Here is a 115,343-nt window from a genome sequence, read left to right on the forward strand (position 1 = left end):
CAGAAGTTCATCTCTGCCGGTGCTTCGGTACCCGGAGTAAGCTGAAATTCAATTTCCACTCCGTCAATGGTATGCTTCTCACCAGTTTGTGTGATTTCAAGTGTAGGAGAAATATAACTTGTTTTGCCCTTGGACTGTCCCATACCAATACCAATGGCAAGGGATCCTGTTTCACCACCCTCAAGCATTGTTCCATACTGGTAACTTGCTCTTCGTCCCATAGCAGTACCTGCATAAATATTCTCGCTGACAGCATGCTTCTCAAAGCCTTCCGGTGCAATTACCTGCACATTGCCGGCTTGTACCTCTTCTTCCGAAACAATTCCCTTGACTCCACCGAAATGATCAACATGGGAATGGCTGTAAATCACTGCCTTTACAGGAAAAGTGCCCAGATTCTCTTCCACCAAGGCAAGAGCCGCTTGTGCACACTCTACACTCATCAATGGATCTACTACAATCCATCCTGTATCACCTTTTATGAATGTGACATTGGACATATCATAGCCACGCACCTGATAAATTCCATCGGTTACTTCAAAAAGACCATAAATATGATTCAGCTGTGTGTTTCTCCAAAGACTGGGATTCGCTGTATCCGGAGCGTCCTGATCCAGAAAAGCATATGCCGTCTGACTCCATACAAGCTTTCCGTTCTCATCATAAATATCCAAAGTATCCGGAGAAGCGATCTGCCCCTTTGTAGCATTCTCAAACTCCGCAGTATCCTCGAAATCCAGCAACGCATAAACTTCCTGATTTGCATCAATCGTATACTGGGTGGCTGGTTTACTTTCCGCTGTTAATTCTGATGCTGTAATTGCGGTCGAGCTACCACAAACAGTCATGGTAAATGCCAATGCAACAGTAATCAAAGTAATTACTTTTTTTCTTTTCATGATATTTTGCCCCCTTCCTTATAAAAAGCTCAAGTCTTCTTTACTGTAAATCTTGGAAAATATAAGTAGAAGTTACTTAATATATAAATAATATAATATAATATCGTTTTATTCCAGTCAATAAACATGGAACAAAACGACATCCAAACGGCTTAAAACGACATATTTTTTAGTTATTTTGTACGATTTTTCAGGTATGTATTCCACATTTTATGGATATTGTTACTACTGTCAACTGCCTTAATCGTATCCAGATCAAACAAGATACAGCCACAATGACCCTTAAAAGTAGGAAAACAAATTACTTTCAGGTTTCTGTCTACTTCCGGGCTATAATCCATAAGTTCCAGTACTTCTCCATAAAGTGCCGAACGTTCATAACTTCGCAGCCATTTCGGGTCCATATTGGCAAACAGACTTCCAAAAGATTTTCCAAGCAGCTGATCCAGTGAAAGCTTTTCTAATTTGGCAAGTTCCTGATTTGCGTAACGGAAAATCCAGTCTACCGCATGGCTTTCTTCATTAAATACCATTTCTATGTCCGTAAATGCAATGGGCAGATATTCAAAAGAACTATAATGACGGCAATATTCTTCTTTCGTAGCAGGAATACCTTTTTTTCCCAAAGCATTAATCATTTTTTTCTGCTTTTCCTGAATCTCAGTCACTATTTGTTTTTTCTTGCGAACAGTATATGGCAATTCTTCTCCATTGCTGAGATTTACCATATCTGTCACTTCGTGAATAGCTTTTACTGATACAATACAGCCTCTATGTACTTTTACAAAATCTTCCTTCAATAGTCCTTCCAGATTTTTCAACGCAATACGCGTCTGGTATACTTTTCCTCCGACAATATGAATCTCCGCAATTTTTCCGTTCATTATAATATAAAGAATCACATCCGAATTCAAAGTTATATTTTTTCTATCTGAAATTATATTAATAATTCCCATTTTTGTTATCCTCACATCCAGTTTTGGTATTTGGTTTTTCGAAATTCAAAATCAGGCAAGTCAATATAGCGGTTACTTAGTATTCACTGTACTAGTTTTACAACACTTATTATATCATTTTCCTCTGATAATAGTTGTAATAATTTTGCATTTTTCATATTTCAGGGAGACTTTGCGCTGTACATAATGCTCCCGAGGATGTCAAGTCATTGCCACAAAAAATATGCGGCTTTTTTGCCACCGAAATGGCTTAAAACCGCATATTTCTGTATAGAGGACGTTATATAATTGTCACAAAATCAGCAGGGAGGATGTAACGTCATTGCTACAAGTTCAGTAGTAGTGGACGTTACATTATTGCTACAAATCAAGTCAATGATTTCCACTCTACCTCCACTCTCCCGTCATCATATACATATATTCCCTGCACGTATTCTTCCAGCATCTCTCGTGTCAGCTTTTCATAGCCTAAATACTTCAACATCTGCTCCACTGGAACATTCTTTTTCATCAGGATTTCTTTCTCACCATTTATCAGTTCTTCCAGTTCCTGTACACGTTTCTGCAGTCGTTCTCTTTCTTCTTCCAACTGCTTCCTGGATTCCATGAACTGTTTCTGATTCATCTGTCCTTCGTGATATTTCTCATAGTTCTGACGGTTTTGAATTTTTATCTGCTCCTGACGTTTTTCACAATCTGCATTTTCCGTCTTATAGGCTTCTATGCTGTCCTCATGCTGTTTTCTCATAGATTGCTGCATCTGTTCCTGACTAATATTTTGACGTAAATATGCCTTTATTTCTGCCAGTACGATATACTCCAGCATTTTGTTATCAGCTTTCCCTGCAAAACATCCTGTATCTTCTTTTCCTTTACTGTAAGCACAGCTATAAAGGATATGACCATGAACCGGACTGCTTGAAGTCAGACTTCTGCGACAATTTCCACACTTCACATAGCCACCTAACAGTGTTGTTTCCCTGTCAAATTTACTTTTCTTTGTGTATCTGATCTGCAGGGACTGTGCTTTTTCAAAAACTTCTTTTGATACGATCGGCTCATGGTGATTTTCCATCACTTTCCACTGATTTCTCGGCACTGGTACTTCTTTCCCTGTTCCGGGATCTGGAATCTTTGTCTTTCCATAGACCATACAGCCTATATAAGTCTTATCATCCACAATCTTCCGTATCATATCACTCGTCCACTGCAATCCTCTTGATGCAGCTTTCTTGCTGTCTGATTTCTGCCGTCTGCTCATAGACTGCAAGGGAGTCAATACACCCTCTTCATTGAATAACTTACAAATCTCCATCTTGGAATATCGCTGATTGGTCAGTTCAAATACTCTGCGAATCACTTCCGCTTCGTCCTCTACAATCACCAGTTCTTTCTTATTTTCAGGATTGATTCGATACCCATACGGTGCAGAGCCACAGCAATACTCACCTTTTCCTCGTCTGGTACTGACTGCCGCTTTTACCTTTACGGACTGGTCTTTCACATAAAAATCTGCTATCAGTCCTTTAAACTGTACTTCAATATCCGAACTCTTTCCCTTATAATCTTTAGAATCATATCGGTCTGAGATAGAAATGAATCGTACTCCCAGGAATGGAAAAATCTGTTCCAGATAAGTTCCCATCTCAATATAGTTTCTGGCAAAACGTGAAAAATCTTTTACCACAATACACTGTACTTTGTTCTCTCTGGCAAATTCCAAAACCTGCTTAATTGCCGGACGATCCATACTGGAACCAGAATACCCGTCGTCGTAGAACTCCTGAAATGGCATAGAAGCCAGTTCCGGGATATTGGAAATATAATCTTTTACCAGTTTTCTCTGATTGATAATGCTGTTACTTTCTCCCTCTGAATCATCTTCCATGGAAAGACGATAATATCCAATAATCAGTTTCTGATCACTCATGTTCTACCGCCCCCTTAAACCCGAAGTTGATTTCCAGTCTGCCATCACCATATAGATACATACTTTCAATCAAGCTCTCCGCAAGTTCCGCATTGATTCTGGTTGTCCCATCCAGTTCCAGCAGACTTCGTAAAAATCTGGCTTCTTCTTTCTGCTGTTTTTCCAGCTTTTGTATGGTATGCTCCAGAGTTCTCTTTCTCTCTTCGCAGAATGCTTTCCAGTTATTACGGTCATCTTTCATTTCTATATAGGCTTCTTTGGAAAGTTCACCCTCTTTATATTGCATGAATGCCTGTGCCAGTTTTTCTGAACGTTTTTCCATATCTGCATCCAGTTTCCTGATCTCTGCTTGAATTTCTTTGATTTTGGCAAGAAAGACTGCACTGCTTATAGCAGACATATCCTTTTTCCGTAAGTCGGATAACTGAAACTGTCTGGTCAGCTCCGAACGGACAATTTTCTGCAGTTTTCCTTCGGAAATAGATTTATGACTACATTTCCTTTCATCCCGATACTGGGCAGCATTGCAAAAGTAAAGCACATCATTTCCGTATCTGCGTGTGCACATTTTTCGCTTACAATCTCCACAATAGAATACATTGTAAAATGCTCTTTCATCCTCTTCCCATCCTGCTGTAGTTTTTGCTGCTTTCTGTTGTGCTGCTTTTAACCTGACCTGTGCTTTGTCAAACAATTCTCGACTGATAATCGCTTCATGGGCATTTGGCGTAATAATCCACTGACTTTCATCCAGTATGTCACACCATTTTTCCCCTCTTTGAAATCTTGATTCGTATTTTCTCTGAACCAGATCACCATAATAATTATTTCGGTTCAACACCGCACGTATCGAAGAATTTCCCCACTGATGAAGCTTTTCTCCGTCCTTACAGTACACATGATGATATTGGTTATAGTCTGAAATACGATGTACTCCATCCTCAAACAGCCTGTCAATAATGCTCTGTATCCCATCTCCTGAAGCATACTCTTCAAAAATCCTGCGGACAATCTTTGCAGCTTCTGGTTCCACAATCAACTTATAAATTTCATTTATCTTTTCCACACAATATCCGTATGGAGCTGTAGATCCCACATACTCACCATTTTTCTGTGCAATACGTTTCGCTGCACGTTCTTTTGCGGAAATGTCTTTCGCATAAGCATCATTCACCAGATTCTTGATATTCATGGATAATTCCTGATTCTTGGCATCCGGTGCAAATGAATCATAGTTGTCACATACAGAAATAAACCGTACTTTCATAAAAGGAAGAATCTTTTCCAGATAGTTACCAGTTTCGATGTAATTTCTTCCAAATCGTGAGAAATCCTTTACCAGAATACAATTTATTTTACCTGCCCTGACATCATTCATCATCCGTTCAAATCCCGGTCTGTCAAAATTTGTTCCAGTTTTTCCCAGATCAGAATAAATGTCATATACAGCAATTTCATACTCTCTGTCTGGATTTTCATTGTGCTTCTGAATGAACTCTTTTATCAGCGTAACCTGTGTTTCAATAGATTCTGACTTTTTTTCATCACTGTCTACGGATAATCTGGCATAAATTGCAGCCATACATACCGGAATCCCAAGAACTTTCTTCTCTGTGTTTTTCTTATATCTTTTTGCTGTCCTTGCCATTTATCTCGCCTCTTTCCTGCACTCTGTCCGGTGTTCCGCATAAAACCGTCTTATGACTTTCATTTTCTCAATCATATCCTGATAACGGATGTGAATTTTAATTTGCTTATTTTCATAAATATAAATTTTATCTACGGTCAGTGCCAGCAATGTGCGATCCAGTTCTTTGATTTCCAGTGATTTCTTCCAGTCCTCCAACTGAACAGTTGCAGACACTCCACCCTCAAACATTTGCTTCACCAGCTTTTTCTGATTTTCAATCATCTGCTCCAGTTCTTCACATTTTCTTCCGTAACTTTCCCGAAAATCATCGAACTCCTCTTTACTGATCAGTCCCTCTTTCAAGTCATCACCCAAAGATGCTTTCAGGCTGTGATAACGGTTATATTCTTCCTGCAACTTACTAATCTGCGTATCATAACCAATTACCTGATCGTAACTGACTTGCATCTCACAAAGTTCTTCCATAATCATCTGATAGTCTACGAAAAGTGCCGTATATGCCTGAATCTCTTTCAATACAATCCTTTTCAGCACCTCTTCCGGAATACTATGTCTAGTGCAATCTCCACCTTTATTTTTTGTCTGGCAAATATAAAAGGCTTTTTTCTTCCCCTTATATTGATTTACCCTGCGTATCATCGGTGTATGGCAATCTCCACAAAATACAAAACCCGAAAAAAGGTTTGCACTGTCCGATGTTTTCGATGCTCTGCCATCATACTGAAGTAACTTTTGCACCACATCAAAATCATTCTGCCGGATAATCGCCGAATGCGTATTTTCTACTTTCACCCACTCTGATTCTGGCTTATCCAGACGTTGCTTTACTTTATAGCTGATTCGTTCCTGCTTGCCCTGTACCATGTTTCCAATGTAAACCTCGTTAGTCAGAATCCTTTTAATCTGCACTGCCGACCATTTTGGTGTATCTGAACTATGGAATCCGGAATTGTAATTTTCACCATTTGCCTTTTTATATTCTTTTGGCGACTGCACATGACGTACATTCAGTTTTTCTGCGATTGCTCCAAGACTGAACCCATCAATTTTCCATGAAAATATTTTTCTTACAATATCCGCTGCATAAGAATCAATCACCAGACAGTTCTTATTCTCCGGATCTTTGCAGTAACCATACGGTGCAAATGCTCCAATAAATTCACCTTTCTCACGTTTGATTTTCTGATGGCTTCGCACTTTACCGGAAATGTCTCGGCAATAGCTTTCATTTACAAAATTTTTGATTGGAACTACAAATGACTTCTCTGAAAAATCTGCTGTTTTACTGTCAAACTGGTCTGTAACTGAAATAAAACGCACATTTAAAGCCGGGTAGGTCTTTTCGATCCATCGCCCGGCTTCTATATATTCTCTTCCGAATCTGGATAAGTCTTTTACAATCACACAGTTTACTTTTCCAGCTTCTATATCAGTTGTCATTCGTTTAAACTCAGGTCGGTCAAAATTTCCTCCTGAGTATCCGTCATCCACATATATATCAAAGATCTGAATATCCGGCTGGCTTTTTACAAAGCTCCGAAGTAACTCTCTCTGATTTGCAATGCTGTTGCTCTCTGACTTCGCATCGCCCTCTTCCACGTCATCTTTCGATAAGCGAAGATACAATGCAGCATCGTATATATCTGGCATATTCATTTGCATTTGTTCCATTTTACATCGCTCCCAACTTACTTATTCCATTGAATTTGAAGTCAGAAACCATGTATCACGTTCATTTTCCCTGACCTCACATTAACATAACATCTGTAGCTTCGCAAGATATTTTTTCAAGACTTGCATCTAATACATCAACTCCGTTCTTTTTCTTAGATAATCACTAATAGCATCTGTAGCATCCATTTCTCCTGTCATCTCCACAATCACCACATACCCTTCATTCATGTGAGCATACGGCTGATCGCCAGATTTATCCAGAAAAGTTTCCACTTTTTCAGAAATAGCTTTATCCATATCAGGAATTAAATCTTCAATGTCCTTTAACTGCTCCAGATTAACACTGGAATCTATCACTGACTGATTCACCATGATGCTCACCTCTTTTCCAACATATTCTTTGTATAAGTCGTCCTATACCTACAATTTTCTCAATCACATCACCTTACCTTTCACATTTTGTTCTCAAATTTTATCTATTACTATGGCATTGCATATTCTGTTCGGCGTGTTGGCTTCCATTTGTATAACCCGTTGTCAACGTCACAGTCAACCTCTATCAGAGTATTTCTGAATACTGCCAGCTTCTTCGCAAGCCTACCAGTCGTTTCCGGAGTATCTTCGACGCTCGCCCATAAAATCATTTACAGGGTTATGGCATCTGTGAGATCAGATTATACAGCTCATGTAATTTTCAAGGTGCAAAAGAGTTTTTTTGAATATCCTTTCACTTATTACAGCCTGGAAACACCAAAATGTTGTTCACTTCAAAAAAATCCTCTCACTAATAAAGCCTGACAGAAGGATTTTACCAACCTCATTTTGCAATAATTTGCAAAAAGTATTTATCCTCATCTGTACATTCGCTTTCATGCGAACCTTTATCGTACTGTCATTTTAATTCGCATTCATGCGAATGTCAAGTGTTTTGTTCGCTTCAATGCGAATCTTTCTGTTTACATTCACTGTTTTTGGTAGTAAAATGGATTTATCAAAAAGAAAGTGGGAAATCTGATATGACAATCGGTGATAAAATAAAAAAAATCCGGACATTCCGGAATATGACACAGGCAGAACTTGGTGCTGCCCTCGGTTGGGGCGATAAAGGTGCAAATCGTCTTGCCCAATATGAAACGAATTACCGGGTTCCCCGCAAAGATCTGGTAACTGAAATGGCTAAGATTCTGGACGTAAACCCACTGACACTACATGAGCCAACCACGATGGACGCCTCTGAACTGATGGAAATTCTGTTCTGGATTGATGAATTTAATCCCGGCATGATTAATCTCTTTCAACTAGAGACATATCCAGGTGAAAAATCAAATTCCAGTGACGATGCCGCTATCCGCTACCATGATTCTGATAGCTGGCCTGCACATTCGCCTGTTGGTATGTGGTTTAATTATAGAGTTCTCAACGATTTTCTGAAAGAATGGACTCTTAGAAAAGAAGAACTGAAATCTGGTGCGATTACCAGAGATGAATATTTTGAATGGAAAATTAACTGGCCACAGACTTGTGATGATTGTGGAAAACGGAAATCCTCAAAACAGTGGCGGAAATCAAACGAATAGAATTTAGTGAAACTTAGCAAAACTTAAATTCACTGTATTTTTTCTCCTTGCTCAAAAAAGGCACTGCAAACCAATAATTCTATGGTTTTCAGTGCCTTTTGTTCTATACACTAAGTTTCCAATTTGCTGCTTCCGTCTGCAGATCAACCAGCTTACGATATAGACCATTTTTCTTCATAAGCGTATCATGGTTTCCTTTTTCTGCCACAACACCTTTATCCAGAACAACGATCTGATCCGCTGCTTCAATCGTTCTCATCCTATGAGCGATTACCAGAACTGTCTTCCCACTGACTAGTTCAGATATCGCTTCCTGTATCTGTGTTTCACTGTCCACATCTAAAGAAGCAGTTGCTTCATCCAGTAAAATAACAGGTGCATCTTTTAAAAGTGCACGGGCAATGGAAAGACGTTGGCACTCCCCGCCAGAAAGCGTAGAACCATTTTCTCCGATTACCGTCTGATAACCCTGCGGCAATTTTTCGATAAAATCATGACATTTTGCAGCCTTTGCTGCAGCAATAACATCCTCATCACTTGCACCTTTTCGTCCGACACGGATATTTTCCATAATTGTATTATTGAAAAGAACAACATCCTGAAAAACAATCGAAAAATCTTTCATCAATGCGACCGGATCAATTTTTGCGATATCTGCACCACCAAGTGTAATTTTCCCACCATCCACGTCATAGAATTTAGCTGCCAGTTTTGCTATGGTGCTCTTACCACCGCCGGATGGTCCTACTAATGCAGTCACCTGTCCCTGTTTTGCAGTAAAAGATACATCTTTTAAAACTGTTTTTCCTGTTTCATAAGAAAACTTCACATGGTCAAAAATCACATCATATCCTTTGGTGTGATACTCTGTCTGCCCATTTTCTAACGGATATTCCTGGATTTCTTTCAAGCGTTTTACCTGTAAATTCACACCAAAAAGTTCTGCCATATTCGCCATAGCTCCAGAAAGTGGATCATACAGACGGGAGGCTGCGATCAAATATAGAATATAAGTAAACAGATCAATTTTTTCCTTTAAAATCAGCGAACTTCCCACAACAATAACCGTTGCCAGTCCAAGCCGTAAGACCATCTGACCGGTTGTAAGAAGACTCGCACTGACCATTTCACTGGAAATCTGCGCTTTTTCTGCTGCATCCAATTTCGCATCCAGTTTCTCCAGATAAGTTTTCTCCTGATTACATGCCTTAATATCCTGTACCGTTTCCAGACATTCCTGTATTCCTTCTGACAGATCAATTCTTGTTGTCATATATTTCTTTGCAAGCAGTTCCTGCCACTTGCGTGAAAGAAGAACAATTGCAAATGCCACCGGTGCAACCCACAAAAGAGCAATTCCCATTTTCCAGTTCATAACAAGAAGTACCAGACACACAATACTTGTAGAAATAAGTGCTCCAAAAAATTGCGGAACTGTATGGGAAAACGCATGCTCAAAACTGGCACAGTCGCCCATAATTGTACTTGTCAGATCAGCAAGGTCACGTTCATGGAAAAATCCAAGCGGTAACGTCCTGAGCTTTTCTGCAAGTGTAATGCGTCTACGTTCACTTTCCTCATAGGTACCAATATAGGCTTTTGTATACTGCAGATAATGAAGGACAAAAATAATCACTAAAATGATAATTCCAACAACTGTATATCCTGCAAATCCTGCCACTTTTTCTTCCATTCCAAGAGCCATAGGAAGCATCGTATTTAATACTATTGCAAGTAGGGCAACCGGGAGCATCAGACTGATATTTGCCAGTACAGAATAAACAATTGCTTTAAAAAGATCCTTTGCACCCTGGACACTCAGAGCGTATTTTTTCTGTAATCTGTTAATCATGATTTTCCTCCTTTCTCACAGTCGTTCCAACCTTCCAGATAATCTGTGTCTGATATTCTTTCCACATGGATGCGTAGGCACCATTCTGTTTCAGCAATTCATCATGATTGCCTCGTTCTATTATTTTTCCATCACCAAAGACCAGAATCATATCTGCATCCTGAATCGTGGACAGACGATGTGCAATCATAAGTACTGTTTTTCCGCTGGTCAGTCCTTCAAAGGCAAGCTGGATCTGATGCTCATTTTCCGCATCTGCAAAAGCTGTCGCTTCATCAAGTATAATAATTGGTGCATCTTTCAGAATTGCACGTGCTAATGCAATCCGCTGATTTTCACCACCCGACAGATAGGTTCCTCCACTTCCAACTATAGTATCCAAACCATTTGGAAGTCTCTCTATGATATCCTGACATTGTGCTGCTTCTGCCGCTCTCATCACTTCTTCACGTGTGGCATCTGGCCTGGAAGCTCTGATATTTTTAAGTAAGGTATCATTGAAAAGACGGGTGTTCTGGAACACAAATGCAATCTGATCCATGAGGTCATTTTTAGCAATCTCACGAACATCCACACCACCCACTAAAACGTCTCCTTCCTGCACATCATAAAAACGTGGAATCAGACTGGCCGCTGTAGATTTGCCACTACCGGAAGCTCCGACTAATGCAATTTTCTTACCATCAGGGACTTCGAAGCTTACATGATACAATGCTTTTTTCTTAGCACCTGGATAAGTAAAAGAAACATCCTCGAATACAACAGAAGCATCCTTTGGCTGTTTTTGTGTATTTGATTCTTTAAGCGGTTTTTCCTGCAAAATTGCTTCTATTCTGCTTACTGCACTTTTTGCCGCCATTAACTGTTCGCTTGCAAACATGATTCGATTCATCATTGTTGTACAAACTGGCGTAAACAGACTGTAAAACAGGAAATCTAAAAACAGTTTCTGACGATCCGCCTGTCCACTTGCTGCCGAAAAAAGCATCAGTGCAGTCGGGATCAGCAAAATAAAAGTTCCATTTAAAGTAATGTTAAATCCCGTCAATGGGATACGACAGCAGATTGCATATCCACTGGCATATTTTTTGTATTCTTCAATCGCTGCATGAAAGTTTTTGAATGAGTAAATGGTTTGCTGGAATACCTTTACAACCGGGATTCCACGAACGAATTCTACCGCTTCTTTATTCATATTTTCCAGTGCGGTCATGTATCCCGACATAAAATCGGCATTATCTCCACCCATCATTTTCTTTAAGAAAAATACACTGATTGCCAGTGGAATCAAACAACAGATTCCAAGTCTCCAGTCAAAGACAAACAACAAACTGATGACTGCAACCGGCATAACAACTGCACCGGTCAGATCCGGCAACTGATGTGCCAGAAACCCTTCGGTCAGTCCAGCATTGTCATCAATAATTTTCCGAAGTCTGCCACTGGCATTCTGACTGAAATATCCAAGCGGTAACGTGACAATATGGTGCATTGCCTCTTTTTTCATATTGGTAGCTGTACGAAATGCTGCCAGATGCGAACAACATAATGCTACAAAATATAATAAAATACTAAGTAACGAAAATGCTACTGCAAGCCACGCATAATGCCCACTGGAAGCTGCCAGTGACAAATCTCCCTTTTTCATCGCATACAAGATATCCCGAATCACAAACCAGATACAGACAAATGGAATAATAGAAAGCACCGTGGATATTCCTGCCAGAATGCAGCTGGCAATAGTCAACCAATGACGTTTCCCTGCAAATCCCCACATCCGGGATAACTCGGCATTTTTCTTTTTGCTCATGACCTTATATCCTCCTCAAAAAGCCGGTGGCATCAGAATCTCTCCGATTTCCACCGACTCAAATTTATTTTCACTATTCAGACAGATTCTCTTTACAGAATAACTGTATACAGTTCTCAACATCGGCTTTCGTATAGTCAACAGAAATTCCTGCTGCCAGCCAATAAGCATATTCACCTGCATCATATTTTTCCAATGCATCCAGGTCACTTCCATATCTGAACTCAATGTGCCATGTAGTTTTCATCGTATCCGGAGCGATACAGAAATAGGTAAACTCGCCGGAATCAGCATCATCACTTTCGTAGATGTACAGACCACGCGTTTCTTCCATACCTACGTAATGATAAGAATGACTGAATACATCATTCCCCTCTTCATCCACACCAGATATTGTTGTTCCGTCAAACGTGAACTGATCTATATTCTGTAAAAATTCACAGTCGTATGCCATATTTCCATCCTTGTAGGTTTCCACTGCCTCTTCACCGGTGACTGTTCCAGTTACCATAGAAGACATTTTTTCAACAGCCGCCTGAGCATTATCCTCTCCTACAATTGCAGCACTGTCATCGAGCCACAGCTGATCGTATTCATCTGCCAGAATAACCGGCCACAGTTCCTGATAAGTACCTTTCAGATCGCATAAAAGCTGATCTGCTGCATCCTGATTCTCATCAGTTTCACTTTCCTTCTGTACGCTTGTAGTCTGTTCTTCTGTAGCACTGTTTTCTGTTTGCTTTGTTTCAGATGTGCTACTGCTTGTATTTCCACATCCCGTCAATAAAGAAATAGACAAAGTTGCTGCTAAAAACAAACCTGTTAATAATTTTCTCTGTTTCATTATAATCCTCCTAAATAAAAAATATGCATTAGTCAGTCTTATCTAACCAATACATATTTTATCTGGTACTAATATGAAACTCAATGACCTGGCAGACTAGTTTCTATCCAATCAGACATTCTTTTTATACTCCGTTGGTGTCATTCCATATTCACCTCGAAATGCCGAAGTAAATTTATTGGGATTTGTATATCCGATTTCTGTTGCGATTTCACCTACAGATAAATTCCCCTCCCGTAATAATTTTTCAGCAATTTGTAAACGATAAGTCCGGAGATACGCATAAACAGGTGCACCATACATTCCCTTAAAACAACGTTTCATTGCCGTAGGTGATATTTCAAAACGCTCTGCCAACTCCTCAATTGTATAATGTTCTTTGATATGTCCTACAATAAAATCATGAATCTGTCTGGTACAGTTCCTTTGCGATTTTGAGAAATAAACATAGTCGTTCTTAATCCTGTCAAAATCCATTTCTGTTAGTATCAATAAAAGCTCCAGAAGCTTTATTCTGATATAACTAGGCTTTATATGTTCCTGAACAGTATATAATTCCGAAAATATATGTTGGACAGTTTCATTTGCACGAACCATATAAAAATCCTGTTTTCCTGCAAACTCTGAAATTCGGGTAAGATTAATAGAAAGAAGTTTCAAGATTCTTCTCATCTCATCTGTAATTTCTTCCAACTCAATCGTTATCGTTATCCCATGATAATGGGAAGTAGGAAATGTTGATGTATGTGATTTTTTATGCAAGGTACAAATGGATAAATTTCCCGCTGCCATATAGCAATAACTACTCTCTCCAAACGCACACTCACACCGCCCCTCCCGACAATAATTAATTTCAATAAATCCAGGACGTGGACTCTGCATCTTATTACAATATTCCATATGCATATCATTATAGACCAGCTCCATTCCTGGAAATGTCTGATATACGGCGATATCTCCTGTACCACTTTCATTCTCAAGATGAAATCTTGAACATATAGCATCTTCTTTTTTTCTCCGGACAGAAGATCCATATAAATCAACACTTCTGAAATCCGATTCCACTTCCGAAGACGCAAAAAGTATATCTCCAGCAACCTTATATGGATTGTCCTCTGTTGTTACTGTTCTCATATTACACTGTCCACTTTCTTCCGCTGCTTTTCTTACTTTTGTCTCCTCTTTCATAAAACATCATAGCTTATCTCCTTCAGTAATTAGTTTCATCTAACTTTCTCATATAAAAAAATGTTACCTTATAAAGCTCTAGTCCCTACAATAGGTAACATTGTTTGAGTTTCTATACTCTTTCAGTGTAACACCGTTAGGACTGACTGACAAGAAAATATAGAAATTCATTATAGCAAATAAATTCGATTTATTGTTCAATAGCCAACATTCTTATTATTCAAATATATTCTAATCAGAACAGCCCCTACATTTATGACAAAAATCACAAACAGCAGATTAAATGGCAAATATTCCCGTATCAAGTTTCCTAATACCGCAATAAAGGAAAAGCTGGCTATCAAAACCATTTTATAAATATCATCCCATATCTTTCGATACCGTTCAATTCCGCCCCATACAAGAAATACACCCCCGACAATTCCCGCCATAATCACAGCACTTGAAAATATTCGTTCAAAAACTACCTCTCCCGTAGAATATCCCATATAATCCAGCTGTTCAAACCATATCGCATACTTTCTGCACCAATTAACTGGCAACATGATCAGTTGCATTAAATCCCTTTGAAATGCTCCATTCTGAATAAGTGAAAAGAATATGACACAAAGATATCCCCAAGTCCAGAAAAACTGTATTTCTTTCATATCCTCCATTTCCGATTTTGCTTTTCTCCTGGCTTTTTGTATCTCCATATCTGCCCGTTTCTTTTCCCTTTCAGCCTGATACTCTGCCTGTCTTGCCTGTTTTTCTGCTTCTTCCTGTTTTTGCTGTGCCTGTTCAACCGCTTTCACCGACGATTGGTTCACCTGTGTCTGTAATTTAGAGTTCCGGTCCCGAACGTCTTTTATTTCTTCTTCGAGATGCTCTTGCTCGCTCCTGCTCATCAATCCGTTTCTGTTCCTCAAGTCGTCGTTGCTCTGCTGTAAAGACTGATTGAGTTTCCGCATTTCGGACAGTTCTGCTGTCATCCGCTGAATTTCGGCGTTCGACATTTGCATTTCTTCTTGCATTTCGTGATTCTCGAAGAACAACTTCTGTTTTTCTATTTTCAACTTGTGCGTCCTTTCCTGAAATTCCTGAATAAACTCGTTCATCTTCTGATTTCTCACCTGCAACTCGTCCCTCTCTGCCGTCACTTTCTCCAGCGTTTCTGCCTGCTCCTTCGCAAGCTGCTTCCACTTGTCGGTAGTATCCAGCGAATACATCGTCTGATCCATTTGTTCGTTCTGCTTCGGCTTGTATCCTTTCGTAATTTCCATTAAATTCATTCTCTAACCCCTCCTTGCTGATGTCCAGATGAAAGGTTTTGGACAGATTGCTGTCACGCACTTTCTTTCCATCCTGATTCTGAAACGTGATGTGCTTCCTCTTTTCTGTCCAGTTCACACTCCATCCAAGCTGTTTCATTTTTTCTATAAACTTTTCTTTACTGATACAATTCTCCAGTGCTTTTAACACCGCCATTGCACAGTCAGCCACAAAGCTGTCCTTTACTTGTTGCCGGAACAGATTATATTTATCCTTGCTCCATGCAATGATTTCGCCCTTTTCAATCTGACTGCCATCAAAATGTTTTCCTTTTTCTGCAACCGTCAGCCCACGTTCCCGGCACATCTGGTTGGTAAACTGCTTCATCTGCTCCAGATCTTTTTTCGTAGTATGCAGTTTCTTTCCATCCTCATAACTGACAGAATTCGTCACCAGATGGCAATGAATATGGTCTTTATCCTTGTGAACTGCCACTAAGGTCTGGAATCCCTGGAACCATTTTTCTGCAAACTCTTTTCCAAATTCAAATGCCTGCTCTGGTGTAATCTGCTCATCCTTATGCCATGAAATAATATTGTGGGCGTACATCCTTCCAGAGTCTTTATTCCATAATTTCTTTTCTTCCAGAAATGTCTGATACACAAGATCATAATTGATTGCATCATGGCAATACGGGCCAGTCATATAGGTAAGCTGCTCACTGGTCTTGTCCTGACGCAATACATATTCGATACAATTTCTCATTGCTCCATGTGTATTTGTCCGCTTATTAATCGTCTTATTAATAGCCATATCTTTTCACTCTCCTTCCGGTACTTAAGAATATTTTTATTGAGGAAATACAGCGTACTGTCATTTGGAACTTCTCCATCTATATGCAGCTTTCTTGCAATCTGATTGATATTTGTAGTAGCTCCACGAAGCTGACTGAGAATATCTGCAAACATCTGGTTCAATCTTTTTAGTTCTTCCACTTCCTCTGTAGAAGCTATCTTCAAATCTGCGACTGCTTTTATTACAACTTCCTGCTGTGTTCTTCCGGATTCCTTTACTTTGCTTTGAAGTAGCTCATATTCTGCTTTATTCATCCGTATGGTTACTGTATGATTTCGTTTTCTCATAGGCTTTTGTCTCCTTCCTTGCTTCATTTTCATTCTTTATCAACAGACACAGCGTTTCGGCTAAAATTTACAGGGATTCCATAAGGGGCAACGCCCCTTTGGTGGGTGCAGGGTGAAACCCTAGTCAATCAGTAAGTGTTCCGTAGGAATGTCCGGTGGACATTTCGCAGGAATACTTACGCCATTAACGTGCCGGGGTTCCAAGGGGCAGAGCCCTCTGGCAAGTTTAGGAGCAGCCCAAAGGCTGGCTCCGGTGCAGAGTGGCTTGCCACTTTGCGAAACTTGCCTGTCATCTCCCCACCACTGAACCAGCACCAAGTAAGCAACATTCTCCTCTGCGTTATTAAGCCAAAATTGAGATGACAGTGGTTTTGTGTTGCAGGAACTGACTGTAAAAGAAAGAGAAAATCTCCACATTCCATAGATTTTTCCTTTCTGAAACAGGCTAGTCATGCACCACTCCGATGCGAAGTATCGGACAATCATGTGCCGTATCCGGCACTCTATATTTCTTCTTTGCCTTGCTTATACAACGTTTTCCATCTGCAAATGCCTCTCTGCCATATTTCGCTGTTATTTCTGCTTTTCTTTTTCTGAATCACTTTCCATTTCTGCTGAAAAGCATAAAAATAGCAGTCATGAACATTTCACTGATTTTTACCAATAGAAATGCCATCACTGCCATTACCTTTTTCTGCTATTCTGTTTCCGTAAAGCTTTCCTTACTGTCAGTCTATTTTTCTATTACTGCTATTTTATTTTGTCGCAAATTTCAAACAGGTCATGCAATAAATTCTCCAGTTTCATAAGTCTGCGATGCTGATACCAGATCAATCCGGGAAGTCCCACTGCAAGGAAGAACGAAGCACATAAAATCTTTATTGCCTGTCCTCTGCTGCTTATCCCTCCATATCCAAATCCACATACCAGATTCACGAATAAAACATAGAAATATCCACAAAATAAAACAAATTCAAAAATCCACACCAGCACCTTTTTCACTTTCTCTTTCACTCTGTACTTCTCCCTCCTGCATTTTTAAATTCAGTGTAGCGAATTTCTCGCTATATTTCAATAGTGAATATCTCGCTAAGTTATTATTATGCTAGAGGTGAAACGCATGTATCAGAGAATACGGGATCTGCGTGAAGATCGTGACCTTACGCAGAAGAATATGGGTGAAATTCTGAATTGCAGTCAGCGTATTTACAGTAATTATGAATGTGGTGATGTCGATATCCCTACTCACATTCTGATTAAACTGGCTGAATTTCATAACACCAGCGTTGACTATCTGCTAAACCTGACAGATGATAAACGTCCTTACCCAAGAAAAAAGAATAGCTCCACTTAAGGCAGTCCGATTTATTTTATGCAAACCGGACTGCTTTTCCTTTTTACAGACAGCTAAAAACTATCCGCAAAATCCAGTGCTGCATCCATATCAGCTTCTTTCTCCCAGTCCAGATTATCTTCTGCGATCTCTCCATCCTTTTTTTCCATTGTTAGTATTCTGTCCGACAGCTTACTTTCTCCTACCGATTCTTTTACAAACGGTACAAGCATTTCCATCAGATTCTTCGCTATAGCCATCGGGGCAGATTCTTTCACTCCATCCCGGACAGCTGTTTCCACTCTTTCCAGAAAAGCATCTTCCTTTTCTCTGGTTTCCAGATACGGATCTGCTTCATTCCTGTACTCTCTGGAAAAATAATCGTTTAAAGCAACTACAACTGCTCTGGTGTACGATTTATATTTTTCCCTGTCCATCGTCTGCAAATATTCCCATGCCTGCCTGTCCTGTTCATCACAAAGATTCAAACGGATATTTGTATTGATGATTTTCCGTTCTTTTCTCATACAAGCATCCCTCCGTTTCTCTGGATTTTCCTTACGGTCATTGCTTCATAGCCTTTCGCCGTGGCACAGATGTCCCGTACAATTGTCACCCGGCTCTTGTCATATTCTCCAAAATTCTGGATCATACAACCGCCACCGCCGACCACATACAGACGCATCAGTTCTGGATTATATTCCCGTTCTCTCAGCTTATGGAAAATTTCTTTCGTATAATCTCCGGCAGCTTTACGAATGACTGTCAGATATTTCTCACCAATATCTGCTGTCCCGGTACGGATCACCTGCTCAATCACCAGATCGTCCACCACTGTTCCCAGTTCTTTCAGCAGGGATTCCCTTACAGCAAGCACACACTGATGCGTTCCATATTTCTCTGTAAAGCATTTCTTCTCTAATGGACGGGAATTATTGATATACATTATATTCATAGTTCCATTTCCAATATCTGCCAGCATATTGATTCCTTTGAAATCCTGTAAGCGGTAGAAGGCTGCTGCAAATCCCTGTGGGTAAATATCAGCTCCTGCAAACTCTACATGGTAGTCTTTGTTACGGAATGTAAAATCCACACTTTCATTCTGGAGAAGATATTTCTGAAAGTCTTCTTTCTGTGTAGCTACCCAGGTAAGGGGAAGTCCGGCTGCGATATGTACCGTTGCCCTGTTCATACCTTTCCCATCAAGTTCTCTTGCGATAGCCGCCAGTGTCAGCACATAATAGTCCTCATCCTGCGTTTTCTCTGCACAGAACTCCTTGTGTTCCTCTCCGATCTGGTAATACATGCCATTGTAAACAAGAAGATTATTCTGAAAGATTGGCTCCTTGTCATATCTGACTACACCGGATGGAAAGCATCTGGTGGCAGTTTTCATGTTTCCATAACCATGATCAATCCCGATCACCATAACTGTTTCATTATTGTTGTTTTTCATCATTCTCATAATCATACCTCACACTTTCTTAATTTTTATTTTTTTACTTTTTCCCAAATTCGGGAAAAACCTATATTTGTATCAGCTAAAACGTTGATACCTAAAAAAGGGCAATCAGTGTAAAAAAAGCAAAATTTTATGTACTCTGGCAGCTATCTTTGTTATTTTTCCTGCTCCGGTAACATTTCTTTTTGCTTATTTTGCCCTAAATGCCCTTAATTCCCTGATTCATATTTAATTGTAACTGTTTATAATCTATATCTGTTTCTTCAAAAGGTATTCTTTCTTCTGGATCTACAGGACAAAAATCTTCTTCCTTAACTGCAATATCCTGATAATAGAACTCACCATTGTACTGCTTCAGAAGGAAACCTTTATCTGTCATATTCCTGAAAAAGTTGGATTTACCATGCCCCTGTCTGCCATTCTCTTTGCAGTATTCCTCATACATATGGAACACTTCACTTCGTTTCAGACGTTTCCCTTTGGCACGCACCAATGACTCATCAATAAAAGCACAGATACTATCTGACGTCCGTTGCACTTCTCTTACACATTCTTTGCTGTGTTCGCTCTCCGTGAACTTTCCCTGTTCGTACAGATTTTTCAATGCAATCATCGCCATATGAATTGCATAATCGGATTCTGCCTGTACCTTTTCCTTTAAGTGCAGATCTTTTTCAGCACTTTTTACTACTCGGTTCATATCAAGAATCAGTAGTCTACGATAAAAAGCATCTGATTTATCCTCAAGATTCTGCGGCATTTCATTGGTAGAAAAAAGTAGCTTCGCATAAGAGTGAAAATGGATTGCATCCTGCCCCTTTTTCTCATAGATCAGTGTATCTTCACCGACTGCTTTCTTTAATACATCTGTGTTCTCCATTGCTTTACATGGAATATCCGCACAGGCATTTAGTAGCTTTCCGTACATTCCAGTCGCATAGAATCGTTTGTTCAAATCCTGTAAAGAAATGCTGGACATATTGGTGATTCCAACCACATACTGGATCAGTGATACTGCCACAGACTTTCCGGTTCCACCATTTCCTTTCAGTGTAAGGAATTTCTGAAACTGCGTATCCTGTGTCATGCAGTATCCAAAATACTCCCAGAATGTCTGCTGTTCTTCTTTATTTGGAAGAGACGATGCAAGATACTTTTTGATATTTTCTCCACCTTGTAACACCTGCTCACAATCCTCTGGATAATAGGGAAATGGAATCTGATTGATTGTCAGATAATCCGGATTGTGTTCCAGCATTTCACCCGTAACCGGATCATAATATCCATTTTTGAAGTTGATCCACCTCACAGGTTGTTTATTTAGTTCATATGCCTCTCGGTGAACTTTTGGCTGTGCGATCAGCAGATTATAGATTCTTTTGATCACTCCACTCTGTACCTGGTCACGATAGATCAGCTTCTGGATACGGTATTTCATTCTTACCCCATCATGGTCTTCCAGGAAAACACCATGCTCATAATAATACGGTGTGATTCCCACCACAAAAAACTGAACATTCTCCACCAGGTAATCTACAATCTCCATATCCCGGACACCTTTCACATTTCCTTTTGCATCAAATAAGTGAAAACGGCTCAGTTCCGGTTCTTCTTTCGGATCTCGCTCAAACCGAAGAATATACTTTTCCAGTAATTTCTCAACTTCTTTCTGATTATCCAGTTTGCCAAGGTACTCCTTCTCTTTGAACAACTGCCAGCCCACTTTTCCATCAAGACCAGCGTCTTTGAAAAATGTCTGTAACTTATCATTCATCCACTTCACCGTACAGGCAGTCACATAATGATAGGCACTCTGACAGCTTCCAGTAAACTGAATAGATCTCATTTCCTCTATAAAAGAATCTGCACTGAAATAATATCCATCATCTTCCTGCACCAGACAAAGTGCCTGATAACCTGACATCACAATATTCAATGCGATATCCTGATTGTCCACCAGAAAAATATAGGTCTGTGCTGTCCCTTCCGGATTGGTTTCCATATAATGCTTCAAAAACTTCTTGTTCAAACTTATCACTTCCTTTCAGACAAAGAAAAAGACGCAAGCCATATTTTATGACTCACGCCTTACTTCACTCACAATATTCTATTTTTATCAGTTACCTGCCAGATTGGTTACTGGCAATTCTTATGCATAAATCAATTCTTTCAAGATAATCTCCTCTGCAATCGCTCTGTGCTGATTAGCTGCTCTTACCCATGCCATCTGATCTTTCTCCTTATCTGGCAGTGGTTCTTTTTCTTCCAACTGCTCCAAGATTACTTCTTCCCGTTCTCTTGCTGCCTTGTCCACTTCCAGAAGATGCTCGCCAATCGTATCCTGTAAAAGCATCACCTGATACGTTGAGTTTCGATGGTTCTTCAGATAATCTCTGCGAAGAAATCCATATTTGCCAAGTTGCTCCATCTGCTCACCGGATTTATAGGTGAGATTCGGAATCAGGTATCCATTTACATTTGTATAAGTCAGTTTCATATCCCTATGACCTCTCTTTCGTTTAAACTTTTATCTGTAACAGAACCAACTGTTCATGTTACGTCATTGCTACAAATCTTTCTTTCCATATCATTTTGAATCCAACCCGGGCAGATTTTCTTCAAAATCATGGTAAAAGTGCTTCGTTTCTGTGTTGGGAAAATGAACGGAAACACTTGATTTTACTGACTTTCTTCAATGTAACCTTATTATAACGTCCTCCCCCCACCCAACCATATCATCCGGATATCTTTCAATTCCCGGCAATGGTCTGGCGCCACGACGGAGATAGGCTTTTAGTTTTTCTCCATAGAGGTAGGGATCATTGCCGCGGATAATTCCCCATTCCATCAATAAAGCTGCAGCTCCGGTTACGAATGGGGTGGAAAAGGAAGTACCGGAAAAGCGTGCGTAGCCTCCGCCTGCTCTGGGGGCAAGAATGTCAACACCTGGAGCAGTCAGATCCGGTTTTGGGTAGGGAAGGTTACAGCTGCCACGGCCGGAGAAGTCCGCATAAGCATTTAATCGGGCATCATAGGCACCTACACTAATTACACGGCGGGCAGTGGCCGGAATGGTCAGGGTACCCTGGGCACGGGGCAAATAAAATGCAGTACCAGGATTTAATGTTTTTCCACCTGGCAGCCAAAGAAAATATTCCCCATTTTTAATATTTCCTGCCACAAGAATGATTTTCCAGACACCGCTGTCTATATAGCTGCTTTGTTGTATTCTCAGTGGATCTGTCTCAGCTTTCACAAGAAAATCCACATAGATTTCCTGAGTCACATGATAAGGCGCAGGTTTTCCATAATAGATGAGAAGCTCCGTATTTCCAAGGCTCCAACGCTGGGCACCTAATGCTTCCTTCAATGGTCCAACCCGTTCCCCGGAAGGATTTTCCAAATAAATTTCCATCTCATCTTCGTAATCTTTCCACAGCTGTATGTTCAGATTTGGCTCAAATGGACCTACTCCAAGCTCAATTTCCTGGATTTCCCCGGCAGAAAGTTTTCCACCGCAGTGCAGTGCATCGCTTCCGTTATTCCCCATTCCTACACAAATTGCAAGCTTTCCCATGCTCGATACGCTATCCAGATAAGTTTCCAGCAGGGAATCTCCTCTGTGTGTTCATTATAACTAGGGGAAAATTACTGTAAAAAAATTTGCAGTCTTTACACTGCCTGTTTTTCTACCGGATAAGGCGACTGATACTTAAATACAATATCAATGCTCTTATCTCCATTCACAACAATTTTTTCAATCAATTCTGTCACAATTTCTCTTGTCACTTCGGATAATGTTCCATACTTGATAAATTTCTCTATCCAGTTTTCATAAGATTCTTCTGCCTCTCCAAAGCTGTCTTTCTCTTGTTCTGCCAACTGAATCTTCGCCCTGATATCTTTATCCTGCTTTTCATATTCTGCCTTATAGGAGAGATATTCTTCTTTATCCAGAACACCATCTACATAATTTTCGTAAGTTTTCTTTTTATACTTTTGGACAGCCGCAAGTTCTTTTTGTAACCGTTCAATCTGCTGGTCTGCTTCTGCACATCGTCTCTGCACCTCCTTCTTCCTATCTGCTACTTTTAATATTTCATCCTTATCACTTTCTTTCAGTGCCAGTTCCGCTTGTCTTTGGATTTCATTTTTTACAATAGAATCCAATACTTCTTTTTTAATGAAATGAGAATAACAAACTGTGTTTCCTTTTTTGTGATAGGTACCGCACTCATAACCGTCCCGACAAGTAACCCTCTGGAAATTATATCCGCAATCTCCACAAACAATAATTCCTGCGTATGGATTTACCTTTCTCACTTCGCTATTAAATCCCGGTGTCCGTGTTCTTTTCTTCATAAGTTCCTGTACCTGCTCAAAAGTATCTTTGCTAATAATTGCTTCGTGCATTCCTTCCACAATATACTGCTGTTCCTCTGGAATATATTGATACTTTTCCACTTTATAGGATATCTTTTCTGATTTATGCTGTACCATAGCCCCTGTATAAACTCTGTTTCGCAAAATTACATTGATCGTAGGATATGCCCAGCCCTTTGCACCCGCTTTTTCTAATGCATTGGCATATTTCAATCCCTGCACCTTTCTCTTATACTCTGACGGTGTCAGAATTCCTTCCTGATTCAGTTTCTTTGCAATACCATCCCTGGAATATCCTTCCAAACTCATATAAAAGATTCTCCGTACCACTTTAGCTGCTTCTTCATCTACAAGAAAATGATGCTTATCTGCCGGATCTTTTACATATCCATATGGGGCAAACCCAGACATAAACTGTCCCCGTTTCTTCTGGGCGGTCAATGCACCTCTGATTTTCTTAGATATATCACGACTATACATATCATTAAACAACGTCTTAAACTGTGCCAATTCTTCATTACTGTGATGAACAGAATCCACGCCATCCAAAATTGCAATATAACGCACACCCAAAGATGGAAAAACACGCTCAATATAGTTACTGGTTTCAATATGTTCACGCCCAAGCCGGGAAATATCTTTCGTAATAACGCCTTGAATTTTCCCTTTGTAGATATCCTCCATCATCCGCTGAAATTCCGGTCTATTCGCAAAATAAAGCCCCGAATAACCGTCATCAATATAAATATCTGCGATTTCCAGATCCTCTGATTTAGTCACATACTCACGAATCAGTTTCATCTGATTTTCAATACTCTCACTAACTTTATTCTCTCCATCATCCTTCGACAGACGACAATATACACCCATCTGATACATCATATCACCCCATCTTTCTCAAGTATTCTATCTGGTGAACTCTCTACTGAAGCAAACTTAAAATATATATCTATTTTCTGCTCTGGATATACATAAATTTTATCAACTAACTCCACAAGCGCTTCTCTGGTAAGCTGCTTTACCGTTATTCTTCTGCGATTAAAGTGCTCCAACCATATCTTTGTTTCATTGACCGCCGCCCGCTGCCTTTGCTCTTCATGGTTCAGTTCTGATAATTCTTTTTGATATTTCTGATTCTCTGTTTCATACATCTGTTTTAATTCCAGATATTCCTCTTTGGAAAGTACTTCATCCATAAACTGTTCATATGCTCGTTTCCGGTATTCCAGATTTCTTTCTATTTTTGCCTGCAATTTTGCAATTTTACCATCCAGTTCCGGCTGTTTCTGTCTGATCTGAGTTTCCAGATTCTTCATATCCATCTTCATCTGTTTCAATTGCTGGTTGATTGCAAATACAACCAGTTCATCCAGCTTTTCAAATGTAATATGATTCAGCTCACAGTAATTCTGCCCCTGCTTCTGATGAAAACCACACATATATCCGTCATAGTCTTTATGAGATGCCAGATAACGTTTTCGCATGGCTGTTTTACATTTCCCACAAAAGAGCAGTCCCACATATTTATGTGGTTCATTGTTTTTATCAAAATAGGAAACTCTGCGCCCCTTTCTTATTTGCTGAACCCTATCAAACTCTTCTTTAGAAATGATTGCCTCATGTGCATCCGGCACCAGCTCCATTTCTTCCAGGGGAATTGCCTTTTTGTATTTCAGCTTATAAGACGGTCTTTCATGTTTCCGAATCACAACCGCCCCAGTGTAGACCGGATTCTTTAAAATTCCACTTACAGTAGACGATGTCCACAGACCTTTTCCCGAATCCCATACATAATTGGTTTTTAAAACTTCCTTTTTATATTTTGCGGGACAAGGGATTTCATCTTCATTCAAAGTCCTGCAAATAACCGTACAGCCAAATCCATTTTGATACATTCTGTAAATTCTTCGAACAACCTCGGCTGCATAAGGATCAATTTCCAGATGATTATGAATTGTTTTACTTTTCACATATCCAAAGGGGGGCTGTTTCGGAGTATATTCGCCCATACTTCTTTTGGTCTGAATCGTTGTCTTAATCTTTCTGGATGTATCTCTCAAATACATATCATTCAGCAAAGTTTTTATTTCTAACATTTCATCATAAGTTCCAACGGCTGAATCATAATTATCCAGAATCGAAACAATCCGAATCTGTTTCTCCGGGAAATATTTGCCTAGATAATAGTTGGTATCAATATGTTCTCTTCCAAGTCGAGATACGTCCTTAAAAATCACCATATTGATAACACCAAGCTCAATATCTGCCAGCATCCTCCGAAATTCAGTTCTTTCAAAATTACTTCCAGAAGCCCCATCGTCTACATAAACTTTTTTCTCTGCAATATCTTTATTCTCTGCAATATAATCTCTTGCCATCTGAATCTGAGAGTGAATACTATTGCTGTATTCACCCTCTTTATTTTGCTCTTCAATGGAAATTCGGCAATAAATTCCTGCCTGATACATTCTATCCCTCTTTTCATCGGTCTTGCGTAGTCATTGTCTTTAATTGTCTTTATTTTACAACAAGAACTTAAGAAAATCAACCTGCAATTTTTCGTTCAGTAAGATTCTGAATGCACTGGATCAATGTCTTTTCCCCATTAAAATGCACTCGAATCTGATATCCTGCATGTTCATAGCTTACATTCTCTTTTTGGATTTCTTTTTTTGTATCCAGAACTTCTACAGAATCAAATAACGTATTCATGCTATATGCCTCCTTCAGCATACAGTTCTCTCTACATCCTATGCCGGCAGGATTGTACAAAAGTTCTGTATGAATTGAATTCGGCTTTCGAAAGCCTGATTACATTCTAAAATTATTCTGCACCAATCACATTGAATTGAAATTGACCGCAGATTGAGTTTTTAAGATTCATTTTCTTCCTATACAGTATCAATTCCTATTGTCCGGAACATTTGTTCGTGTTATAATAAAAAGACTTTAAGAATATAAAACACGAAAACCAAAGGAGGGATTTCTGTTGGAACGATGTGATTTTTCTTCTATTAGCACATGCCTAAAAAATCAAATCAGTGAAAGCAATCAGATGAACCAACCTGATTTTTTATACGAATTATTTGAAGATTTTATGAATGATCCGATAAATGAAGATTTTTCTATGGATAATGGTCTAATTTGCCGCTGGATAACCGGACAAGCAAAAATCAGTCCCAAAATAACCTCATATTATGCAAAACCCAGCAATCAGAAAAAACTGGCAACAACCATTCAGCGGAACTTACTTCCCTTAATGGCAGACTGCAACATGGTTATACAGGACATTTACACGTTATTCATACAGGACGATACGATTTCGGATACAAAAAAGCAGGAACTTGTATCTCTATATAAACCTTCTGATTCAAGGCTGTTGTTTTTAGCAAAAGTACTTTCTTTTGGTATGGAACGGCAATTTATTAAACGTGATACAAGAAATCAAAAACTGATTGCAGGAGGTGTTCTATCTCCGATTGTTCTGGATTACATTATGGACAGCGAAGTCCCAAAACCATGCCGTCATTTTCTAGGAAGAGAAGAAGAACTGGATGAACTCCATACTTTGTTTGAAGAGAACCGACATATATTTCTTTATGGAATTGCCGGAATTGGAAAAAGCGAGCTTGCTAAAGCCTATGCAAAGCAATACAGAAAACAGTACACCAATATTCTCTATATGGAATACACCGGTAATCTATATCAAGATATTGTAGACATGGATTTTATTGATGATCCACCAGAAATCAGTGAGCAGGAACGTTTTCAAAGACATAACCGTTTCTTACGCTCTTTGAAATCTGATACACTGCTGATCATAGACAATTTTAATGTCACATCCACACAGGACAGTTGCCTGTCAGTCGTATTAAAATACCGTTGCCGGGTTTTATTTACAACCAGAAGCCAACTGTCTGAATACTGTAGTTTTCAATTAAAAGAACTGAAAGATATACCCACTCTTTTTCAACTGACATCTGTATTTTATTCAGAAGCAGAGGAAAACCGGGCAATCGTAGAAAAAATCATAGAAACTGTACACTACCATACTTTTGCTGTCGAACTGGCAGCCAAACTTCTGGAAAATGGAATTTTAACTCCAGAGCAATTATTGATAAAACTTCAAGAGGAAAAGGCTTCTCTTCATAATGAAGATAAGATTAAAGTAATGAAAGATGGTCAGAGCAAAAAAGCCACCTATTACAACCATATCCATACCCTGTTTTCGTTATACTCCTTATCACGGAAACAGCAGGATATTATGTGCAATATGTGTTTTATGCCTTCATCTGGTATTTCTGCCCGTATATTTTCCAAATGGCTGGAGCTGCCTACTTTAAATGACGTGAATGATCTGATCGAGACAGGTTTTGTACAGTCAAGTCTCCGGCATACTATTTCTCTGCATCCAATGATTCAGGAAATTGCAGTTTCCGAGACCGCACCTTCTGTTACAAGCTGCCACACGTTATTGGATTCTCTGCAAAAAATATGTTTGATGCATGGCATTGAAGTTAGCTATTATAAAAAATTATTTCAAACAGTAGAAAACATCATGCTTTTCATTGAAAAGGACGATATTCCCCAATACCTGTTATTTTTAGAAGATGTTTTTCCATATATGGAGAAGTACCACTATCAAAAGGGTATGAAAAAAATCATCCAGGAACTACAGCATTTTATAAAAGCAAATACTTACGGGACTGCATCTGACCGTGCCTTACTATTGGATTATCAGGCAACTCTGGAACCCAAAACAGAAAAAGCGATAAAATTAGAAAAAGAAGCACTTGCTCAAATAAAAGAAACCACAAAAGAAAATGCCCACCTGGTTTCCAACCTCCATTCCAATCTTGGAGGGCTTTACCGAATCAACGGACAACTTGATCTCGCTAAAAGGCACATGAAAATGGGTATCTCTCTTTTACAACAATACCAGCTTCTTTATACTAATGACAGTATTCCTCAGATTAATAATTATGCTGTCCTCTTAATTGAAATACAAGAACCTGACCTTGCCCTGTCTGCTCTTCAGAAATTAGCACAGATTATCAAAGAATATAATTCAAACCACTGTTTGGATTATGCCCAGGTACAGGAATCCCTTGGAAGTATCTGCCTGATCACTGCAAATATTTCGCAAGCGAAAACCCATTTTAAAAAAGCCTTGAAAATTTATGAGGATATATGGGCAGACGAACCCGAATTGATTGAAGAAAAATATCAAGCAATTCAAGAATTGTATCCACAAGCTGGAATTGCTCTGGCAAAAAGTATTCTTCTCACCAAGCACTAACGGTTCCTACAAACACTTGTAAAATATATTGCCTCAATAATGTAAACGCCTAGTTTTGAGATACACTCCAAGACTAGGCGCTTGTCCATTTCCATTTTTTCTTAGACATGGAGCGTTTACATAAGGATCACTTTTCTTTTTTTGACACTTTTCGCTCCTCCTATCTCAAATTTTTTATAGTCTAGGTATATTGCCTTCATCAATGCCTGAGAACTTGTAAATATGCTCCTCTGCTTGTTCAATCTGCGATACATTACAATCATCTCGTCATCAACCTACTGTTTGATACAATATGTCAAATGCATAGTGGCTCAGTTCTATTAGAAATTTATATCTCTAACTCCGCACCAATTCTAAAATTCCTTTTGAAAGGCGATATACTTTATCAACACTTTCCAGTTCTTTATACTTATGCGTAATAAAAACGATAGTCTTATTTTTTAATTCACTATGTAATAACTCACGTAAAGCTTCATTTGATTCAACATCAAATCCTTCTGTAGCCTCATCCATAAGTAAAATGTCTGCATTTTTCAGCAGAGCCCTAGCTACAGCTATCTTTTGTCTTTCTCCTCCAGAAAGTTTTGCACCATCTTGTCCAATTTTTTGTCCAAATCCATGATCCAATTTTTCAATAAAACCTAAAGCACCACTTTTTCTACATGCTTCAACAACTGCATCTCTTGACGCCTTTCCATCGATATTAACATTCTCCTCTATAGTCCCTTGGAATAGATATGGTCTTTGGCTTATAACCGCAATTCTATTTCTCATACAGCGCCATGGAATGATTTATCGTCTTTATACTCACTTGGATCGCATTTAGAAGCCAAAAAAGATTTATGAACAATCCTTTGATTCCTGTTATTTCTCATATGATAAGGTATACCGTTATCAATCAATGCGAGCTTAATCATTTGCACTATTCCTATTCTTACCTGTTATATATCCAAGCCAAATATCGCATATTTATTATTCTCATGATAAACCTTGTAATTCTATGGTCAATAAAAATTCAAGTGTCGCTGAACCCTAATATGCTTCTCCAATCACACTGCCATCATAAGCATTGATCACATAAGAAAGCTCCTGTAGAGAATTTCCACCAATACTTTCCCTGACAGTAAAAATCCATGCTGGAACCAACCATGCGTGTTTCGGCTCCTGATAGGCTGTGGTATAAGTATACTGCAATTTTGCGTTTACCACATCATACTCCAGTGCGGTAGTGTCGTTGGCAGACTGGCCTTTTCCGGAATACCAATAAAAAATCTGATCTGTCAGCTTTGCCTGTATTTTTTCAAAAGGCAGAAGCTTTGTATTTTCCGTCACCGTACAGACTTCTTCCGATATCCCATCCCATTTAAAATATTTAATTCCTTCCTCTGTTATCAGAATAGAGATTGTTTCTACCTGGAACGGAGGCACATAACTATCCACTGTTTCTTCCGCAACCACGCCATCAGGAACTGAAGTAATACCCTCTACACTTTTCGAAAAACAATACAGATATCCCGGTAATCCTCTATCCAGATCTCCCTGCCACAAAGCATCACTACCAAGTCCCAGACCATTGCGCTCTGAACATGCGCCATTCGGGAACCACACGGTACGATCAGAATCTACAAGGCCCATTCCATCGATACCTAAATCCTCTAAAACTTGTTCTGCCTGTTCCTTTCCATCTTCCTCTGTAAAGGTGATCTTGTCCATGCACTTTCGATACGCATCTGCCAGTTCATGAAATTTCTCTGTATAGCCGTTGGTATCCATGCCAAAGCTACTGTAATACTCACTCTGCATTTCCTCAGTTTCTATTGTTTCTTCTTCTATAAAATTAGAACCCTCCATCCAGAGAAAACTACTGTCATTGTCAATTTCCTGATTATACCGCTCTGCTTCTATATATGCCTTCCTGTCCTCGCCCACATCTGCAGTAAAATAATCCTCTGTATCTGTGTTTTCCAATTCAGTACTCATCCAACTCCGTGCCGCTTCCACACCGTGATCCTCTGTTTTTTTTTGAAATTTTATCTCCATCTTTTCCGGTGCAGACGCTTCATCCGGTGCAAGCTCCATCCCCTCTCGGGTTGCGTTTTGAATCCCTGCAATCGATGTAGAATATGCTGATTGCAAGTAACTTCCTTCCTTGCTGGAAATCCTGTCTAACACTTCCTGATACGCATCCTTTGTCACCATCTGTGGCATATATAGTTCCTCACCGTCCGTAAAATAATCAATCAATCCATTCAGTTCTTCCTGCGTTAACTCGTGATTTTGCATCTCTATGACTGGAAGATTGCCAATGCTTTGTTCGCCCAACTTAATATCTGCCTGGATAACCACACGGTCGTTGCTTTTCTTTTCTTCAAATTTCCAATGCGTTGGAACATTTGTCTCTCTCTTTTCTCCTTTTTTAAGAGGTTCACAGACAGCCGCCTCGCTAATCCCATCCACTTTGCTGACTACCGAACTCTCCTCTGGTGTTTCCTGACAGCTGGAAAGAATAATACACAACGCACCTACCATAATTGCTAGAACACTTTTTTTCATTTTTCCTCCATATATCTTATAGAATTGTCGCTTTTTCACGAAACTTCAATTATAAACTCTTTAACTTATAAATACCTTCCTGACACTATTAACGTTTTCGTATATTTTTTAGAAACAGACTACCTTATTTATTTTAATGTATAAGGCAGTCTGTTCTATGTACTAGTAACTATAACTTGTTAGTACATTACGCTATTGTCATTACTAATAACCACTCTTGAAGCATCCGCATTATGCTGAGATAACCAAGTCGCAGCACAATATGAACATGGGCAACCACATCCACAAACGCACCCAAAAGACTCAATCGTGTTCCTGTTTTTCTTCATATTTTTGTTGAGTTTCTTCATACGGTTCTCCTCCTTTCTGTTAAAATAATATCAATATTTCCGCTTCATATCTTGCAGTTCTCTTCGCAACAATCGACTTTGTGCATCCCATTTTCGCTTCTCTAATACAGATAAAATCATCTTTATATATGCTAGTCGATGTACTCTGAAATTTTTTTGTGTTATGCGCGACAATGTCTCATCTTTTAAACCAACTGGATTTACATAATTGAAATTCACTGTCCCTGCTTCAAACAGCTCTTCTTCCGAATAAAATCGATATATATTTTCAAGATCTGATGAAGAACTAATAACACAATTAAACAAAACTTTTGAATAGTACTCTTCATTGTAAGCTTTCAGTCTACTCAAATTTTCTAAAATAATGTCAAATGAACCTTTTCCTGTTTTAAATCTTCGATTTATATCGTGACTTTTCTTATCACCATCAAGGCTAATCATAAGATTAAACTCATATTTTACCAAAAATTCTATGACATCTTCTGTCATTAAAGTCCCATTAGTCGTCATAGTAAAAAGAATTTTTTTATCCCCTTTACGTTGTAAAATATAGGAAACACATTTCTTAATCAATTCAAATTCCAGAAGAGGCTCACCCCCATAAAATGATAATGCAAGTTGATCCGCTTTTTCGCTTCTTTTCAAATAAAAGTCTATTGCTTTTTTGGCTGTCTCGAAATCCATCCTATTTGACGTATGGGAACGATTATAGTAGTTTCCAGAATATGCACAATATTTGCATCTCAAATTACACTGCTGAGTTACCTGCAAAATCAGATTGCCCATATAATGTTCTGCCAACAAATGTAAGTTTTCTGTCTCAGGATGCTCAATTTCTTCTATCGCAGTCTCACGCAATAATCCGCTTTTCACAAACCGTCTTAACACTCCATCAGGAACCAATTTTGTCTTTTCCACAGTTTTTAATATCTGATATTCTTCATCATTCACCATAACTACAGAATCCAAAGAACGATCATAAAAATATTTCTGCATTGGTGTTTGAATGCATTTAATTAATACCTTTCCCATATTCTTTCCCCCGTATTTTTATTTTATCTGCGTCAGGACACCTGCATCCATCTCACAGATCGTATCGCAGAGCCATTCGATCTCCAGCATGTTATGTGCTGCGATAAGAATAGTCTTCCCTCGTTCCTTTAATCCCCGCAAAAGCTCGCAGACCTCTCCTGCCCCCTGCTTGTCCAGACCATTAAAAGGCTCGTCCAATATCAAAAGCTCCGGATCTTCCATGATTGCCTGTGCGATACCAAGACGTTCACGCATTCCAAGAGAATACTGTCCTACCTTCTTTTTAGACAGAGGATCAAGCCCTAGGGCACGCATCGTCGCCCTCACATCGTCATCGGAAATACGGTGTTTCAGAGACGCCAGTCTCTTTAAATTCGCAAAACCGCTGAGATCCAGAAAGAAGCCAGGGTTTTCAATGATAATGCCTACGGAATCTGGAAAGTCCAGCTCCTTCCCGATCTGTTTTCCCCCTACGAGCACTGTGCCGCTCTCAGGTTGTAAAAATCCACAGATGCATTTAAACATTACGGTTTTCCCTGAACCGTTAAACCCCATAATCCCATGAATCTTCCCTTTTTCAAAATCATGGGTAATGTTCTTTAATACTTTTTCTTTTTGAAAGGATTTTGTCAGTCCCTTCAACCTGATTGCATATTCCATTTTGCCCTCCATTTATTCGTTTGTCTGCGTAAAAGAGAAATTATAGCCCTTAATTCGGACGGCTGACAAGCCGATCAGCGCTATGATTAATATTGCAAATATGAACATGCTCATCCCGATCCCTGGCAGGTAATCATAACCAAAGCTGTGCATGGGAAAGGTAGCTTGGTTCAACGGAGACAGCCAGCCGCAGAACACGTTCGCCCTATATTCCTGACTTTCTGTAAAATGAAACAGTTTCCGGAAAACATCTGGGTTCAGCAGGAGCCCATACAGACTGACTGCAAAAGCACCGATCACCCCTGCCATATTTCCCGCAGCCAGATTTAAAAACAACATGAGAACTGCGATAAAAAGAGTATATAAAAGTACAAGTCCAAACACTATTGCTGCGCACATATAAGGAGTTGAGCTTTCCATTGTTTTTATGGAAACAGGAACGGTTATGCTCTCCCCACCGCCATAGCCCAACATTGCCGCTGTTTCGCTCCACACATTTCCCGTAAAGGAAAAGGGAGCTCCCATAATTCCAAGCATCACAGCCAAAAAAATATTATAGATCACAGTCGCCAGGATCACATAGATAATCTGACCCGCAAGCCATATCTTCCGTTTTGTGCGTACAAGCCAATACGGAGTTGCCTGACTGATAAATGGCATGTCCGCAAAGAGCAGGATTAAAAGCAGGGAGGACAGCATAACAGAGGATGCATCCCCATATGTCCAAATAAACGGCTCGAATACCTGAAGGATTGTCTCATATTTTATCGCATGGGAAATAATCTGATCCGACAGCATCAGACATAATATAGCTGCCAAAATAAAGGTCATCCAGATCCTCGGACTTTTTTTCCATCCATAGAAATTCTGGCCTGCAATCCAAAAAGCCTGTTTAATATCACGCATACCGCAACCTTCTTTCTATTGCGCACATAAAGATCAGTGCCGTTAAAAAAATTCCAACCGCTAATATAGCAATGCAGAAGATATCATTGTAGTAAATAGACGCCGCCCAATAGCGGGGACTCAGAAAGAATGCTTTTTGATAGTAACGCTCCTGAAATACGGTCAGGACATAATAAAGAATAAAAGGAACGGCATAGGACATATAGCGATTTTTTGTTATGACAGCCGACGTACCGCCAATTAGCGCCCAAAAAGCGCCATTTAAAAACAATCTCAGAAAGCTTACCGCCGTTCTGCCCACAAGCACTGCCATCTCATAATTTCCGTCAATCAGAGAAGGATACTGACCGAACCTCAGTATACAGATTACAAGAAGGAACACCATGGCTAAAAAAGCTGTCAAACCTCCGGAGACCAACAATCCTGCTGCTTTTCCTACGAGATACTGTTTTCTCCCTGAACGGATATAACTGAACAGAAAAAAACGACTGTGCAGCTCAGCCTCCGTATTCTCTCCACCCGCAAAAGCAACGGCAATGGGAACAAACAGAAGCATATTAACGCTGTTCATACAATAGGTGTATGCTACGAACCAGCCTGGTCCTTCTGCAGATCCGCCTGCATTTATGATCTTCTGCAACATCTCATGCTCAGACATCAGGGTAGCCGAAACGATTAGAAAAATCCCCAAAATAAAGCGAATGCTTCGAATATTGTTTTTTATGTCCGTTGCCAACACATTTCTCATACGCTTTTCTCCTCACTTCAAACAGCTATAGACTTGATTTTTTTATTTTTATAAAATCCTAGTTTTTTGCAATAATATCACTATTTGTATAAAACTACACTCCTTATCAAACAACAGTTAAGGACTTGCAAAAACTGTTGTTCCTACTGAAAGCATTGCAACAGCTGTAAAAATTGATAATATTTTAAATTTTCTATTATTCTAAGTTCTACAAATACATAAGCCGCCAGTTAAGTACGATTAGTTTTATTATAATTCAATAAATTCCATCCAACTTTCCACATTTTATTGTACAATTTTACCATTCATATAATAACATGTCAACATTTAATGAACGTTTATAACAAAAAAATGCAGGGCTATAAAAAACTAAAGAAATTGCTCTATTTTACAAAATTATATCCTATTTTTCAATTCCAACTCAATTTTCCCTCAATGTCTTTTTCCTCCAACTTTCGTATGCTTATCTCACAGCAAAGCAGTACCACACCGGTACAGCCTGCTGAATTAATCAATACGAAAATGGAGGTGTTTTTTATGCGAGAACTCAGAAACACAAAAATCATTGCTGTAGATCACGGCTACGGCAACATGAAAACAGCAAATACCGTCACACCAACCGGAATCAAAGCCTATGAAACAGAACCCATCTTCACCGGGAATATTCTGGAATATAACGGCATTTACTACCGGATTGGCGAAGGACACAAAGAATTTATCCCAGATAAAGCTATGGACGAAGAATATTATCTTCTAACTCTCATGGCGATTGCAAGGGAACTGAATGTCTTTTCCATCCGTGAAGCAGACGTTCATCTGGCTGCCGGGCTTCCTCTGACATGGATCAGAAACCAGAGAGAAGATTTCCGTTCCTATCTGCTCCAGAATCCAGAAGTCCATTACCGATTTAACAGCAAAGAGTATCATCTCCGTTTTGTGGGATGCAGCCTTTACCCGCAGGGATATCCGGCTATCGTAAACCGACTTGGAGATTTCAAGGGGACAAATCTTCTTGCAGATATCGGCAACGGAACCATGAACATTCTGTATATCAATAATAAGAAAGCACAGGAAAGCCGGTGCTGGACAGAAAAGTTTGGCGTAAACCAATGCATGATTGCCGCTAAAAACGCTGTTCTGGACAACTTCGGAGTAAAGATTGAAGAATCTACCGTAGAGCAGATTCTGCGGTTTGGAACCGCTGACATTTCAGCGTCTTATCTGGATTGTATTACTGCTGTTGCCAGACAGTATGTCACAGATATTTTTGCCACGCTCCGCAAATATGAATACAATCCTGGCCTGATGCGCCTGTATGTGGTCGGAGGCGGTGGATGCCTGATCCGTAACTTTGGAGCGTATGACAAATCACGAGTTACCATCCTTGATGATATCTGTGCCACTGCCAAAGGTTATGAATCTCTGGCTTATATGAGCCTGAAAAGGAGGGGATAAGCCATGCAGAACCATATCCGCAACACAAACCTGCGATTTAATCTGGACAAAGACCAGCAGCGGAGAGCCTGGGAATATTTACAGACGATGGACAGACAGAATTTTAAATCTTACAGCCAGGTAATCTCCCTTGCACTGGTCGATTATTTTGACCGCTACTACCGCACTCAGGCTGATCCCTATCTGGAAACAAGGGAACGGGAAGAACTTTTTGTGAAACAGATTGTAGAAGCAGTAGAACACAGCCTGAAACAGTCATTGCCGATTTTTCTGTCCGGGCTGACTGCAGGCATGTTGGAAAGGGAATCCCCCATCAGGATGCCCTTTCCAGCTCCTGAAAAAGAACAGCCGGATCGTGATATAGACTGGGATTTTCTTGGAGAATAAACCATTGTGATTGGAGGTGAACACATGACGGACTTTCTGACAGCAGACACAAGCCTGCCATCTTATATGATGTTTCCCCGTTTTCTTCTGGACATGGAAATAAACGAAACTGCCAAAATGCTTTATATGATCCTGCTCGACCGTGCAAGGCTTTCCCAGAAAAATGAGGGCTGGTCAGATACAAATGGTCATGTGTTCCTCTACTTTACGATTGAAGCACTGGCAGAAGTTCTCCACAAAAGCCAGATGACGGTGAAAACTGCTCTGGCAGTACTGGAAAAACAAGAGCTTATCTTCCGAAAACGGCAGGGACCCGGACACCCTAATCGGATCTATGTAAAAATCCCGAAAGAAACCCTCAGCAATACAGACAGAATTCTTTCCTCAAGACAGACAGAAAACTGTCCTATTGACAGACAGGATTCTTTCCCTGATACAGACAGAAAACTGTCCAGTAATAAGAAAGAGATAAAAAAGAACCATTTAACAATAAGAGGGAGTAAAGAGCCACGCTCACCCTATGGAACATTTCAAAATGTTTTTCTGTCAGAGACGGAGCTGGAAAATATCCGGCAGACAATCCCTGACTGGCAGGACTATATGGAACGCTTATCCGGTTATATGGCTTCTACCGGAAAGCAATACCAAAACCATGCAGCTACCATCATCCGTTGGGCAAGACAGGATCATCCTGTTTCCCGGCAACGAAATTATGAAAGTGAGGAATACGAAACATTATGACAACATTTACAGAAAAACCAACAGCTATCACACCAAACAGAGAGCTTCAGTCTGATGAATATTTTAACGAAACAAATCACCTGATCTACTGTTCCAAATGCAATACGCCAAGACAGTGCAGGCATGAATTACAGGGAAAGGTTCTTATTCCTTCCATCCGCTGTAAGTGCCAGCAGGAGATCTTTGAACAGGAGGAAGCCCAGAGAAAACTTCATGAAAAGCAAATGGAAATAGAGCATCTCAAAACCAGCGGCTTACAGGACAAATCACTTTATGACTACACCTTTGCCAAAGATAACGGCAGCAATCCGGAAATGAAACTTGCACACAATTATGTAAGTAACTGGGAAGAGATGAAAGCAAACGCTTCCGGACTTCTCATCTGGGGCGATGTCGGTACTGGAAAATCTTTCTTTGCAGGCTGCATTGCCAATGCCCTTCTGGAAAAAGGCGTCCCGGTACTGATGACCAACTTTTCCCGGATTCTGAATACCCTTACCGGAATGCATTTTGAAGACAGGAATCAGTTCATCCACAGCTTAAACCGCTACAGCCTTCTGATCATTGATGACCTCGGAATTGAACGGAACTCTGACTTTGCACTGGAACAGGTATTCAATGTGATTGACAGCCGTTACCGCAGTAAAAAGCCCCTGATCATAACAACCAATCTCACTTTATCAGAGCTGAATAACGCCGCTGATATCGCACACAAGCGAATTTATGACCGGATTCTGGAGAGATGTGTTCCCATCCGTATCAATAACCGGAATATCCGTCAGGACAATGCAACAGCTAATTTAAAAAAAACGAAAAAAATTCTGTTAGATAATCACACTTCAAACCAGAGTTGAAACAAAGCAGCATCGCACAATAACTATTTTTCACTGACAGTAGTACTACTTTCTTTTCTTATTTATCACCAGAGACATGCCACTGTCAGTTATCTAAAACTATAGTACTAAACCACAAGATTTTAAAACTAAATCGCCCGGATACGGGCATAAAAAGGAGGTGCCAGATATGGCAAATAAAAGAATTATGACACCAGAAGAAAAAGTGCTTTTACAGGCAAAACACAGACTGGAAGAAATCGAAGCAAGAAACCGTAAAAAGGAACGTAATGCCAGAACACGCAGATTGATTCAAGAAGGAGCGATTCTGGAAAGCATTGCTCCACATATTAAAGAAATGGATTTAGATACCCTAAAGCGGGAGCTGATGCTCCGGCTAAGAGGAATGTAAATACACAAGTTCTACTCCCGAAGGGCGCACTTACTCACCACCCGATAAATCGGGCGGTGGTATCCCCTACGGGGCTCGTGCGCTCTGCCGAGGGCTATCCGCTGTTGCAGGCAACATCGAAAGGAGGTGCCAGATATGGCAATTTATCATATGCAAGCCAAGGTCGTCAGCCGTGGTTCCGGGCGGTCTGCTGTCGCTGCATCTGCTTATATGAGCTGTAGCCGCATATACAATGATTACGATGGCATCCAGCATGACTACACCCGAAAACATGGACTGATCTATCAGGAAGTAATGCTTCCCCCTATGGCTCCGCCTAAATGGAAAAACCGGGAGCAACTCTGGAATGCTGTAGAAGCTGCTGAAAAAACAAAAGACAGCCGACTGGCAAGAGAATTTGTTGTCGCACTCCCTATTGAGTTGGATAAAGACAGCAATATTTCTCTTCTTCAGAATTTTATTCAAAAGAATTTTGTAGATATGGGAATGTGTGCCGATTTCGCCATTCACGATACAGATGGTCACAATCCCCATGCACACATTCTACTTACTGTCCGTCCATTAAACGAAAACGGAACATGGCAGTATAAAACCGAAAAAGAATATCTATGCATCAAAGATGGAGAGGAAAAGGGATTTACTGCTTCTGAATTTAAGGATGCTCAGAAAGAGGGCTGGGAAAAACAGTATCGTTATAAAGCTGGGAAAAAGAAAGTATATCTGACTCCCTCGGCAGCACAGGAGAAAGGTTATGAACGTATCGACAAACATCCAAAAAGCACCCGGTATGGCAGACAAAACCCGATTTCCGAACAATGGAACAGTGAGGAACAGCTCTGCCTCTGGAGAGCAAACTGGGCAGATGCCGTAAATAAAATGCTTGCCCTTAATCAGATAAATGCCGCCATTGATCACCGCAGTTTTGCAGCTCAGGGAATCACTGAACAGCCAACCATCCACGAAGGCTACATTGCCCAGAATATGGAAAAGAAAGGCATGATAGCAGACCGGTGTGAAATCAACCGTCGGGTTCGTGCGGATAACAGAATACTACGGGAATTAAAAACACAGATAAAAAAATTGGTTCAAGCTGTCGAAAAATCTATTCCGGTAATTGCAGAAACATTAGAAGCAATCCGCAATCATATGATTTTTACACAATATCATTTACTTCATAATGAAATGCAAAAAGAAGTGATCCATGACTGGATGCAGCATTTTCGTCCTATCCTAAATAAATATGATACCATTAAGAAAAAGCTCAAAGCGAAAGTTACTGAAAAGAAAGAACTAAATGTGCAAAAAAGTAAAACCAGTATTCTAAATCCTTTCCAGCATATAAAGTTAAACCAGCAGCTTACAACCGTAACAGAAGAAATCGAGGAACTGAAATCTGCCAAAGAACAGCTGCTGTTTCAGGCTGAATGCTCCACAGAGAAAGATATGGCGAGCCTTTCCAGAAAATACGACCAGATGGATAAGAATCTGGATATTCTCGATTCTCAGGATATGGCTCTCAAAGAGCAGCTTGAAAAAGATGCTGTCGCTTTCCAAGAGGAAAAACTCCGGCCTAAACCAGAGCAATATACAGAATTACTGGATGCCAGAATCCAGATACGACCTACTTTCCGAGAGAAACTGATTGAGCAGCTCAAAGGTACTTTTGGTGAATATTATGACTATCACTATCGTGATATCGCAACCCATGAAGTGGATGATCTCAATATGGAAGATCCCTATAGCTTCTCTCATCGTACCTGGGAACTTGAATATCAGAGGAAACAGGAATTGCAAAAAAAACATCCTGTTCAATCCAGGCAAAAATCGCACAACACAGAACTATAATGTTTAAACTACTAATATAAAAAATATCCCGTTTTCTCAAAACAGTTATATTGCTTCATCCCAATAATTCACAAACTGCTAACCACCGAGCAAAAGTGAGGCACAAAGTGCGTAAGCATAATTTGATTTCTTTCCGCTTACGCACTCTCTTTTTATCTTGAGCAAAAAATTCCTACTTTGTAAAGCCAACAAATGGGGTTTGGGGGGCTCCCAAAGTGCGTTTGGATATCCAAACGCTATGCTTGCAAAACCAGTTCCACTAATTTCCCTCGATACTCCCTTCTTCTAAAATCAATGATAATTATAACATTGCCAATTTTGTAAAGTAATAATCAACTTAAAATATAGACGACAAACAATAAAACCATGATACTGTTACAAAAAGCAGTAGCATGGTTTCTTTATATTTCATTATAGATTTTCTCTATCTATCATATTTTCTATTGTTTCTGAGAAACAACACTCTTTCAAATCAATACTTTTGTCCATCTTCACAAGATTTGTATATTTCTCATCTGTATAGTGTTTTGATATTACAGCAAATACTTTATATGTAGGCTGTGCTGTTACATCTCTGATGTCCTTTTTCAGCAATGTGTTCGGTACATTTAATTTCGTATTTTTATCTTTTACGAAGCCAATACAACCACATATATTCCCGGCAGCTTTTTCTGTATATAATTTCGGTCCTCGATCTGTAAATTCTCCTATCATTGTTACGTTTTTCTTAATAAGCATCATACGTTCCAATATATCCAATTTTTGCCCCGTAGAGCCATCTTTTGCAAAAACAAAATCATTTTCTGTTAATCGCTTATCCAGGCATTTCTGGTAAAAATGAATTGCAGAAGCTGTCTCTTTTTTATTCAATCGAACTCCTGTCAAATGTAAAAAATTGTATCTATGGAAAACAACTTCATATCCCTGTACAGATGACAAAATCTTATTACTTTCCTGTAATTGCTTATTCACCTCTTTCGGTAAGCCATATAGGAACAAAACCTTCTGATCCTCAAGATGTTCTTTATATAGTTGTGCCGCTTTTGTCATAATCTGAATTGCACGTCTTTTGTCCATAACTTAATCCTTATCCCATAAAATTTAGAGAAGGGAATGTTCACGCCGCAGCACTAAACATTCCCTTCTCATGGTTGATTTTTCCGTTGTCTGCCAACCTCCAGCACCTTCGTCTGGAAAATATCAGGTTTTTCCGTTGCCTGCCAACCTCCGACACCTTCGTTCGGAAAACGTATCAGATTTTAGGTGTCAACCCACCGCTGATGCACAGCTTTTCTAATTACATTTTACACGAACTATGTGGAAAATGCAATTACAATTTTATCTTATGATGCCCTGCTACATTTTATACACTATTTATCTTACATTTCATTCTTGATAAATTATCTCTTTATCCACAATCTCCCTCGCACATACTTGTATATTGTTCATTCTTCCTATCCATTCCAAGACATTTTCCACCTTTAGCTGTTCTGTAATGCCTTGTGCCTGTTTCATCTGTTCTACAAGTCTTTCAAAGCGTTCCTGTGCCTGTTCTTCTATATCAGCCAAATAACCATTCAGCCTGCCGCTTGTAAGCATATTCAGATATAGCAATCTGCGGTATTCCTTCAAATACCGCAAATGTCTTTGTCCCCATACACCGACAACCCTTTGTTCTTCTTCCTTCGGTAAGGTAAGAGCAGGGATAAGATAATCCCCATGTCTGATATAAGTACCGCCCATCTCTTCAAAAATTGTTTTCTTCATTGTCTGTTCTACCTTTCTTATCGTTCTCTATTCATAGATTTTCTTTACGACCGTTCCAATTTTACAGTAACAATAATTCTTCAATTTTCAGTTCACATTGCCCCTCCCGAAGAAGTATGATAGAATAATTCTATTAAATTGAATCGGAGGTGCCACATGGCTATCAGTTCCAACAATATTCAGGTCTATACTACTTTGTCCAAAGAACTGGTTGCTGAGATTGATAAGGATGCAAAAGCGAACTATCGTACACGTTCCCAGCAGATTAACATGATCCTGACCGAGTATTATAAGACTCAAACAACAACCAAACATGAATCCGAGTAAAACACTGAATTGCCTGAAAACACAGGAAATATCAGTGTTTTCTTATGTTTTCCCTTAATTATAAGGTTCATGTGAGCCATAGTTATTTCCAAAACTTAAATTGATTACCATTGGTCGTCCCATAGCCAGTGCCTGCCGCACCAGATAGTCTACTCCCTGCATAAGCTCTGTAGTTCTTGGAAAAGAATCCTGTCTTGGAATTCCCATTTTCACAACCAGAAGGTCACTTTCATATGCCACGCCCCGGTTCACTGCGCCACGGGAAAAATCGCTGCCTGCAGCTACTCCAAGCACAGCTGTTCCATGACCGCTTCCATCTTCAGACGGAACAAGGCGCCTCCCCTCTTGTACAGAAAGGGACAGCGCCTCATTGATTTCCTCATTCGTATATTCAGTTCCTGTTGCATATCCCTTCGGCGGATTACCGGGAATGCCCTGATCCCACAAACGCAATATCCTGGACTTTCCATCTGCTGTGAGAAATGCCAGATGACGGTAATCCACACCAGAATCCACAATTCCAACCAGCACGCCTCGTCCTGTCAGCTGTAAATTTCCCGGCTCATTGCGCTGTACCTGGGTAATACAGCTTGCCTCTTTTGAAAAAAAGTCTTCAAAATACAGACGGGTAGGCTTTTCTATAAATTCTATCTGTGGCCGCCTGGAATATTCGTCCAGCATACTTTCAGGAAGCGTCACAATAGCGTATCCTCCAAGGAGGGAGACCACGGAGATTTCGCTTCCGCCTAGCAACGCCTCAACAGAATCCTCATCTTTTCCCACCTCACTATACTTCACAATAATTTCCCACTTTCGTGTTTGTTTCTCATACCCTACATTCAGGTTCCGGGATTTCTCTCTTTCCTCTTCTGTAGCATCCAGCGCAAGGTTTAAAAGATTATCCAGCTTCTGATCTGGCATATTCCCTCCATTTTGCATCGTATGCATGCTCATAGTGTATACTCATCTTTAATTTACGCCAATCCGCTTTAAATAATGCCTCAGCCTTCTTATTACATTTTTAAATACCAGTTATTTTTCCTCTGCTTTCACCTTTCCAAGCAAAAAAACCATTATCAGCAGCACCACTGGGAAAATCAGTCCTACGCCCATACCTATGCGGATATTATCTCCGGCATTCTGGGTGACACGGCCGACGATTCCAGGCCCTATGCTGCCTCCAAGATCTCCTGCCATGGCAAGAAGGGCGAACATGGCGGTTCCGCCTGCCGGAAATTTCTTAGAGGATATACTAATAGTACCCGGCCACATTATTCCAACGGAAAATCCACAGACAATACAGCCAATCAATCCGGCTGCCGGATTGGAGGACAGAGATGCAAGAAGATAGCAGAATACGCATAAAATTCCGGAGCCTGCCATAAATTTCATCAGATCCATTTTATCTCCGTATTTTCCAAAAATCACACGGCTGATTCCCATCGTAATGGCAAACATACAGGGACCAGCCAAGTCTCCGATGGTCTTAGACAGTCCAAGTGCCGCCTCTGCATAGGCAGATGCCCACTGGGACATGGACAGCTCTGATGCCCCGGAACACACCATCAGACACACAGCGATCCAGAACACAGGCTTACGAAACAGTTCCCCGATTTTCATTCCTTTCCCTTCGTCCACCAGATGCTTGATAGGACAAGTAGCAAAATTGTAAACATTAATGGTTGGAACGATTGCCCACAAAACTGCCAGCCACTTCCAGCTGTCCATTCCAAAAACTGCGAAAAACAGGGTGGAAACTGCAATGGTTCCCACAGACCCCCAGCAATAGAAGGAATGAAGAAGACTCATAGTTGCCTCTTTATTTTCGAAAGGACACGCTTCCATAATGGGACTGCAAAGCACTTCAATCAGTCCGCTTCCAACAGCATAAACAATAACACTGATGATAATTCCCATAAAAGGATCTGGCAAAAGCTCCGGAAGAAATGCCAGCCCAACCAGTCCTAAAGCGGAACTGATTTCAGAAGTCACAATGCACACACGATATCCGATTTTGTCTACAAACCGGGCACAAAACAAATCTATCAGCAGCTGGGTAAAGAAAAAACAGGTGGAAATCAATGCAATATTTCCAAGGGAAATATGATAATCTGTGTGAAATTTCAGAAACAGCAGCGGTGCAAAATTGGCTGCTATAGCCTGGGTAATAAAACCCAGATAACAGGCTCGTTTGGTTTTTTGGTAATTTGGCATGATTGGTTCTCCTTTTTTCTTCTTTGAAGAAGATTTTTGTCTTATTGGATTATATTATATTTGATTGTATTTTTCATTGGATTATTTTCGATTTTTATTGTATAATATCGTAAAACAAAGGATAAACCAGATATGAAAGAAACCAACGTATATACCAAAATTGTTACAGACGAAAATTTAATGGAGACCCAGTCTCACGGAAGCCAGGACTATCCCTTTCGCTACTATTATGAACATTTAGCCCAGTTTGATTTTAACTGTATAGACTGGCACTGGCATACGGAGCTGGAATTTGTATATGTTCAATCCGAAACCGTAACTGCCTGGATTGGGGAAAAGCAGCTGGAGTTGCCAACAGACAGCGGCATTTTTATTAACTCCAAATTCCTTCACCGTTTTTCCTCTCCTGAGGATGCTGTCATCCCAAACTTTCTCTGCATGCCCTCTTTCCTTGCAGCTACAGACAGCTATATCTACCAAAACTATGTGAAGCCTATCGTTTCATCAAATATTCCTTTTTGGACTTTTCGCAGGGAAATTTCCTGGCAATCCAGAATTCTGGATCTTATGAAGCAAATTATTTCTGCACAGGCTTCCGGTTCTTCCTGCCATCTTCTGACCTCAGCCCTTATGCAGCAGCTCTGGCTGGAAATATATGAACATACAGACCTTTCCACTACATCGGAAGTCACTGGGCAATTCTCTGTAAACCGTGCAAGGCTCCAGCTGATGATGCAGTTCATTCACGAAAATTACAGAAGAAATCTTTCCCTGGATGAGATCGCCGCACAGTCTATGATCAGTAAAAGCTCTGCCCTAAATCTTTTTCGGAGCTATCTTCACATCACGCCAGTTAATTATCTCATAAACTATCGGCTGAAACAGGCTGCCCTTCTGCTTTCCCATACAGAGAAAAAAGTCAGCACCATTTCAGCCGAAACTGGTTTTCACAATGTAGATTATTTTTGCAAAGCCTTCAAAAAGCACTATCAGGTGACCCCTAGGGAATATCGAGAAGAAAAGCGGGAACTTGTCAAAATGTCTTGCATCCTGAGTTTTTGAGCCAAACTTGTAAGTTTCCTGTCCTTAATCCATAACATCAAAACCAGGGCTGCTTGTACTCCTCCAATGGTGTTGTTATGCCATCACTGCCTCTGCGAAGCAGACCGGCAGGTGAAAATCAGGTTTCTCACTTTCAATGGGAGAGTAGCTTCCGAAATGCAGAATTTCCTCTGACTCTGAAATTTTATAGAAATTACAGTAAAAGCTTCTGCCCTTTTTTATTTCTTCAAAATCACAGATTTCTTTGAGATATTCTTCCGGGAAAAGTACCTCCAGATACCATTTATTCTCTTCTACAGCTGCCTTCACACCAGTCATGGCAAACTGCTCTTCGCTAATGGAGCATCTGCTTTTTCTCCCGCGTCCATAATTGGCAAGCATTGCACCGTTTGCATTGATCTCAAAATTTGTATACATACATTCATTTGAAAGTGCCTGGTTTTCCTCTGGGAAAGCAAGAAAAATTTCCATTGCACTATCTGTATAAACCGGATCATTGTGCCTGTAATACCGTCTGAGAGGATTTTTTTCTTCGCAAACCATTTTCACAAACAGTCCTTCCCCTTCCACATATCCCATCCATCCGTAGACAAGTGGGCTCTGTTTGCTGTTCCACATATATTGATTAATAAAGAACTTTTCACAATGTTCAATCTGCTCTTTTCGTTCTATTTTTTTCACATGATATTGTAATCCCATAACCATCCTCTTTTCTATATTTTTATTAAAGCCATTGCACTGTTATAAAACCTGTTTAAATATACTTCAGTATACCATATTTCTACTTCCATTTCCGCTGAAAAAGGAATTGTTTTAGATTATATTTCCAAAATATGCTCTATATCTTTTTTACATTTTTTGCTGCAGATATGTTATAATGGGGACGTTGATTGAATAAAACAGTTTTGAACATACTTATGAGGTAAAATACTTATGAAATACAGAGATGAATTTCGCATTGCTTCCACAGCCATTTTGCTTAGCGTGGCTATGTTTGGAATTTCCGTGGTAGTTCCAAAGGAGAGCCGGGTTCCTACAGCCAAGACTACTTTGGTAGAAGCACCTGAGACAGCTGCCGAAGCAGAAGCTGCTGCCGAACAAACAGAATTTCCTATTTATAACCAGGAAAGCAACTATGATACTTCTTATGACAACAGCCAGGATTACTATGAACCTGATACTTCCGGTGACAGCTCAGATCCTGCAAACAGCGGCGATTCTTCTGGCAGTGATCAGATCACTTATCCTTCTGAGGATACCGGTGATGGCTCCGGAGATACTTCCGGAGGGGATGCTTCCGGAGGGGATACTTCTGGAGGGGATACTTCTGGAGGAGATGCTCCTGCGATTCCGGATTACACAGAGACTCCCGGCGATGGCTATGAGCCAAGTGAAGATAACAACTGGGATTATGTAGCCCCTGGTGCTGACTCCGGAGCAGATGGTTCTGACGGTTCAGACAGTGCCCAGCCGGATATGGAGGTTTATGAATAGCGTCGTTTCAATTGCATAATAAGAAAACAAAATCCCCGTGGATTCATTTCACGAAGCATTCCAATTATGTTCAGCTTCTGAAAATTCCCGGGGATTTTGTAATTTACAATCTAATGCTAAAATATATCATCATTTTATTTGATTCAAAAATGCAAATGGCTCCTTATCTTCCAGAAAATGCATCAGCATATAGGCAGTCATGATTGCCACATTCTCCTCCTGTAAAATACGCTTCACTTCTTCTTTATCCGCAAGAACAACTTCAATCTCCTCTGTAGCCTCCTGAGCCTTGGAGCTGATCTGACCGCTGGCATATCCGTACACAGTCGCACAGGATTCATCTGTCATCCCTACCGTGGTAAAATAAGGCTTCTGATAGGCCTCTGCTACCGGAATCGGTTCCAGCTTTAAGCCTGTTTCCTCGTACATCTCACGGACTGCACCCTCATGATAATTTTCATCTGGTTCTACCAGTCCTGCCGGAAATTCATAAATATAATCTCCCAGCGTGTAGCGATACTGCCGAATCAATACCACCTTGTCGTGGTTTTCTCCGTAAATACTGTAAATAATTACGCCATCTGGTTTGTTTTTGCGGGTTACAAGCTTCAGGCTCTCCACATCTCTGGCACGGGATGCCACGAAGTAATTCACAGGTGTGTTATGTACACTGGTTGCCTTTACATTATAAAGGTTTACATAACGGTTATCTGTCTGCTTGGTAATGCTGTTGATTTTTCCCATAGGAACCTCTTTTCATCAGTCACCGCGAAGGATTACACGAATTCTTTTATAAATAAAGAATACGATCACTGAGGTTAATGTGTATTTAAATAAGTTAAATGGCACAAGAATCATAATTGCAAAGGTAAGAAGGTTCGTAACACCACTGTGTACTGCTGCGCCCATCTCGATAAATGCCTGAACCGGCATTCCAAATGCCTTTCCGTATGCCGGAAGAAGAACAAATGCATTTATAAAGCATGCAAGGATAGTGGTAAGAATTACACCAACTGCCATTCCGGCAACTGCATGTGTTCTTGTTTTCTTATGCTGGTAGCGGTAGATCAGGCCTGCCGGAATTACATAAGAGCAGCCAAAGATGAAGTTCGCCACATCTCCAACACCTGCTGTCATAGTTCCTTTGGTTACCAGATGAACCAGAATCTTCACCAGCTCGATCAGCATGCCCGCTACAGGTCCCATTGCAAAGGAACCGATCAGTGCCGGAATTTCGGAAAAATCCAGCTGGTAAAAGGATGGAGCAAGAAAAGGAAGCGGCACCTCAAAATTCATAAGTACGCCGGCCACAGCACCTAACATTGCTACCTGGGCAATGGTTCTGGTTCGGCTTCGTTCCATTACATTTCCATTTCTGATTACTTGTTCGCTCATACTCGTCACTCCTTAAATTATAATATTTAAAGAAAATTTCTGCAAGTATGCGAATAGAAAATCTTAGGATCTTTTCCAGCACTGCAGCAAGCAGCTATTTCCATCCACACAAAAAGCCCCGGAATTTCTTCCGGGGCAATGAGTACGTACAAATAAATATCAACTTATCTGATCATTCTGCGCGTTCTTCTCTCATCCAGACTTTACTGTCGGTTTTGGAATTTCACCAAATCAGCCGCCTAAGCGGGTCGCGGACTATACCGCCGGTAGGGAATTTCGATATTCAAGTTCTCGATCACCCTGCCCCGAAGAAATTTTCTTTATTCATGTGGATTATACAATAGAAAAACAATAATTTCAAGAAGAAGTAAAAATATTTTTTTATTCTTCCGTTCTTTTCTCCACCACATGCACATCCATCTGGGGATAAGGAATTCCAATTTCGTTAGCATCGAATGCTATTTTTATTTTTTCATTCAGGCGCCATTTGATGTTCCAGTATTTCTCTGTAGGGACCCAGACCCTAAGCCCCAGGACCACTGCGCTGTCTCCCAGTTCATCTACAAACACCTGCATCTCCTTATCTGACTTTGTGCCGGGATCCTCCTGCAAAATGTGATAAAGAAGCTTTTTGGCTTTTTTAATATCGGAATCATAGGAAATCCCTACTTTAATTTCCAACTTACGCAAAGCCTGGGCAGTTACATTAATGATAGTACTGTTGGACAGCCTGCCATTTGGAATGATCACATGCTTATTATCTACTGTTGTAAGGGTTGTATAAAACATCTCAATTTTATACACTGTGCCTTCTGTACCACCTGACTGGTCCTGAATAATGTAATCACCTACCTGAAAAGGTTTAAACAGTAACAGCATTACACCACCTGCCAGATTTTCCAGTCCTCCCTGAAGAGCAAGACCAATCGTAACACCGGCAGTTCCAAGAAGAGCCGCAACTGAAGATTCCTTCACGCCAAAATAAGTAGCAATATTAAAGATCAGAATCAGATATAACAGGAATTTTCCGAAGGAGCAGATAAACTGGGCAACTCCCTTATCTACGCCAGCCTTTTCCATGGATCTTTTTGTTATTTTCAGGAACCACTTGATCAGCTTCGTTCCTGCATAAAAAGCAAGAACTGATAAAACCACCTTCATCCCGAACTCGATTAAATCCGGAATGTGTCCATTAAAGTAAGCCTTGAGCTGACTCATATTGAAATTGACCTTATCTACGGTTTCCTGTACCGTTTCCTGAACTGCATTTTCAATTACCTGTTCTTCCAAATTATCATCTCCCGCTTCTCATCGTCAAACGTTTTCCACAGTCATCGGCCTGCTTCCACTTGTTTATCCACCGCTTACTGTACCATTCTCCACAATATCAGCTGAACTGCCAGAATCAGCGGCACACCCACACGAAATTTCCACTTTCTGGCCTTATGGTGAAAAAACTGCATTCCCAGAATAGCCCCAACAGAGCCTCCAATAGCCGCCACGGCAAGCAGCTGGGCTTCCGGAATTCTCCACTGCTTATGGATTGCCTTCTGCTTGTCCGCTCCGTACATGCCAAAGGCAATCAGATTGATAACAGCCAGATATACGGTTAATACATTCTGTATCATTTTATTTGTTCAGACCTTTCATGGAAAGACTGATGCGGTTCTTTTTCTCATCCACGCCAAGTACACGTACTTCCACAACGTCTCCTACGCTTACTGCTTCCAGAGGATGTTTAATAAACTTCTCACTCATCTGGGAAATATGCACAAGTCCGTCCTGATGCACTCCGATATCCACAAAGGCACCAAAATCAATTACATTACGGACAGTTCCTTTCAGAACCATGCCCTCCTTCAGATCCTTGATATCAAGAACGTCAGTACGAAGGATTGGCTTTGGCATCTCGTCACGAGGGTCACGGGCAGGCTTCTCAAGCTCTTTTACGATATCACGAAGTGTAATCTCACCAATTTCCAGCTCTGCTGCCAGTTTCTTGTAATCCTTAATCTGTCTTCCAAGTCCTGCCAGCTTTCCTCCTGCAATATCTTCTGCTGAATATCCCAGCTTCTCAAGAAGACGGGATGCAGCCTCATAGCTCTCCGGATGTACACTGGTAGCATCAAGTGGATTGGTTCCGCCTGTAATACGCATGAAGCCTGCACACTGCTCAAATGCCTTCGGTCCTAGCTTAGCAACCTTAAGAAGCTCTTTTCGGGTAGTAAAACGACCGTTCTCTTCTCGATAAACAACAATATTCTTAGCTATAGCTTTGGAAACGCCGGAAATATATTCAAGAAGGGATGCAGAAGCTGTATTTAAGTCTACACCAACTTTATTTACAGAATCTTCTACCACTCCGGTCAGTGCCTCGCCCAGCTTCTTCTGGTTCATATCATGCTGATACTGACCTACACCGATAGATTTGGGATCAATCTTAACCAGCTCTGCCAGCGGATCCTGCACACGTCTTGCAATAGAAGCTGCACTTCTTTGTCCCACATCAAAATTAGGGAATTCTTCTGTTGCCAGCTTACTTGCTGAATAAACAGAAGCACCTGCTTCATTTGTAATGACATACTGAACTTTTGCCTCCGGGATTTCCTTAAGCATGTCCACGATTACCTGCTCAGATTCTCTGGAAGCCGTGCCATTTCCCACAGAAATCAGAGAAATGCCATATTTTTTGATCATTCCCTCAACAGTATCCTTAGCAGCACGGATTTTTTTCTCATTGGTAGGTGCTGTTGGGTAAACAACAGTGGTATCCAGTACCTTTCCGGTAGGATCTACAACTGCCAGCTTACATCCGGTTCGAAAGGCCGGATCCCAGCCAAGTACAGTCTGTCCAGCGATTGGAGGCTGCATCAGAAGCTGCTCTAAGTTTTTGCCGAAGACTTTGATCGCGCCGTCCTCTGCCTTCTCTGTCAGGTCACTTCTGATCTCACGTTCAATTGCAGGGGCGATCAGACGCTTGTAGCTGTCCTCTGTTACTTCCTTAAGAATCGGTGTGGTAAACGGGTTGTCGCGGGTGATTACCTGTTTCTCCAGGTAACGGATAATATCTTCTTCTGGAGCTGCAACTTTGATGGTAAGGAATTTCTCTTTCTCACCGCGGTTCAGCGCCAGCACACGATGGCCGGCAAGCTTCTTCATCGGCTCCTCGAAGTCATAGTACATTTCATAAACAGACTGTGCCTCAGGATCCTTTGCCACCGAGCTGATAGTTCCCTTCTTTGCGGTCAGGTCACGGATATGGATTCTGTAATCCGCCTCATCGGAAATATGCTCCGCAATAATATCCTTTGCACCGGCAATAGCCTCTGCCACGGAAGCTACTTCTTTTTCCTCGGATACAAAAGCCTCTGCTTCTTCCTCGATGGACTTATTTGTCATCTGAAGCATAATGATGTTTGCCAGTGGCTCAAGGCCTTTTTCCTTGGCAATGGTGGCACGGGTACGTCTCTTCGGACGGTATGGGCGGTAAAGATCCTCCACAACAACCAGGGTCTGGGCGGCAAGGATCTGCTCCTTCAGCTCTTTTGTCAGCTTGCCCTGGTCCTCAATGCTGGAAAGAACCTGTTTCTTTTTGTCTTCCAGATTGCGCAGGTAAGTCAGTCTTTCATTCAGATTACGAAGCTGCTCGTCATTTAAGGTTCCGGTAGCTTCCTTTCTGTATCGAGAAATAAAAGGGATGGTGTTTCCCTCATCAATCAGTTTCACAGCAGCCTCTACCTGCCATTTTTCCACCCCAAGTTCCTGGGTGATCACCTGTAAAATATCCATTTTTCAATCTCCTCTTGTTGCTTGTCTTACATTTTCCGGAATTTTTGATACTGCAAAATACTTCTGCAGCATCTTTTATGCTTCCGAATTATAATCATCCTCACGGTCATTCCTGTAACCGCTTTGATTCTCCGAATCATATCCGTTTCCCGGATCATCACTGCCTGCATTGTATCCATTATAAAAGCTGCCGCTTCCGCCATAGTACCCGTCTCCCGGCAGTCTGTGATCCAGCTCGCCGTTCAGATCCCGGTAAAAGGTAACCAGCGACATCTCCATATACGGCATGATCCAGAACAGTGCAATATAAAAAGTAAATACAGATAAAAACAAAAGCGGGACAAAGCTGAGATTCAGCTTGATATATCTCCACATATTGCCCTTCATCAGGCGTGCACTCTCTTTCAGCCCCTGAATTCCCCCAAGATCCGGATCATCTGCCATCAGAAAATAGGTCATGGCAAACGGAATGGAAATCAGGAAATTCAGCAAAGTGCTGACTGCCAGAAGTACGAATATAGTAGAAAACCACTGAAGCTGTTCCTCCACTGTTAGTCCCGGATCTGTGGTATAGCTTACATAATAGTAGGGAATGGCTGTGATCACCTGGATCAGTGCCAGCACAAATCCGGCAATGATGACTCTGTCTGGCTGATTTCGGAAAAAATATCCAAGATCACCCAGTGAGAATTCTTTTCCTCTGGAAATATTCAGAAGCATATATCCAAATCCTGCTGTTATGATACCCACGATCAGAGATACAACCAGCAAAAACACCTCACTCAGAACAAGATCAAGCACTGAAGTTCCTGAGAACAGCGTTGTAGACAGGATCGTTCCCAGCATATTCAAGCCGTATACTGCCAGAAGTCCTAAAATAACAGTACCTAAATGTCCCTGCAGTGCCATTTTCGCCTGCTGCTTTATCTCCTTTGTTCTTCTTTTTTTCATAATGATCATTCTCCTTTGCAGTGAAACAGCAAGCCGGGATTTTAGTACATCCCGGCCTGAAAATCAGAGCGTGTTTAAAATTGGGGAAACAGTCCCCAACTATGCAGTTCTCTTGCTTCCCCAGAAAAACAAGGCCACAGTGCCTGGACCTGTATGGCTTCCAATGGTAGTTCCAATGCTGTTGATCTCAACCTTTCCGTTAAGCTTAGGAAAACGCTCCTCTACCAGTCTTGCAACTTCTCTTGCATCTTCAATGCAGGCAGACTGAGAAATATAGCATTTACCGGAGTAATCAAGACCACCCTCTGCATATTCTTCCATTTTGTCCACAATAGCACGAATCACTTTTTTCTTGGTACGAATCTTATATCTTGGAATCAGTCTTCCCTGATCATCCATATTCAAAAGCGGACAAATATTCAGCATTGTGCCAAAAAATCCGCTTGTTTTGGAAATACGGCCTCCTCTGATGTAGAAGGTCAGATCTGTGGAAAAAAACCAATGATGCAGATTCAGTTTATGCGCCTCTGCCCACTGATAAACCTCTTCTATGGTTTTGCCCTCATCCCTCAAATCTGCCAGGCGATCCATAAGAAGTCCGTATCCGGAAGATGCCCCAAGAGAATCCACGATCAAAATTTTCCTGTCAGGATATTTTTCAGACAACTCTTCCCTTGCAATATTTGCAGAATTTACAACTCCGGTAATACCAGAGGACAGGCATACATGAAGAATATCCTTGCCTTCTTTAAGAAAGCCTTCAAAATACTCTGTAAATTCATCTGCGTTTATCTGGGATGTCTTGGTCGTGGCACCATCCTGCATTGCCTTGTAGAACTGGTCAAATGGCATAGACTGCCCCAGATCATCTGCATATTGTTGGCCGTTCAGCTCATAATGAAAGCAGATATAGGAAATATTTCTCTTGGCAAAATGTTCTTTTGTAAGATCTGCTGTAGAACAGCAGCTAATCACATAACTACTCATATTTCCCTCCCTTTTTGCATCAGTCTGCAAGACCAAATGCATCATGAACCGCATTCATGGCGCGGACACCATCTTTCTCGCTAATCAGAACCGTAATACGGATCTCAGATGTGGAGATCATGTTGATGTTTACGCCCTCATTATAAAGGCTCTCAAACATTTTTGCAGCTACTCCCGGATTACTGAGCATACCTGAACCTACAATGGAAAGCTTGGCAATGCCCCTTTCTGAATGAAGCTCTTTAAAGCCAAGGCGATCCTTATGCTCTTCCAGAGTGGCAACCGCATCCTCCAGATCATCTTTATTTACTGTAAATGAAATATCTTTAGTTCCTGAGCGTCCAATAGACTGCAGGATAACATCTACATTTATATTTTTCTTTGCAAGAGTATCAAATACTTTAAATGCAACACCAGGCACATCGCGAAGACCCAGCACTGCAATTCTCACAGCATCTGTATCCAGCGCAACGCCGCTGATTAACATTCTTTCCACGCTAACTACCTCCTTAACTACCGTTCCTTCACTGTTATTCAGGCTGGAGCGGACCACAAGGGGCACTCCGTATTTCTTTGCCATTTCCACAGAACGGTTGTGAAGCACGCCCGCTCCTGAAGTCGCCAGATCCAGCATCTCATCGTAGGTGATTTCTTTAAGCTTTCTGGCAGTTGGAACCTTACGCGGATCGGCTGTGTATACGCCGTCCACATCTGTATAAATCTCGCAGGCGTCTGCATGAAGTGCTGCTGCCAGCGCCACTGCTGTGGTATCAGAGCCGCCTCTTCCAAGAGTAGTATAATCGTCATACTTATCTACCCCCTGGAAGCCTGTGACAATTACGATTCTGCGTGCATCTAGTTCACGGCGGATGCGCTCTGTATCGATTCTTTTCAGTCTTGCATTCTGATGGCTGCTTGTAGTATGCATGGTCACCTGAAATGCATTCAGGGAAATGGCAGGAACGCCAAGTGTATGCATGGCCATAGCCATCAGAGATACAGACATCTGCTCTCCAATAGTAAGCAGCATATCCATTTCACGCTTAGGCGGTCTCTCGTCCATATCACGAGCCTTACTGATCAGCTCATCTGTATATTTACCCATGGCTGATAAAACCACCACTACGTCATTTCCTTTTTTGTATTCTTCGATACAACGATTTGCAACATTGAACATACGCTCCTTGTCTGCTACAGAAGTACCTCCGAATTTCTTAACGATCAGCATAGTTTTTCCTTTCACAAAGGGGTCAGTCTTTTACACGGATCATTCCAAGTACATTATCACCAAGTGCCTTAACCCGCTCTTTATACTCGCCCTGTGTCATAAGTCCGGTAATAAAGCCAAACTCTTCCGGAAGTGCATCCGGCTCAATCACTGCATCCACTTTTCCAAATGCCTTGTCCACATCATCCAAAGAGGTATCTTTTACACGGACAAAGAAACGTCCCTCTACAGAATCCGGATCCATAAGGGTCATCTCTTCATTGCTCCAGTTAACAGGAATTGTATCGTGAAGATGTCTGGAAGCCTCCACAACGTCAGCAACAACTGCACTTGCAGTAGGAAGCTTGCCTGCTCCGCTTCCGTAGAACATAGCATCTCCCAGCATATTTCCATGAACGAAAATACTGTTGAACACGCCGTTTACACTGTGAAGAGGATTATTCTTTCCTACCAGGAATGGTGCCACAAGTGCATAGAAGGAATCTTCTCCAACTCTCTTGCTGGTACCAAGAAGCTTAATATTTCTTCCCATCTCCCTTGCATATTCCATATCCTCTGGTGTGATTTTTGTAATTCCCTCTGTATAAACCTTCTCAAAATCCAGGAATCTGCCATATGCCAGTGAAGAAAGAATTGCTATCTTACGGCATGCATCCTGTCCTTCCACATCAGCGGTTGGATCTGCTTCTGCATATCCTTTCTCCTGGGCTTCCTTTAATACGGTATTAAAATCAGCTCCCTCTGTATTCATTTTATCCAGCATATAGTTGGTGGTCCCATTAAGAATTCCGGTAACTTCATCAACCACATCTGCTGTAAGAGAACTGTTCAAAGCACGGATAATAGGAATTCCGCCACCGCAGCTTGCTTCAAAAAGAAAGTTAATCTCTTTCTCTTTGGCAATTTCCATAAGCTCCGGTCCGTATTTGGCAACCAGTGCCTTATTGGAAGTACACACGCTCTTGCCAGCTTCAAGGGATCTCTTTGTAAAATTATAGGCAGCACCTGTTCCACCCATAACTTCCACTACAATATCTACTTCCGGGTCATTTACGATCTGCTCAAAATCATGAACAAGAATCTCCTCAACCGGATCCCCTGGGAAATCACGAAGATCAAGAACATATTTAATCTTAATTTCTTCCCCGGCTCTTTTGTTAATGGTTTCATGATTAGTACGGAATACTTCTACTACGCCGCTTCCAACTGTGCCATATCCTAACACTGCAATATTTATCATCTGTCCGTTACTCCCTGCCTAAAATTTTTAAATAATGGATTCCTTCCATCTGCTCAATGTCGTCCACCATTGCCTCTGCATCTCCTTCACCCTGAAGGATCTGCACGCTTAAAGTAAGAGTGGCGATTCCGCTGATGGGAATACTCTGATGAATGGTCAGAATATTTCCGTGGTTCTGTGCGATTGCGCGAAGAACATTGGACAGGATTCCAGGCTCGTCATCCATCTGTATAATAAATGTGATAGTTTTTCCCTTGGCTTCTTCGTGAAAGGGGAAAATATCATCTTTATATTTATAAAAAGAACTCCGGCTGATTCCAACAGCATCTGCTGCTTCCTGAACAGTAGCCACACGCTTTGATTCCAGAAGCTTCTTGGCAGCTACCACATTCAGCAGCACCTCAGGCACAGCCCGCTCTCTTACTACAAAATACTTGTTCTTATCTGTTGTCTTTGGCATTCTGCGCTTCCTTTTCCGCTATGAACTGTACCTGGCAGCTGCTGTTCTTACTTATTGTTCTGCCGGTTTCTTCGCAAGTGCGATCCATTTCAGATATGCATTGATGAAAATATCAATTGCACCGTCCATAACTGCATCTACATTTCCGGTTTCCTCGTTGGTACGGTGATCCTTAACCATGGTGTATGGCTGCATAACGTAAGAACGGATCTGGTTGCCCCAGCCGATGTCGGTTACCTCACCGCGGATTCCGGAAAGCTTGGCCTCTGCTTCCTGCTGCTTCAGAAGATACAGCTTGGCTTTCAGCATCTGCATAGCCTTGTCTTTATTCATATGCTGAGAACGCTCATTCTGACACTGTACCACGATTCCCGTTGGGAAATGGGTGATACGGATCGCAGATGAGGTCTTGTTGATGTGCTGTCCGCCGGCACCGCTGCTTCGGTAGGTATCAATTCGGATATCCTCGTCGTTGATCTCTACATCCAGGTCTTTCTCAATATCCGGCATTACATCGCAGGATACGAAAGAGGTCTGACGCTTTCCAGCTGCGTTGAACGGGGAAATACGGACCAGACGGTGAACTCCTTTCTCAGACTTCAGAAGTCCGTATGCGTTCTCTCCGTTTACCTGGAAAGTAACGGATTTCACACCAGCTTCATCTCCATCCAGATAGTCCAGTACTTCGATGGAAAAGCCCTTGCGCTCAGCCCAGCGTGTGTACATACGGTACAGCATGCTGCACCAGTCGCAGGCTTCTGTTCCGCCGGCTCCTGCATTCAGCTTAATGATGGCATTCTCGCTGTCATACTCTCCGGAGAGAAGAGTCTTCACGCGGATGCTGTCAAACTGAGCCTGGAACTCGGTTAACATTTCCTGGATCTCCTCGATCATGGACGGATCATTTTCCTCATAGCTCATCTCGATCAGGGTCTCCATATCTTCTTTCTGGGTGATCAGATTCTGATAGGTTTCCATGTCGTCCTTCATGCTCTTTAAATCTTTCATTTTCTTCTGGGATACTTCTGCATTGTCCCAGAAATCAGGCGCTTCCATTTCGCGCTCTAATTCTTCAACCCGCTTTTCTTTGTTAGCCAGGTCAAAGTGAATCCCTCACTTCCACTAATGGTTCTGTGTATGTTGCAAGAATGCTCTTGAACTGGTCTAATTCAACCATAGCTTCACCTTCTTTCTTATATTTCTCCAACAATGCCGCCCACTGGATACAAGGTTTCTTCATGCCTTTGCCCGGCGGCACACAGACTTTCAAACTATACAATAGCATATTTGAGGCAGAATTACAATAAAAAGCGGCAGTGCAGGACAGACTGCTGCAACATTTTCTAAAAACAGGCCTTACTATGACTTGAAATATGAAACTTTTTCTTTTATCATGGATTTGTACAGCAACGATTCCATACTGACTGCATCTATGCAGGAGCTTCACTTTCGCTGTACCGGTATGTATTCGAAATTTTGAAAAATGAGGTAGCTTATTTGAAGAAAAAAGAATTTATATTTATCGGGGCGCTTCTGGCGGTTTCGGTTCTTCTTTGTGTTTATGTGTATGTGCTTCCCCACGTGAAATACGGGTCCATCCAGATTACAGTGGATGGGGAGCTTTACGGTACTTATTCTCTTGGGAAAGACCAGGTGATTGCCATTGGGGATACCAATGTGTGTGAGATCAAAAACGGGGAAGTGAAGATGACAGAAGCCAACTGTCCGGATCATCTTTGCATGAAGCAGCCGGCAGTTGGAAGTGCGGGTGGGTATATTGTATGTCTGCCTAACAAAGTAGTAATTCAGGGAGAGGGAGAGGGCGATGCAGATCCACAGGATTCTGATGGTGGATTTGACGCTGTAGTATAGGATTATGGATCAGAAGAAAACAGCTTATCTTGGGTTGTTTGCGGCGATTGCGATTATTTTTGGATATGTGGAGTCGTTGATTCCGTTTTTCGCGGGGATTCCGGGGATGAAGCTGGGGCTTGCCAATCTGGCAGTGCTTTTTGTGCTGGAGCGGTATACCTGGAAAGAGGCGGCGCTGGTTTCGCTGGTGCGGATTTTTGTTGTTGGATTTCTGTTTGGAAATGGATCCAGTATTATGTATAGTCTGGCGGGGGCAGCTCTTAGTCTGGCTGTGATGGTTTTTGTGAAAAATAAGGTGGGATTCGGGCATCTGGGCGTGAGTGTGGCTGGAGGTGTTTCCCATAATATTGGACAGCTGATGGTGGCGATTCTGGCGACGCATACGGTTGGGCTGCTGTATTATTATGCGCCGGCACTGATGGTGTCGGGAGTTGTCACGGGGCTGCTGATTGGGGTGCTGACACGCGAAGTGCTGAAGAGGATTCCATGAATGAATCGTCCCGTACGCATCTGGGCCTGGCATATTCCACGCTGGTCGGCGCGCTCTTAATGACCAGCTTAGGAATATGCCAGACCCAGATGCTGTGTGTTGAATAAAAACTTGGGACTATACTTTAGTTCTTATATATCTGATAGAAAATCTTTTTTCAAATCTGTCTTAAGAGAAAAAGCTCTCTGCTACACTTACATCTGCAATGTATCCAACCGTTCCTGTCATGAAAATGGTTCCGTCGTCTTTGATGTCGATCTGGATCATGCCGCCTGGCTGGTTTACGTTGATGCGATTTTCCATGAGGCCTTTTTTGTATGCGGCAATGGCTGCTGCGCAGCTTCCTGTTCCGGAAGCTTTGGTGTAACCGGAGCCGCGCTCCCAGATTTCGATGTCCAGGTTGCCCTTATCGATCTGGCGGCAGATCTGTAAGTTTACTTTTTCCGGGAATTCCTCTGCATTTTCTACATATGGTCCAAGTTCTTTCACTTTCTCAGGTGTTACCTGATCCATGAACAGAATGCAGTGCGGATTTCCTACGGTGAGACAGGTTGCCTTGTATTCTTTTCCCTTAAAGGTGAACGGCTCGTCGATCACCTCGCGGATTTCTCCTGTTACCGGAATTTCTTTGGAAAGGAAAGATGCCTTGCCCATGTTCACACGGAATTCCGTTGCTCTGGCGTTTAGGCATTCTACTTCGATGGTTCCGGATAAGGTTTCGATGGCGAATTTTTTCTCTTTCACATATTCATTGTCCATGAGGTATTTTGCAAAAATGCACACACCGTTTCCGCTGATGGCAGCCTCGCTTCCATCGGAGTTGAAAATGCGCATTCCCATTTTTCCATTTATTTCAACTGGACCGTACAGAACACCGTCTGCTCCAAGTCCGAAGCCGCGCTGGCAAAGAAGAGCAATTTTTTTGCCCTGAAGCTGCAGCTGGTTTTTGTTTGCGTCAAGCACCAGATAATCATTTCCAAAGCCCTGATATTTCGTCATGATAATGCTGTCTCTCATTGTTTTATTCCCCTTCTTATCAGAATTTTGATTTCCGTCACGTTTTTATCTACTATCTAGTATATCGTTTATTTTTCCAATGTATATAGGAGAAATTGCGGATTATATTGCAAAAAATGCAATTTTGTGGTTGTGCCAGGAAAGCTTTTGGAATAAAATAAGAAAAAGGAGTGAGAGCATGCAAAACAAACCATTAGATACCTCCGAAATTTCCATAGCATCGGCTGCTGAGATTTCTACAGAAAAAACCGGATATCTGGATCAGGAATTCCGGCTTTTTCATATCAAGGATCAGACCAAGCGCACCTTCGCCTACCATTATCATGATTTTCACAAGGTCATCATCTTTCTGTCCGGCAAGGCAGCTTACCACATTGAGGGAAAATCCTACTATCTGAAGCCCTGGGATATTCTTCTTGTGAACCGGCATGCCATCCACAAGCCGGAGATTGATTTTTCCGTTCCTTATGAGCGTTTCGTGCTTTGGATCCGGGACGATCTTGCCCAGACTGACCTGCTTCGCTGCTTCCAGAAGGCCATCGACCGCAGCTTCAATCTGATCCGTCTGGACTCTGGCACTCAGGAAAAATTAAAGCAGCTGCTCTACGAACTGGAGGCCGCCCTGAAGGATGAAAAATTCGGAAGTGATCTTCTTGGCACTGCCCTTTTCACCCAGTTCATGGTTTATGTAAACCGCATTTTCCTGGAGAAGCAATACATCTACGACACCCGCTCCTACAGCAGCGACTCCCAGATTGAAGAGCTTCTCCGCTACATCAACCACAATCTGACCGAAGACCTCTCCATCGAAACCCTTGCCCGGAAATACTATCTCAGCAAGTACCACATGATGCGCAAATTCAAAGAAGAAACCGGCTACACCATCCACAACTACATCGTAAGCAAGCGCCTGCTCCTTGCTCGTACCCAAATTGCCGAGGGAACCCCCGTCTTAAAAGCAGCCCAGCTCAGCGGCTTCTCCGACTACACCACCTTCTCCCGCGCCTACAAAAAGCAATTCGGCTCCGCCCCCAGCCAACTACAGTAAATTAGTAAATTGCTTTTTTTCCTATTCTCATTACCGATAACCAGCGGCTTTACAATGTATATTCATGTAGCCGTGCATTTCAGGAACGCTGCGACGCACGGCGGTGAATATACATTGTAAAACCGCGTCCGGGAATCTAAATAAATAAAAAGAGCGACTTTCCAGAGACATCTATTCTCCAGAAATTCGCTCTTTATTTTATACGAAATTAAACATTAGCTGTTTTTCTGCCGCAGCACTGTTTGTATTTCTTGCCGCTTCCGCATGGGCACGGATCGTTCGGGTAAACCTTGATCTCTTTACGCTGAACTGGCTTGCGGGCACTGGAATCGTCCTTGTTGGTTCCGGTAACCTTAGCAACCTGCTCACGCTCAATCCTCTGCTCAACATGAACATGATACAGCATTCTGACTGTATCTTCCTGAATGGAAGTAATCATGCTGTTGAACATATCAAATGCAGCCATCTTGTACTCAACAACCGGATCTCTCTGGCCATAAGCAGTCAGGCCGATACCCTGGCGAAGGATCTCCATATCATCAATGTGATCCATCCACTTGCTGTCAATACTCTTCAGAAGGATGACACGCTCAAGCTCACGCAGCTGCTCCGGCTCCGGGAACTCAGACTCCTTGGCTTCATAAAGCTTCACAGCCTCTTCCTTAATAAGATGCTTCATCTCATTCTTTTTCTTGCCTTTTACTTTCTCAGGAGTAAGAGGCTCGATCGGGATGATCTGGCGAAGAACGGTATTGAACTCGTTCAGATCCCACTCTTCTGCATCCACATCATCAGAAAAGCACATATCCACTGCATTGTCTACAATATCTGTGATCATCTTGTAGATGGCATCGCGCATGTTCTCTCCATCAAGAACCTGACGGCGCTCCTTGTAGATGATCTCACGCTGCTCATTATTTACCTGGTCGTAATCAAGAAGATTCTTACGGATACCAAAGTTGTTGAACTCAATCTTCTCCTGTGCCTTCTCAATAGCATTGGAAAGCATCTTGTGCTCGATCTGCTCGTTCTCTGCAACTCCAAGGGAAGTAAATACCTTCATCAGACGCTCGGAACCGAACAGACGCATCAGGTCATCCTCAAGGGAAATGTAAAAACGGGATTCTCCCGGATCTCCCTGACGTCCGGAACGTCCACGGAGCTGGTTATCAATACGTCTGGATTCATGACGCTCTGTACCGATGATCTTCAGACCGCCGGCAGCTCTTGCCACGTCATCCAGCTTAATATCTGTACCACGGCCTGCCATGTTGGTTGCGATGGTAACGGCACCTGCCTGACCAGCCTGTGCTACGATCTCAGCCTCAAGCTCATGGAACTTGGCATTCAGTACATTGTGCTGGATTCCTTCTCTCTTCAGCATACGGCTGAGAAGCTCGGAAGTCTCGATGGTGATGGTACCAACCAGAACTGGCTGCTGTTTCTCATGAGCTTCCTTAACGGACTGAACAACCGCGTTGAATTTCTCCTTCTTGGTCATGTATACCGCATCATCTAAATCCTTACGCTGAACAGGCTTGTTGGTCGGAATCTCAACAACGTCCATTGCGTAGATATCACGGAACTCCTTCTCCTCGGTAAGGGCAGTACCGGTCATACCGCCTTTCTTATCGTATTTGTTGAAGAAGTTCTGGAAGGTGATGGTTGCAAGAGTCTTGCTCTCACGTTTTACCTTAACATGCTCCTTCGCCTCGATTGCCTGATGAAGTCCGTCAGAATAACGGCGGCCCGGCATAATACGTCCGGTAAACTCATCGACGATCATAACCTCGTCGTCTTTTACAACGTAATCCTGGTCACGGTGCATCAGGTTATGGGCACGAAGTGCAAGGATAATGTTGTGCTGGATCTCAAGGTTCTCCGGATCTGCAAGGTTCTCAATATTAAAGAATTTCTCAACCTTCTTCACACCCTGCTCAGTAAGGTTGACAATCTTGTCTTTCTCATTTACAACGAAGTCTCCGGTCTCAATAACTTCCTCGCCCATGATAGCTGCCATCTTGGTCATCTCATGGCTGGCTTCTCCACGCTCCAGCTGCTGTGCAAGAATATCGCAGACCTCATACAGCTTGGTGGACTTGCCGCTCTGACCGGAAATGATCAGAGGGGTACGCGCCTCATCAATCAGGATGGAGTCGACCTCATCGATGATACAGTAGTGAAGATCACGCTGTACCAGCTGCTCCTTGTAGATAACCATGTTATCACGAAGGTAATCGAATCCAAGCTCGTTATTGGTAACATAAGTAATGTCGCAGTTGTATGCTGCACGGCGCTCTTCCGGCTTCATATCGTTCAGTACAACGCCAACGGTAAGACCAAGGAATCTGTGAACCTGTCCCATCTCCTCAGCATCACGCTTAGCCAGGTAATCATTGACAGTTACAACGTGAACGCCCTTGCCTTCCAGCGCATTCAGGTAGGATGGAAGTGTGGCTACCAGGGTCTTACCTTCACCAGTCTTCATCTCAGCGATACGTCCCTGATGAAGAACGATACCACCGATCAGCTGTACCTCGAAGTGCTCCATTCCAAGTACTCGCTTGGCAGCCTCACGGACGGTAGCAAATGCCTCTGGCAGAAGGTCATCCAAGGTTGCTCCTTCTTCCAGACGTTTCTTATATTCTCTTGTCTTACCGCGAAGTTCTTCATCGGTTAATTTCTGCATTTCAGGACGCAGGTCTTCAATTTTCTTAACGAGAGGCATGATACGCTTAACCTCTCTCTGACTGCGGCTTCCGAAAACTTTTGAAAACATGTTCATTTAGCTCTTAACTCCTGTCTATATTTTTAGATGTCATATTGTGGAATATGACGGATTTCTTTTCCTGTAATATTATACAATTTGTTTAACATACCAGCCTATTTTAGCACTTTTTCCGTAGGAAAACAATAAATATTTGATGAACAAACTATGTCTGAAAGGTTTTATGGAAAATAATATGGTATACTAATGGAAATCAGATGAATTTTTTCAGGAGAATTTGGACAAATGATCTATCTTTTCGAGGAACTTGATATTTTTTCACAAGAACAGCTGGAACGGGGCCTTCCTCTGCTGCCCCCAAAACGAAGGGAATATGTGCTGCGATTTAAGCAGGCTGCAGATCAGAAGCAGTCCGCGGTGGGCTGGCTTCTTCTGGCTTATGGAATGAGGCAGGAATACGGAACGAAAAAAATTCCGGATTTCCAGAAAACCGCCTCAGGAAAACCTTTTTTTGCCGGGAAAAATATGCCCTTTTTTAATCTCAGCCACAGCGGATCCTTTGTGGGCTGCGGACTGCACAGGGAAGAAATCGGGCTGGATATTCAGAAGCTGACGCCTGCTAAGCCATTCCTTGTGCAAAGGGTCTGCACGGATGAGGAACAGGCATCTGTGAAGTCTGATCTTAATTTCTGCCGGATCTGGGCCATGAAGGAAAGCGTGGGAAAGCTGACCGGGGAAGGGATTACGAGCAGCTTCCGGGATATTCTGGTGCTTCACCCGGAGATTCATACCCGTGCTATTCCCCTGGAAAACGGCGCCGGATTCCTGGCCTACAGCACTTATAGCGGACGGGAACTGCCTGTTATGAAAGTATCTGCGAAGCAGCTGCTGGCAGAGCTTTCGTAATTCCCTGCTTCAGAGCAGTTTTGAAAAAGTCCGTCTGCAAGCTGCTTTGAGTAAAAAGTCCCGGAAGCATAGCCTCCGGGACTCTCATATTTCCTCTATTTAATTTTCAATTTAGGAAGCTGTTGTCCTTAATCTTCCGGCTCAATTAATCCATAGGTGCTGCCTTTACGTTTGTAAACAACATTCACCTGATCGGTCTCTGCATTGCAGAATACGAAGAAATTATGTCCAAGAAGCTCCATCTGAACACATGCATCTTCCGGATACATAGGCTTGATATCAAATTTCTTGGTACGGATGATCTTAACTTCCTCATCCTCCTCATATTCCTTATCCAGGTATGCCTTCTGGAAGCTGGCTGCTGCCTGCTGCTTGTCTACAATCTTGTTCTTGTATTTCCTGAGCTGACGTTCGATTACTTCCTCAACAAGGTCGATTGACACATACATGTCGTTGCTGACCTGCTCGGAACGGATGATGTTGCCCTTAACCGGGATCGTCACCTCAATTTTCTGTCTTTCTTTTTCTACACTAAGAGTTACGACAACTTCAGTGTCAGGAGTGAAATACCTTTCCAGTTTACCGAGCTTGTCCTCAACTGCTGTACGAAGCCCGTCTGTCACTGTGATGTTCTTTCCGCTGATAATGAATTTCATGCTTCCATCCCCTTTGCTGTTTGATGGCTATATTATAACACATTAATTCAGAAATTAACATCATTTTCTGAAAAAATTACGAATTTTTTCACAAACTTGCCGGATACTTTTCCAAAAGCAGCGAAATTTTCGCTCACTTGTAATTTTCCCACTCTATTTTATGTCAGGTTTGACATAGTCAGAACTGTAGGATTAAAGTTCTCCAATCAAATTTGTAAAGGGTATGGTTCCACCGAACAGATCCAGTGCGCTTCCCACTGTTACATCCACTTTTCCCCTGGCCGCCTGCTTCAGAATCTGGATGTCTTCCATGCTGCCAACGCCGCCTGCGTAGGTTACTGGATGTCCCTTATATTCGCCCAGCAGCTTTGCTAGGGGAACTTCTACGCCTTTGGCTTTGCCTTCCACATCTACTGCGTGGATGAGAAATTCATCGCAGTATCCGCCCAGTTTTTCCATCAGGTCCAAGGTTACCTGTTCTTCTGTAAATTTCTGCCAGCGGTCTGTGACCACGTAGTAGGCATTCCCTTTTTTCCGGCAGCTGAGATCCAGGACCAGGTGCTCTTTGCCTACTGCCTGTACCATTTTCTCCAGGTTTTCCCAGGAGATGTGACCGTCGCGGAAAACATAGGAGGTGACGATCACATGGCTGGCGCCTGCATTTAAGTATTCTGCAGCATTGTCCGGGGTTACGCCGCCTCCAAGCTGCAGGCCGCCGGGATATGCGCCAAGTGCAAGAAAGGCCTGCTTTCTGGTTGCTTCAAAGTATTCGGAATCTGCGCGGTTCAGAAGTATGATGTGGCCGCCTTTCAGGTCTTTTTCTTTATATAAAGATGCATAAAAGGCTCCGTCCTGCTGGGAAACAAAGTTCTCCTGTGCCTGGTTTCCTGTATCCCGAAGGCTTCCACCTATGATCTGTTTTACTTTTCCGTTATGTATATCGATACATGGTCGAAATCTCATGATCTTCCTCCTTGTCATTGGATGTCAAACCTATTATTTACTTGAATCTTCTGTTAATAATAGCATTCAACTAATTCTTATGCAAATATTAATTGATCTGCATATAAATAAAGCGCTGAACAAAGCTTTTATCTGCTTCATCCAGCGCTATCTCTTACTCCTTATCTTCCGTCTGCGGCATTGCCTGCCGCATCACCAACATCTTCCACGGCATTTCCTACACCTTCCCCGATGTCCCGGACGCCGTCTGCCACACCGTCTCCTAAGTCTTCCACGCCCTCGCCAATGGCGCCGGAAACGGAATTGTTGTTCTCGGTTACATTGTTACCAGGAACTGCAGTGCCGTCATTTGCGGTGTTTGCATCATCCGGTACTGCTGTATCGCCAGCCATGTTACCGTCTGTTCCGTTGTTTCCATCATCGTTTCCATTATTGTCCGCGTCATCTGTCAGGTTGTCCTCTGCGGCTCCATCTCCTACGTTATCTATACCGTCATTTGCGGTGTTTGGAACCTCGTCCGCCGCGTTGTTGTTATTGCCGCAGGCGGTAAGCATACATAATGTAAATACCAGCAAAGCACTTATGAGCATACGTTTTGTTTTTTTCATCTCATCTGTCTCCTTTTCTTAAGAATATTTTCAGCTGAAAATACTGCTGCTTTGTATTCCTAATATGTACAGATGAGCAAAAACTATTCTGGCATAATTTTCCATTTATATGCTGCCGATCTACCTCAGGCAGGCATGAAACATCTTACAGCAGCAAAGCCTCCATCACCGCATAATAACATTCCACACCCCCGAAAAGCTGAGTCAGCTCCACATACTCATCCACCGTATGAGCCAGGTCTTCCCTGGAAGGGCCAAGTCCGATGGTGGGAATTCCTTTTTCGCCTGCATAGTGGCTGCCGTTGGTGCAAAAGCTATACTGGGTAAGTTCCGGATCGTAGCCTGCCTCCCGGACTTTTCCAAGAATTTTCTGAATATAGTCTTCTTTTGGATCATAGTACCAGCCCGGGAAAAAGCGCTCACCCTGAATTTCCGCGTCCGTATAGCATTTCTCTTTTCCAACAGAAAAGGAAGCCTTTGCCGAAAACTGAGGATCTTCTTTTTCCAGCCTTGCAATCAGTTCCTTAACAGGAGCCAGGACGCTTTCTTTCGTCTCACCGGTGAGAAGCCGGCGGTCCAGGGTGGCACGGCAGTACTCCGGCACCACCGAAGCTCCTGGATATGGGGAAGAAATAATATCCGTCACTTCCATGATTCCTTTTCCAAGCTGCTCATGGACAGGTGGTTGAAGCTTGTCTAATTCACTGATCAGCCTGCACATTTTCTTCACCGCATTCACGCCCTTTTCCGAGTTTGCGGAATGAGCTGCTTTTCCAAAGGTTTCCAGAAGGATTTCTGCCCTTCCCCGCTGTCCGGTCTTAATGTTCAGCCCTGATGCTTCACCGATCACAACATAGTCTGGATTCACCAGTTCACTGATACTTCTGGCCGCTACGCCCTCGAAGCATTCCTCGTGAACCACACCTGCTGTATGGATTTCCCCGGCAAAATTCTTTCCGTGGTCTTCCAGGAAATATGCTGCTGCGCAGAAAAATGCCGCCACAGCCCCTTTCATATCAGAGGTTCCTCTTCCATATAATTTGCCGTCCTCTACCACTGGCACGAAAGGATCATGGCTCCAGACCTCTTTATTGTCTGCCGGAACCGTATCCATATGTCCATCAAACAAAACTTTTCTGCCAGGTTTCGTGCCTTTGATCTGTCCGATCACATTTCCGTATTTGTCAGTTGTGATCTGGTCAAATTTCTTCTCCTTCATGAAATCCTTCAGTGCATCTGCAACGCCCTTTTCCTCGCCGGAATAACTTCGGATAGAAATCAGTTTTTTGCAAAGAGCAAGGACTTCCTCTTTTCTTTCTTCTGTCAGTTTCATGGCTTTCCTTCCTTTTCAATTTCCAGAGCGTCTCTGGAGTACTCCGCTTTTTGAATTTCGGTACTGATCTTTCTCCACTGCAATCTCCCCGCCAACCAGTACGTAATCAAATCCGGTGCAGTACTGATCCGGGTTCTGGAAATCTGCGTGAATCTGAAGCTTGTCCAGATGAAATACGTTTATATCTGCTGGCATTCCTTTTTGGAGTATCCCACGGTTCAGGCCCAGAACGGCGGCTGGTTTTGCTGTCATTTTATACACGGCTTCTTCTATGGAAAAAACATTCCGGTCTCTTACATAATCGGTTAGAAGCTTCGGAAAAGCGCCGTAAACTCTTGGATGATATTTTCCGCCAGCCGGATATATGGCATCGGAGATCAGGTTTGCGCGGCTGTCCTTCAGAAAATAAAGCATATCCTCCTCGGAGGCGATGGTATCCAGCATGGTAACCTGACAGCGCTCCGCAAGAAGAATGTCGTAAAGGGTATCATAAGGATCTTTTCCCAGCTGCTTCGCAATAGCCGAAATGGACTGGCCTGCATAGCTTCCAAACTGCTGCGTATGCAAGGTACTGGCATAAATCCGCTCAAAGCCAGCCAGTTCCACAATGTTTTCAAAAATATCCGAGGGCTGCTGCAGTACTTTGGTAATTTCCTTCCGGCATGCCGGGTCTGCCAGTCTCGCACAGATGGCGTCTGTGCCGCCCTCCTGAAACTGCGGAGGAAGCAGATGTACCAGCTGGGTGGTACCTGTCAGATAGGGATACAGATCAAAATCCACTTTCACGCCCCGCTCTGCCGCCTGATCAAACAGCTGCAGGATCTTCACAGGCGTATCGCCCCAGTTTTTCTGTCCGATGCATTTCAGATGGCTTACATGCAGCGGAATCTGAAGTTCCTCCGCTACTGAAATCACTTCCTGCAAAGCCAGAAGGATTCCGTCCCCTTCGTTGCGCACATGGGTGGTAATGGGAATTCCAGTTCCTTTCAACGGCTGCAGTGCCTGCGCAAGCCCATCCCTGTCATATTCAAATTCCGGTGCATAGGCGACTCCAAGGCTGACTCCAAGAGCGCCGGCTGCAAGGGATTCCTCCAATGCATTCCAAACCTGGTGCATTTCCTCATCAGACAGCTTTCCGGGGGCATAGCCCTTTACTCCGGCACGAATGGTTCCGTTTCCGGCAAGCATTCCAGTGTTGACGCTGCGTTTCTCTTTGGAAAGAGCAGCCAGGTAGGATGACATGGTTGACATAACGTCTGCCTGTCCCTGCCGAACTTCTCCCGTAACGCTGCTCAAAAAACCTGCAATCTCTTCTCTAAACTTCTCCCCGACTGGCGCCACAGACAGTCCGCAGTTTCCATTTACCACAGTGGTAAGCCCCTGCCTGTTCAAAAGCTCATCATCACCATTTCCAAAAGCCTGCCAGTCGCCGTGCCTGTGAATGTCAATAAAGCCGGGGGTTACATACCCACCGGCCGCATCCAGGACACATTTTCCGGAGAAGTCAGAGGGGACTTCAATGTGCTCCCCCACTTCCTCAATTTTACCATTTTTTACTGCCAGATCGCCGTAAAAAGGCTTTTCATTCTTTCCATTTACGATCCAGCCGTTTTTGATTATGTAGTCCATCCTGAATTATCTTTCCTCAACTTTCCTGATAAACTGACGAATACGCTCATTCTTTGGATGTTCAAAAAATTCTTCCGGAGACGCATCCTCCACGATCACGCCATCTTCCATAAACAAAATCCTGTCTGCAACCTCCCGGGCAAAATTCATCTCATGGGTTACAATTACCATGGAAACGCCCTCTGCTGCTACCTTACGGATGACGTTTAATACCTCTCCAACCAGTTCCGGATCCAGTGCACTTGTAGGCTCATCGAAAAGGATCACTTCCGGATCCATGGCCATAGCTCTGGCAATTGCAACCCTCTGCTGCTGTCCGCCGGAAAGGTTCTTCGCCATGGCATCCTCCCTGCCTTCCAGGCCAACCATTTTCAGAAGCTCCTTGGCCCGGGTGACTGCCTCCTGCTTTGGAACCTTTTTCACATGGACAGGTGCCTCGATCACATTCTGCAGAACACTCATATGGGTAAACACATTAAATCTCTGGAACACCATTCCAATATGCTGTCTCAGCTGGTGAAGCGCCTGGCCGGAGTCCACTGATTTTCCCATGTAATCAATCTCACCGGAATCATAGGTTTCCAGCTGGTTGATGCAGCGGAGAATGGTGGATTTGCCGGAACCGCTGGGTCCCAGAATTGCGATCTTTTCCCCTTTGTGGATGTCGAAGCTGATTCCTTTAAGTACTTCCAGATCTCCGAAGCACTTGCTGATATTTTTTACGCTTAAGATTACGTCCTCTGCCATTTATGCCATCCTCCTTTCCAGAACTCCTGCAAGCTGGGTAAATATAGTTGTCAGGATCAGGTACAATACCGCAACCGCTATGTACGGCTCAAAATAATGGAAAGAATTGTAGGCGATCAGAGTTCCCTCCCTGGTAAGCTCTGTCAGTGTTATGGCTGATAAAATGGAGGTATTCTTAATGGTTGCAATAAACTGGTTCACCAAAGGCAGAATACAGATCTTGGTTGCCTGGGGTGCCACGATCCGGAGCATCTCCAGATGCCAGGGCATTCCCAGAGCCTTGGCTGCTTCTCTTTGTCCAGGGTCAATAGCATGGATACCGGAGCGAACGATTTCCGCAATGTATGCGCCTGTATTTAATGACATGGAGAGCACGCCTGCTGTCATGGCGCTGAATGTGACTCCCAGGTTGGGCAGTCCGAAATAAATCAGGAATGCCTGTATCATAAGAGGAGTTCCTCTCCAGATCCAGATATAAAGCTGTGCGATCCTTGCCACGATCTTCACGCGGCTGTCGCGCATCAGCGCCAGCACTACGCCAAGAACCGTACCAAATATAAGCGTCAGAATCGATATTTCCATCGTCACTGCACATCCATGAAGCAGTGATGACATTTTGTCAAATACAAGTGACCATTTCAATGTTACCATACTATTTACCCTGTGACCAGTAAAGATAGCCGGTTTATCCTTTCTTTCTTACTTTTTTGTTACTGCTCACAGTAACACGTTTTTCTGCCTTGTTCTTATCTTATTCTGCAGTATCCTCTGCTGCGGAAGCGGCTTCCTCTCCATCTCCGGAAGCATCGATCCATTTTGTCCACAGTGCATCGTAAGTGCCGTCTGCATAGTAGTCGTCAATGCACTCGTTGATAAATGCAAGCAGGTCATCTTTTCCTTTCTGTACTGCAATTGCATTCTCTGCATGTGTGAATGGATCACATACGATCTTGGTTCCCTCATATTCCTGGGAAAGGATCTTCTGATTCAGAAGGTCATTGACTACAACATCCACACGGCCTGCAAGAAGATCGGAAACGCATCCAACGGTATCTTTATACTGAACGATTTCATAAGAAACATCCGGGTTTTCATCCAGGAAGCTCTGTGCCACATTGTAGGAGGTTGCACCTTCCTTTACTGCTACCTTCAGGCCATCACAGTCAGCCAGGCTCTTGATGGTGTCTGCATATTCGGAATCTTCTTTTACCGCAAGGATCATACCGCTGTCGCAATAGGATTTGGACATGTCCACGACCTCGCAGCGCTCATCTGTTTTATACATGGCTGCGATGGAAAAATCATATTCTCCGTTCTGGATGGATGGAACAATGGACTGGAATTCCATGTCTGTCACTTCCATATCCACCCCCAGCTTATCTGCAATATACTGAGCCAGGTCAATGTCAAACCCTACAATATTGTTGTCGTCATCACGGTACTCAAAAGGTACATAAGTTCCGGTTGCTACTGTGATCACGCCTTTTTCCTTGATTGCTTTAATGTTGTCTCCGTTTTCCCAGTCTACTGCTGCAGTGTCATCTGTACTCTCTGCATATACCGGAGTAAAAGCGGTCATGATCATAGATGCTGCTGTAAGAAGTGCCATTGCTTTTGCTGTTTTTCTCATAATGATTTCTCCTCTCTGACTCTCGCCGGTACAGATAGCCTGCGCAGAAAATACTATCTTATCTTCCAGCTGATGATACGCAAAAAGGCCGCCTGACGGCAGCCCTTTCTGCAAATAAAAAACGGAGCAAACCACTTAGTAGTTTGCTCCGTTGCAACTTGTTATGGTGGAATTATAGCAAACAGATTCCTGTCTGTAAATCCATAAATTCAACAATTTTTTTGTATGACTTTTACTTTTTTTGTATATCTTAGCCAGCGATCACATCGCTCATATCGTATCTTCCGGCTGGTTTTCCGGCAAGATATTTGGCTGCTTCTACAGCGCCTTTGCCAAATATTGCCTTGGAATATGCGGTATGCTTGAACTCGATTACTTCGTCCTGGCCGGCAAAAATTACCTCATGCTCTCCAACGATAGAGCCGCCGCGCACTGCAGAAATACCGATTTCCTTAGCATCGCGCTTCTCTCTTCTCTGGCTGCGGTCATATACATAATGATACTGATTGTCCATTGCCTCATTCAGGCTGTCTGCAAGGGCAAGGGCAGTTCCGCTTGGGGCATCCACCTTCAGGTTGTGATGCTTCTCCACGATCTCCATGTCAAAGCCGGCTGTTGCCAGAACTTTGGCAGCATCCTGAACCAGCTTCAGAAGAGTGTTGATTCCAAGGGACATGTTGGCAGATTTGAGAACTGCGATCTTCTTCGCACTCTCTTCTACTCTGGCAAGCTGCTCCTCGCTTAAACCTGTGGTGCAAAGAACAACCGGCATATTTCTTTTCTCACAATAATCCATCAGCTTGTCAAAAGCCTTGGGTGAGGAAAAATCGATGACAGCATCTGCCTCTACCTGGCACTCATCAATATTTGTGAATACCGGATAGCTGTTTTTCCCCTGGTCTGCAATGTCAATTCCTGCTACGATCTGGGCATTGGGATCCTTCTCAACGATTTCGGAGATAACCTGTCCCATGTGACCATTGCATCCGTGCATAATAATTTTAACCATTGTAATTACTTCCTCTCTTATGCAAGCTTAATTCCGTAATCTGTGAGAGCCTTCTTCAGTCTCTCCTCATTCTCTGTCTCCATCTCGCAAAGAGGCATACGGGTCGGTCCGACCTTCCATCCCATCAGGTTCAGGGCAGTTTTAACCGGAATCGGGTTTACCTCGCAGAACAATGCGTTGATCAGCGGAACAGCATCCAGCTGAAGCTTGGCAGCACCTGCAAGATCACCTTCCATAAATTTCATAACCATGTCATGGGTGTTCTTCGGAGCAACGTTGGATAATACGGAGATTACACCAAGTCCGCCAAGAGAAAGGATCGGAAGTACCTGATCATCATTTCCGGAATAAAGCTCAAGGCATCCGTCAGCCATGGACATCATCTTGGCGATCTGGGAAAGATCTCCGCTTGCAGCCTTGATTCCTACAATGTTCTTCACATTCTTGGCAAGTGTGACTGCTGTGGCAGGCTGGATATTGCAGCCTGTACGGCTTGGTACGTTATACATAATGATCGGAGTATCCGGCACGGAATTCGCAATCTCTGTGTAGTGACGGATCAGTCCCTTCTGGCTTGCCTTGTTGTAATATGGAGTTACGATCAGAAGAGCGTCAGCTCCGTAAGAAGCAGCTTCCTGAGACATCATAATTGCAGTCTCTGTACAATTGGAGCCTGTACCTGCGATTACAGGAACTCTTCCGGCTACCTTGTCAATTGCGAATTTGATCGTCTGAAGATGCTCTCCATGTGTCAGGGTAGAAGACTCGCCTGTGGTACCGCAGATAATGATCGCATCTGTACTGTTGGCAATCTGGTATTCCAGAAGTTCTTCCAGTTTCTCATAATTTACTTTTCCATCTTCATGCATGGGGGTTACGATTGCAACGCCTGCGCCTTTGAAAATTGCCATTTTACTTCCTCCTATTCATCCTTGTGTATCGTTTCAGCAGTTTAGAGCATGTTTAAAAAAGGCTCTAGAGCGTGTTTGAAAAATCATTCCCGCAATCTGCACGCCCGGTCAGACCAGCGGCATTTTATCTCTTTCGAGAGTGGTAATGGTAGTCACACGGTCTACATAATCCAAGAGACCTTGGTCTACCCGGTTGCCTGTGAGAATAATATGCATAGATTCGTCCTTCTGCTTCAGAAGCTCGGTAACCATATCCACAGTTGCGATATGCTTATCCAGAAGTCCAAGGATCTCGTCCAATACCAGAAAATCGCATTCCTGGGTTGCAATTACCTTGCGGGCAAAATTTAGTCCATTCAGAATATTGCGTTTCTCTTCTGCCTGCTCTTCCTCATTTAACTGGTCGTAGCAGGTCTCCATCTTCTCGAAGCGGAAGATCTTGATGTCCAGCTGATCCAGTTCTTCCAGGAAATCCAGCTCGCGCCGTTCATTTCCCTTCAGGAACTGAATGATGATCACGCTCTTGCCCTGAGAAGATGCGCGCAGTGCCTGACCAATTGCCAATGTGGTCTTGCCTCTGCCATTTCCGCAATAAACCTCTGCCATTTCTTTTTCCATACTGATTCCTCTTATTGTTGTTAAAAATAATAGTAACTGTTCAGTACCTTTACAGCTACGCGCAAAATGCGCCATTTTTAATATGCTTATATTACCGCAAAACTGCCAGAAATGCAAGCTATGCTTTTTTCATGGCTATGCACTGTCTTTTTGCCGTTACTGTTCACTGGTAACATTCCGCGAGGTGTTTTTTGTGAACAAAGTTCACAGAAAACCCGAGAATTGCAGCGCGAAATCATGCGAATACATGATTTCTGTGCATCGCGAAGCGTGTTACTGATCACGGAGTGAACAGTAACTTTTTGCCTGGAAATCAGCTGGGTGGAGCCAGTTTTTATACATATTCCAGCTTGCTTACGGAGACCTCGTAGGCGGTTCGCTTCTGGGTCTCGTTTTCCCCAATCCGCTTCATGTATTCCCGGCTCTGGATTCTGCCCCAGATCAGCACATGTCCGCCTACCTCAAAGGCAGATGCGTAGCGGGCATTTCGTCCCCAGCAGATACAGGGTATGTAGTCTGATTTCCCATAGGGGCGGTTTACAGCAAGAAGGAGGTCCGCGATTTCCCTTCCAAGCGGGGTTTTGCGGTAAACCGGAGGCTTGCAGATATATCCGTCCAGGAAAATCTGGTTCACTGGCGTCATCGCCTCTTCTTCCTCAATAAAGCGCAGCTCCCGGGCAAATGCGGAAAGCACCAGGCGGTTATGCTTCTCCTCATGTCTGTTATAGGAACGGAACTGTCCGTGGATTTCCACATACTGTCCCACATAATCCTGTGTAACGTCTACCAGTCGTTCAGATACCATCACAGGGATCCGGTCCTCAGAGTCACTTAGTCTTTTCACAAGAAGCTCCATTGTGTAAAAGCCTTCGCCGTAAACCTGGTGACTGAATGAAAAACCTGTTGTGATCTTTCCTGTGATGGAAACCTGATTGTTTTCAATAATTTTATCTGCCATGATGTAGTTCTCCTTCCTCTTCTCACTTTTTTCTGCAGACTTTCCCGGCATCCCGTTTATATCTGGGATACTTGTCTTACTTGTTGGTCTATAAAATCTATGAGAGGATGCACGCATTTAGAACCAGAAATTTTAAAAAAATTTTTTTAACACCTTGTAATCTGCGAAAAATGTGGTAAACTGGGAATTTGGTTACTGTTCACTTCGTTCACAGCAACCGCTACGCGATGCACAGAAATCATGCAAGCATGATTTCGCGCTGCATTTCTCGGGTTTTCTGTGAACTCTGTTCACAAAAAACACCTCGCGGAACACATCCAACGGACAGTATCTGACTATAGACAATGCACAATAATCACATTATAATTAATTAAGGAAAGAAAGCGACAGAACCTCTTCTGCCGCGATAAAGAAAGGATTTCGATTTTTATGAAGACGAAACGCGAAGATGTACGTAACGTAGCCATCATTGCCCACGTTGACCATGGTAAAACCACACTGGTAGACCAGCTGCTGAAGCAGAGCGGTGTTTTCCGTGCCAACCAGGAGGTTCAGGAACGTGTCATGGACTCTAATGACATTGAGAGAGAGCGTGGTATCACAATTCTCTCCAAGAACACAGCAGTTCATTACAAAGACACAAAGATCAACATTATCGATACCCCAGGACATGCTGACTTCGGCGGCGAGGTTGAGCGTGTACTGAAAATGGTAGACGGCGTTATCCTTCTGGTTGATGCTTTCGAAGGTGCCATGCCTCAGACCAAATTCGTTCTGAAAAAAGCTCTTGAGCTGGATCTGCACGTAATCGTCTGCATTAACAAAATAGACCGTCCGGAAGCAAGACCGGATGAGGTTGTAGATGAGGTACTTGAGCTTCTGATGGACCTTGGTGCTTCTGATGAGCAGCTTGACTGTCCGTTCCTGTATGCATCTGCAAAGACCGGACATGCTGTTCTGGATCTGAAGGATACACCGGAGAACATGGAGCCTCTGTTTGAGGCAATTCTGAAATACATCCCTGCTCCGGAAGGAGACCCGGATGGAGATACTCAGGTACTGATCAGTACAATTGATTACAATGAGTATGTTGGACGTATCGGTGTTGGTAAAGTTGAGAGCGGTACTATTTCTGTGAACCAGGAGCTTACCCTTCTGAACCATCATGACCCGGACAAGAAACAGAAGGTTAAGATCAGCAAGCTTTATGAGTTTGACGGTCTGAACAAGGTTGAGGTAAAAGAAGCAACCATCGGATCTATTGTTGCAATTTCCGGTATTGCGGAGATTCATATTGGAGATACTCTTTGCGGCGGCGACAACCCGGAGGCAATTCCGTTCCAGAAGATTTCTGAGCCTACTATCGCTATGAACTTCCTGGTAAATGACAGCCCGCTTGCAGGACAGGAGGGTAAATACATTACTTCCCGTCATCTCCGTGACAGACTTTACAGAGAGTTAAATACAGATGTCAGCCTTCGTGTTGAGGATACTGAGACAACTGAATGCTTTAAGGTTTCCGGACGTGGTGAGCTTCATCTTTCCGTTCTTATTGAGAATATGAGACGTGAGGGATATGAGTTTGCAGTCAGCAAGCCGGAGGTTCTTTACAAAATTGACGAGCGCGGCAAGAAGTTAGAGCCAATGGAGATCGCTTATATTGATGTTCCGGAGGAGTTTTCCGGTACTGTAATCCAGATGCTTAGTGAGCGTAAGGGTGAGCTTCAGGGAATGAGTACTGCAAGCGACGGTTCTGTTCGTCTTGAGTTCCACATTCCTTCCCGTGGACTGATTGGTTTCCGTGGAAACTTCCTGACTTCTACTAAGGGTACTGGTATTATCAATACTATTTTTGATGGATATTCTCCATATAAGGGAGATTTCCAGTATCGTAAGCAGGGATCCCTGATCGCATTTGAGGGCGGCGAGGCTGTTACTTATGGTCTGTTCGCAGCTCAGGAGCGTGGTACTTTGTTTATCGGACCTGGCGCAAAGGTTTACAGCGGTATGGTTATCGGACAGAATGGTAAGGCAGAGGATATTGAGCTGAATGTCTGCAAGACCAAGCATCTGACTAACACTCGTTCCTCTTCTGCTGATGAGGCGCTGAAGCTGACTCCGCCGAGAGTTCTCAGCCTGGAGCAGGCTATCGAGTTTATCGACACCGATGAGCTCCTGGAGGTTACTCCTACCAGCCTTCGTATCCGTAAGAAGATTCTGGATTCCCGTGACAGGAAGAGAGCTTCTATTAAGAAGAATGCATAAGAAATTATAATAAAAAAAGCAGATAGGTCTTAGCTGGGTGAGTTAAGATTTATCTGCTTTTTTATTTTTATATTCGCATAAGTTGGCGGAGTGTTGCGACGACCTGCGATGAATATACCTTGTGAACTCGCGTCCGGGCAACGATTTCTTCACTAAGCCACTCTAAAGCTCCTTCTTCAGCTTATAAAAATCCTTTACAGCCTTCCACCCGATCTTCACGATCTTTTTCACGTTGATGGAATTGGTTCCGCCTTGTCGGGGTTTGAAGGTGATGTCGATGAACTTTACTTTTTCTTTGTAGTGGACAAAGTATGTGGTGAACATGATGTTGGGGATGTTGAAATCCTCTGGCAGCTTGCCGATGTATTTGGCCACCAGGTCTGTTTTCATCAGGCGATAGGGCGCATTGGCGTCGGACACTTTTACTCCGAAGATCATTCTCAGGAGAAAACACACTACATTCTCCACAAACTTCCGTGACTTGCCGTCACCGCGAACAGAACGTGTGCCGATCACCGCATCATAGCGGCCTCTCTGGTTCCAGAAGGGCTCGAATTCATCCGGGTTGGTCTGTCCGTCAGAATCAGTCTGGAAAATGTAATCTGCATGATTCTGAATAGCATAGCGGTATCCATAAAGAACTGTAGGACCATGTCCACCATTTGGTTTGTCCAGAGGAATAAGCAGGGGACGTGATGCGGCGCATTTTTGCAGAAGCTGGTATGTATGATCCTTGCTTCCGTCATTGATGATCACAAGCCTGGATTTGCCTTCATCATTGTGCCGCTCCACCACCGGATACCACTGGTCAATGGTTCTCTCAATATTCGCAGATTCGTTATACGCTGGAATTACGATATATAAACTGGACATAATCCCCTCCGATTTTCTAAATTTTATTTCAGTCCAAATTCCTCTGCCAGTTTTGCAAACTGCGGCAGAGAATTCATAATAGTCTCATAAGATACGCAGTAAGCCAGTCTCACATATCCAGGGCATGCGAAAGAACTTCCCGGTACCATAAGAATGTTGTATTTCTTGCCAGCTTCGCAGAATGCTTTTTCATCTGCAACAGGGGATTTCACGAAAAGATAAAAAGCACCCTGCGGCTTAATGCATTCGAAACCGAGATCCTTCAGGCCATTATAAAGAGCAAGACGGTTCTTATCATAAGCTGCCACATCAACCTCTGCATCCACACATTTGGCAATTACCTTCTGTATCAAAGACGGTGCGTTGACACAGCCGATGGTACGGTTTGCAATAGCTGCTGCCGCAATCAGCTCTTCACTTCCATCTGCCTCATCCGGGATAACCAGATATCCGATACGCTCTCCCGGCAGGGAAAGGGATTTGCTGTAGGAATAGCCAACAATGGTATTTGCATAGTATTTCGTCAGATAAGGAACCTGCACGCCGTCGTAAGCCAGCTCTCTGTACGGCTCATCCGAAATCAGATAAATCACGGTGCCAAATTCCTTCTGCTTCGCTTCCAGAATCTCTGCCAGCTTCTTGATAGTTTCCTCGGAATAAACAACTCCAGTTGGATTGTGAGGGGTATTCACAATGACAGCACGGGTCTTCGGTGTGACTTTCTCCTCAAATTCCTTCAGGTTCGGCTGGAAGGTGGCGGTATCCGGTGAAATTTCCACAAGCTTGCCGTCATAATTCCTTACATATGCACCGTACTCCAGGAAATAAGGTGCAAAAACAATGACTTCTTCCCCAGGATTCAGGATTGTTTTAAAGGCTACGTTCAGTCCGCTTGCCGCTCCAACTGTCATAATCAGGTTCTTTGCCGCAAAGGAAGTTCCAAATCTGCGGTTCAAAGATTCTGCGATGGTCTGGCGCACATCCTCGAAACCTGCATTACTCATATATCCATGAAGAATGGTAGGTTCCTCCTCATTTACCAGGTCAATGATTGCCTGGCGCACACAGTCCGGAGCCGGAACGCTTGGATTTCCAAGGCTGAAATCAAACACATTCTCCGGTCCGTAAATGGCACGAAGACGTTTTCCTTCCTCAAACATCATACGGATTGCAGAATTGTTTTTTACGTAAGGTTTCATTTTTTCTGCTATCATTTTGGGTCACTCCTTTGCTTATGTCTTAAATGTTATCGCTTTGTCTTTTTGTTTCCGAAAATGATCCAGCCTACAAATGCCAGCACCAGCAGGCTTACGATCATCCATACAGCCAGCACAGCCAGTCCTTTCGGACTAAACATATCATAATAGCCTTTCAGATAAATTACAACTACCACTGCAGGAATTACGTACAGCATATATTTCTGCACATTTGTGGGGAATTTCAATCCCTCGCCAGTGTCAGCCTCTTTGATGAAATTTTTCCATCCCCAGCCGTATCTGGATACGCAGAACATAACGAATACCACAGAGCCAAGGGGAAGAATATTATTGGATACAATAAAGTCCTCCAGGTCCATAATGTTGGTTCCTGCTCCAAGGGGCTGTATGCCGGACAGCACATTGAATCCCAGCACTGCCGGAAGGGAAAGAAGGATCATTACAACCATATTCACTGCTACTGCTTTCCCCCGGCTCCAGCCTTTCCGGTCCATGGAATAGGCCAAAATATTCTCGAATACTGCAATTACCGTGGACAGGGAGGCAAAAGACATAAACAGGAAAAATAAAGCTCCCCAGATTCTGCCGCCTGCCATCTGGTTAAATACATTCGGCAGCGTGATAAATACCAGTCCCGGACCTGCGCCTGGCTCTACACCGAATGCGAAGCATGCCGGAATAATGATCAGTCCAGCCATCAATGCCACGAAGGTATCCAACACGGTAATGTGAATGGATTCTCCCAGAAGGGATCTGTCTTTGCCCAGGTAGCTTCCAAAAATAGTCATGGAACCTGCACCAATGCTTAATGTAAAAAATGCCTGTGACAATGCTCCGAAAATTACATTTCCAATCCCGATTTCTTTCATGGAGGCAAAATCCGGCACCAGATAAAATTTCACGCCTTCCATTGCCCCATCCAAAGTGAGGGAATGGATTGCCAGAACTACGATCAGTGCCAGAAGGCAGAGCATCATTACTTTGGTGATTTTCTCAAGGCCGCGCTGTACGCCCAGGGAACAAACGCCAAAAGATAAAACAACTACGATCACCATCCATAAGGTCATTGTACCAGCGGAACCCTGAAGTTCTGTAAAGTAATCTGTTACCTGTGCGGAATCTTTTCCCGCTAATTTACCTGCTGCCATGGCATAGCAGTAATACAGCATCCATCCCGCTACCATTGTGTAGAACATCATCAGCACATAGTTGGAAACCATGCTCATGTAGCTGAAATTGTGGAAATTGGAGCCTTCCGGTTCCAAATCGTGGAATGCTCTTGCCGTACTTTTGCGGCTTGCACGTCCTACCGCAAATTCACATACCAGCACCGGCAGCCCAAGCAACACCAGAAATACCAGATAAATCAGAATAAATGCCGCGCCGCCGTATTTCCCTGCCATGTACGGGAATTTCCACACATTTCCCAGTCCGATGGCGCATCCTGCGGAAACCAGGATAAATCCCAGCCGCGACCCGAATGTTTCTCTTTCTTTCAAAACGTCCCCCTTGTTTCTTTTTTTATTTTTTGTTGGAAAACATTAAAAAGGACCGGTTAAAGCCAGCCCTTTTCATTATTTTTCCGATATCTTATTGTAACGCTCCCACTCTTTTATGTCAACGCTTTTATGTGATGGGAGTTTAATGTTTTAAAGTCATCAACTGACTTTCTCTTATTTAACTTTTCACGCTCAGTCTCACAAGCGCTCTCTGCAGCTTGGCTTCGGCGATTTTGTATTCTTTGTCGGAAAGTCCGCCTTTTGCAAGTTTCTCCTGGGCACGCTCTTTGGCTTCTCCGGCACGGTCGGCGTCGATGTCCTCCTGCCATTCCCAGGTGGTTGCAAGAAGGCTGCAGCTTCCATCAAGAACGGTAAGCATACCGCCAATGCAGGCTGCGCTTCGCACAGAACCGTCTTCCAGAATCACATGGGCCTCGCCCATTCCAAGAGCGGTACAGAAATTGCAGTGTCCTGCCATAATTGCCATGTCCCCGGTAATGCTGCGGCAGACTACGCGCTGCACCTCTCCCTCGAAAAGCAGGCCGTCGGGAGTACCGATTCTAAGGGGAAATGTCCTCATAGGCAGCCTCCTTTACTGGTTCTGGTTATTTTTTGCTTTCTCGAAAACATCATCAATAGTTCCGGTAAACAGGAAGCAGCTCTCAGGAATGCTGTCGCACTCACCATTCAGGATCATCTTGAATCCGCGGAGAGTCTCTTTGAGCGGAACATACTGTCCCGGCATACCGGTAAACTGCTCTGCTACGGAGAAGCTCTGTGACAGGAAACGCTGTACCTTACGTGCACGGCTTACGGTCAGCTTATCCTCCTCAGAAAGCTCATCCATACCCATGATTGCGATAATATCCTGCAGTTCCTTATAACGCTGCAGAACTCTCTGTACCGCACGGGCAATTTCATAATGCTCCTGTCCAACAACCTCCGGTGAAAGGATACGGCTTGTGGAATCAAGCGGATCCACTGCCGGATAAATACCCTGGCTGGCAATCTCACGGGAAAGTACGGTGGTTGCATCCAGATGGGTAAATGTGGTAGCCGGAGCCGGGTCAGTTAAGTCGTCAGCCGGCACATAAACAGCCTGTACAGATGTAATGGAACCCTTTCTGGTAGAAGTAATACGCTCTTGAAGAGCCCCCATCTCAGTAGCCAGTGTAGGCTGATATCCTACTGCGGAAGGCATACGTCCAAGAAGTGCGGAAACCTCTGAACCAGCCTGTGTAAAACGGAAAATATTATCAATGAAAAGAAGCACATCCTGATTCTTCACATCACGGAAATACTCTGCCATCGTCAGTCCGGAAAGACCAACACGCATACGTGCTCCCGGCGGCTCGTTCATCTGTCCGTAAACTAATGCGGTCTTATCGATAACGCCGCTCTCCTTCATTTCGTTATAAAGGTCATTACCCTCACGGGTACGCTCTCCAACACCTGTAAATACGGAAAGTCCGCCATGTGCTGTGGCAACATTGTGGATCAGCTCCATAATCAGAACTGTTTTGCCAACACCAGCACCTCCGAACAGACCGATCTTACCGCCCTTTGCGTAAGGACAGATCAGGTCAACAACCTTGATTCCAGTCTCCAGGATTTCGGTAGCCGGCATCTGCTCTTCATAGGAAGGTGCCGGACGGTGGATGGCCCAGTGCTCCTTGGTCTCTGGTGCTGGAAGGTTATCTACCGGATCGCCCAGAAGATTAAATACTCTTCCCAGGCACTCTTCTCCAACCGGAACCTTGATCGGCTCTCCGGTGTCCACAGCCTTGGTTCCCCTTACCAGACCGTCAGTGGAATTCATGGCAATGCAGCGCACTGTATTATCCCCGATCTGCTGGGCAACCTCTGCGGTGAGCTTGGTGCCTTCATGATCAATTTCGATGGCATTGAGAAGTGCAGGCAGTTCATCATGTCCGAACCGGATATCCAGTACCGGACCGATTACCTGCACAACCTCGCCAATGTGTTTTTCGCTCATTTAGCAGTCTCCTTATATCATATACTATGAAAGTCCCAGACGGCAGCCAAGAATAAGCCATGCTCCGCATGAGCGAATTCTTGGATATCGGATGGGCTAGACCGTATGAGTAAGTAGGGCGACTGCCCGGATTACGAATGCGGTCGGCAGCTGTGGGAGCGCTCAGCGCGGAACAGCTGACTTTCATATATGGTGATGTCGCCGGCAGGCGACATGTCCTTTTTATGCGGCCGGATCAGACTCCTTCCGCACCTCCAACAATCTCTGTGATCTCCTGCGTGATGCTTGCCTGACGTGCCCGGTTGTAATGCAGATTCAGCTTCTCGATCATTTCCTCGGCATTGTTTGTGGCAGCCTCCATGGCAGTACGTCTTGCAGCCAGCTCACTGGCAACGCTCTCGCACACAGCGCCATAGATCAGTCCGGCCAGATACTCCGGAACAATGGCTTCAAATACCTCAGATGCATCCGGCTCATACAGGATCAGATTCCGGATGTCCTTCGTATCGTTCTCCCCTGTCAGGTCATCCAAAGGCAGTACCGGAATGGCATCCGGCTGCTGAGAAAGCATGGAAACAAATTTGGTATAGCAAAGATCAATATGTCCAAACTCCCCGTTCTTAAATTCCCCACAGAGCAGATTCGCCATCTCAAAGCAGTCTGCCACGGAAATATCCGCGATCTCACTGAAGCTTTCTGTAACACAGGCAAATCCATTGCGCTTCGAATACTCCACAGCCTTTTTCCCAATGGGAAGGACTACAAAATCCTGGTCCTTAGAGGCTGCTTCCAGACATTTAAACAGGTTGGTATTATATCCGCCAGCCAGACCCCTGTCTCCGGCGATCAGCACATAACAGCGCTTCTCATTCACGGCTTCCTTTACATACACAGAGGTAAAATCTGTATTGCTCTGGGCAATATCCGCCAGAGTCTTGTGCATGGTCTCAAAATAAGGCCGGCATACTTCAGCCCTTTCCTTGGCTTTACGCAGTTTGGAGGATGCTACAAGTTCCATTGCCTTGGTAATCTGCATGGTGCTCTGCACACTTTTGATACGCAGCTTTACCGCTTTCATGTTTGCAGCCATAAAGTTTCCTCCTCGTCACAATTTATTTCTCAGGTCTTGTATTTACAAAATTCTCAGTATACTGTTCCAGGGCAGCTTTCAGCTTGGCCTCTGTCTCAGCTGACAAAGCTCCGGTGGAACGGATCTCCTGCATGGCAGCTGCGCCCTGCGGGTCACTGTCGATCCAGGTATAAAGTCCGGTCTCGTAGCTTCTTACATCCTCTGTCGCCACCTTGGAAAGGATTCCCTTGGTAACTGCATAAAGAATCGCTACCTGCTTCTCAACCGGAACCGGAGCATTCTGATTCTGCTTCAGAACCTCCACAATTCTCGCACCCTGCTCAAGACGCGCCTTGGTATCTGCATCCAGGTCAGATCCAAACTGGGCAAAGCTCTGCAGTTCACGGTACTGGGAATAAATCAGCTTCAGGGTACCGGCAACCTTCTTCATTGCCTTGATCTGGGCATTTCCACCAACTCGTGATACGGAAATACCAGGGTTTACAGCCGGCATAACGCCTGAATGGAACAGCTCTGTCTCCAGGAAGATCTGTCCGTCTGTAATGGAAATAACGTTGGTGGGAATATATGCGGAAACGTCTCCTGCCTGCGTCTCGATAATCGGGAGGGCAGTAAGGGAACCGCCGCCGTGTGCCTCGTCCAGTCTTGCGGCACGCTCCAGAAGTCTGGAATGAAGATAGAAAACATCTCCAGGGTATGCCTCACGTCCCGGCGGACGGCGGATCAGCAGGGAAAGTGCACGGTAGGCAACCGCATGCTTGCTCAGATCATCATAAATGATGAGAACGTCTTTTCCCTTATGCATAAAATACTCGCCCATTGCACATCCGGAATAAGGTGCAATGTACTGCAGCGGGCTTGCCTCAGAAGCAGTAGCCGCAACAACAATGGTGTAATCCATAGCGCCGTTTCTGCTAAGTGTTTCAACCATGGAAGATACGGTGGAACGCTTCTGTCCAATGGCAACGTAGATACAGATCACATCCTTGCCCTTCTGGTTGATGATGGTATCTGCTGCCAGAGTGGTCTTACCAGTCTGACGGTCACCGATGATCAGCTCACGCTGTCCTCTACCAATGGGAACCATGGAATCAATTGCCTTGATGCCTGTCTGCAGAGGCTGGTTTACGCCCTGTCTCTCACAGATGCCAGGAGCCGGGCTCTCAATTGCCCTGTACTCGCTTGTTGCTACAGGTCCTGCACCGTCAATCGGCTGTCCAAGGGCATTTACAACTCGCCCGATCATAGCCTCTCCAACCGGAACGGATACAACCTTTCCGGTGCGCTTTACGGTCTGACCTTCGCCAATACCGGAATCATCACCAAATAATACGATAGACACACTGTTCTCTTCCAGATTCTGTGCCATTCCGAAGCTGCCATCTTCGAACTCAAGGAGCTCGCCTGCCATACAGTTGATCAGGCCGCTTGCTCTGGCAATTCCATCGCCTACCATGAGAACTGTACCAGTCTCATTCTGTTTGATGGCGTTATCGTAATATTTGATCTGACTGCGGATGACTTTTGAAATTTCTTCAGGTTTAAGCTGCATTTTCTCTATCCATCCTTATACTATAAGCTCGTTTAATTTCCTGGAAAGACCATCCAGACGGCTCTTTACAGTTCCGTCCAGCTGTTTTCCCTCCAGCTCCACACGAAGACCGGCAAGCACTGTGGGGTCTGTCTTCTGGGTAAGAGTCACGGTCTTGCCGCTTAGCTTCTCCAGCTTGTCCTTCAGCGCCTTCATCTGCTCCTCTGTCAGGGCAACCGCACTGGTCACCACTGCAGTGGCAATGTTGTGGTCCACGTTATACCGCCGTGTAAATTCTTCGCAGCATCCTGCATACTCTCCAAGGATCCCGCGCTCACACAGCAGCTTCAGAAAATTCACAAGATACCGTTCTGCCTCCTGACCAAATGCAGTTTCCAGAAGCTTCGTCCGCTCCTCCTTGGGAATGGACGGCTCTGACAGCAGCCTTACATAGTCGGGATTCTCCCCGAAAAGCTGCCGGATGGTCTGCATCTGCTCCATCACAGTATCGGTGATCTTCTCTTCGGCAGCAAGGTCATACATGCTGCCGCCATATAATCTGGCAATCTGCGTCATGATGCCTCACCTACATTCGAAATAAACTCATCGATCAGTTTCGCGTGATCCTCTTCCTTGATCTCACGCTCGATCACCTTGCCGGCAATCTCCATTGCCATGCCGCCAATCTCATTCTTTACTTCATTGACAGCCTTGCGCTTCTCCTGGGCAATATCGCTCTCTGCCTTCTCCTTCATGGCCCGCGCCTCCTGGGCTGCGGTCTTAAGGATCTCCTCGCTCTGGAGTGAAGCTGTCTTCTGTGCCTCTGTCACAATGCTGCTTGCCTTCTCTTTGGCCTGCTGCATATTCTGCTCATACTCTGTCTTCATGGCGATTGCCTCTTCCTTGGCCTTCTGGGCATCCTGGATCTGGGCATCTGCCATTTCTCTTCTTTTTTGAAGCATTTCATTGACAGGCTTAAACAGAAATCTCTTCACCAGATACATCTGGATAAAAAGGTTGCAGATCTGTGCAACAAACGTCCACGGCACAATTCCTACAAGTTCCTGTACCTGCATCTTCTAACCTCCTGTGGTAATTACCATTCACATCCTATTATCCAAGGAATCTCATGAAGGTACCAGGTGCAACGAAGATCAGAAGCAGACCAGTTACGAAACCGTAAATACCTGTGGTCTCTGCGATAGCACATCCAAGAAGCATGGTAGATGTAACCTCACTTCTGCACTCAGGCTGACGTCCGATTGCTTCCAGAGCCTTCGCAACTGCGTTACCTTCTCCAATACCAGGTCCGATACCAGCGATCAGTGCAAGACCAGCACCAATTGCACAACCTGCCAGCGCGATACCTTTTGCCAATACTGTAAAATCCATAGTCAAATCCTCCTGTTATTTATGATTTCTCTTATTTTTGTTCTGCAAAAATCTTTGTCTTTCTGGCGGACATTATTCTTCTGCTGCATTGGCAATGTACATAACTGTCAGCATACAGAAAATAAATGCCTGCATGATTCCGGAAAACCAGTCAAAATAGACGGACAGGATGGCCGGAATACCAACATCCAGGAATGGAATCTTCGACAATACACTGCCTACAATACCTGGAATCAGTCCGAACAGCTTAGAGCTTGCCAGCGCTAACGCTGCGTAGATCAGACCGTTGATAACTACACCGGAAAGGATATTTCCGAAATGTCGGCATGCCATACTGATGGGCGTTGCAAGTTCGGAAAGAATATTAAACGGTGTCATAATCTTGATCGGGGTTGTAAAGCCCTTCAGATATCCGCCAAATCCGTTGGTCTTGATCTTCTGTGCCGTGATCATGGTAAATACCACAATTGCCCATGCGGCTTCTGTGGAAAGATCTGCCGTAGGGCTTCGAAGCCCGATCAGGCTGATCAGGTTGGATACCACGCTTGTAGCAAATAAAGCCGCCACAAAGGGAATCATGCAGCTGAATTTCTCGCCCATATTTCCGATTACAAACTTGTTGGCTGTCTCTACCAGAAGCTCGGCAACTGCCTGCCGTTTGGATATCTTTTCCACCTTCAGGTCATGGGTCAGCCAGATGCACAGTCCTGTGATCAGAAGCATGACCACCCAGCTTACCAACAGCGTTTCCGTGATCTGGAATTTCCCCAGTATGGGAATGTCAAAGGGGAACGTATAGAATATCCTGCCACCGGTTATTTCTATGTCCATGTACTCTCACCTCCTGTCATTTTTAAATTTGTAAAAATCTTTCTTATACAATTATCTGCGCTGCTTCATGCCTTCTGCTTACCGCCCAGGATTCCCACAGTCTTGATCACAATGTTTGGAAAAAGAAGGGGAAGAAGCCCGGCCACGAACTGAAAGCACGGAGCAGCAATTGCAAGAACTCCCCAGAGAAGCTGAAACATCATTCTCTGGCTGTAGCTTGTCTTCATCTTCATGGCAGCCTGCTTATCGTCTTCCATGGAAACCACCTTCTGTACGGTCATTCCCATCAGGAAAAAATTCAGCACTGCCACGATCCCGCCGATCAGTCCGGCCAAGATCACTGTATAATCAAACGGAATCTTCTGGGGCATAACTGCGTGTCCGATTCCAAATACAGCCCACATCAGAGCTACACAAATAAATGTACCAATGGCAACCTTCTTCGTCTCTTTCTTCACTGCGGGCTGCACATTTGCAAACATACTGCTCATATTAGTCTCCCTTCTAATGATGTCGGTTAAATGAAACTTTATTCTTCTTTTTCTCTTTTCTCTGATGGCTGGTTACGGACAGGTACAGCTTATATGCTACTGTAAAGGATCCTCCCAGACCAAAAAAGAAGCCGGGAAGAAATACCCATTCCCCGATTCCCAGATGGGCCGTCAGCCACCAGCAGATCAAAAGGCACAGAAGCAATGGAGTGATAAAGGACAGTCCAAACTGACTGAGCATTGTCAGATTCCTGATTATATCTCCCCACTTTTTCATAAAAACCTCCTGCTTAAAGTCTCATTTTATAGACAGATTTTAACACACTCCCGTGTGAATGGCAACTTTATTTGTGAAAATTGTTTAAAAATCAACTTGTATTTTTTGTCATATCGTCAATTTTTTCACACTTCAAAAAGTAACTATATGCTAGCAAATTTATTTGTTTTTGTCGCTATACAATCCTTCAGAATTGACTAAAATTCAGACAGACCCTGTGATTTTGTCTAAAATTTGTCAGAAATTTTTCTGCGGTGCTTCCGAATTTCTCCGGAAATATAAAAAAACTGCCTTGTAACAGCATTCCCATTCTCTGGTAAAATCATGCTATACAAAGCAGTTTCTCTTTCGTAAGTTCTGTGTTCTTATGTGAATTCTATATTTTGTCTGCGGCTCCTGTCAGTCAGTTGGAATACAGATACGCGCTGTTGGCAGGATCGTCAATATTGGAGGCATCGATCCAGGCCGGATCAATGCGCAGGTTTCTGGTGATCTCCACGCTCTTATTCGGCGCTGTGGTCAAAAGTGCAGTCCAGATTGTCTGATAGCCGATTGCATATGGCTGCTGGGAGACAACGCCCACTTCCTTGCTGTTTCGGATGGCTTCCTGCTGCTTGGCTGTGGCATCTACGCCTACCATCACAACCGGATCCTGAGTTTCATCCTTCGGCATATCCAGATAAAGGTCGGAAATATCTGCATTGGTACAGAAAACGCCCTCCAGCTGCGGATTCTTTTCCAGCACTTCCTGCATAGCAGCAGTCATGTCGTCTACCTGATCCTGATATACAATCTCAACCACATCAATATCCGGATAGTTCTCCATATAGCTGGTAAAGCCTTCTACGCGCTCCTGGATGCTCTGAGTCTTCTCCTGTGCAGAAAATACCGCAACCTTGCCCATCTTGCCGATCGCCACTGCAAGCCTGTATGCAGCGATCTCGCCTACACGTTTATTATCGGTTCCGCGAAAAGCACGAACCATCTTGCTGTCACTTACGCTGGAATCAAATGCCACAACCGGGATTCCGTTCTCTTTGGCGGATTCAAGCTGTGCCTGAAGAGAATTGGTATCGCTTGCGGAAATACACAGCACATCTGGATTCTCGGCGATAACGGCATCCAGGGTATTCACCTGGCTGGACACATCCTTCTCATCACTGGCTCCTTCAAAGGTCATAGTGATCTGTTCATCTTTTCCAAAGCCGTATGCCTCATTTACATCCTCCACAGCCTGTTCCATTCCCTGTCTCACAAGGCTCCAGTAGGAACCGCTTGTACTCTTGCTTACCACCGCAATGCGGGCTCCCGGCTGAATTTCCACGGAGGCATCGATTTCGGGAATAACCGGGTCCTCTTCCTCCTGCGCTTCCTGTGACGTCTCTGCAGTCTGTATGTCTGCAACCAAAGGTTCTATTACTTTCTCAACTTCTTCTTTTTTACATCCGTTCAAAGTGCATAATACAGTCAGAAGAACAGCAGGTATCACTGCTACTTTTCTCATTTTGTCCACTCCTTATATCTCTAAAACATCTGTCTTTTTATAAAAGCAACTTAAATTGCCTGGTTAACCTTATTTTAATCTTGCTTTTACATTATACACGTTTTCCGTCTGCCGTCCATAGTTTTCATTATTTTTTCATATTTTGAAGCCGTCAAATGCGGGAGACTGGGGTGTTGTCTGGAATTTCATCACCTTTCCGAATGCCGGATGGGTGAAGGTCAGGCTGGCTGCACATAGGGCCAGCCCCCCGGTTCCAATAGGGATTCCGGTGTCTGAGCCGTATTTGCGGTCCCCTGCCAGGGGCATTCCTGCATGCGCCATCTGCACCCGGATCTGGTGATGGCGTCCGGTGTCCAGGTGAATGCGCAGCAGCCATTTGGGCTTTCCGCTGATCTTATCCTGTGTTTCGTCCAGCACTTCGTAAGAAAGTCTGGCCTTTTTGGCACCGGGAGTACCAGGGGAAACTACGGAGGAGGTGTTGGTTTTTCCATCTTTTTTCAGATAGTCTTCCAAAATCTTTGGTTCATGCTTTTTTCCTGACCTGGTCTCATCTGAATCTGCTTCCGTGCTCCTTGCTGTCTCACTTTTTTCATATTCAGCAGGTCTTCCAAAGGTTACTGCCAGGTAGATTTTTTCCATTTTTCCAGCGGTAATCTGTGCGCTTAAATTCCTGGCTGCCTTAGGATTCCTGGCGAATACCAGAACGCCCTCCACCGGCTGATCCAGCCTGTGAACCACCGCCAGATAAGGAATCTGTCTCCCATTCCCGGCTGATGCCAGGTAATTCTTCAGGCCGCTTTCCAGATCCATCGCCCCAATCCTGGCATTCTGCACCGCAATCCCGGCAGGCTTGCGGCATACGATGATGTCTTTATCTTCAAAAAGAATGTATTTCTCTGCGTTTGCCTCCAGCACTTTATACGCTCCTCTTCTTAATACTTATGACATTTCTATTTTCCAGAGCCATAAATATTATGCAATTTTATAAATCGTAAAGTTATTGGCTTCTCCAACCTGTTCAAGTCCTGTGGTATCTTCCATATCCTGCAGGCTTAAAACATAGGTTACGCCAAGCTCTTTCAGCTTCTCTGCTGTTACTTCTACTTTCAGTACATCCGCTGCTCCAAGTCCCACCTTGGTTTCGTCACCGATCTCTACGCTCACATGTGCGTAGCGGTTCCAGTACTGATCCTGGTCACTGAGTCCCAAATCTTCCCAGAGCTTCTCATCCGGATAGGTTGCCACGGAATTTAATGTTTTCGCCCCCACAACGGTAGGAAGATTTTCATACATAAATGCGTCTCCGGTAACTACCCACATACCTTCTTCCTGGGAATTCAATTTCTCAATCTGCTGTACCACAGGAAGCTTATAAACGTTGTCAAGGCCGCTGCATACCGGATTGACAAGACCGCCGCCCACCAGGTTTACAGAAATCATAAGAACTGCAAACGCCATCTGGTATTCCTTTTTTTCAAAGTGAAGCAACAGCAGGGTAACTCCAATTACGGAAATCAAAATGATCACTTTAAATGCAGGCGTGATGGATGCTGTGTTTCCCCAGTATGACATGATGGCAGTCACAATTGCAACTGGAAGAAACAGCTTGAAATTTGCGGCTGTTTTTTCCGATGCTGCCAGGCTTCTGAGAAGCAGAATAATATTCAGGAGACCAATGGCATTATACAGACGATAAGATGCATGTCCAAGAAGAGACAGCTTTATAATAAGGTCCGGCATTCTGAACAGGAAAAACAGGATCAGAAATGCATTGAATACATTTAAAACGATCAGCCAGAGATCTTTCTTTTTGCTTTTCACTAACGCAATCAGAGAAAGAACCATGCCAAGTGGGAACAGACTGATGAAATCCGACTCTTCGCAAGGGTTGCCTGTATCTCCAAATGACCACAGCCAGGAACTCCAGCTCTTGAAGAGCCTGTCAAAATCGCCCATAGATCCGGCATAGGTACGGGCCCCCGGATATACGGTATTCATTTCTGCCGTAATTGTGTCCATAGAAGTACTGAAAATATAAACCATGCTCACAGCCAGCACCAGAATTCCGGCACCCCAAAGCAGTACATCCTGTTTCTTTATGTGGATCCGCTTTCGGTCCTCCAGGATCATGGCCAGCGCACATGCAAGGAAAACGAAAAACAGTGGGATCATCCACGCCGGATATAAGGTCATGATATAGCCGCCTGCACAGATCACCAGGCCCACAACCATAATGCATTTTCTTTTCAGGGAATCCGTGCGTACATAATAATAAAGAATGATCAGCGCCAGCTGTCCAAAGATCAGCATTTCTACCAGTTCGTTAATGGAAAACCACCACTGCACCACCGGTGCAAAGCTGATCATAAACGCGTATACGGTGGAAAGCATCCGCTTATCTTTTGTAAAAATACGGCCAAACTCAAAGGATACCAGAAAACAAATCACAAGTCTTGAAGACCAGTAAAATGCCAGTCCACGTTCTGCACCAAACAGGATATATCCCATAGAAAACGGGCGGAACAATGTAGTCAGGTTCAGCACCGGCTGACCATATACAATAAACATATCGGAAGGTGTATATCCCCACACATCTGAAAACCAGTGGAATCCTGATTTCACCTGTGACAGTGCCATCTCTGTAAACACTACATATTCATCTGTCCGAATGCTTCTGGAGGTTCCCCATACTCTGGAAACGTCCCTTCCGGTCAAAAGTTCCCCAAGGACTCCAATGGAGGAACCATGCAGCTTCAAAATCGTACAAAAGGCAATTACGATTGCGCCGATCACCCAGCGGTAACGAAATGCCATTTCACAAAATCTGCCAAAATCCTGTGCTGCCAGAAACAGAAGAAAAATTCCTATAAAATACAGGAAGATCCGAAGGCCTGACAGATTCGCAAAGCTGTGCTTCAGATAGGTCAGCGTATGCGGGTTTAAGCAAAGTTCATCAAAAACGTAAGAATCCCCTTCTTGATCCCCGATGTCGACTCTCAGAGATTCCACTTCTCCATTGATCGCGGAAGTAACAAATCTCTGATTTTCATAATAAGAAAATTCCACACTCTTTTCTTCTGAGAATTCTTCGCCTGAAGCGGCATAATAAACACGGACATCCAACACAGAGGATGACAGACTCTTTAAGCCCAGCTGAAAGGAACTTACACTTTGGTTAATATCTTTAAAAATCAGCTGCGGGTCCTCCCCTGCAGCTGTTACTTTTCCATCTTTGATCTCACAGTTGACCAGTTCCGCATCTTTCATGGACAAAGTCAGCTGCTGGTTTGAATTCCCATGTGCACCCAAAAGTGAATGATAATCCAGGTTCATCATAAATTCTGCAAGAACAGCAAGTGCTACTGCATACAAGATATATTTCAGCAGTGTCCTGCCATTTTTCATTGTTTCTTCTTTCATTTTCTTCTCCCCAGGCTAGAGCGTGTTTGAAAAAGGCTTTCTGCAAGATGTGCGTCACAATTTGTGGGAGATTTTACCCGGATGAGGGCGTCGTAGCGGGCTACGACAACCGAATTCGGGTGAAATCTCCCGCAAAGTGAGGCGTGCAGATTGCGGGAATGATTTTTCAAACAGGCTCTAAATCGTGTCTGCAAAATCAATTTTTCTTTTCTGCCTCCAGTTTCCTTGCATAGCAGTCGTGCAGCTGCATTTCAAAATCCTGACGGTTCTTGCGGTACATGGTCTGCAGGATCAGGCCAGCAAAAAAGGACTGGATGGATGCCAGTGCCACAAAGCCACAGACGATCAGAGTTGGGAAATTCGGCACCATTCCTGTATCTGCGTATGTGATCCACACCGGAATGAAAAATCCAATGGCCAGCACCATAAGGATCGCAGCCACGGTTCCAAAGAACGCAAGAGGACGATAAGTCTGGAAAAGGCGCACAATAGTTCCGATTACTTTGATACCGTCTGAATAGGTATTCAGCTTGGACACACTTCCTTCCGGGCGGTCTCTGTAATCAATTACCACATTCTCCACAAACATGTTTTTGTCAATGGCATGAATGCTCATTTCTGTCTCAATCTCAAATCCCTTGGACAATACCGGGAATGTTTTTACAAACCGATAGCTGAACGCACGGTATCCGGTCATAATGTCCTTAATATCATTTTTGAAAAATGTATTGATTCCCCATCTTACAATGGAATTTCCAAAATTGTGAAATGGGCGTTTATTTTCCTCAAAATAGGTGGAGGAAAGGCGGTCTCCTACAACCATGTCCACATTTCTCTCCAGCACTTTATCTGCCATCTCTCTTGCAGATTCTGCCGGATAGGTATCATCTCCGTCTACCATAAGATAGCACTCTGCATCTACTTCCTGGAACATTCTTCGTATTACATTGCCTTTTCCCTGGTAATATTCATGACGGACAACTGCACCGGCTTTCGCTGCGATTTCGGCAGTTCCGTCTGTAGAATTGTTGTCATACACATAGATCACTGCTTCCGGCAGTACTCTCTTAAAATCTGTCACTACTTTTTCGATTGTTTTCCCCTCGTTATAACAGGGAACCAATACTGCTATTTTATCCATAACTTCTCCTGTAATTTAATTATAATTTTCCGTTTGGGTATGCGGTATTTTTCTTGTTAATTCTTAGTTATCTTACTATATCCGCTCCTGTTTCGCAAGCCGGAAATCCCCCACTTCTAAGTTTCCCTGCAAAATATCTTTATTTTTCCTTACAGACAAAAAGGTCGGTCATCACTTGTACTTGCGTTTCAAATGATGACCGACCTAAAACTCTTCAGTATTCAATGGTCTTTTCCTCGTTTTTCAAAATTAATTGTCAACGTGGTCTGTATTCAGTTGTTCTATATTCAGTTGCCTGTTTTTATTTAAAATATCTTCTCTTATTTCCTGCTCATAAACGATATGATTTTTATCATTCGGTTTATTTAGAAGTTTCATAGATTTAAATTATAATTTCACGGATTATAATTCTTTTCCAGAAATACCGGATATACTTCTCATGCTCTGAATCATTCTTATAAACAATTTCAAACTTAAATATGTTAAATCCAAAACCACTTACCGGTCCATTGCTCTCTTATAAAAGAAAAGTATGAGCGGAAGTTCCTGATGTATTTCTGATCAGAATATCGATTGTGATATTCTGCTAATGCAAAGCTTCGATTCATATTCTAATGGATCAATATGGATCTCAAGATATCGTTCTTATCTGTGATAAGGGTTATATCCTTCAGAAAATGTTTCTTTACACAAGTTCTGAATCTTTGTATTAGGGGTGGACAGTTGTTCAATATAAGTAATCGCTTCTATATTACCTTGGATACGGTTCTTAGTATCAACTTGATCAAGTGATATCTAAAAGATTGTTTACACGTTATTCGTATCAGGTCTTCTTGCAGGAAATGCGATTCCTGTCTCTCTTATATTGATGGGGTGAAATTCTATGTTCCCATTGGAATCACTAAGCTCCTTTCTGCTTGTATCTTATTTGCCTTCAGATCTTTGATTTAGATCTTTTTGTTTTTCTTTTGTTTTCTTTTGATGGTCTTATATTACCATGGCTTTCCACATTTGTCAACACTTTTTTAAATATTTTTAAATTAATTCTGTTTTATTTTTTATAATCGTTTTTATATCTGTTATTTGTTTTAATATTTATAATTATTCTGAATATTTATAAAAAGCATGTAACTGCAAAAGGGGGCAAAAAGGGCAGCTCTGTCACTGCTGTAACAGAACTGCCCATGGACCAGAAAGGAACCTAAATAAGGGTTCCTTCCCTGCGTTTTATTTTCTGTTGTAATTGATCAGACAGCCTTTGAGGATGATTTCTCTCTCATCATCTGTCAGCTCGCCAAGTGTTACGGTAAACGGAACCATCTTGTCTTCTTTTACGGTATATCCGGTAATGCTGTCTGCTTTCTCCTCAACTGCCTTGCGGATTCCCGGGAAGAACAGGTAGTCGCCGTTTGCAAATGGAAGATTGCCTGCCGGAATGAGGAATGGAAGCATGCCCCAGTTGATCAGGTTGGAACGGTAACGCTTGGTTGCATACTCATTGGCAATGTTTGCCCAACCGCCAAGTACCTTCTGGCAGGAAGCAGCCTGCTCACGGGCGGAACCATCTCCTGGCTTCACGGCAAAGATTGTACTTCCGATGCCCAGATTACCTTTACCTACCTGCGGATATTCTTTCTGTACTATCTCCATAACCGGTTTCAATTCCGGAAGTACATCCAGAGGACATTCTCCATTCTCTATAGCGTGCTCTGCTTTCTGAACCTCTTTGGCACGTCCTACATAAGCCGGGTCTTTTCTGGAAAGAGTGAACTCAGCAAGTCCCAGAGGATTGGAACGATAGGAGGATGTCTCACCGGAAGGAATCAGCTCATCTGTGGTAGTTACCGGATCATGAATCTCGGATACAACCTTCAGCACCAGATTCTCTGCAAGTGCAGGCATCTTCGGCCAGTCCTTGATGTTCGGTCCAAACTGAATCTCAACAGACGGATCAGCTACACCCTTGCTGTCAAATACGCGGTTTGCATAAATATTCTTATCGAAGAAATACTTCTGTCCTCTGTACTCGCCTGTGAAGTTCTCAGCAGAGGTCAAGAAGCCCTTGTTCGCTGCAGTGGCTGCAATGGAACGTGCATCCATAAGTGCAACGGAAGAAATCTGACCGTTCTGGATTTTGGAGCCTTCACGGTTCGGGAAGTTTCTTGTAGTGTGACGGATACTGAATGCATTATTTGCAGGAGTATCACCAGCGCCAAAGCAAGGTCCGCAGAATGCAGTTTTTACAACTGCACCTGTCTCAAGAAGATCTGCCAGAACACCGTTTTTAGCCAGCTCCATATAAATCGGTGTGCTTGCCGGATAAACACTTAAGGTGAATGCATCTGCACCGATGCTGGTGCCGCGGAGAATATCAGCTGCTGCACAGATATTCTCAAATCCGCCGCCTGCGCATCCTGCAATGATTCCCTGATCTACATAAAGCTTGCCGTCTATTACTTTATTTCTCAATGTGAACGGAACCTTACCGTCCAGGCTGATCTGTGCCTTCTTCTCAACATCTGCGAGAATATCGTCCAGATTTGCATTCAGTTCATCAATTGTATATGTATTGCTTGGATGGAACGGCATTGCGATCATTGGCTTGATCTCACTAAGGTCGATTTCCACGCAGCCATCATAATATGCAACATTGCCTGGCTTCAGCTCCTTATAGCCTTCTGCTCTGCCGTGGATCTCGTAGAATTCCTGAATCTTCTCATCAGTCTGCCAAATAGAGGAAAGACAGGTAGTCTCTGTAGTCATAACGTCCACGCCGATACGGAAATCTGCGCTTAAGCTTGCAACACCAGGTCCTACGAACTCCATAACTTTATTCTTCACATAGCCATTTCCAAAAACCTTGCCGATAATAGCAAGCGCAACGTCCTGCGGTCCAACCCCCGGGCGTGGTGTGCCTTTCAGATAAATGGCTACAACACCTGGCATGTTAATGTCATAGGTCTGGGAAAGAAGCTGCTTTACAAGCTCCGGTCCGCCCTCGCCCATGGCCATGGTTCCCAGTGCACCATAACGGGTATGGCTGTCTGAGCCAAGGATCATCTTACCGCACTCAGCGAGCATTTCACGGGCAAACTGATGGATAACAGCCTGATGAGGCGGAACATAAACACCGCCGTATTTCTTCGCACAGGTAAGACCAAACATATGGTCATCTTCATTAATAGTTCCGCCTACTGCGCAAAGAGAGTTATGACAGTTGGTGAGAACGTAAGGAACCGGGAAACGCTCCAGTCCGGAAGCTCGTGCAGTCTGGATGATTCCTACAAAGGTAATATCATGAGATGTCAGCTTGTCAAATTTAATCTGAAGCTTGTCCATATTACCTGAGGTATTATGGGCACTTAAAATGGAATACGCAATGGTATTTCTGGCTGCTTCTTCCTGGGAAACCGGAAGCTGTGCCTTGGCTGCAGGAATAATTTCCTGTCCATTATTAAGATACACGCCTGTATCATATAATTTCATAATAAAGCTCCTCCTAATGTGAATATGATTGATAGATGACGAATATTACCGTAATTATAGTAGATTTCTCACCAAGAATCAAGCACAAACACTTTAGTACGCTAAAAAGTATTTCTGCAGCTCTTACTTTCCGGTTGCAACTTGTGTAAATCAATGTTATGGTAATAACTATTAATTGCAAAACAAATAGGAGGTGTTCCACATGTTCCGCCTGTGGGGAAGAATCTGGAAAGATAACCATATGTTAAAAGACACTGTAATCTGTGATGACCGCCAGGAGACCAGGACACACAAGGTTTTTCACTGCCTGGAGCAGATCTGCTATGAGCTGGATCTTGGCAATCCCATCTGGCTTGACACCACTGTCCGGGATTTTAAGAAGCACAGCAAAGCACGGTTTTATCAGGATAATTTCATTGAGCAGATTGACTTCGATTACCTGGAAATCCAGGTGATTGAGGAGGATTAGATGCGGCAGGGGGATGGCAGATGTATGGTCTGCAATCCCCCTTTGGTTATGAATTTGTATTCTTTTTGTTTTTTGCCTGGCGTTTTCTTTCTTCGTAGAGACGGCGGCGTTCGTTGCGGGCTTTGGTTTTGGCGTCTATCAGTTCTTCATGCTTCACTATATCACTTATTTCAACTTTTACGCCCCATTGCTCTAACTGTGCCATTGTTTTCTTCTTCTCTTCATTATTTTTCCAACAAATACAAAAATCTGTTAAAAAGTGAAGATTAAAGTCAGGCATAAAATTATCTTTGGTAAGCTTCTTTCCTCTCCAATTCACAGTTCTAGCGGAAAAATATAGCGTATCAGTCCTATATTTTCTCGTTATATCATTATAAACCAGGTGAATCTCTTCCCATCTATACTCTTTTTTTATCCACAACCACTTAACAGTACATCCATCTGAGGTTAAATCAACAATTACAAATATTTCTATTATACCAAGTATCCCGACCAGTGAAATCAACACACATGAAATCATTCCAGTGATCCCCATTACCGGATCTTCAGCTCTGTTTAAAAATGACCACGCAGCCATTCCAAGCCATGCAGTTGTATAAGCTACAAAGAGCACCAACGCCCCAATTTTAGATTTCATTCCTATATCCCCAGTGCTGATTTCGCAAGCTGATCAGCCATGTCGTTATATTTGTCATTGGAATGGCCTTTTACTTTCACGAAATGGATCTTTATTTTCTTAGAGGCAGCCTGGTAGAATGCCTGGTAGGTCTGGGTGCCAGATTTGTTGGCTTTCCAGGCGCCGGTGCACCATTTGGCAATGCCCTCGTAATCGTGGTAGATGGTGATTTCGGGAATGTTGTGATCCATGGCGTACTGCATGGCGGCCTCAGAGCCCTTGATTTCTCCTGCCACGTTGTGCATCAGCGCCAGTTCTTTGTCTGTCATTTTCTGGCAGAAGGTATGTTCTTCCCCGTCCTGGAGGATCACCATTCCGTAGGAAAACTCACCAGTGTCTGAGCGGTAGCTTCCGTCTACGTAAGCTATCACACCCCCTGATGAATTTTGGCTGGGCATTCTATTGCCAGCTGCAACACCGCAATTAGCAGACGCATTGCTTCTGACTGCATATTTCGTTCCAAACGCTCCACTGCCAACTGCTGCGTCTCCTTGTCTTCCAGCTGCACTTATCACATCTGACGCCCCACCACCTGCTGTATCACCTTTATTCCCGGGCGCTGCCTGCGCACTCTCACCGCCGACAAAGGCCTTCGCTTCCTCCATAGTCCCGAAACTCTTAAACTCCGCCCCGGAAAATCCGGTCACCTGCTTCTGGCACTCTGCCCAGGTTGCAAACACTCCTGTTTTTCTTCCTTTTCTCACTGCATAGTATTTCTTCGCCATGTAGCCTCCCTGATTCCAGCTTAAAATCGGTTACTGTTCATCTCGTGACCAGTAACCAAAACTTCTCACATCTTTTCCCCCATTATAACTGTCCCTTTCACTCTCTTCAAGAAGGAATCGCTGCATGTGTATTTTTCTCTTAATAAACCCGGTTTGTTGCATCCCCATTCTGGAAGCGCTGAATGTTTTTAACTACCTCATCTACTACGCGGAAGCGGGTTTCTTTGGCTGCCCAGGCAATGTGAGGGGTGATGATCAGCTTATTGCTGTCCTGGATTTTCAGAAGAGGATTCTCCGGGTCCATGGGCTCTTTGCAAAGCACATCCAGACCTGCTGCCCCAATGGAACCTTCTGTAAGAGCGGTATACAGATCTGCCTCATTGACAATTGCACCTCTTGCCAGGTTCAGAAAAATGGCAGTCTTCTTCATCTTGCGGAAATTTTCCAAGGTCATCAGATTCTCTGTATAAGCATTCAGTGGTGCATGTACAGACACAATATCAGACCGGGAAAGAAGCTCGTCCAGGCCTACCTGCTCATAGGTGGTATTGTATTTGCTTCCGGATGCGGAATAGCACAGAATATGGCATCCGAAGGCTTCCGCAATCTGCGCCACCTTCCTGCCGATGGCTCCAAGGCCAATGATTCCCCATGTTTTTCCATCCAGTTCAAAGAAATTCTGGGCAAAATGAGAGAAGCAGCTTCCTCTGGAGTACTCGCCGGATTTTACATAATTGTCATAATAATTCAGTTTCTCCAGCACATAGAAAAGCAGGGCAAAGGTGTGCTGCGCAACTCCGTTTGTGGAGTAGCCTGCAACATTGTATGCGGCGATTCCTCTTTTTTTCAGATAGTCACCGTCAAGGTTGTTAAAACCAGTGGCAGTCAGGCACACCAGCTTCAGGTTCTTCGCTTTCCCGATGGTCTCCTCACAGATTGGCACCTTATTGGCTACGATCACATCTGCATCCAGAGTCTTCGCTTCCATCTCATCTGCGGTTGTTGTGCGGTAAATTACCACTTCTCCAAGAGCTTCAAATGGAGTGAATACCATATCCTCGCCCAAGCTGTCTGCTTCCAGAATTACAATTTTCATCTCATTGTCCTCGCTTTCTTTTGTTTTGATCATATAATACTGCAATCGTTCCGATATCTAAACCAATTTGTAACGGAACAATCTTTGAATCTAACCTCTTAAAAAGGCGCAGGAATGTAACTCCTGCGCCTTTGCTGATTGCTATGCCATAAATTCCCGAATGATTTCTCTCATGATCTTCTCTTCCTCAGGTGTAAGCATTTTGCTGAAATGGCTGCCGGATGCGGCAGTCTGTTTAATGCTGCTTGTGATCCGGTCGATCACCTCTTCCTGGAGAACCGGATCTGTCTTCTTTCCTGCCGGAATTTCCTCTGCCCAGGTGCGCATCTGCTCCACATAATCTGCAAGGGTGTTTATCACCAGTTCTTCTTTGTAGGAAAAGTCCAGTGCCTGGCGCAAAAGCAAAAGCGCCACCGGAAGCGTGGCTCCCACATACAGATACGTAAGGGGCAATCCCTCCTCCAGCTTCAGAACTGTGGAAAAATAAACGGCAAGTCCAAGAAGCGCTATGGATATAAGCGCCGGATACCACACCAGACGGTTCATCCTATGCAAAAGCCTGTCCCTGGTTTTCCAAAGGTTTAGCCATTTCTCTTTCAGATTCACCTTGCCTGTGATGCCCCCATTTTTACTTCCTGCTTTCCTGCTTCCAGTACTTTTTAACATTCTTCTGTAGGTGAGGTTTGTTGCCAGCATTCCAATTGCTCCCACAGCCCCAATGGCTGCCATACTGTAGAGCAATATATGCAAGTCCATGATTTTTTCCAGCATAATGTCCTCCTTCACAGATAAGCTTTAAGAACATTATACCTCTATGTACATTTATGGGAAACATAATTCGTTCGTCAAATTCCTGCCAAAGCTGCGCTTTTTCCATGTCTGCTTTGCAAATCTGACGTTTTCCCACGAGATCTCTCATCGGCAGCTGCGGCGCTGGCCAAAATACTACATACCAAACTCAAGTCATTCCATATGGCTGCTGCTTATATTACAAATGTATATGCTTTACATCTCCTGCAGCTTCGCAACCACTTTCTCGAACTGCATAAAATGAGATGCCTTTACAAGGATCGTATCACCTGTTTTCACATAAGAATCCAGATGAGCCAGAAGGCTGTCTCTGTCCGGTTCTTCAATGACAGTAAGCTGCGGATTCTTTCTTGCTTCTTTTGCAATATTTGCAGAAAGAGCCCCGGTGCAGATGCACACATCAATTCCGCACTGCGCAGCATGCTCTCCAACCTCTGCATGAAGCTGCACTTCATTTTCACCAAGCTCACCCATATCTCCAAGAATTGCCACTCTTCTGCCGGCACCATCCTTCAGCACATCCAGGGATGCTTTCATAGACATAGGATTGGCATTGTAGCAGTCATCTACGATCAGGAAACGGTCGGTCTCGATCATATGGAATCTGCCGCTGATAGCCTCCAAGGTCTCAATTCCATGGCGGATCTGCTCCAGGGTAAGTCCATAGATTCTTCCCACTGCAGTAGCTGCCAGCGCATTGTACACCATGTGACGTCCCGGCATTGGAATATCGGTCACAAAGGACTCTCCTCCCACATGAATGCGGCAGGTCATACCTTTCAGGCCTCTGCTTACAATTTCGTCTGCATAAATATCTTTATCCGCTTCCATGCCGAAGAATACAGGCTTGATGCCCTCATATTCCTTAACTGTGCAAAGCTTGTCGTCATCACCGTTCAACACAATGTGACCATCTTTTTTCAGGTATTTGAAAATCTCGGTTTTTGCTTTCAGGACACCGTCTCTGTCGCCCAGATTTTCCAGATGGCAGGTACCGATGTTTGTGATCACGCAAGTATCCGGTCTTGCAATCTTTGCCAGACGGGTCATCTCACCGAAATCGCTGATTCCCATTTCCAGAACTGCGATCTCATCCTCATCACGAAGGCGGAAAACGGTCAGCGGAAGTCCTAGCTCGTTATTGAAATTTCCCTGGGTTTTCAGGGTACGGTATTTCTCCTTCAGAACGGACGCGATCACTTCCTTGGTGCTGGTCTTGCCAACACTTCCTGTGATTCCCACCACCGGGATTTGAAGCTGCTTCAGGTAAAACTCCGCAATGTCCTTCACTGCCTGAAGAGAAGATTCCACCTTAATGTATGGGAAATCTGCGTCTTCCAGAGTGCGCTCTGACAAAGTGGCAAGTGCCCCTGCTTCCATTACCTGAGGAATAAATTTATGCGCATCCACACGCTCTCCCACAATTGGAACAAAAAGAGATCCTGCTTCTATTTTTCTGCTGTCTGTTGTGATGGAGGAAACTTCCTGGTCCAGCTTGTCAGCCGGGCCGAAGTAAACGCCGCCGCAGACTTTGGTTATATTTTCAAGAGTCAGATTTTTCATTTTAAATTTTTCCTTACTTTATAGACTACAGTACCGGAGACAATTCCTGCCTCCGGTGCTTATGATTTTATTCGTATTTTTTCAGGGAAATACGGATCAGTTCCTCACAAAGTGTAGGATAATCCATTCCCAGTACCTTAGCTTCCTGGGGAATCAGGCTGGTTGGTGTCATGCCAGGAAGGGTATTTGCCTCAAGACAGTACATATCTCCGTTTTCTTTCATCATAAAATCCAGACGGCTGTAGCCTGTAAGCCCAAGTGCTCTGGCTGCCTTCACTGCATTTTCCTGCATCTTAGCGGTAAGCTCCGGAGAAATTTCTGCAGGACAGGTCTCAACTGTTGAACCGGCCTGATATTTATTCTTGTAATCATAAAAGCCCTGAAGAGGCGCAATCTCAATAACCGGGTAAGCCTTATCATCTACTACCGCAACTGAAAATTCGCGTCCTTTAATATACTCTTCTACAACAATGTCATCCTGGTACTGACTTGCATCCCCAAGAGCCTCCTCATATTCCTTCTGGTCATTTACAATATAAACGCCTACACTGGATCCGCCGCAGCTGGTCTTTACCACTACCGGGAAACTTAAGCCATGCTTTGCAATATCCTTCTCAAGAGCGTCTGTGGACATAGAGAAACCGCCTGGTGTCGGAACATTGTTCATCAGGAATACTTCTTTTGTAATGCGCTTATCCATTGCCATTGCGCTGCTGAGATATCCGGTTCCTGTGTAGCGGATTCCCATTAGGTCAAAGGCAGCCTGCACCTTGCCGTCCTCGCCGTTGGCGCCGTGAAGTCCCAGGAAAACAATGTCGCATGCCTCGCAGAGCTTCAGCACGTTTGGTCCGAAAAAGCTTCTGCGGGTTTTCTGCATCTCTTTGATCTGCGGGTTAAAACTCTTCATGTATTCTGCAGCTTTCTCCACATCATACTCAGCCGGGAACGGATTCTCCCAGTCTACATCCTCTACTCCGCAAAAAATATCTACCAGTATTGCTTCATGGCCTTTCTGGCGCAGTGCGCCACAGATTCCGGTACCGGAAACAATGGAAATCTCTCTTTCCGTACTGGTTCCTCCAGCCAAAACTACTATCTTCATGATTCTGCATCTCCTTGTCTGCGCTGTGCGCAATTTTGTTATGATCGTCCCCATTTATCTGCGGACTTCGATTTATTCGTATACAACCACCGGCATGCCCACTTCTATATTGGCATAAATGGCTGCTGCCTTATCATACGGAACATTGATGCATCCGTGGGAACCGTCCCACTGATACATATTCCCGCCAAACTCCGTGCGCCATGTGGCATCGTGGATTCCTACATTTCCTGCAAAAGGCATCCAGTAAGTCACATTTGTCTCATAATCCTCTCCCGTAAGCACGGCCGGGGATTCCTTGGCATCCAATGCGTAGCAGCCTTCCGGCGTAGCGCAGCCGTCAATATTGGGATTGCCGCTTACAATAGGGGTATCCACAATAGGGGTGCCTTTCATATAAAAAACAAGGCGCTGGTTTGTCAGATCTATCTCTACATAGGTAGAGCCAATATCATTGGTACCACGGCTGTAGCCTGAATACAGATAAACAGGCTCACGTACCTGGGTAACACCACTGTTTATAGCTTCGATCAGTGCCTTAACTTCAGCATCCTGATCAATTACCCAGCCGTAATCGCCGCCTTTGATTTCTACTTCACGATTGTCATAGGTCTGAAAAGTTCTTGTCTGACCCATGGTATCATAAATCAGCCCTAAATTGGAAACATACTGGCGCACAAGTTTCTCGTCCAGGATCACATTTCCATCCTGATCATAGCCGAACCAGTTTTTGATCACGGTACGGTCTACTGTTTCTGTACGGTCAGCAAAATCATATGTAATGATGATATCACAAAGCTGATTCATTTTTTCACAATTAGCCTGAAGCTGTGTATCTGTACTGTATACAGAGGGCTTCAGGTAACAGCTTTCTTCTTCCAGATTTACAGAAGTCCTGCCACGCAGCATAGCGCCTGCGATCACTTCTTCTGTTTTGGTACGATCCAGGGCATTTCCTGTTACTTCGGGAATGATCTCAAAGCACTCACCTGTATCCTGAATCTGTGCATCCACAGGCTGCACAATATTATCCGCCTGCATACACTTCAGATTATCTACTGTCTGAGACATCATCTCAGTATTATAACTAAGAGATTCTGATATATCATAATTTTTGTTCTGGTTAAAAGCCAGAAACCATGTAAAGCGTTCCTGATCCCGGATCAGTTTTCTGATAATTCCTGTAGAAACATAAGACAGGTCCACATCCTTTGCAGATATGGCTTCCTGTCCGTTCTTCATCGTCTCTACTGCAAGTACATAAGCTTTTACACGCTGATCCAGAAGGCTCTCTGTGTCCTCCCTGGTCATATAAGAGCAATTAAAACCATTTACCATTGAGCCAGGAAGGAAGTGGCTGGAAAAATAGTAAACACCATATCCGTAAGCTCCTACTGTGAGAAGCAAAAGCAAAACCACCAGTGAGATTACGATTTTTCTTCCTGTGCCTGCTTTTTCCTTATTTTTTGACATAGCTTCCTCCCTGACTGAATAGATAGAAGATTTCATTCACGTGCCAGACCTTATGCAATCTGGCACTTTTACAGTCTATGCAAGGTTACACGCTAAAATCCTCGTATAACGCAAGGTTTACTATTAACCCAGAAGTTTCTCTACACTTACAAGCTTCACGCAAAGCACGAATACCTGTGCCGCTTTGCCCAGATCTTCCAGTGTAGGGAAAGACGGTGCAATACGGATATTAGAGTCTTTCGGATCTTTGCCGTATGGGTAGGTTGCACCTGCACCAGTAAGAACTACGCCTGCTTCTTTTGCTTTTGCAACGATTGCTTTTGCGCAGCCGTCTAAGGAATCAAAGGAAATGAAGTATCCGCCGTGAGGCTTTGTCCACTCACCGATTCCAAGTCCGCCAAGCTCTTTGTCCAGAGTATCCAGTACAAGCTCAAATTTCGGGCGGAGAATGTCTGCATGTTTTCTCATGTGTGCATGAAGTCCCTCAAGATCCTTAAAGAATCTCACGTGACGAAGCTGATTCAGCTTGTCATGTCCGATTGTCTGAATCTGCATATAGGTGCGGAAATCATCCAGGTTTGCCTTAGAAGCTGCAACAGCTGCGATACCGGAGCCTGGGAAGCTTACCTTGGAAGTGGAGGTGAATTTGTAAACAAGGTCCGGATTTCCGGCTTTCACACACTCACCGAGAATCTCAACAAGGAAATCCTGATTGTCATCATAAAGATGGTGGATGCTGTATGCATTATCCCAGTAAATACGGAAATCAGGTGCAGCTGGTTTCAGTCTTGCAAAACGCTCTACAGTTTCCTTGGAATAGGTATAGCCCTGCGGGTTGGAATATTTCGGTACGCACCAGATTCCTTTGATTGCGTCATCTTCGCTTACCAGCTTCTCTACCATGTCCATATCCGGTCCCTCCGGAGTCATAGGTACGTTAATCATTTCAATTCCAAAGAACTCTGTAATCTTGAAATGACGATCATATCCTGGTACCGGACAGAGGAATTTCACCTTGTCAAGCTTGCACCACGGAGTGTTTCCCATTACACCCTGAGTCATGGAACGTGCAATACTGTCGAACATAACATTCAGGCTTGAGTTTCCGTAAATGATAATGTGTTCCGGGTCTACCTCTGACATCTCTCCAAGAAGACGTTTTGCTTCCGGAATACCGTCGATTACACCATAGTTACGGCAATCAACTCCTGTTTCGCATTTCAGGTTAGAATCGCCCTTCAGAACATCCATCATTTCCATGGAAAGATCAAGCTGTGCATTACTTGGTTTTCCTCTTGACATGTCAAGCGCAAGTCCCTGTGCTTTGATCTCTTCAAACTCTTTGTCCAGCTCTTTTTTCAGTGCCAGAAGCTCATCATGATTCATTTCGGTATATTTTTTCATAAATTCCTCCTTTGGCCAATGCCTGTTTGGTGTATCCTCCTCGTATATCCTGTCCATTTTAGTATGCTAAAGTGGCTGTTGTCAAGTGTTTTGACCGATTTTCATTACTTTCCCCATGTCTTCCCCAAAACCGCATATTTGCCATAACAGGCATGTTACTGGTTTCGGTACTGCTCCGGTGTAATTCCTTCCATTTTCTTGAATACACGGAAAAAATATTTTGCATTCTCATAACCCACAGCCTGCGCGATCTGGTAGGTCTTTTTATCTGTTTTTTTCAGCATTTCTTTGGCATGGCTGATTCGCACCTGATTTACATAATCCACAAAGCTGGTTCCGGTACGTGCTTTAAATGCGGAGCTTAGGTAACTGCGGTTCAGGCGAAACAGGGAGGCCACAAATTCCTGGGTCAGATCTTTTTCATAATGAAAATCCACATAATTTTTTATGTTCTCCAGAATGTCTTTTTCTGAGTAGAAACCGACACTTTCAAAAGCCATGGACATATTTCTGAAAAAGCGCTGAAAATATTCCTCCAACTCTGAAAAGCTGAATATAAAATTCAGATTTGTGATCAGATTCAGACTGGTGGCTGTGCTTTTGTGTATCTGCATATCTTTTGGAAGGGATTTTTTCAATGTCTCTGTAATTTCCAGACAGTAATCCTTGGCATCCTTTAAGCGGCATTTTTCATTCCTGGCAAAATAATGAAACAATTCCGGAAATACCGTTTCCATTTCATCTTTTTTTCCCGACTCAACCAGGAAAAGAAACAGTTCCAGCTTGGGCCACTCTAATACGCAGCCATTTTCCTTATTTTCCGCATAAAATACATAATTGACTTTCTGTTCTAGGGTCATCTGGTTCATAGCCTCTGTAGTTTCCAGAAAGGCTTTGTGAAGCTCCCCAAGAGACTTGTGGACACCGCTGATTCCATAGAAAGGATGCCCACTGATGCTTTTGAAAAAATCATCCAGCATATTCTTTATATCCATAATCTCTCTTTGCAGTACACTTTTTTCTTTTGGAAAAGCAAGGAGCAAAAAACACATATTTTCTGTATGATCTCTGGTAAACAAAACTGTCTGTACATCCAGATCCCGGGTTAAAAGAAATTCTGACAGTACCTTTTCATCCAGTTTTTCCTGCATAGTAACCGTCAGCAGCACATACTGGCTGCCATTTTGTATTTCTCTTGCTTTTTGTGAAGTGAGACCTGAAACATCCCTGTCTGTTCCAAACAATACATTTCTCAGAATCTGTCTGTCATACTCGTATTTCAGCTTTTCCTTTTCCGCCTCATCCAAAGTTATTTTTTCCTGCAGTGTTTCCCTGCTCTGCAGCAGTTCCACTGCTTTATCCACTGCACTGCACAAAGCTTCCCTGCTGAATGGCTTCACAATATAATCCAGGGTCTTGGCGCGCAGGGCTTCCTTTGCGTAATCGAAGTCTTTGTAGCCACTAATCACAATAATATATTTTTCCGGATACTGAGTGGAAAGGACCGGCAAAAGCTGGGTTCCATCCATGATTGGCATTTTCATATCCGTAATAACAAAATCAGGATCCTTTTCTTCGATTTGCTCCAGCGCAGCTTTTCCGTTGGAAGCCTGTGCAACACATTGAATCCCCGGATAATTCTCCAGCTTTTTCAGAATTCCCCGTCGGATCAATGGCTCATCATCAATCACAACATATGTATACATATCATCCACTCCATTCCCTTTTACGCTTCCTCTTTTGTTTCTTCTGCTAGATCCGGAATCTTAATCTGTACAGTTGTGCCACATCTCTGCTCACTCTTAACAGAAAGACCATAGTCTTCTCCATAATATAGCCTGATACGGGCATTGATGTTCTTAAGGCCAATGCTTTCATTGGCATGCTGGCTTAGTTCCCCGAATTTCGGCTTCTCTTCCAGAAGCTTCTGAAGCTGTTCCAGAGTCTCTGACGCCATTCCTACACCATCATCTTTCACTGTAAAATATATAATTTTGTTTTCCTTCCTAGCAGATAAATAAATAGAACTTCCTGCATTACAATGAAGCAGACCATGATACAGGGCATTCTCCACCAGAGGCTGAAGAATCAGCTTCAGAATACGGCAAGAGTACAATTCTTCCGGTACATCCATCTCAAAGCGAAATCCATTGTCAAAGCGGATCTGCTGAATGGCAACAAAGTTCTTCACATGAGCCAATTCTTTCTCCAATGTCACCAGCGCCCCTTTTGTTTTGATACTATAACGGAACATATCTCCAAGAGCCAGTGCCATAACGGAAATATCTTCTGCTTCTTCAATCTCTGCCAGACTGTTGATTGCTTCCAGAGTATTATAAAGGAAGTGGGCATTGATCTGAGATTCCAGTGCTTTCATCTGGGTGTCCATCAGGATCATTTTGTTTTCGTACTCGGATTTAATGTAGCGATTGTTTTCCTCCAGCATGGTCTGATATTGATTGTACAAGGTTCCGATCTCATCTGTACGATTCATATAAGGAGACTCCACAGCTCTGTTCTTTTCCCTAGGATGGGCCATAATATGGCTCAGTGCCGTAATTGGTTCTGTGAGATATCTGGCAAGAAAATAAGCCAGCACAATAAACAAAATCAAAAATACCACCAGCGCAAAAAGCATTAAGGACAAGGTCACCCTGAAATCAGCTGCCAGCCCTGCTTTATCAAAAACTGCAGTCAGAGTCACACCCTCTCCTGCGATTTCCTGATTGTATTCTATTTTGTGACTTTCCTTATTGGTTTCAGATGAATTCTCCCAGTCAAAAGGATTGCTTTTATACAGAATTTCGTTCTCTCGTTTAATCACGAATTCCGTTGCTTCCGGCAGTACATTTACCGTATCCAGAGAAAAAATTTCCTGAGAACAGTTGATGTAGAGAACGCCCAGGAAATCTCTGGAATACACATCATACACGCACATAGAAAAAGAAATGGAGGGAGTGTCATTCAGCAGATAATCCCGTTCCTTCACTCCGTCTACATAAATTTTACCCTCCAGCTCCAGCGTCTTTTCATACCAGTCTTCTCCCGCCGGATCATAATCACTCCTTACATCCACACCATTTCCATAGCCTTGTCCCAACACTACCTTCGATGGCGTAAAGATAAAGATTCCATTGATATTTTCTGTAGAAAAAACAAAATTCTGAAAAATGTACTTCATTTTTTTGTTGGCTTCATAAATATCCTGGTCACTGTGTTCAGAATTCGGATCTGCAAATTTCCCAAGCTCCTGTAAAATAGTTTCTTCATTGGGCGAAGTATATTGTACCAGTTCCAGAATATGCTGCATACTGCCAAAAACAGAATCCGTCTCTTGCACAGCCTGCTCCATAATTTTGGAAGATGTCTCTGTAATCTGTGAATTGGATAAATTGATATAGTGGTTATATGCAATATAGGAAAAAAGAAACAGCGGCACCACTGCCAGTGCGGAAAAGATAAGAAAAAAGCGATATTTCAATTTCATATGGAAATCCTCTTTTCGTTTCGAAGCTGTAGTTTACAAATCTTCAGACACTATTTATACTGTAAGATATGGGAACATCATACCATGTCTTCATCAAATTTGGTAGTGAAAGGATGCAATATGAAAAAAATCACTAATTATATTCTCAGCGTTCTTCTCTCGGGCAGCCTGCTTTCAGCTTCCCTGTTTTATACTGCGCAAACCACCAGTGCTGCTTCTGATAAAACTACAAAAGAAAAAACAAAAATCACCTTTATGGAAAGCGGAACCGGAAACTATGCGGATGTAAGAAAACAGTCTCTGGAGGCTCAGCTTCTGGATGATTTTCCAGACATTGAGATTATTGTGGAGGCTTACCCGGAAGAGCAGTACTACAGCATTTTAAACACACGACTAAGTATGGGAGAAGGTCCGGATTTCTTCAATATACAGCCCAACTGGGCAGGCCCCAATGCAGTTCAGAAGCTAGCTCCTGCCGGATATCTGGAGCCATTGGATGACCTGGCGGTTATTCAGAATGCAGACGAAGCTGATACGGAATCTGTTACATGGAATGGACATACCTACTCTCTTAATCGTTTTTCCATGATTCTATGCACTTATTATAATAAGAGTATTTTTGAAAAGCTTGGGCTTTCCATTCCTCAAAACTGGGCAGAATTTCTGAATATGTGTGAAAAGCTGAAAAATGCCGGAATTACACCTGTTATTTCTGGAAATAAAGATTCCTATGCTCTCCAATTCGGGCTTTACCAGATTGCTGCCAATCAGGTCTATTCAAAAAGCCCGGACTTTAATGCCCAGCTAGCTGACGGAACAGCTTCCTTTTCAGACCCTGGCACCTGGGATAAGGTCATTGACCAGTATCTCCTTCTTTATAAAAATAATTACGTGGAGGCTCATTCCCTTACAATGAGTTCTGCGGAAGCAATTAGGCGTTTTTGTACCGGAGAAGCTGCAATGCTTTTCAGCGGCAATTTTAATTACTCTACTTTATTAAACGCCTTAGGAGAAAACCTGGGAGCCTTTCCTCTTCCAGCCAACGATCAGGATCAGCCCCTTTGCACTGTTGTCTCCAAAGGCGGCGGAACCGCCATTTATTCAGGAAGTCAGCATATTGAATTATGTAAAAAAATCTTCGAAAAGCTTTATGAGCCTACAAATGACACGCTTTCCAGTGAAGATGAAATCTGGAAGGTTTTCCATGACCTGAAAGAGAAAGGACATTTCACTATAAACTGTAATCAGGGCTGGAAGGGCGATGTGGAATGGGCTTTGGAGGACGGCGTTTCCAGAAAAATTGGCGGAGCGGCAATTTCTGTGAACTATATCACTTCCATGATGCAAACAGCTTATGAAAATGGATAAAGATAAGAACCTAAAAATTGTATACCAAATAAAAATCAAAAAGAGACCCTTCGTTTATTATAATAAAATCATCAAACAAATAAACGGAGGGTCTTTATGAAAAAAAGGAATATTGTTCAAAAAGGCGTAACATTTGCTCTGACCGCAGCAATGGTTGGAAGCAGCTTTGTTTCTGCATTTCCAGTATTAGCTGCAGAGGATGATTCCAAGAGCATTGTAGCACTGACTACAGACGGCCTCACCAATCCACTTGGTGTAGACACCCTGACACCTGTTTTCACTTGGCAAATGGAATCCGGCAAAACCGGCGCAAGCCAGAGTGCTTACCAGATCACGGTAATGGATATGGACGGAAATACTGTGTGGGACAGCGGTGTGGTAGAAAGCGGCGAATCCACTAATATTAAATATAATGGAGAAGAACTTCAGCCCAAAACTGAATACCAGTGGAAGGTTGCTGTTACGGATGAGGACGGCAGCACATGGGAATCTGATGTAAATACATTCGAAACCTCTTTCCTTGATACTACCTATGATTCCTGGGGTGATGCGAAATGGATCGGCTCTTCCAAAAAGAATCTGGATGCAGCTGCTGCAAATCTCTTTGACATGCACGTAAACGTAACCATTCCTGAAGGAAGTACAAAAGCCTCTGTGATCTTAGGCGCAAACGATTTCCGCCTTCAGAATAAGGCAATGAACGTCTGGAATAAGGAAAATGAGAATTATTTCCGCTACGAGATTGACATCTCAGACCCGGAAAATCCAAAATTAAACATTTATGTAGTTGGTATGCCGGCTGCTGTCAACGAGCTGGATGAAAATGGCGAACCTGTCATGGTAGAAAGCTGGGGTGGACTTAAGCCTTCCATTATCAGCCAGGAGGAAGAAAATGCAGCAGATGAACCGGATGCTGTTGTGAATATCCCGGCAGAGGTGTTCGA

107 protein-coding genes, 2 pseudogenes and 1 riboswitch (2 of these 110 only partly in view) are annotated in these 115,343 nt (G+C 43.3%); of the genes and pseudogenes, 21 read left to right on the forward strand and 88 right to left on the reverse strand.

The annotated features are described in order from the left end of the window. The 6 genes from OCV70_RS02220 to OCV70_RS02245 form a co-directional block, all read right to left on the reverse strand. Positions 1-899 carry the 5' end (the start) of an alkyl/aryl-sulfatase gene (locus OCV70_RS02220; RefSeq protein ID WP_262579117.1) on the reverse strand. The gene continues 1,084 nt to the left of window position 1, outside the view, so 899 of the gene's 1,983 nt are visible here — the first part of the coding sequence; its start codon is at positions 897-899; its stop codon lies off the left edge, out of view. A gap of 173 nt (positions 900-1,072) precedes the next feature. Continuing rightward, the gene (locus OCV70_RS02225) at positions 1,073-1,855 is read right to left on the reverse strand and encodes a LytTR family DNA-binding domain-containing protein (RefSeq protein ID WP_173765673.1); all 783 of its coding nucleotides are present in this window, start codon (positions 1,853-1,855) and stop codon (positions 1,073-1,075) included. Positions 1,856-2,222: 367 nt separating this feature from the next. Continuing rightward, positions 2,223-3,785, reverse strand: coding sequence for a recombinase family protein (locus OCV70_RS02230; protein WP_215708114.1), 1,563 nt, complete (start codon positions 3,783-3,785; stop codon positions 2,223-2,225). Then, positions 3,778-5,433, reverse strand: coding sequence for a recombinase family protein (locus OCV70_RS02235; protein ID WP_215708115.1), 1,656 nt, complete (start codon positions 5,431-5,433; stop codon positions 3,778-3,780). Before OCV70_RS02235 ends, OCV70_RS02230 begins: the two co-directional genes overlap by 8 nt. Further along, positions 5,434-7,107 carry a recombinase family protein gene (locus tag OCV70_RS02240; protein WP_262579119.1) on the reverse strand — a complete coding sequence of 558 codons (1,674 nt, stop codon included), beginning with the start codon at positions 7,105-7,107 and terminating at the stop codon, positions 5,434-5,436. It abuts the gene before it with no gap. Positions 7,108-7,236: 129 nt separating this feature from the next. After that, positions 7,237-7,482 carry a DUF6870 family protein gene (locus OCV70_RS02245; protein ID WP_173907272.1) on the reverse strand — a complete coding sequence of 82 codons (246 nt, stop codon included), beginning with the start codon at positions 7,480-7,482 and terminating at the stop codon, positions 7,237-7,239. Between the two features lie 644 nt (positions 7,483-8,126). Here OCV70_RS02245 and OCV70_RS02250 point away from each other — a divergent pair. Then, positions 8,127-8,687, forward strand: coding sequence for a helix-turn-helix domain-containing protein (locus tag OCV70_RS02250; RefSeq protein ID WP_215708116.1), 561 nt, complete (start codon positions 8,127-8,129; stop codon positions 8,685-8,687). A 103-nt stretch (positions 8,688-8,790) separates the two neighbouring features. Here the strand turns inward: OCV70_RS02250 and OCV70_RS02255 are convergent, their stop codons facing one another. From OCV70_RS02255 to OCV70_RS02290, 8 genes are all read right to left on the reverse strand, one after another. Continuing rightward, positions 8,791-10,539 carry an ABC transporter ATP-binding protein gene (locus OCV70_RS02255; RefSeq protein ID WP_019162562.1) on the reverse strand — a complete coding sequence of 583 codons (1,749 nt, stop codon included), beginning with the start codon at positions 10,537-10,539 and terminating at the stop codon, positions 8,791-8,793. After that, complete coding sequence (locus tag OCV70_RS02260) at positions 10,532-12,349, reverse strand: ABC transporter ATP-binding protein (protein WP_262579121.1); 1,818 nt, start codon at positions 12,347-12,349, stop codon at positions 10,532-10,534. The genes OCV70_RS02255 and OCV70_RS02260 overlap by 8 nt, the downstream gene beginning before the upstream one ends. A 73-nt stretch (positions 12,350-12,422) precedes the next feature. Beyond that, positions 12,423-13,193, reverse strand: coding sequence for a hypothetical protein (locus OCV70_RS02265; RefSeq protein ID WP_215708118.1), 771 nt, complete (start codon positions 13,191-13,193; stop codon positions 12,423-12,425). 111 nt (positions 13,194-13,304) lie between these two features. After that, positions 13,305-14,381, reverse strand: a complete 1,077-nt coding sequence (locus OCV70_RS02270; RefSeq protein ID WP_252197818.1) for a helix-turn-helix domain-containing protein — start codon at positions 14,379-14,381, stop codon at positions 13,305-13,307. Positions 14,382-14,578: 197 nt separating this feature from the next. Beyond that, entirely contained in the window at positions 14,579-15,268 is a 690-nt protein-coding gene (locus OCV70_RS02275; RefSeq protein ID WP_252197823.1) for a DUF6040 family protein, read from the reverse strand. Next, the gene (locus OCV70_RS02280) at positions 15,204-16,445 is read right to left on the reverse strand and encodes a relaxase/mobilization nuclease domain-containing protein (protein ID WP_215708120.1); all 1,242 of its coding nucleotides are present in this window, start codon (positions 16,443-16,445) and stop codon (positions 15,204-15,206) included. Before OCV70_RS02280 ends, OCV70_RS02275 begins: the two co-directional genes overlap by 65 nt. After that, entirely contained in the window at positions 16,394-16,774 is a 381-nt protein-coding gene (locus tag OCV70_RS02285) for a plasmid mobilization protein (protein ID WP_215708121.1), read from the reverse strand. The genes OCV70_RS02280 and OCV70_RS02285 overlap by 52 nt, the downstream gene beginning before the upstream one ends. Before the next feature lie 750 nt (positions 16,775-17,524). After that, positions 17,525-17,788: a hypothetical protein gene (locus tag OCV70_RS02290; protein ID WP_055158244.1), complete on the reverse strand. Its 264-nt coding sequence runs from the start codon at positions 17,786-17,788 to the stop codon at positions 17,525-17,527. A 106-nt stretch (positions 17,789-17,894) separates the two neighbouring features. On the opposite strand from OCV70_RS02290, the gene OCV70_RS02295 reads away from it, so the two are divergent. Then, a complete protein-coding gene (locus tag OCV70_RS02295) occupies positions 17,895-18,128 on the forward strand; it encodes a helix-turn-helix domain-containing protein (RefSeq protein ID WP_015540886.1) in 234 nt (77 codons plus the stop codon). 53 nt (positions 18,129-18,181) lie between these two features. Here OCV70_RS02295 and OCV70_RS02300 read toward each other — a convergent pair whose 3' ends face one another. The 8 genes from OCV70_RS02300 to OCV70_RS02335 all read right to left on the reverse strand — a co-directional run bounded on the left by OCV70_RS02300 (position 18,182) and on the right by OCV70_RS02335 (position 26,667). Further along, on the reverse strand, positions 18,182-18,634 hold the full coding sequence (locus OCV70_RS02300; protein WP_262579123.1) for a hypothetical protein: 453 nt from the start codon (positions 18,632-18,634) through the stop codon (positions 18,182-18,184). Next, positions 18,631-19,575 carry a ParM/StbA family protein gene (locus tag OCV70_RS02305; protein WP_262579125.1) on the reverse strand — a complete coding sequence of 315 codons (945 nt, stop codon included), beginning with the start codon at positions 19,573-19,575 and terminating at the stop codon, positions 18,631-18,633. Before OCV70_RS02305 ends, OCV70_RS02300 begins: the two co-directional genes overlap by 4 nt. A gap of 196 nt (positions 19,576-19,771) precedes the next feature. After that, positions 19,772-21,610 (reverse strand): DNA primase family protein, encoded by a 1,839-nt coding sequence (locus OCV70_RS02310; RefSeq protein WP_227189162.1) that lies wholly within the window; start codon positions 21,608-21,610, stop codon positions 19,772-19,774. 111 nt (positions 21,611-21,721) lie between these two features. Beyond that, positions 21,722-22,069, reverse strand: a complete 348-nt coding sequence (locus OCV70_RS02315; protein WP_015541855.1) for a TnpV protein — start codon at positions 22,067-22,069, stop codon at positions 21,722-21,724. A gap of 195 nt (positions 22,070-22,264) precedes the next feature. Next, on the reverse strand, positions 22,265-23,149 hold the full coding sequence (locus OCV70_RS02320) for a S8 family serine peptidase (RefSeq protein WP_317259437.1): 885 nt from the start codon (positions 23,147-23,149) through the stop codon (positions 22,265-22,267). 95 nt (positions 23,150-23,244) lie between these two features. Next, on the reverse strand, positions 23,245-24,837 hold the full coding sequence (locus OCV70_RS02325; RefSeq protein WP_005428244.1) for a recombinase family protein: 1,593 nt from the start codon (positions 24,835-24,837) through the stop codon (positions 23,245-23,247). Further along, positions 24,834-26,423 (reverse strand): recombinase family protein, encoded by a 1,590-nt coding sequence (locus tag OCV70_RS02330; protein WP_009245397.1) that lies wholly within the window; start codon positions 26,421-26,423, stop codon positions 24,834-24,836. Before OCV70_RS02330 ends, OCV70_RS02325 begins: the two co-directional genes overlap by 4 nt. 76 nt (positions 26,424-26,499) lie before the next feature. Beyond that, positions 26,500-26,667 carry a hypothetical protein gene (locus tag OCV70_RS02335; RefSeq protein WP_009245398.1) on the reverse strand — a complete coding sequence of 56 codons (168 nt, stop codon included), beginning with the start codon at positions 26,665-26,667 and terminating at the stop codon, positions 26,500-26,502. 343 nt (positions 26,668-27,010) lie between these two features. Between OCV70_RS02335 and OCV70_RS02340 the strand changes: the two genes are divergently transcribed. Then, positions 27,011-29,254, forward strand: coding sequence for a tetratricopeptide repeat protein (locus OCV70_RS02340; protein WP_005428247.1), 2,244 nt, complete (start codon positions 27,011-27,013; stop codon positions 29,252-29,254). Positions 29,255-29,590: 336 nt separating this feature from the next. Here the strand turns inward: OCV70_RS02340 and OCV70_RS02345 are convergent, their stop codons facing one another. From OCV70_RS02345 to OCV70_RS02370, 6 genes are all read right to left on the reverse strand, one after another. Beyond that, positions 29,591-30,028 (reverse strand): ATP-binding cassette domain-containing protein, encoded by a 438-nt coding sequence (locus OCV70_RS02345; RefSeq protein ID WP_243870895.1) that lies wholly within the window; start codon positions 30,026-30,028, stop codon positions 29,591-29,593. Positions 30,029-30,286: 258 nt separating this feature from the next. Beyond that, positions 30,287-31,807 carry a DUF6034 family protein gene (locus tag OCV70_RS02350; protein WP_005428257.1) on the reverse strand — a complete coding sequence of 507 codons (1,521 nt, stop codon included), beginning with the start codon at positions 31,805-31,807 and terminating at the stop codon, positions 30,287-30,289. A gap of 380 nt (positions 31,808-32,187) precedes the next feature. After that, entirely contained in the window at positions 32,188-33,189 is a 1,002-nt protein-coding gene (locus OCV70_RS02355; RefSeq protein WP_262579129.1) for a radical SAM protein, read from the reverse strand. An 18-nt stretch (positions 33,190-33,207) separates the two neighbouring features. Further along, complete coding sequence (locus OCV70_RS02360) at positions 33,208-33,849, reverse strand: ABC transporter ATP-binding protein (RefSeq protein ID WP_009245407.1); 642 nt, start codon at positions 33,847-33,849, stop codon at positions 33,208-33,210. Positions 33,850-33,861: 12 nt separating this feature from the next. Further along, positions 33,862-34,755 carry a hypothetical protein gene (locus OCV70_RS02365; protein ID WP_005428264.1) on the reverse strand — a complete coding sequence of 298 codons (894 nt, stop codon included), beginning with the start codon at positions 34,753-34,755 and terminating at the stop codon, positions 33,862-33,864. Further along, the gene (locus OCV70_RS02370) at positions 34,748-35,326 is read right to left on the reverse strand and encodes an ABC transporter permease (protein ID WP_262579131.1); all 579 of its coding nucleotides are present in this window, start codon (positions 35,324-35,326) and stop codon (positions 34,748-34,750) included. The genes OCV70_RS02365 and OCV70_RS02370 overlap by 8 nt, the downstream gene beginning before the upstream one ends. A 714-nt stretch (positions 35,327-36,040) precedes the next feature. Here OCV70_RS02370 and OCV70_RS02375 point away from each other — a divergent pair. From OCV70_RS02375 to mobQ, 6 genes are all read left to right on the forward strand, one after another. Further along, a complete protein-coding gene (locus tag OCV70_RS02375) occupies positions 36,041-36,958 on the forward strand; it encodes a ParM/StbA family protein (protein WP_009245410.1) in 918 nt (305 codons plus the stop codon). A gap of 3 nt (positions 36,959-36,961) precedes the next feature. Continuing rightward, positions 36,962-37,345: a hypothetical protein gene (locus OCV70_RS02380; RefSeq protein ID WP_005428271.1), complete on the forward strand. Its 384-nt coding sequence runs from the start codon at positions 36,962-36,964 to the stop codon at positions 37,343-37,345. Between the two features lie 24 nt (positions 37,346-37,369). Next, positions 37,370-38,086, forward strand: coding sequence for a replication initiator protein A (locus OCV70_RS02385; RefSeq protein WP_005428274.1), 717 nt, complete (start codon positions 37,370-37,372; stop codon positions 38,084-38,086). Beyond that, on the forward strand, positions 38,083-38,940 hold the full coding sequence (locus OCV70_RS02390) for an ATP-binding protein (RefSeq protein WP_005428275.1): 858 nt from the start codon (positions 38,083-38,085) through the stop codon (positions 38,938-38,940). Before OCV70_RS02385 ends, OCV70_RS02390 begins: the two co-directional genes overlap by 4 nt. Before the next feature lie 169 nt (positions 38,941-39,109). Further along, positions 39,110-39,331 carry a hypothetical protein gene (locus OCV70_RS02395; RefSeq protein ID WP_005428277.1) on the forward strand — a complete coding sequence of 74 codons (222 nt, stop codon included), beginning with the start codon at positions 39,110-39,112 and terminating at the stop codon, positions 39,329-39,331. A gap of 135 nt (positions 39,332-39,466) precedes the next feature. After that, positions 39,467-41,176: a MobQ family relaxase gene (gene mobQ / locus OCV70_RS02400; protein WP_023924145.1), complete on the forward strand. Its 1,710-nt coding sequence runs from the start codon at positions 39,467-39,469 to the stop codon at positions 41,174-41,176. A gap of 411 nt (positions 41,177-41,587) precedes the next feature. Here mobQ and OCV70_RS02405 read toward each other — a convergent pair whose 3' ends face one another. Beyond that, positions 41,588-42,253, reverse strand: coding sequence for a PBECR4 domain-containing protein (locus tag OCV70_RS02405; protein WP_005428282.1), 666 nt, complete (start codon positions 42,251-42,253; stop codon positions 41,588-41,590). A 309-nt stretch (positions 42,254-42,562) separates the two neighbouring features. Beyond that, positions 42,563-42,943: a TnpV protein gene (locus tag OCV70_RS02410; protein WP_005428283.1), complete on the reverse strand. Its 381-nt coding sequence runs from the start codon at positions 42,941-42,943 to the stop codon at positions 42,563-42,565. Between the two features lie 156 nt (positions 42,944-43,099). Here OCV70_RS02410 and OCV70_RS02415 point away from each other — a divergent pair, with 156 nt between their 5' ends. Beyond that, positions 43,100-43,270: a hypothetical protein gene (locus OCV70_RS02415; protein ID WP_005428285.1), complete on the forward strand. Its 171-nt coding sequence runs from the start codon at positions 43,100-43,102 to the stop codon at positions 43,268-43,270. A 54-nt stretch (positions 43,271-43,324) separates the two neighbouring features. On the opposite strand, the gene OCV70_RS02420 is transcribed toward OCV70_RS02415, so the two are convergent. Beyond that, positions 43,325-44,191 (reverse strand): S8 family serine peptidase, encoded by an 867-nt coding sequence (locus OCV70_RS02420; protein WP_262579138.1) that lies wholly within the window; start codon positions 44,189-44,191, stop codon positions 43,325-43,327. 111 nt (positions 44,192-44,302) lie between these two features. Continuing rightward, positions 44,303-45,484 (reverse strand): MFS transporter, encoded by a 1,182-nt coding sequence (locus OCV70_RS02425; protein ID WP_173765669.1) that lies wholly within the window; start codon positions 45,482-45,484, stop codon positions 44,303-44,305. Positions 45,485-45,616: 132 nt separating this feature from the next. Here OCV70_RS02425 and OCV70_RS02430 point away from each other — a divergent pair, with 132 nt between their 5' ends. Beyond that, on the forward strand, positions 45,617-46,546 hold the full coding sequence (locus OCV70_RS02430) for a helix-turn-helix domain-containing protein (RefSeq protein WP_186901777.1): 930 nt from the start codon (positions 45,617-45,619) through the stop codon (positions 46,544-46,546). Positions 46,547-46,621: 75 nt separating this feature from the next. On the opposite strand, the gene OCV70_RS02435 is transcribed toward OCV70_RS02430, so the two are convergent. Next, entirely contained in the window at positions 46,622-47,245 is a 624-nt protein-coding gene (locus tag OCV70_RS02435) for a carbohydrate-binding family 9-like protein (protein ID WP_117851189.1), read from the reverse strand. Between the two features lie 234 nt (positions 47,246-47,479). On the opposite strand from OCV70_RS02435, the gene OCV70_RS02440 reads away from it, so the two are divergent. Then, positions 47,480-48,040, forward strand: coding sequence for a hypothetical protein (locus tag OCV70_RS02440; protein ID WP_262579139.1), 561 nt, complete (start codon positions 47,480-47,482; stop codon positions 48,038-48,040). 129 nt (positions 48,041-48,169) lie between these two features. Here OCV70_RS02440 and OCV70_RS02445 read toward each other — a convergent pair whose 3' ends face one another. The 11 genes from OCV70_RS02445 to prfB form a co-directional block, all read right to left on the reverse strand. Next, positions 48,170-48,784 carry an NUDIX hydrolase gene (locus OCV70_RS02445; RefSeq protein WP_021925687.1) on the reverse strand — a complete coding sequence of 205 codons (615 nt, stop codon included), beginning with the start codon at positions 48,782-48,784 and terminating at the stop codon, positions 48,170-48,172. 15 nt (positions 48,785-48,799) lie between these two features. Beyond that, entirely contained in the window at positions 48,800-49,435 is a 636-nt protein-coding gene (locus OCV70_RS02450) for an ECF transporter S component (protein ID WP_021925688.1), read from the reverse strand. A 180-nt stretch (positions 49,436-49,615) separates the two neighbouring features. Continuing rightward, positions 49,616-49,752: riboswitch (FMN riboswitch) on the reverse strand. Between the two features lie 64 nt (positions 49,753-49,816). Next, positions 49,817-50,725 carry a mechanosensitive ion channel family protein gene (locus tag OCV70_RS02455; RefSeq protein ID WP_317259438.1) on the reverse strand — a complete coding sequence of 303 codons (909 nt, stop codon included), beginning with the start codon at positions 50,723-50,725 and terminating at the stop codon, positions 49,817-49,819. Between the two features lie 74 nt (positions 50,726-50,799). After that, positions 50,800-51,063 carry a DUF1294 domain-containing protein gene (locus OCV70_RS02460; protein WP_173765665.1) on the reverse strand — a complete coding sequence of 88 codons (264 nt, stop codon included), beginning with the start codon at positions 51,061-51,063 and terminating at the stop codon, positions 50,800-50,802. A gap of 1 nt (position 51,064) precedes the next feature. Then, positions 51,065-53,224 carry a Tex family protein gene (locus tag OCV70_RS02465; RefSeq protein WP_173765663.1) on the reverse strand — a complete coding sequence of 720 codons (2,160 nt, stop codon included), beginning with the start codon at positions 53,222-53,224 and terminating at the stop codon, positions 51,065-51,067. A 75-nt stretch (positions 53,225-53,299) separates the two neighbouring features. Next, positions 53,300-54,175: a DUF975 family protein gene (locus OCV70_RS02470; protein WP_021925692.1), complete on the reverse strand. Its 876-nt coding sequence runs from the start codon at positions 54,173-54,175 to the stop codon at positions 53,300-53,302. 99 nt (positions 54,176-54,274) lie between these two features. Further along, positions 54,275-55,162 carry a DegV family protein gene (locus OCV70_RS02475; RefSeq protein WP_021925693.1) on the reverse strand — a complete coding sequence of 296 codons (888 nt, stop codon included), beginning with the start codon at positions 55,160-55,162 and terminating at the stop codon, positions 54,275-54,277. A gap of 19 nt (positions 55,163-55,181) precedes the next feature. Beyond that, positions 55,182-56,390 carry an aspartate kinase gene (locus tag OCV70_RS02480; protein WP_021925694.1) on the reverse strand — a complete coding sequence of 403 codons (1,209 nt, stop codon included), beginning with the start codon at positions 56,388-56,390 and terminating at the stop codon, positions 55,182-55,184. Positions 56,391-56,412: 22 nt separating this feature from the next. Further along, positions 56,413-57,630: a homoserine dehydrogenase gene (locus OCV70_RS02485; RefSeq protein WP_021925695.1), complete on the reverse strand. Its 1,218-nt coding sequence runs from the start codon at positions 57,628-57,630 to the stop codon at positions 56,413-56,415. A 7-nt stretch (positions 57,631-57,637) separates the two neighbouring features. Then, on the reverse strand, positions 57,638-58,090 hold the full coding sequence (locus OCV70_RS02490) for an ACT domain-containing protein (RefSeq protein WP_021925696.1): 453 nt from the start codon (positions 58,088-58,090) through the stop codon (positions 57,638-57,640). A gap of 51 nt (positions 58,091-58,141) precedes the next feature. Then, positions 58,142-59,267 (reverse strand): peptide chain release factor 2 gene (gene prfB / locus OCV70_RS02495; RefSeq protein ID WP_173765736.1). Its coding sequence is split into 2 segments (ribosomal slippage): positions 58,142-59,191 and positions 59,193-59,267, totalling 1,125 coding nucleotides; the frame shifts between segments, so codons are not numbered across the junction. A gap of 320 nt (positions 59,268-59,587) precedes the next feature. Between prfB and OCV70_RS02500 the strand changes: the two genes are divergently transcribed. Further along, on the forward strand, positions 59,588-59,962 hold the full coding sequence (locus OCV70_RS02500) for a NusG domain II-containing protein (protein WP_021925698.1): 375 nt from the start codon (positions 59,588-59,590) through the stop codon (positions 59,960-59,962). 4 nt (positions 59,963-59,966) lie between these two features. Beyond that, positions 59,967-60,452 carry a Gx transporter family protein gene (locus OCV70_RS02505; RefSeq protein WP_021925699.1) on the forward strand — a complete coding sequence of 162 codons (486 nt, stop codon included), beginning with the start codon at positions 59,967-59,969 and terminating at the stop codon, positions 60,450-60,452. A gap of 168 nt (positions 60,453-60,620) precedes the next feature. Here OCV70_RS02505 and dapF read toward each other — a convergent pair whose 3' ends face one another. Beyond that, positions 60,621-61,469 carry a diaminopimelate epimerase gene (dapF, locus tag OCV70_RS02510; protein ID WP_021925700.1) on the reverse strand — a complete coding sequence of 283 codons (849 nt, stop codon included), beginning with the start codon at positions 61,467-61,469 and terminating at the stop codon, positions 60,621-60,623. A 178-nt stretch (positions 61,470-61,647) separates the two neighbouring features. Between dapF and OCV70_RS02515 the strand changes: the two genes are divergently transcribed. Continuing rightward, positions 61,648-62,517, forward strand: a complete 870-nt coding sequence (locus OCV70_RS02515) for a helix-turn-helix domain-containing protein (protein WP_117851208.1) — start codon at positions 61,648-61,650, stop codon at positions 62,515-62,517. Between the two features lie 208 nt (positions 62,518-62,725). Here the strand turns inward: OCV70_RS02515 and secA are convergent, their stop codons facing one another. Next, a complete protein-coding gene (gene secA / locus OCV70_RS02520) occupies positions 62,726-65,302 on the reverse strand; it encodes a preprotein translocase subunit SecA (RefSeq protein ID WP_173765661.1) in 2,577 nt (858 codons plus the stop codon). Between the two features lie 228 nt (positions 65,303-65,530). Here secA and OCV70_RS02525 point away from each other — a divergent pair, with 228 nt between their 5' ends. After that, positions 65,531-66,151 carry a 4'-phosphopantetheinyl transferase family protein gene (locus OCV70_RS02525; RefSeq protein ID WP_173765659.1) on the forward strand — a complete coding sequence of 207 codons (621 nt, stop codon included), beginning with the start codon at positions 65,531-65,533 and terminating at the stop codon, positions 66,149-66,151. Positions 66,152-66,279: 128 nt separating this feature from the next. On the opposite strand, the gene hpf is transcribed toward OCV70_RS02525, so the two are convergent. The 13 genes from hpf to OCV70_RS02585 form a co-directional block, all read right to left on the reverse strand. After that, positions 66,280-66,807: a ribosome hibernation-promoting factor, HPF/YfiA family gene (hpf, locus tag OCV70_RS02530; protein ID WP_021925704.1), complete on the reverse strand. Its 528-nt coding sequence runs from the start codon at positions 66,805-66,807 to the stop codon at positions 66,280-66,282. A gap of 192 nt (positions 66,808-66,999) precedes the next feature. Beyond that, positions 67,000-67,770 carry a phosphoribosylformimino-5-aminoimidazole carboxamide ribotide isomerase gene (hisA, locus tag OCV70_RS02535; protein WP_021925705.1) on the reverse strand — a complete coding sequence of 257 codons (771 nt, stop codon included), beginning with the start codon at positions 67,768-67,770 and terminating at the stop codon, positions 67,000-67,002. Positions 67,771-67,931: 161 nt separating this feature from the next. Then, entirely contained in the window at positions 67,932-68,378 is a 447-nt protein-coding gene (locus OCV70_RS02540; RefSeq protein ID WP_117851217.1) for a hypothetical protein, read from the reverse strand. Positions 68,379-68,523: 145 nt separating this feature from the next. Beyond that, positions 68,524-69,711 carry a YgeY family selenium metabolism-linked hydrolase gene (locus OCV70_RS02545; protein ID WP_173765657.1) on the reverse strand — a complete coding sequence of 396 codons (1,188 nt, stop codon included), beginning with the start codon at positions 69,709-69,711 and terminating at the stop codon, positions 68,524-68,526. A 15-nt stretch (positions 69,712-69,726) separates the two neighbouring features. After that, the gene (locus OCV70_RS02550; RefSeq protein WP_173765655.1) at positions 69,727-71,340 is read right to left on the reverse strand and encodes an N-acyl-D-amino-acid deacylase family protein; all 1,614 of its coding nucleotides are present in this window, start codon (positions 71,338-71,340) and stop codon (positions 69,727-69,729) included. Positions 71,341-71,346: 6 nt separating this feature from the next. Then, positions 71,347-72,087, reverse strand: coding sequence for an amino acid ABC transporter ATP-binding protein (locus tag OCV70_RS02555; protein WP_021925709.1), 741 nt, complete (start codon positions 72,085-72,087; stop codon positions 71,347-71,349). Further along, positions 72,088-72,738 carry an amino acid ABC transporter permease gene (locus OCV70_RS02560; RefSeq protein WP_117851225.1) on the reverse strand — a complete coding sequence of 217 codons (651 nt, stop codon included), beginning with the start codon at positions 72,736-72,738 and terminating at the stop codon, positions 72,088-72,090. 100 nt (positions 72,739-72,838) lie between these two features. Continuing rightward, positions 72,839-73,717 carry an ABC transporter substrate-binding protein gene (locus OCV70_RS02565; RefSeq protein ID WP_173765653.1) on the reverse strand — a complete coding sequence of 293 codons (879 nt, stop codon included), beginning with the start codon at positions 73,715-73,717 and terminating at the stop codon, positions 72,839-72,841. A 250-nt stretch (positions 73,718-73,967) separates the two neighbouring features. After that, positions 73,968-74,726, reverse strand: a complete 759-nt coding sequence (dapB, locus tag OCV70_RS02570; RefSeq protein ID WP_021925712.1) for a 4-hydroxy-tetrahydrodipicolinate reductase — start codon at positions 74,724-74,726, stop codon at positions 73,968-73,970. Between the two features lie 17 nt (positions 74,727-74,743). Further along, positions 74,744-75,637: a 4-hydroxy-tetrahydrodipicolinate synthase gene (dapA, locus tag OCV70_RS02575; protein WP_117851230.1), complete on the reverse strand. Its 894-nt coding sequence runs from the start codon at positions 75,635-75,637 to the stop codon at positions 74,744-74,746. Between the two features lie 33 nt (positions 75,638-75,670). After that, the gene (locus OCV70_RS20055) at positions 75,671-75,739 is read right to left on the reverse strand and encodes a DUF6783 domain-containing protein (RefSeq protein ID WP_408610294.1); all 69 of its coding nucleotides are present in this window, start codon (positions 75,737-75,739) and stop codon (positions 75,671-75,673) included. Between the two features lie 6 nt (positions 75,740-75,745). Continuing rightward, positions 75,746-76,255, reverse strand: coding sequence for a cob(I)yrinic acid a,c-diamide adenosyltransferase (locus tag OCV70_RS02580; RefSeq protein WP_021925714.1), 510 nt, complete (start codon positions 76,253-76,255; stop codon positions 75,746-75,748). A gap of 334 nt (positions 76,256-76,589) precedes the next feature. Next, the gene (locus OCV70_RS02585) at positions 76,590-77,213 is read right to left on the reverse strand and encodes a single-stranded DNA-binding protein (protein WP_021925715.1); all 624 of its coding nucleotides are present in this window, start codon (positions 77,211-77,213) and stop codon (positions 76,590-76,592) included. Between the two features lie 429 nt (positions 77,214-77,642). On the opposite strand from OCV70_RS02585, the gene typA reads away from it, so the two are divergent. Continuing rightward, positions 77,643-79,478, forward strand: coding sequence for a translational GTPase TypA (gene typA, locus OCV70_RS02590; protein WP_117851234.1), 1,836 nt, complete (start codon positions 77,643-77,645; stop codon positions 79,476-79,478). Positions 79,479-79,640: 162 nt separating this feature from the next. Here the strand turns inward: typA and OCV70_RS02595 are convergent, their stop codons facing one another. From OCV70_RS02595 to OCV70_RS19560, 17 genes and pseudogenes are all read right to left on the reverse strand, one after another. After that, positions 79,641-80,351: a glycosyltransferase family 2 protein gene (locus tag OCV70_RS02595; protein WP_021925138.1), complete on the reverse strand. Its 711-nt coding sequence runs from the start codon at positions 80,349-80,351 to the stop codon at positions 79,641-79,643. 23 nt (positions 80,352-80,374) lie between these two features. After that, entirely contained in the window at positions 80,375-81,565 is a 1,191-nt protein-coding gene (locus OCV70_RS02600) for a pyridoxal phosphate-dependent aminotransferase (RefSeq protein WP_021925139.1), read from the reverse strand. 32 nt (positions 81,566-81,597) lie between these two features. Next, entirely contained in the window at positions 81,598-83,067 is a 1,470-nt protein-coding gene (locus OCV70_RS02605) for a sodium-dependent transporter (protein ID WP_021925140.1), read from the reverse strand. 178 nt (positions 83,068-83,245) lie between these two features. After that, positions 83,246-83,647: an ATP synthase F1 subunit epsilon gene (atpC, locus tag OCV70_RS02610; protein ID WP_021925141.1), complete on the reverse strand. Its 402-nt coding sequence runs from the start codon at positions 83,645-83,647 to the stop codon at positions 83,246-83,248. A gap of 12 nt (positions 83,648-83,659) precedes the next feature. Continuing rightward, positions 83,660-85,063: a F0F1 ATP synthase subunit beta gene (atpD, locus tag OCV70_RS02615; protein ID WP_021925142.1), complete on the reverse strand. Its 1,404-nt coding sequence runs from the start codon at positions 85,061-85,063 to the stop codon at positions 83,660-83,662. Positions 85,064-85,298: 235 nt separating this feature from the next. Further along, positions 85,299-86,153, reverse strand: a complete 855-nt coding sequence (gene atpG / locus OCV70_RS02620; protein WP_117851241.1) for an ATP synthase F1 subunit gamma — start codon at positions 86,151-86,153, stop codon at positions 85,299-85,301. 22 nt (positions 86,154-86,175) lie between these two features. After that, positions 86,176-87,705 carry a F0F1 ATP synthase subunit alpha gene (atpA, locus tag OCV70_RS02625; RefSeq protein ID WP_021925143.1) on the reverse strand — a complete coding sequence of 510 codons (1,530 nt, stop codon included), beginning with the start codon at positions 87,703-87,705 and terminating at the stop codon, positions 86,176-86,178. A 15-nt stretch (positions 87,706-87,720) separates the two neighbouring features. Next, positions 87,721-88,260, reverse strand: coding sequence for an ATP synthase F1 subunit delta (gene atpH / locus OCV70_RS02630; protein WP_021925144.1), 540 nt, complete (start codon positions 88,258-88,260; stop codon positions 87,721-87,723). Then, the gene (gene atpF, locus OCV70_RS02635; protein WP_021925145.1) at positions 88,257-88,760 is read right to left on the reverse strand and encodes a F0F1 ATP synthase subunit B; all 504 of its coding nucleotides are present in this window, start codon (positions 88,758-88,760) and stop codon (positions 88,257-88,259) included. The genes atpH and atpF overlap by 4 nt, the downstream gene beginning before the upstream one ends. Positions 88,761-88,797: 37 nt before the next feature. Further along, positions 88,798-89,076 carry an ATP synthase F0 subunit C gene (gene atpE / locus OCV70_RS02640; protein ID WP_021925146.1) on the reverse strand — a complete coding sequence of 93 codons (279 nt, stop codon included), beginning with the start codon at positions 89,074-89,076 and terminating at the stop codon, positions 88,798-88,800. A 72-nt stretch (positions 89,077-89,148) separates the two neighbouring features. Continuing rightward, positions 89,149-89,907, reverse strand: coding sequence for a F0F1 ATP synthase subunit A (locus tag OCV70_RS02645; protein WP_021925147.1), 759 nt, complete (start codon positions 89,905-89,907; stop codon positions 89,149-89,151). A gap of 65 nt (positions 89,908-89,972) precedes the next feature. Next, positions 89,973-90,398 carry an ATP synthase subunit I gene (locus OCV70_RS02650; protein WP_021925148.1) on the reverse strand — a complete coding sequence of 142 codons (426 nt, stop codon included), beginning with the start codon at positions 90,396-90,398 and terminating at the stop codon, positions 89,973-89,975. Positions 90,399-90,411: 13 nt separating this feature from the next. Beyond that, entirely contained in the window at positions 90,412-90,675 is a 264-nt protein-coding gene (locus OCV70_RS02655; RefSeq protein ID WP_021925149.1) for an AtpZ/AtpI family protein, read from the reverse strand. A 403-nt stretch (positions 90,676-91,078) separates the two neighbouring features. Beyond that, positions 91,079-92,179 carry a substrate-binding domain-containing protein gene (locus OCV70_RS02660; protein WP_021925150.1) on the reverse strand — a complete coding sequence of 367 codons (1,101 nt, stop codon included), beginning with the start codon at positions 92,177-92,179 and terminating at the stop codon, positions 91,079-91,081. 135 nt (positions 92,180-92,314) lie between these two features. Further along, positions 92,315-93,094 carry an RluA family pseudouridine synthase gene (locus tag OCV70_RS02665; RefSeq protein WP_021925151.1) on the reverse strand — a complete coding sequence of 260 codons (780 nt, stop codon included), beginning with the start codon at positions 93,092-93,094 and terminating at the stop codon, positions 92,315-92,317. Between the two features lie 57 nt (positions 93,095-93,151). Next, positions 93,152-95,599: a DUF7657 domain-containing protein gene (locus OCV70_RS02670; protein ID WP_173765651.1), complete on the reverse strand. Its 2,448-nt coding sequence runs from the start codon at positions 95,597-95,599 to the stop codon at positions 93,152-93,154. Beyond that, a pseudogene (locus OCV70_RS19560) lies at positions 95,596-95,709 on the reverse strand (DUF6783 domain-containing protein); the annotation flags it as partial. The pseudogene OCV70_RS19560 and the gene OCV70_RS02670, both read right to left, overlap by 4 nt. On the opposite strand from OCV70_RS19560, the pseudogene OCV70_RS19565 reads away from it, so the two are divergent. Beyond that, positions 95,659-95,832: pseudogene (locus tag OCV70_RS19565) on the forward strand (DUF6783 domain-containing protein). The pseudogenes OCV70_RS19560 and OCV70_RS19565 sit on opposite strands and share 51 nt — an antisense overlap. Here OCV70_RS19565 and OCV70_RS02675 read toward each other — a convergent pair. Together OCV70_RS02675 and OCV70_RS02680 are read right to left on the reverse strand one after the other, a co-directional pair. Continuing rightward, entirely contained in the window at positions 95,796-96,740 is a 945-nt protein-coding gene (locus tag OCV70_RS02675; protein ID WP_021925153.1) for a glycosyltransferase family 2 protein, read from the reverse strand. The pseudogene OCV70_RS19565 and the gene OCV70_RS02675 overlap by 37 nt on opposite strands. A gap of 1,227 nt (positions 96,741-97,967) precedes the next feature. Next, positions 97,968-100,226, reverse strand: coding sequence for a hydratase (locus OCV70_RS02680; protein ID WP_173765649.1), 2,259 nt, complete (start codon positions 100,224-100,226; stop codon positions 97,968-97,970). A 202-nt stretch (positions 100,227-100,428) separates the two neighbouring features. Between OCV70_RS02680 and OCV70_RS02685 the strand changes: the two genes are divergently transcribed. Then, the gene (locus OCV70_RS02685; RefSeq protein WP_021926557.1) at positions 100,429-100,695 is read left to right on the forward strand and encodes a hypothetical protein; all 267 of its coding nucleotides are present in this window, start codon (positions 100,429-100,431) and stop codon (positions 100,693-100,695) included. A gap of 46 nt (positions 100,696-100,741) precedes the next feature. Here the strand turns inward: OCV70_RS02685 and OCV70_RS02690 are convergent, their stop codons facing one another. From OCV70_RS02690 to OCV70_RS02735, 10 genes are all read right to left on the reverse strand, one after another. After that, on the reverse strand, positions 100,742-101,332 hold the full coding sequence (locus tag OCV70_RS02690) for a hypothetical protein (protein WP_021926556.1): 591 nt from the start codon (positions 101,330-101,332) through the stop codon (positions 100,742-100,744). 2 nt (positions 101,333-101,334) lie between these two features. Then, a complete protein-coding gene (locus tag OCV70_RS02695; protein WP_173765647.1) occupies positions 101,335-102,096 on the reverse strand; it encodes a ribonuclease H1 domain-containing protein in 762 nt (253 codons plus the stop codon). Between the two features lie 139 nt (positions 102,097-102,235). Next, positions 102,236-103,192 carry a D-2-hydroxyacid dehydrogenase gene (locus OCV70_RS02700; protein ID WP_021926554.1) on the reverse strand — a complete coding sequence of 319 codons (957 nt, stop codon included), beginning with the start codon at positions 103,190-103,192 and terminating at the stop codon, positions 102,236-102,238. A 141-nt stretch (positions 103,193-103,333) separates the two neighbouring features. After that, the gene (locus OCV70_RS02705; RefSeq protein ID WP_021926553.1) at positions 103,334-103,963 is read right to left on the reverse strand and encodes a hypothetical protein; all 630 of its coding nucleotides are present in this window, start codon (positions 103,961-103,963) and stop codon (positions 103,334-103,336) included. 234 nt (positions 103,964-104,197) lie between these two features. After that, entirely contained in the window at positions 104,198-105,565 is a 1,368-nt protein-coding gene (locus tag OCV70_RS02710; RefSeq protein ID WP_173765645.1) for a UDP-N-acetylmuramoyl-tripeptide--D-alanyl-D-alanine ligase, read from the reverse strand. A gap of 67 nt (positions 105,566-105,632) precedes the next feature. Further along, positions 105,633-106,667 (reverse strand): D-alanine--D-alanine ligase family protein, encoded by a 1,035-nt coding sequence (locus OCV70_RS02715; protein ID WP_021926551.1) that lies wholly within the window; start codon positions 106,665-106,667, stop codon positions 105,633-105,635. Between the two features lie 72 nt (positions 106,668-106,739). Beyond that, positions 106,740-108,140: a L,D-transpeptidase family protein gene (locus tag OCV70_RS02720; RefSeq protein WP_173765643.1), complete on the reverse strand. Its 1,401-nt coding sequence runs from the start codon at positions 108,138-108,140 to the stop codon at positions 106,740-106,742. A gap of 123 nt (positions 108,141-108,263) precedes the next feature. Next, positions 108,264-109,544: an aspartate aminotransferase type Ic gene (locus OCV70_RS02725; RefSeq protein WP_173765641.1), complete on the reverse strand. Its 1,281-nt coding sequence runs from the start codon at positions 109,542-109,544 to the stop codon at positions 108,264-108,266. 155 nt (positions 109,545-109,699) lie between these two features. After that, the gene (locus OCV70_RS02730) at positions 109,700-111,250 is read right to left on the reverse strand and encodes a response regulator transcription factor (protein WP_173765639.1); all 1,551 of its coding nucleotides are present in this window, start codon (positions 111,248-111,250) and stop codon (positions 109,700-109,702) included. 20 nt (positions 111,251-111,270) lie between these two features. Then, entirely contained in the window at positions 111,271-113,031 is a 1,761-nt protein-coding gene (locus OCV70_RS02735) for a cache domain-containing sensor histidine kinase (protein ID WP_173765637.1), read from the reverse strand. Positions 113,032-113,151: 120 nt separating this feature from the next. Here OCV70_RS02735 and OCV70_RS02740 point away from each other — a divergent pair, with 120 nt between their 5' ends. Together OCV70_RS02740 and OCV70_RS02745 are read left to right on the forward strand one after the other, a co-directional pair. After that, positions 113,152-114,399: an ABC transporter substrate-binding protein gene (locus tag OCV70_RS02740; RefSeq protein WP_173765635.1), complete on the forward strand. Its 1,248-nt coding sequence runs from the start codon at positions 113,152-113,154 to the stop codon at positions 114,397-114,399. A gap of 96 nt (positions 114,400-114,495) precedes the next feature. Then, on the forward strand, positions 114,496-115,343 hold the 5' end (the start) of the coding sequence (locus tag OCV70_RS02745) for an alpha-L-rhamnosidase (RefSeq protein ID WP_173765633.1). The gene runs 2,779 nt beyond the window's last position; only the first 848 of its 3,627 coding nucleotides appear in the window; it begins with the start codon at positions 114,496-114,498; the stop codon falls past the right edge of the window.

Origin of the sequence: Blautia acetigignens (genome assembly GCF_025566865.1) — a bacterium.
Classification (GTDB): domain Bacteria; phylum Bacillota; class Clostridia; order Lachnospirales; family Lachnospiraceae; genus Blautia_A; species Blautia_A acetigignens.

Excerpts from the sequence above, each read along its gene's own strand:
- OCV70_RS02225 (WP_173765673.1), bottom strand. The coding sequence starts at position 1,855 with ATGGGAATTATTAATATAATTTCAGATAGAAAAAATATAACTTTGAAT.
- OCV70_RS02230 (WP_215708114.1), bottom strand. The coding sequence starts at position 3,785 with ATGAGTGATCAGAAACTGATTATTGGATATTATCGTCTTTCCATGGAA.
- OCV70_RS02235 (WP_215708115.1), bottom strand. The coding sequence starts at position 5,433 with ATGGCAAGGACAGCAAAAAGATATAAGAAAAACACAGAGAAGAAAGTT.
- OCV70_RS02240 (WP_262579119.1), bottom strand. The coding sequence starts at position 7,107 with ATGGAACAAATGCAAATGAATATGCCAGATATATACGATGCTGCATTG.
- OCV70_RS02245 (WP_173907272.1), bottom strand. The coding sequence starts at position 7,482 with ATGGTGAATCAGTCAGTGATAGATTCCAGTGTTAATCTGGAGCAGTTA.
- OCV70_RS02250 (WP_215708116.1), top strand. The coding sequence starts at position 8,127 with ATGACAATCGGTGATAAAATAAAAAAAATCCGGACATTCCGGAATATG.
- OCV70_RS02255 (WP_019162562.1), bottom strand. The coding sequence starts at position 10,539 with ATGATTAACAGATTACAGAAAAAATACGCTCTGAGTGTCCAGGGTGCA.
- OCV70_RS02260 (WP_262579121.1), bottom strand. The coding sequence starts at position 12,349 with ATGAGCAAAAAGAAAAATGCCGAGTTATCCCGGATGTGGGGATTTGCA.
- OCV70_RS02265 (WP_215708118.1), bottom strand. The coding sequence starts at position 13,193 with ATGAAACAGAGAAAATTATTAACAGGTTTGTTTTTAGCAGCAACTTTG.
- OCV70_RS02270 (WP_252197818.1), bottom strand. The coding sequence starts at position 14,381 with ATGAAAGAGGAGACAAAAGTAAGAAAAGCAGCGGAAGAAAGTGGACAG.
- OCV70_RS02275 (WP_252197823.1), bottom strand. The coding sequence starts at position 15,268 with ATGAGCAGGAGCGAGCAAGAGCATCTCGAAGAAGAAATAAAAGACGTT.
- OCV70_RS02280 (WP_215708120.1), bottom strand. The coding sequence starts at position 16,445 with ATGGCTATTAATAAGACGATTAATAAGCGGACAAATACACATGGAGCA.
- OCV70_RS02285 (WP_215708121.1), bottom strand. The coding sequence starts at position 16,774 with ATGAGAAAACGAAATCATACAGTAACCATACGGATGAATAAAGCAGAA.
- OCV70_RS02295 (WP_015540886.1), top strand. The coding sequence starts at position 17,895 with ATGTATCAGAGAATACGGGATCTGCGTGAAGATCGTGACCTTACGCAG.
- OCV70_RS02300 (WP_262579123.1), bottom strand. The coding sequence starts at position 18,634 with ATGAGAAAAGAACGGAAAATCATCAATACAAATATCCGTTTGAATCTT.
- OCV70_RS02305 (WP_262579125.1), bottom strand. The coding sequence starts at position 19,575 with ATGAGAATGATGAAAAACAACAATAATGAAACAGTTATGGTGATCGGG.
- OCV70_RS02315 (WP_015541855.1), bottom strand. The coding sequence starts at position 22,069 with ATGAAACTGACTTATACAAATGTAAATGGATACCTGATTCCGAATCTC.
- OCV70_RS02320 (WP_317259437.1), bottom strand. The coding sequence starts at position 23,149 with ATGGGAAAGCTTGCAATTTGTGTAGGAATGGGGAATAACGGAAGCGAT.
- OCV70_RS02325 (WP_005428244.1), bottom strand. The coding sequence starts at position 24,837 with ATGATGTATCAGATGGGTGTATATTGTCGTCTGTCGAAGGATGATGGA.
- OCV70_RS02330 (WP_009245397.1), bottom strand. The coding sequence starts at position 26,423 with ATGTATCAGGCAGGAATTTATTGCCGAATTTCCATTGAAGAGCAAAAT.
- OCV70_RS02335 (WP_009245398.1), bottom strand. The coding sequence starts at position 26,667 with ATGAATACGTTATTTGATTCTGTAGAAGTTCTGGATACAAAAAAAGAA.
- OCV70_RS02340 (WP_005428247.1), top strand. The coding sequence starts at position 27,011 with ATGAACCAACCTGATTTTTTATACGAATTATTTGAAGATTTTATGAAT.
- OCV70_RS02345 (WP_243870895.1), bottom strand. The coding sequence starts at position 30,028 with ATGAGAAATAGAATTGCGGTTATAAGCCAAAGACCATATCTATTCCAA.
- OCV70_RS02350 (WP_005428257.1), bottom strand. The coding sequence starts at position 31,807 with ATGAAAAAAAGTGTTCTAGCAATTATGGTAGGTGCGTTGTGTATTATT.
- OCV70_RS02355 (WP_262579129.1), bottom strand. The coding sequence starts at position 33,189 with ATGGGAAAGGTATTAATTAAATGCATTCAAACACCAATGCAGAAATAT.
- OCV70_RS02360 (WP_009245407.1), bottom strand. The coding sequence starts at position 33,849 with ATGGAATATGCAATCAGGTTGAAGGGACTGACAAAATCCTTTCAAAAA.
- OCV70_RS02365 (WP_005428264.1), bottom strand. The coding sequence starts at position 34,755 with ATGCGTGATATTAAACAGGCTTTTTGGATTGCAGGCCAGAATTTCTAT.
- OCV70_RS02370 (WP_262579131.1), bottom strand. The coding sequence starts at position 35,326 with ATGAACAGCGTTAATATGCTTCTGTTTGTTCCCATTGCCGTTGCTTTT.
- OCV70_RS02375 (WP_009245410.1), top strand. The coding sequence starts at position 36,041 with ATGCGAGAACTCAGAAACACAAAAATCATTGCTGTAGATCACGGCTAC.
- OCV70_RS02380 (WP_005428271.1), top strand. The coding sequence starts at position 36,962 with ATGCAGAACCATATCCGCAACACAAACCTGCGATTTAATCTGGACAAA.
- OCV70_RS02385 (WP_005428274.1), top strand. The coding sequence starts at position 37,370 with ATGACGGACTTTCTGACAGCAGACACAAGCCTGCCATCTTATATGATG.
- OCV70_RS02390 (WP_005428275.1), top strand. The coding sequence starts at position 38,083 with ATGACAACATTTACAGAAAAACCAACAGCTATCACACCAAACAGAGAG.
- OCV70_RS02395 (WP_005428277.1), top strand. The coding sequence starts at position 39,110 with ATGGCAAATAAAAGAATTATGACACCAGAAGAAAAAGTGCTTTTACAG.
- mobQ (WP_023924145.1), top strand. The coding sequence starts at position 39,467 with ATGGCAATTTATCATATGCAAGCCAAGGTCGTCAGCCGTGGTTCCGGG.
- OCV70_RS02405 (WP_005428282.1), bottom strand. The coding sequence starts at position 42,253 with ATGGACAAAAGACGTGCAATTCAGATTATGACAAAAGCGGCACAACTA.
- OCV70_RS02410 (WP_005428283.1), bottom strand. The coding sequence starts at position 42,943 with ATGAAGAAAACAATTTTTGAAGAGATGGGCGGTACTTATATCAGACAT.
- OCV70_RS02415 (WP_005428285.1), top strand. The coding sequence starts at position 43,100 with ATGGCTATCAGTTCCAACAATATTCAGGTCTATACTACTTTGTCCAAA.
- OCV70_RS02420 (WP_262579138.1), bottom strand. The coding sequence starts at position 44,191 with ATGCCAGATCAGAAGCTGGATAATCTTTTAAACCTTGCGCTGGATGCT.
- OCV70_RS02425 (WP_173765669.1), bottom strand. The coding sequence starts at position 45,484 with ATGCCAAATTACCAAAAAACCAAACGAGCCTGTTATCTGGGTTTTATT.
- OCV70_RS02430 (WP_186901777.1), top strand. The coding sequence starts at position 45,617 with ATGAAAGAAACCAACGTATATACCAAAATTGTTACAGACGAAAATTTA.
- OCV70_RS02435 (WP_117851189.1), bottom strand. The coding sequence starts at position 47,245 with ATGGGATTACAATATCATGTGAAAAAAATAGAACGAAAAGAGCAGATT.
- OCV70_RS02440 (WP_262579139.1), top strand. The coding sequence starts at position 47,480 with ATGAAATACAGAGATGAATTTCGCATTGCTTCCACAGCCATTTTGCTT.
- OCV70_RS02445 (WP_021925687.1), bottom strand. The coding sequence starts at position 48,784 with ATGGGAAAAATCAACAGCATTACCAAGCAGACAGATAACCGTTATGTA.
- OCV70_RS02450 (WP_021925688.1), bottom strand. The coding sequence starts at position 49,435 with ATGAGCGAACAAGTAATCAGAAATGGAAATGTAATGGAACGAAGCCGA.
- OCV70_RS02460 (WP_173765665.1), bottom strand. The coding sequence starts at position 51,063 with ATGATACAGAATGTATTAACCGTATATCTGGCTGTTATCAATCTGATT.
- OCV70_RS02465 (WP_173765663.1), bottom strand. The coding sequence starts at position 53,224 with ATGGATATTTTACAGGTGATCACCCAGGAACTTGGGGTGGAAAAATGG.
- OCV70_RS02470 (WP_021925692.1), bottom strand. The coding sequence starts at position 54,175 with ATGAAAAAAAGAAGAACAAAGGAGATAAAGCAGCAGGCGAAAATGGCA.
- OCV70_RS02475 (WP_021925693.1), bottom strand. The coding sequence starts at position 55,162 with ATGAGTAGTTATGTGATTAGCTGCTGTTCTACAGCAGATCTTACAAAA.
- OCV70_RS02480 (WP_021925694.1), bottom strand. The coding sequence starts at position 56,390 with ATGCTGATCGTTAAGAAATTCGGAGGTACTTCTGTAGCAGACAAGGAG.
- OCV70_RS02485 (WP_021925695.1), bottom strand. The coding sequence starts at position 57,630 with ATGATAAATATTGCAGTGTTAGGATATGGCACAGTTGGAAGCGGCGTA.
- OCV70_RS02490 (WP_021925696.1), bottom strand. The coding sequence starts at position 58,090 with ATGCCAAAGACAACAGATAAGAACAAGTATTTTGTAGTAAGAGAGCGG.
- OCV70_RS02505 (WP_021925699.1), top strand. The coding sequence starts at position 59,967 with ATGGATCAGAAGAAAACAGCTTATCTTGGGTTGTTTGCGGCGATTGCG.
- dapF (WP_021925700.1), bottom strand. The coding sequence starts at position 61,469 with ATGAGAGACAGCATTATCATGACGAAATATCAGGGCTTTGGAAATGAT.
- OCV70_RS02515 (WP_117851208.1), top strand. The coding sequence starts at position 61,648 with ATGCAAAACAAACCATTAGATACCTCCGAAATTTCCATAGCATCGGCT.
- secA (WP_173765661.1), bottom strand. The coding sequence starts at position 65,302 with ATGAACATGTTTTCAAAAGTTTTCGGAAGCCGCAGTCAGAGAGAGGTT.
- OCV70_RS02525 (WP_173765659.1), top strand. The coding sequence starts at position 65,531 with ATGATCTATCTTTTCGAGGAACTTGATATTTTTTCACAAGAACAGCTG.
- hpf (WP_021925704.1), bottom strand. The coding sequence starts at position 66,807 with ATGAAATTCATTATCAGCGGAAAGAACATCACAGTGACAGACGGGCTT.
- hisA (WP_021925705.1), bottom strand. The coding sequence starts at position 67,770 with ATGAGATTTCGACCATGTATCGATATACATAACGGAAAAGTAAAACAG.
- OCV70_RS02540 (WP_117851217.1), bottom strand. The coding sequence starts at position 68,378 with ATGAAAAAAACAAAACGTATGCTCATAAGTGCTTTGCTGGTATTTACA.
- OCV70_RS02545 (WP_173765657.1), bottom strand. The coding sequence starts at position 69,711 with ATGAAACTGACAGAAGAAAGAAAAGAGGAAGTCCTTGCTCTTTGCAAA.
- OCV70_RS02550 (WP_173765655.1), bottom strand. The coding sequence starts at position 71,340 with ATGGACTACATAATCAAAAACGGCTGGATCGTAAATGGAAAGAATGAA.
- OCV70_RS02555 (WP_021925709.1), bottom strand. The coding sequence starts at position 72,087 with ATGGCAGAGGACGTAATCTTAAGCGTAAAAAATATCAGCAAGTGCTTC.
- OCV70_RS02560 (WP_117851225.1), bottom strand. The coding sequence starts at position 72,738 with ATGGTAACATTGAAATGGTCACTTGTATTTGACAAAATGTCATCACTG.
- OCV70_RS02565 (WP_173765653.1), bottom strand. The coding sequence starts at position 73,717 with ATGAGAAAAACAGCAAAAGCAATGGCACTTCTTACAGCAGCATCTATG.
- dapB (WP_021925712.1), bottom strand. The coding sequence starts at position 74,726 with ATGGTTAAAATTATTATGCACGGATGCAATGGTCACATGGGACAGGTT.
- dapA (WP_117851230.1), bottom strand. The coding sequence starts at position 75,637 with ATGGCAATTTTCAAAGGCGCAGGCGTTGCAATCGTAACCCCCATGCAT.
- OCV70_RS02580 (WP_021925714.1), bottom strand. The coding sequence starts at position 76,255 with ATGGAAAAAGAAATGGCAGAGGTTTATTGCGGAAATGGCAGAGGCAAG.
- OCV70_RS02585 (WP_021925715.1), bottom strand. The coding sequence starts at position 77,213 with ATGGCAGATAAAATTATTGAAAACAATCAGGTTTCCATCACAGGAAAG.
- typA (WP_117851234.1), top strand. The coding sequence starts at position 77,643 with ATGAAGACGAAACGCGAAGATGTACGTAACGTAGCCATCATTGCCCAC.
- OCV70_RS02595 (WP_021925138.1), bottom strand. The coding sequence starts at position 80,351 with ATGTCCAGTTTATATATCGTAATTCCAGCGTATAACGAATCTGCGAAT.
- OCV70_RS02600 (WP_021925139.1), bottom strand. The coding sequence starts at position 81,565 with ATGATAGCAGAAAAAATGAAACCTTACGTAAAAAACAATTCTGCAATC.
- atpC (WP_021925141.1), bottom strand. The coding sequence starts at position 83,647 with ATGAGGACATTTCCCCTTAGAATCGGTACTCCCGACGGCCTGCTTTTC.
- atpD (WP_021925142.1), bottom strand. The coding sequence starts at position 85,063 with ATGAGCGAAAAACACATTGGCGAGGTTGTGCAGGTAATCGGTCCGGTA.
- atpG (WP_117851241.1), bottom strand. The coding sequence starts at position 86,153 with ATGGCTGCAAACATGAAAGCGGTAAAGCTGCGTATCAAAAGTGTGCAG.
- atpA (WP_021925143.1), bottom strand. The coding sequence starts at position 87,705 with ATGCAGCTTAAACCTGAAGAAATTTCAAAAGTCATCCGCAGTCAGATC.
- atpH (WP_021925144.1), bottom strand. The coding sequence starts at position 88,260 with ATGACGCAGATTGCCAGATTATATGGCGGCAGCATGTATGACCTTGCT.
- atpF (WP_021925145.1), bottom strand. The coding sequence starts at position 88,760 with ATGCAGGTACAGGAACTTGTAGGAATTGTGCCGTGGACGTTTGTTGCA.
- atpE (WP_021925146.1), bottom strand. The coding sequence starts at position 89,076 with ATGGATTTTACAGTATTGGCAAAAGGTATCGCGCTGGCAGGTTGTGCA.
- OCV70_RS02645 (WP_021925147.1), bottom strand. The coding sequence starts at position 89,907 with ATGGACATAGAAATAACCGGTGGCAGGATATTCTATACGTTCCCCTTT.
- OCV70_RS02650 (WP_021925148.1), bottom strand. The coding sequence starts at position 90,398 with ATGAGCAGTATGTTTGCAAATGTGCAGCCCGCAGTGAAGAAAGAGACG.
- OCV70_RS02655 (WP_021925149.1), bottom strand. The coding sequence starts at position 90,675 with ATGAAAAAGTGGGGAGATATAATCAGGAATCTGACAATGCTCAGTCAG.
- OCV70_RS02660 (WP_021925150.1), bottom strand. The coding sequence starts at position 92,179 with ATGAGAAAAGTAGCAGTGATACCTGCTGTTCTTCTGACTGTATTATGC.
- OCV70_RS02670 (WP_173765651.1), bottom strand. The coding sequence starts at position 95,599 with ATGAAAGAAGAAACAATGAAAAATGGCAGGACACTGCTGAAATATATC.
- OCV70_RS02675 (WP_021925153.1), bottom strand. The coding sequence starts at position 96,740 with ATGGATAAAATAGCAGTATTGGTTCCCTGTTATAACGAGGGGAAAACA.
- OCV70_RS02680 (WP_173765649.1), bottom strand. The coding sequence starts at position 100,226 with ATGAAATTATATGATACAGGCGTGTATCTTAATAATGGACAGGAAATT.
- OCV70_RS02685 (WP_021926557.1), top strand. The coding sequence starts at position 100,429 with ATGTTCCGCCTGTGGGGAAGAATCTGGAAAGATAACCATATGTTAAAA.
- OCV70_RS02690 (WP_021926556.1), bottom strand. The coding sequence starts at position 101,332 with ATGAAATCTAAAATTGGGGCGTTGGTGCTCTTTGTAGCTTATACAACT.
- OCV70_RS02695 (WP_173765647.1), bottom strand. The coding sequence starts at position 102,096 with ATGGCGAAGAAATACTATGCAGTGAGAAAAGGAAGAAAAACAGGAGTG.
- OCV70_RS02700 (WP_021926554.1), bottom strand. The coding sequence starts at position 103,192 with ATGAAAATTGTAATTCTGGAAGCAGACAGCTTGGGCGAGGATATGGTA.
- OCV70_RS02705 (WP_021926553.1), bottom strand. The coding sequence starts at position 103,963 with ATGCTGGAAAAAATCATGGACTTGCATATATTGCTCTACAGTATGGCA.
- OCV70_RS02710 (WP_173765645.1), bottom strand. The coding sequence starts at position 105,565 with ATGAAAAATCTGACTCTTGAAAATATAACCAAAGTCTGCGGCGGCGTT.
- OCV70_RS02715 (WP_021926551.1), bottom strand. The coding sequence starts at position 106,667 with ATGAAGATAGTAGTTTTGGCTGGAGGAACCAGTACGGAAAGAGAGATT.
- OCV70_RS02720 (WP_173765643.1), bottom strand. The coding sequence starts at position 108,140 with ATGTCAAAAAATAAGGAAAAAGCAGGCACAGGAAGAAAAATCGTAATC.
- OCV70_RS02725 (WP_173765641.1), bottom strand. The coding sequence starts at position 109,544 with ATGAAAAAATATACCGAAATGAATCATGATGAGCTTCTGGCACTGAAA.
- OCV70_RS02730 (WP_173765639.1), bottom strand. The coding sequence starts at position 111,250 with ATGTATACATATGTTGTGATTGATGATGAGCCATTGATCCGACGGGGA.
- OCV70_RS02735 (WP_173765637.1), bottom strand. The coding sequence starts at position 113,031 with ATGAAATTGAAATATCGCTTTTTTCTTATCTTTTCCGCACTGGCAGTG.
- OCV70_RS02740 (WP_173765635.1), top strand. The coding sequence starts at position 113,152 with ATGAAAAAAATCACTAATTATATTCTCAGCGTTCTTCTCTCGGGCAGC.